This is a genomic window from Bifidobacterium pongonis (genome assembly GCF_019331805.1).
Taxonomy (GTDB): domain Bacteria; phylum Actinomycetota; class Actinomycetes; order Actinomycetales; family Bifidobacteriaceae; genus Bifidobacterium; species Bifidobacterium pongonis.
Genome location: NZ_JAHBBE010000001.1, coordinates 114061 through 229403, shown reverse-complemented (window position 1 = coordinate 229403; position 115343 = coordinate 114061). Strand labels below are relative to the sequence as shown.

100 protein-coding genes and 4 tRNA genes (2 of these 104 only partly in view) are annotated in these 115343 nt (G+C 62.0%); 75 read left to right on the top strand and 29 right to left on the bottom strand.

Translation table 11 applies throughout. The annotated features are described in order from the left end of the window. Positions 1-858, top strand: partial view of a DUF6020 family protein gene (locus tag KIH75_RS01015; RefSeq protein ID WP_219054901.1) — the 3' portion only. Its footprint begins 792 nt before the window's first position; 858 of the gene's 1650 nt are visible here — the last part of the coding sequence; its start codon lies off the left edge, out of view; the stop codon is at positions 856-858. Positions 859-1281: 423 nt separating this feature from the next. On the opposite strand, the gene KIH75_RS01010 is transcribed toward KIH75_RS01015, so the two are convergent. From KIH75_RS01010 to KIH75_RS01000, 3 genes are all read right to left on the bottom strand, one after another. Then, on the bottom strand, positions 1282-1914 hold the full coding sequence (locus KIH75_RS01010; protein WP_219054902.1) for a TetR/AcrR family transcriptional regulator: 633 nt from the start codon (positions 1912-1914) through the stop codon (positions 1282-1284). A gap of 90 nt (positions 1915-2004) precedes the next feature. Further along, complete coding sequence (locus KIH75_RS01005; RefSeq protein WP_219054903.1) at positions 2005-4191, bottom strand: YhgE/Pip domain-containing protein; 2187 nt, start codon at positions 4189-4191, stop codon at positions 2005-2007. Beyond that, positions 4188-6725, bottom strand: coding sequence for a YhgE/Pip domain-containing protein (locus tag KIH75_RS01000; RefSeq protein ID WP_219054904.1), 2538 nt, complete (start codon positions 6723-6725; stop codon positions 4188-4190). The genes KIH75_RS01005 and KIH75_RS01000 overlap by 4 nt, the downstream gene beginning before the upstream one ends. Before the next feature lie 234 nt (positions 6726-6959). Here KIH75_RS01000 and KIH75_RS00995 point away from each other — a divergent pair, with 234 nt between their 5' ends. After that, complete coding sequence (locus tag KIH75_RS00995) at positions 6960-8195, top strand: putative ABC transporter permease (RefSeq protein WP_219054905.1); 1236 nt, start codon at positions 6960-6962, stop codon at positions 8193-8195. Between the two features lie 228 nt (positions 8196-8423). On the opposite strand, the gene KIH75_RS00990 is transcribed toward KIH75_RS00995, so the two are convergent. Together KIH75_RS00990 and KIH75_RS00985 are read right to left on the bottom strand one after the other, a co-directional pair. Next, a complete protein-coding gene (locus KIH75_RS00990) occupies positions 8424-9614 on the bottom strand; it encodes a pyridoxal phosphate-dependent aminotransferase (protein WP_219054906.1) in 1191 nt (396 codons plus the stop codon). 858 nt (positions 9615-10472) lie between these two features. Next, a tRNA-Lys gene (locus KIH75_RS00985) sits at positions 10473-10545 on the bottom strand. Between the two features lie 226 nt (positions 10546-10771). On the opposite strand from KIH75_RS00985, the gene KIH75_RS00980 reads away from it, so the two are divergent. The 3 genes from KIH75_RS00980 (at position 10772) to KIH75_RS00970 (ending at position 14748) form a co-directional block, all read left to right on the top strand. Beyond that, positions 10772-12268 carry a C69 family dipeptidase gene (locus KIH75_RS00980; protein WP_219054907.1) on the top strand — a complete coding sequence of 499 codons (1497 nt, stop codon included), beginning with the start codon at positions 10772-10774 and terminating at the stop codon, positions 12266-12268. Positions 12269-12801: 533 nt separating this feature from the next. Beyond that, a complete protein-coding gene (locus KIH75_RS00975) occupies positions 12802-14106 on the top strand; it encodes a sensor histidine kinase (RefSeq protein ID WP_219054908.1) in 1305 nt (434 codons plus the stop codon). A gap of 15 nt (positions 14107-14121) precedes the next feature. Next, positions 14122-14748, top strand: coding sequence for a response regulator transcription factor (locus KIH75_RS00970; protein ID WP_219054909.1), 627 nt, complete (start codon positions 14122-14124; stop codon positions 14746-14748). A 389-nt stretch (positions 14749-15137) separates the two neighbouring features. Here KIH75_RS00970 and KIH75_RS00965 read toward each other — a convergent pair whose 3' ends face one another. Beyond that, a complete protein-coding gene (locus KIH75_RS00965; RefSeq protein ID WP_219054910.1) occupies positions 15138-16172 on the bottom strand; it encodes a glycosyltransferase family 2 protein in 1035 nt (344 codons plus the stop codon). Between the two features lie 37 nt (positions 16173-16209). Beyond that, on the bottom strand, positions 16210-17004 hold the full coding sequence (locus tag KIH75_RS00960) for a TetR/AcrR family transcriptional regulator (RefSeq protein WP_219054972.1): 795 nt from the start codon (positions 17002-17004) through the stop codon (positions 16210-16212). Between the two features lie 136 nt (positions 17005-17140). On the opposite strand from KIH75_RS00960, the gene ftsY reads away from it, so the two are divergent. The 10 genes from ftsY to KIH75_RS00910 all read left to right on the top strand — a co-directional run bounded on the left by ftsY (position 17141) and on the right by KIH75_RS00910 (position 35161). Further along, positions 17141-18457 (top strand): signal recognition particle-docking protein FtsY, encoded by a 1317-nt coding sequence (gene ftsY / locus KIH75_RS00955; protein ID WP_219054911.1) that lies wholly within the window; start codon positions 17141-17143, stop codon positions 18455-18457. A gap of 215 nt (positions 18458-18672) precedes the next feature. After that, positions 18673-19959: an ammonium transporter gene (locus KIH75_RS00950; RefSeq protein ID WP_219054912.1), complete on the top strand. Its 1287-nt coding sequence runs from the start codon at positions 18673-18675 to the stop codon at positions 19957-19959. Position 19960: 1 nt separating this feature from the next. After that, entirely contained in the window at positions 19961-20299 is a 339-nt protein-coding gene (locus tag KIH75_RS00945) for a P-II family nitrogen regulator (protein ID WP_219054913.1), read from the top strand. 179 nt (positions 20300-20478) lie between these two features. Then, the gene (locus tag KIH75_RS00940; protein ID WP_219054914.1) at positions 20479-22305 is read left to right on the top strand and encodes a [protein-PII] uridylyltransferase family protein; all 1827 of its coding nucleotides are present in this window, start codon (positions 20479-20481) and stop codon (positions 22303-22305) included. A gap of 357 nt (positions 22306-22662) precedes the next feature. Continuing rightward, positions 22663-24117, top strand: coding sequence for a replicative DNA helicase (dnaB, locus tag KIH75_RS00935; protein WP_236027928.1), 1455 nt, complete (start codon positions 22663-22665; stop codon positions 24115-24117). A gap of 4 nt (positions 24118-24121) precedes the next feature. Further along, positions 24122-25519, top strand: coding sequence for a Mur ligase family protein (locus tag KIH75_RS00930; RefSeq protein ID WP_219054915.1), 1398 nt, complete (start codon positions 24122-24124; stop codon positions 25517-25519). Further along, on the top strand, positions 25516-26265 hold the full coding sequence (locus KIH75_RS00925) for a type 1 glutamine amidotransferase (protein ID WP_219054916.1): 750 nt from the start codon (positions 25516-25518) through the stop codon (positions 26263-26265). Before KIH75_RS00930 ends, KIH75_RS00925 begins: the two co-directional genes overlap by 4 nt. Positions 26266-26379: 114 nt before the next feature. After that, complete coding sequence (locus KIH75_RS00920) at positions 26380-26622, top strand: phasin family protein (protein WP_219054917.1); 243 nt, start codon at positions 26380-26382, stop codon at positions 26620-26622. Between the two features lie 32 nt (positions 26623-26654). Continuing rightward, complete coding sequence (locus tag KIH75_RS00915) at positions 26655-28334, top strand: ABC1 kinase family protein (RefSeq protein ID WP_338024253.1); 1680 nt, start codon at positions 26655-26657, stop codon at positions 28332-28334. 272 nt (positions 28335-28606) lie between these two features. Then, complete coding sequence (locus tag KIH75_RS00910; RefSeq protein WP_236027929.1) at positions 28607-35161, top strand: Spy0128 family protein; 6555 nt, start codon at positions 28607-28609, stop codon at positions 35159-35161. 264 nt (positions 35162-35425) lie between these two features. Here the strand turns inward: KIH75_RS00910 and KIH75_RS00905 are convergent, their stop codons facing one another. The 7 genes from KIH75_RS00905 to KIH75_RS00875 all read right to left on the bottom strand — a co-directional run bounded on the left by KIH75_RS00905 (position 35426) and on the right by KIH75_RS00875 (position 45015). Further along, positions 35426-36847, bottom strand: coding sequence for an ATP-binding protein (locus KIH75_RS00905; protein ID WP_219054919.1), 1422 nt, complete (start codon positions 36845-36847; stop codon positions 35426-35428). Between the two features lie 183 nt (positions 36848-37030). After that, a complete protein-coding gene (locus tag KIH75_RS00900; RefSeq protein ID WP_219054920.1) occupies positions 37031-37831 on the bottom strand; it encodes a hypothetical protein in 801 nt (266 codons plus the stop codon). Further along, complete coding sequence (locus KIH75_RS00895; RefSeq protein WP_219054921.1) at positions 37821-38858, bottom strand: NUDIX hydrolase; 1038 nt, start codon at positions 38856-38858, stop codon at positions 37821-37823. Before KIH75_RS00895 ends, KIH75_RS00900 begins: the two co-directional genes overlap by 11 nt. A gap of 150 nt (positions 38859-39008) precedes the next feature. Continuing rightward, on the bottom strand, positions 39009-41246 hold the full coding sequence (locus KIH75_RS00890; protein ID WP_219054922.1) for an RNA degradosome polyphosphate kinase: 2238 nt from the start codon (positions 41244-41246) through the stop codon (positions 39009-39011). Between the two features lie 272 nt (positions 41247-41518). Continuing rightward, positions 41519-42772, bottom strand: coding sequence for a hypothetical protein (locus KIH75_RS10180; protein ID WP_219054923.1), 1254 nt, complete (start codon positions 42770-42772; stop codon positions 41519-41521). A 115-nt stretch (positions 42773-42887) separates the two neighbouring features. Next, complete coding sequence (locus tag KIH75_RS00880) at positions 42888-44003, bottom strand: TadA family conjugal transfer-associated ATPase (protein ID WP_219054924.1); 1116 nt, start codon at positions 44001-44003, stop codon at positions 42888-42890. Continuing rightward, a complete protein-coding gene (locus tag KIH75_RS00875) occupies positions 43990-45015 on the bottom strand; it encodes a CpaE/TadZ family protein (RefSeq protein ID WP_219054925.1) in 1026 nt (341 codons plus the stop codon). Before KIH75_RS00875 ends, KIH75_RS00880 begins: the two co-directional genes overlap by 14 nt. Positions 45016-45802: 787 nt before the next feature. Here KIH75_RS00875 and KIH75_RS00870 point away from each other — a divergent pair. From KIH75_RS00870 to KIH75_RS00855, 4 genes are all read left to right on the top strand, one after another. After that, on the top strand, positions 45803-46087 hold the full coding sequence (locus tag KIH75_RS00870) for a DUF4244 domain-containing protein (protein WP_219054926.1): 285 nt from the start codon (positions 45803-45805) through the stop codon (positions 46085-46087). Positions 46088-46190: 103 nt separating this feature from the next. Continuing rightward, entirely contained in the window at positions 46191-46505 is a 315-nt protein-coding gene (locus tag KIH75_RS00865) for a TadE family type IV pilus minor pilin (protein WP_338024249.1), read from the top strand. Then, on the top strand, positions 46502-47056 hold the full coding sequence (locus KIH75_RS00860) for an Rv3654c family TadE-like protein (RefSeq protein ID WP_338024252.1): 555 nt from the start codon (positions 46502-46504) through the stop codon (positions 47054-47056). The genes KIH75_RS00865 and KIH75_RS00860 overlap by 4 nt, the downstream gene beginning before the upstream one ends. Positions 47057-47088: 32 nt before the next feature. After that, on the top strand, positions 47089-48234 hold the full coding sequence (locus KIH75_RS00855; RefSeq protein ID WP_219054929.1) for a diacylglycerol/lipid kinase family protein: 1146 nt from the start codon (positions 47089-47091) through the stop codon (positions 48232-48234). Between the two features lie 150 nt (positions 48235-48384). Here KIH75_RS00855 and KIH75_RS00850 read toward each other — a convergent pair whose 3' ends face one another. Continuing rightward, the gene (locus KIH75_RS00850; RefSeq protein ID WP_236027930.1) at positions 48385-48990 is read right to left on the bottom strand and encodes a TetR/AcrR family transcriptional regulator; all 606 of its coding nucleotides are present in this window, start codon (positions 48988-48990) and stop codon (positions 48385-48387) included. A 211-nt stretch (positions 48991-49201) separates the two neighbouring features. On the opposite strand from KIH75_RS00850, the gene dnaX reads away from it, so the two are divergent. The 4 genes from dnaX to KIH75_RS00830 all read left to right on the top strand — a co-directional run bounded on the left by dnaX (position 49202) and on the right by KIH75_RS00830 (position 54208). Next, a complete protein-coding gene (gene dnaX, locus KIH75_RS00845; RefSeq protein WP_219054930.1) occupies positions 49202-52042 on the top strand; it encodes a DNA polymerase III subunit gamma/tau in 2841 nt (946 codons plus the stop codon). A 3-nt stretch (positions 52043-52045) separates the two neighbouring features. Next, positions 52046-52648 (top strand): recombination mediator RecR, encoded by a 603-nt coding sequence (gene recR, locus KIH75_RS00840; RefSeq protein ID WP_219054931.1) that lies wholly within the window; start codon positions 52046-52048, stop codon positions 52646-52648. Positions 52649-52837: 189 nt separating this feature from the next. Then, the gene (locus tag KIH75_RS00835; RefSeq protein ID WP_219054932.1) at positions 52838-53602 is read left to right on the top strand and encodes an aspartate kinase; all 765 of its coding nucleotides are present in this window, start codon (positions 52838-52840) and stop codon (positions 53600-53602) included. A 42-nt stretch (positions 53603-53644) separates the two neighbouring features. Further along, positions 53645-54208: an ACT domain-containing protein gene (locus KIH75_RS00830; protein WP_219054933.1), complete on the top strand. Its 564-nt coding sequence runs from the start codon at positions 53645-53647 to the stop codon at positions 54206-54208. 328 nt (positions 54209-54536) lie between these two features. Here the strand turns inward: KIH75_RS00830 and asd are convergent, their stop codons facing one another. Next, positions 54537-55631 (bottom strand): aspartate-semialdehyde dehydrogenase, encoded by a 1095-nt coding sequence (gene asd, locus KIH75_RS00825; RefSeq protein WP_219054934.1) that lies wholly within the window; start codon positions 55629-55631, stop codon positions 54537-54539. Between the two features lie 246 nt (positions 55632-55877). Between asd and KIH75_RS00820 the strand changes: the two genes are divergently transcribed. Together KIH75_RS00820 and KIH75_RS00815 are read left to right on the top strand one after the other, a co-directional pair. After that, positions 55878-56042 (top strand): hypothetical protein, encoded by a 165-nt coding sequence (locus KIH75_RS00820; protein ID WP_219054935.1) that lies wholly within the window; start codon positions 55878-55880, stop codon positions 56040-56042. A gap of 48 nt (positions 56043-56090) precedes the next feature. Beyond that, positions 56091-56711 carry a DUF5701 family protein gene (locus tag KIH75_RS00815; RefSeq protein ID WP_219054936.1) on the top strand — a complete coding sequence of 207 codons (621 nt, stop codon included), beginning with the start codon at positions 56091-56093 and terminating at the stop codon, positions 56709-56711. Positions 56712-56734: 23 nt separating this feature from the next. On the opposite strand, the gene KIH75_RS00810 is transcribed toward KIH75_RS00815, so the two are convergent. Further along, the gene (locus tag KIH75_RS00810) at positions 56735-57976 is read right to left on the bottom strand and encodes an MFS transporter (protein WP_236027934.1); all 1242 of its coding nucleotides are present in this window, start codon (positions 57974-57976) and stop codon (positions 56735-56737) included. A gap of 881 nt (positions 57977-58857) precedes the next feature. Here KIH75_RS00810 and KIH75_RS00805 point away from each other — a divergent pair. From KIH75_RS00805 to KIH75_RS00795, 3 genes are all read left to right on the top strand, one after another. Further along, positions 58858-59604 (top strand): class I SAM-dependent methyltransferase, encoded by a 747-nt coding sequence (locus KIH75_RS00805; protein ID WP_219054938.1) that lies wholly within the window; start codon positions 58858-58860, stop codon positions 59602-59604. 178 nt (positions 59605-59782) lie between these two features. After that, a complete protein-coding gene (gene metK, locus KIH75_RS00800) occupies positions 59783-61060 on the top strand; it encodes a methionine adenosyltransferase (RefSeq protein ID WP_219054939.1) in 1278 nt (425 codons plus the stop codon). Positions 61061-61321: 261 nt separating this feature from the next. Beyond that, positions 61322-62203, top strand: coding sequence for a MetQ/NlpA family ABC transporter substrate-binding protein (locus KIH75_RS00795; protein WP_219054940.1), 882 nt, complete (start codon positions 61322-61324; stop codon positions 62201-62203). Positions 62204-62288: 85 nt separating this feature from the next. On the opposite strand, the gene KIH75_RS00790 is transcribed toward KIH75_RS00795, so the two are convergent. After that, a complete protein-coding gene (locus tag KIH75_RS00790) occupies positions 62289-63761 on the bottom strand; it encodes a metallophosphoesterase family protein (protein ID WP_219054941.1) in 1473 nt (490 codons plus the stop codon). Between the two features lie 227 nt (positions 63762-63988). Here KIH75_RS00790 and leuA point away from each other — a divergent pair, with 227 nt between their 5' ends. Continuing rightward, positions 63989-65896 carry a 2-isopropylmalate synthase gene (gene leuA / locus KIH75_RS00785; protein WP_219054942.1) on the top strand — a complete coding sequence of 636 codons (1908 nt, stop codon included), beginning with the start codon at positions 63989-63991 and terminating at the stop codon, positions 65894-65896. Between the two features lie 242 nt (positions 65897-66138). Here leuA and KIH75_RS00780 read toward each other — a convergent pair whose 3' ends face one another. From KIH75_RS00780 to KIH75_RS00765, 4 genes are all read right to left on the bottom strand, one after another. Next, positions 66139-68517: a transglycosylase domain-containing protein gene (locus KIH75_RS00780; protein WP_219054943.1), complete on the bottom strand. Its 2379-nt coding sequence runs from the start codon at positions 68515-68517 to the stop codon at positions 66139-66141. Positions 68518-68635: 118 nt separating this feature from the next. Next, positions 68636-69811 (bottom strand): UDP-galactopyranose mutase, encoded by a 1176-nt coding sequence (gene glf / locus KIH75_RS00775; RefSeq protein ID WP_219054944.1) that lies wholly within the window; start codon positions 69809-69811, stop codon positions 68636-68638. 101 nt (positions 69812-69912) lie between these two features. Beyond that, positions 69913-71184, bottom strand: a complete 1272-nt coding sequence (dinB, locus tag KIH75_RS00770; RefSeq protein WP_219054945.1) for a DNA polymerase IV — start codon at positions 71182-71184, stop codon at positions 69913-69915. A gap of 122 nt (positions 71185-71306) precedes the next feature. Next, positions 71307-71393 (bottom strand) — tRNA-Ser (locus KIH75_RS00765). A 195-nt stretch (positions 71394-71588) separates the two neighbouring features. Between KIH75_RS00765 and KIH75_RS00760 the strand changes: the two genes are divergently transcribed. The 7 genes from KIH75_RS00760 (at position 71589) to rpsI (ending at position 79045) form a co-directional block, all read left to right on the top strand. Further along, entirely contained in the window at positions 71589-72998 is a 1410-nt protein-coding gene (locus tag KIH75_RS00760) for a CapA family protein (RefSeq protein ID WP_219054946.1), read from the top strand. A gap of 26 nt (positions 72999-73024) precedes the next feature. Beyond that, positions 73025-74062: a D-2-hydroxyacid dehydrogenase family protein gene (locus KIH75_RS00755; protein ID WP_219054947.1), complete on the top strand. Its 1038-nt coding sequence runs from the start codon at positions 73025-73027 to the stop codon at positions 74060-74062. A gap of 120 nt (positions 74063-74182) precedes the next feature. Next, positions 74183-74824, top strand: coding sequence for an IMPACT family protein (locus KIH75_RS00750; protein WP_219054948.1), 642 nt, complete (start codon positions 74183-74185; stop codon positions 74822-74824). 32 nt (positions 74825-74856) lie between these two features. Further along, positions 74857-75570, top strand: a complete 714-nt coding sequence (locus tag KIH75_RS00745) for an AbrB family transcriptional regulator (RefSeq protein WP_219054949.1) — start codon at positions 74857-74859, stop codon at positions 75568-75570. A gap of 38 nt (positions 75571-75608) precedes the next feature. After that, entirely contained in the window at positions 75609-77780 is a 2172-nt protein-coding gene (gene malQ, locus KIH75_RS00740; RefSeq protein ID WP_219054950.1) for a 4-alpha-glucanotransferase, read from the top strand. A 303-nt stretch (positions 77781-78083) separates the two neighbouring features. Further along, positions 78084-78533: a 50S ribosomal protein L13 gene (gene rplM / locus KIH75_RS00735; RefSeq protein ID WP_033522659.1), complete on the top strand. Its 450-nt coding sequence runs from the start codon at positions 78084-78086 to the stop codon at positions 78531-78533. Positions 78534-78553: 20 nt separating this feature from the next. Continuing rightward, entirely contained in the window at positions 78554-79045 is a 492-nt protein-coding gene (gene rpsI / locus KIH75_RS00730) for a 30S ribosomal protein S9 (protein ID WP_033522661.1), read from the top strand. Positions 79046-79123: 78 nt separating this feature from the next. Here rpsI and glgX read toward each other — a convergent pair whose 3' ends face one another. Then, entirely contained in the window at positions 79124-81808 is a 2685-nt protein-coding gene (gene glgX, locus KIH75_RS00725) for a glycogen debranching protein GlgX (RefSeq protein ID WP_219054951.1), read from the bottom strand. 223 nt (positions 81809-82031) lie between these two features. On the opposite strand from glgX, the gene KIH75_RS00720 reads away from it, so the two are divergent. The 3 genes from KIH75_RS00720 to KIH75_RS00710 all read left to right on the top strand — a co-directional run bounded on the left by KIH75_RS00720 (position 82032) and on the right by KIH75_RS00710 (position 85058). Continuing rightward, positions 82032-83036, top strand: coding sequence for a zinc-dependent alcohol dehydrogenase family protein (locus KIH75_RS00720; protein ID WP_219054952.1), 1005 nt, complete (start codon positions 82032-82034; stop codon positions 83034-83036). Between the two features lie 196 nt (positions 83037-83232). Beyond that, positions 83233-84597, top strand: coding sequence for an MFS transporter (locus KIH75_RS00715; RefSeq protein WP_219054953.1), 1365 nt, complete (start codon positions 83233-83235; stop codon positions 84595-84597). 62 nt (positions 84598-84659) lie between these two features. Then, a complete protein-coding gene (locus tag KIH75_RS00710) occupies positions 84660-85058 on the top strand; it encodes a VOC family protein (RefSeq protein WP_219054954.1) in 399 nt (132 codons plus the stop codon). Between the two features lie 132 nt (positions 85059-85190). On the opposite strand, the gene KIH75_RS00705 is transcribed toward KIH75_RS00710, so the two are convergent. Next, positions 85191-86321: an ROK family transcriptional regulator gene (locus tag KIH75_RS00705; protein WP_219054955.1), complete on the bottom strand. Its 1131-nt coding sequence runs from the start codon at positions 86319-86321 to the stop codon at positions 85191-85193. 526 nt (positions 86322-86847) lie between these two features. Here KIH75_RS00705 and adhE point away from each other — a divergent pair. The 35 genes from adhE (at position 86848) to KIH75_RS00530 (ending at position 110592) form a co-directional block, all read left to right on the top strand. Further along, on the top strand, positions 86848-89574 hold the full coding sequence (adhE, locus tag KIH75_RS00700) for a bifunctional acetaldehyde-CoA/alcohol dehydrogenase (RefSeq protein WP_219054956.1): 2727 nt from the start codon (positions 86848-86850) through the stop codon (positions 89572-89574). Positions 89575-89790: 216 nt separating this feature from the next. Continuing rightward, positions 89791-90660, top strand: coding sequence for a YwiC-like family protein (locus tag KIH75_RS00695; protein ID WP_219054957.1), 870 nt, complete (start codon positions 89791-89793; stop codon positions 90658-90660). Between the two features lie 293 nt (positions 90661-90953). Then, the gene (rpsJ, locus tag KIH75_RS00690) at positions 90954-91262 is read left to right on the top strand and encodes a 30S ribosomal protein S10 (RefSeq protein WP_003827292.1); all 309 of its coding nucleotides are present in this window, start codon (positions 90954-90956) and stop codon (positions 91260-91262) included. 16 nt (positions 91263-91278) lie between these two features. Then, complete coding sequence (gene rplC / locus KIH75_RS00685; protein ID WP_033522672.1) at positions 91279-91929, top strand: 50S ribosomal protein L3; 651 nt, start codon at positions 91279-91281, stop codon at positions 91927-91929. Positions 91930-91935: 6 nt separating this feature from the next. Continuing rightward, positions 91936-92595 carry a 50S ribosomal protein L4 gene (gene rplD, locus KIH75_RS00680; RefSeq protein WP_219054958.1) on the top strand — a complete coding sequence of 220 codons (660 nt, stop codon included), beginning with the start codon at positions 91936-91938 and terminating at the stop codon, positions 92593-92595. Between the two features lie 5 nt (positions 92596-92600). Next, entirely contained in the window at positions 92601-92897 is a 297-nt protein-coding gene (rplW, locus tag KIH75_RS00675; RefSeq protein WP_219054959.1) for a 50S ribosomal protein L23, read from the top strand. A 36-nt stretch (positions 92898-92933) separates the two neighbouring features. Further along, positions 92934-93764, top strand: a complete 831-nt coding sequence (gene rplB / locus KIH75_RS00670; RefSeq protein WP_003827286.1) for a 50S ribosomal protein L2 — start codon at positions 92934-92936, stop codon at positions 93762-93764. A gap of 14 nt (positions 93765-93778) precedes the next feature. Continuing rightward, positions 93779-94057 (top strand): 30S ribosomal protein S19, encoded by a 279-nt coding sequence (gene rpsS, locus KIH75_RS00665; protein ID WP_003808025.1) that lies wholly within the window; start codon positions 93779-93781, stop codon positions 94055-94057. Positions 94058-94072: 15 nt separating this feature from the next. Next, positions 94073-94432 (top strand): 50S ribosomal protein L22, encoded by a 360-nt coding sequence (rplV, locus tag KIH75_RS00660; protein ID WP_033522676.1) that lies wholly within the window; start codon positions 94073-94075, stop codon positions 94430-94432. 2 nt (positions 94433-94434) lie between these two features. Next, complete coding sequence (gene rpsC, locus KIH75_RS00655; protein ID WP_033522678.1) at positions 94435-95238, top strand: 30S ribosomal protein S3; 804 nt, start codon at positions 94435-94437, stop codon at positions 95236-95238. 6 nt (positions 95239-95244) lie between these two features. Continuing rightward, positions 95245-95664, top strand: a complete 420-nt coding sequence (rplP, locus tag KIH75_RS00650; protein WP_003827283.1) for a 50S ribosomal protein L16 — start codon at positions 95245-95247, stop codon at positions 95662-95664. Between the two features lies 1 nt (position 95665). Next, positions 95666-95917, top strand: a complete 252-nt coding sequence (gene rpmC, locus KIH75_RS00645; RefSeq protein ID WP_033522679.1) for a 50S ribosomal protein L29 — start codon at positions 95666-95668, stop codon at positions 95915-95917. 2 nt (positions 95918-95919) lie between these two features. Beyond that, entirely contained in the window at positions 95920-96180 is a 261-nt protein-coding gene (gene rpsQ / locus KIH75_RS00640; protein ID WP_219054960.1) for a 30S ribosomal protein S17, read from the top strand. Between the two features lie 140 nt (positions 96181-96320). Beyond that, positions 96321-96689, top strand: a complete 369-nt coding sequence (gene rplN, locus KIH75_RS00635) for a 50S ribosomal protein L14 (protein WP_033522682.1) — start codon at positions 96321-96323, stop codon at positions 96687-96689. 1 nt (position 96690) lies between these two features. Next, on the top strand, positions 96691-97026 hold the full coding sequence (gene rplX, locus KIH75_RS00630; RefSeq protein WP_033522684.1) for a 50S ribosomal protein L24: 336 nt from the start codon (positions 96691-96693) through the stop codon (positions 97024-97026). Further along, on the top strand, positions 97023-97598 hold the full coding sequence (rplE, locus tag KIH75_RS00625; RefSeq protein ID WP_003827278.1) for a 50S ribosomal protein L5: 576 nt from the start codon (positions 97023-97025) through the stop codon (positions 97596-97598). Before rplX ends, rplE begins: the two co-directional genes overlap by 4 nt. Position 97599: 1 nt before the next feature. After that, entirely contained in the window at positions 97600-97785 is a 186-nt protein-coding gene (locus tag KIH75_RS00620; protein WP_003808046.1) for a type Z 30S ribosomal protein S14, read from the top strand. Positions 97786-97868: 83 nt separating this feature from the next. Next, positions 97869-98267, top strand: a complete 399-nt coding sequence (gene rpsH, locus KIH75_RS00615) for a 30S ribosomal protein S8 (protein WP_169080628.1) — start codon at positions 97869-97871, stop codon at positions 98265-98267. A gap of 17 nt (positions 98268-98284) precedes the next feature. After that, positions 98285-98824, top strand: a complete 540-nt coding sequence (gene rplF, locus KIH75_RS00610) for a 50S ribosomal protein L6 (RefSeq protein ID WP_169080627.1) — start codon at positions 98285-98287, stop codon at positions 98822-98824. Position 98825: 1 nt separating this feature from the next. Continuing rightward, positions 98826-99197, top strand: a complete 372-nt coding sequence (rplR, locus tag KIH75_RS00605) for a 50S ribosomal protein L18 (protein ID WP_219054961.1) — start codon at positions 98826-98828, stop codon at positions 99195-99197. Beyond that, positions 99194-99919 (top strand): 30S ribosomal protein S5, encoded by a 726-nt coding sequence (gene rpsE, locus KIH75_RS00600; protein ID WP_033522690.1) that lies wholly within the window; start codon positions 99194-99196, stop codon positions 99917-99919. The genes rplR and rpsE overlap by 4 nt, the downstream gene beginning before the upstream one ends. Before the next feature lie 5 nt (positions 99920-99924). After that, the gene (gene rpmD, locus KIH75_RS00595; RefSeq protein WP_169080624.1) at positions 99925-100110 is read left to right on the top strand and encodes a 50S ribosomal protein L30; all 186 of its coding nucleotides are present in this window, start codon (positions 99925-99927) and stop codon (positions 100108-100110) included. Positions 100111-100112: 2 nt separating this feature from the next. Then, positions 100113-100565, top strand: a complete 453-nt coding sequence (gene rplO, locus KIH75_RS00590; RefSeq protein WP_219054962.1) for a 50S ribosomal protein L15 — start codon at positions 100113-100115, stop codon at positions 100563-100565. A gap of 171 nt (positions 100566-100736) precedes the next feature. After that, positions 100737-102074 (top strand): preprotein translocase subunit SecY, encoded by a 1338-nt coding sequence (gene secY / locus KIH75_RS00585; protein ID WP_219054963.1) that lies wholly within the window; start codon positions 100737-100739, stop codon positions 102072-102074. Between the two features lie 108 nt (positions 102075-102182). Next, positions 102183-102749, top strand: a complete 567-nt coding sequence (locus KIH75_RS00580; RefSeq protein WP_219054964.1) for an adenylate kinase — start codon at positions 102183-102185, stop codon at positions 102747-102749. 178 nt (positions 102750-102927) lie between these two features. Beyond that, positions 102928-103146, top strand: a complete 219-nt coding sequence (gene infA / locus KIH75_RS00575) for a translation initiation factor IF-1 (protein ID WP_003827269.1) — start codon at positions 102928-102930, stop codon at positions 103144-103146. Positions 103147-103167: 21 nt separating this feature from the next. Then, positions 103168-103281 (top strand): 50S ribosomal protein L36, encoded by a 114-nt coding sequence (gene rpmJ / locus KIH75_RS00570; RefSeq protein WP_003808136.1) that lies wholly within the window; start codon positions 103168-103170, stop codon positions 103279-103281. Between the two features lie 143 nt (positions 103282-103424). Beyond that, positions 103425-103802 (top strand): 30S ribosomal protein S13, encoded by a 378-nt coding sequence (rpsM, locus tag KIH75_RS00565; RefSeq protein WP_003827268.1) that lies wholly within the window; start codon positions 103425-103427, stop codon positions 103800-103802. Between the two features lie 82 nt (positions 103803-103884). Continuing rightward, positions 103885-104283 carry a 30S ribosomal protein S11 gene (gene rpsK, locus KIH75_RS00560; protein WP_003827267.1) on the top strand — a complete coding sequence of 133 codons (399 nt, stop codon included), beginning with the start codon at positions 103885-103887 and terminating at the stop codon, positions 104281-104283. Positions 104284-104361: 78 nt separating this feature from the next. Then, on the top strand, positions 104362-105360 hold the full coding sequence (locus tag KIH75_RS00555) for a DNA-directed RNA polymerase subunit alpha (protein ID WP_003827266.1): 999 nt from the start codon (positions 104362-104364) through the stop codon (positions 105358-105360). Between the two features lie 84 nt (positions 105361-105444). After that, entirely contained in the window at positions 105445-105912 is a 468-nt protein-coding gene (gene rplQ, locus KIH75_RS00550; protein ID WP_219054965.1) for a 50S ribosomal protein L17, read from the top strand. 285 nt (positions 105913-106197) lie between these two features. Continuing rightward, positions 106198-107130 carry a tRNA pseudouridine(38-40) synthase TruA gene (gene truA / locus KIH75_RS00545; RefSeq protein ID WP_219054966.1) on the top strand — a complete coding sequence of 311 codons (933 nt, stop codon included), beginning with the start codon at positions 106198-106200 and terminating at the stop codon, positions 107128-107130. A 213-nt stretch (positions 107131-107343) separates the two neighbouring features. Next, a complete protein-coding gene (locus KIH75_RS00540) occupies positions 107344-109524 on the top strand; it encodes a circularly permuted type 2 ATP-grasp protein (RefSeq protein WP_219054967.1) in 2181 nt (726 codons plus the stop codon). A gap of 58 nt (positions 109525-109582) precedes the next feature. Beyond that, positions 109583-110383: a transglutaminase-like domain-containing protein gene (locus KIH75_RS00535; protein ID WP_219054968.1), complete on the top strand. Its 801-nt coding sequence runs from the start codon at positions 109583-109585 to the stop codon at positions 110381-110383. Positions 110384-110506: 123 nt separating this feature from the next. Beyond that, positions 110507-110592 (top strand) — tRNA-Ser (locus tag KIH75_RS00530). Positions 110593-110725: 133 nt separating this feature from the next. Here the strand turns inward: KIH75_RS00530 and KIH75_RS00525 are convergent. Further along, on the bottom strand, positions 110726-111217 hold the full coding sequence (locus tag KIH75_RS00525; RefSeq protein ID WP_219054970.1) for a hypothetical protein: 492 nt from the start codon (positions 111215-111217) through the stop codon (positions 110726-110728). Here KIH75_RS00525 and KIH75_RS00520 point away from each other — a divergent pair. Continuing rightward, positions 111210-111641, top strand: a complete 432-nt coding sequence (locus KIH75_RS00520) for a hypothetical protein (protein WP_219054969.1) — start codon at positions 111210-111212, stop codon at positions 111639-111641. The two genes, KIH75_RS00525 and KIH75_RS00520, sit on opposite strands and share 8 nt — an antisense overlap. A gap of 133 nt (positions 111642-111774) precedes the next feature. On the opposite strand, the gene KIH75_RS00515 is transcribed toward KIH75_RS00520, so the two are convergent. The 4 genes from KIH75_RS00515 to truA (KIH75_RS00500) form a co-directional block, all read right to left on the bottom strand. Further along, positions 111775-111860, bottom strand: a tRNA-Ser gene (locus KIH75_RS00515). 123 nt (positions 111861-111983) lie between these two features. After that, positions 111984-112784, bottom strand: a complete 801-nt coding sequence (locus KIH75_RS00510; protein WP_219054968.1) for a transglutaminase-like domain-containing protein — start codon at positions 112782-112784, stop codon at positions 111984-111986. 58 nt (positions 112785-112842) lie between these two features. Continuing rightward, positions 112843-115023 (bottom strand): circularly permuted type 2 ATP-grasp protein, encoded by a 2181-nt coding sequence (locus tag KIH75_RS00505; protein ID WP_219054967.1) that lies wholly within the window; start codon positions 115021-115023, stop codon positions 112843-112845. 213 nt (positions 115024-115236) lie between these two features. Continuing rightward, positions 115237-115343, bottom strand: the final stretch of a protein-coding gene (truA, locus tag KIH75_RS00500; protein ID WP_219054966.1) for a tRNA pseudouridine(38-40) synthase TruA. 826 nt of this gene lie beyond the right edge of the window; the window shows 107 of its 933 coding nt (coding positions 827-933); the start codon falls outside the window, past its right edge; the stop codon is at positions 115237-115239.

Sequence of the window (115343 nt, the reverse complement as noted above, 5' to 3'; positions counted from 1 at the left end):
GCCCACGACGAACCGCACGCGATTTCCCCCAGTCAGATGCGGCGCCTCAACGAGATCATGGACGTGCAACGCGCGGCCCGCGATATCGTCGGCTATCGCACCGACGAAACATTCCACACCCTGAAAACCAGCCCGCAACCTTCCCTCACCAGCAAACTCGACGCGATCCGCGCGTGGATCGAGCTTGGGATAAGCCACCCCGGCACCTACCTTGAGGCGTATGCCGGGCCGATCCGCCACTGGTGGGACATCACCGCGAATTTCGCCTACCCCACCGATTCCGACTACATTTTCACGCCCGGGTATATGCGGCAATGGTCCACATTCCTCACCGGGTCGAAATACGCGGGTGATGACGGAAGCGCGGAGGCGCGGCGGCTGGCGGATATTACCAGTGAGCTGCGGCCGCTGATGGGTACGTCGCGCAAACCGCAGTGGAAAGCCGATGTGCTGGCCGGGGTGCGCCGGTGGGTGCGCGGCGGAAACCCGCTGACCTCGATGGCGTTGTATGTGACGTGGATACCGCTGCTGGTCGCGCTGGCGCTGGCGGGGCAGGCGGCGTTCCGGAGGGTGCGGGGGCGTGTGCGCTCCGGTGTGCGCGGCGGGGGTCACTGGAATGCGAGTGCTGGCGGCGGCGGAGGCGCTGGTTTCGGCGAAACTCGCCATGCCGGTGAGTCTGGGCCGGCTTGGGCGGCGTTCGGGTTGTTGTTCTTCAACAATCTTTCGCTGTACGCCTCGCCGTCGTCACTGTTCTGGTATGCGATCCCCGCGTTCTTCCTGCTGCCGTTGTTCACGGCCCTGCCCTTCCGGGCGGTGCCTCGGCAGGGCGCTTCGGCGGTCCCCATGCCCGCTTGTTGACCCTTTTCGGCTTTGCTGATTCGTTTCGGCCAGCTGACCCGTTCCCCAGCCCGTTTTCCGGTTTGGCTCGTGCCAGCCGGGCGGCCGGAATGCTTCCCGGAGCACATCATGCGGGTGGAACAGGCGCTATCTTGCTTATTTATGGCAGATTTCAGGATTCTCCATGAACTAGGTGGCTTATATATGGCACCTAAACCGCGATATTCGGGAATGAGTGCCATATATAAGCCACCTAGTTCCGGCGCATGGCCCGAATCTGCCATATATAAGGTAGTTAGCGACGATGAAAGGCCGTCAGTGGCAGATTTAGGTGCAGTCGGAGTCCCGCAGGCGGGAATAGAGGGATCGAACTCCCGTTGCGCTCTGTCTGGTTCGCCAGATTCAGCCAAACCTGTCAAACCAGACAACCAAACCCGGCCAAACCTACGCCACGATCGCCGGCCACAGTATGGCCGCCATCTGCTCCGCCCACAGCGCATCCTGCGGGTGACACAACGCCTTACAAGCCAGCATGGAGCCCAGCACCGTGCTGAACAGGAACTTCACGTCAAGGCTGCGGCGGAACGCCCCCGCATCCATGCCTCGGCGGATATAGTCGCCGAACCGCTGCTCGGCCGGCGTGATCACCTGGCCCGCAAGGCTTCTCACATAATCGCTGTCGGAACTCAGCACCAGCCCTACGGCCTTGAACCCGATTTCGTCGTTGAAGGCGGCTGCGATGTGCTCCAACAGGCGGCGCAGGTCGTCGTGTGTGGGGGCGAAATCATCTGTTTCGAATGTGTCGCTCGCCTCGATCTGCACCTTGTGCAGCAGGTCCTCCGTATTACGGTACCGGCGGTAGATCGTGGTTTTCGCCACGCCCGAGCAGCGAGCCACTTCCTCGATGGTCACCGCCCCGATGCCGCGCGATGCGGCGATCTGCAGTATCGCCTGCGTGATCTTGCGATCCGTCGCCTCACGCATACGTGCCGCACGCGTTTTCACCGGGGTAGGCAGTTTCGGCATTTTCGAGGCGATGGCCGTGGCGGTCTCGCTCTTCTTCGTATCCCTCTTCATGGTCCTCTTCGTTTCCCTCGCCGTGGCGGCGTGTGCCGCCACGAACCGGTTGCGGCCGACGGCACCCCGCCAACCACAACCGCTGATCGCCTAGGCGGTCAGCTTGGTGCTCTCCATGTTCGCAACATACCACTGGTTGAACTTGATCAGCGGCTTCCTCAGCAGCAGGCCGATCAGCAGCAGCGGCGGTATGAACAGCAGCAGCGCCCCAATCGCCTTCCAATAGTCCATGTTGTAAATGCCCGCGATCGAGGCGCGCAACGCGGTCACCGCATGCGTGGCCGGCAGGAACGGGCTGATCGAACCGAGCCACGACGGCAGCATTTGCAACGGATAGGCGGCGTTCGAACCGGAGATCTGCATGATGAGCATGAGCACGCCGATCGCCTTACCCACGTTGCCGAAGCTCACGACCATCGTGTAGGCGAAGAACGAGAACACCAGCGAACTCACCCAGCCGGTGAGCATGAACAGCCACGGGTGCACGGCCTGCACGTGCATGAACAGCAGCGAGCCGCCCGCCGAGAACGTGCTCTGCAGCAGCGCGATCAGCGCGAACACGCCGTAATGGCCAAGGAACAGCTGATGCGGTCGCGGGTGCCTCAGCTGTTCGCGGGTGCGGCGCGAAACCGTGGTTTTCAGCGTCACGCCCATGAGCAGTGCGCCCACCCACAGCGGGATGATCACGTACAGCGGCGCAAGCGACGAACCGAATTGCGCGACGGGGAACACCGCCTCGCGCTTGAGCTTCACCGGTGCGGCGATCGACGCGGCGAGCGTTTCGGAATCGGTGCCCAGCAGCTTCTTGATCTCGTCCAGGTCGGAGCTGTTCAGCGCGGCTTCCAGCTTGGTGTTGAATTCGGTGAGATTCGTGCCGGTAGTCGACAGTTTCTTGGCCAGTTTGTCCAGCGATTCCTTCACTTCGCCGAGGCTGGTGGTCGCCTTCGTGTTGATGTCGTCCACGTCGCCCACCGCGCTTTTCAGCGTGGCCACGCCGGTGTTCAGTTCGGCGGCCGCGTTGGCCACGGATGTGGAGATCTGGGAAAGCATCGGCTTGATATTCGAGGAGAAGTCGGTGGAAATGCCGCTCACGGCCTGCTTCGCTTCGGCCGCCAGCGCCTTGACCTGCTTGCTTTGCTCGTCGACGCTGCCCTTCTTCGAAGTCACGTCGGAGGCGGCTTTCTTCAGGGATGCCGCGAGATTGTCCTGCATGGTGATCGCCGTTTCCAGCTGCGACAGGATCGCGTCGAATTTGGGCTTGCTGCTTTCGGGAATCTGCGGTTCCAGCGCGGCGAGCGTGTTGCGGATCGTCCGGTACTGTTCGGCCTGTTCGCTCACATGCGTGGATTCGGTGTTCAGCAGTTGCGCGGTGTCCGTCATCTGCGTGCCGGCATCGGCGACGAGCGAATCGACCGAGTCCGCGACCGCGCCGTAGCTGGAGGCGCTCTGTTTGAGCGCGGCGGCCAGCGCGTTGGTGCTCGTGTCGAGTGCGCCCGTCAGGTCGGTCGCGCCTTTCTTTGCGGATTTCAGCTGATCGCCGGCGCTGGCTCCGGTTGCGGAGATGTTCTTCAGCAGCGCGGAGGAGCTGTTGAGCAGCGTGGACGCGGAGGTGGTGAGCGCGCTGAAATCGCCGATGGTGCTGGAGGAGTCCTGCAGTGTGGTGGCGAGCGTGCCGATGTTCGCGGTGAAGTTGTTCAGCGCGGCGGTCGCCTTGGGCGACGAGAGCTCGTCCGAAAGCTGCGAGGCGATCGACAGCGCGGTGCCTGTCAGCGTTTTGACGAACATCTGGTTGATCTGCGTGCTCACCTCGTTCGCGCCCTGGTTGGTGAGGTTCGGCGTCAGCGCGTTCGTTTTCTCGTTGGTGTAATAGCGGATCTTGACGTTTTTCGCGTCGGAGGAGAAGAACGTCATCATGCTTTTGCTGAAGGTTTTCGGAATCACGATCGCGGCATAGTATTTGCCGGATTTCGTGCCTTTGATCGCGTCCTGTTCGCTGGTGAACGTCCAATCGAGTTCCGAATTGGAGCGCAGCGTGTTGAGGATCTGGTCGCCCATGGTGATCTTCACCGGGATGAGGTCGGAACGGTAGCCTTCATCGACGCTGGCGACGGCGAATTTCAGGTTCTTCATGTTGCCGAACGGATCCCAGCTGGCCGCGATGTTGAACCAGGTGAACAGGCCGGGAATCACCGTCAGACCGATCACGATGATGATGGAGACGATGTTGCTGGTCAGGCGGCGCACGTCGCCTATGAACAGTTTGCCGATCGTTCTCATTTGACGTGCTTCCTTTCGTAGCGTGCGAGGGCGATGCGGATTTCATCGTCGTCCAGATTGCCGAGCTGGCGTTGCCTGCGCAGGTTATCGCGGATGAATTCGATGGCCAGCAGGAAGCCGATGATGAGCAGGACCCAGATGATCCATGCGAGCAGCGCTTCAAGCTTGGTGTTGGTCGTCAGCGAGAACGTGACGGCTAGGATGATCGGCACGACCAGTCCGGCGATCAGCGCGCCGCGCTTGAGACGCGGGTAGAGCGCTTCGAAGTGCGCGGCCTTGCGTTCGATGGACGCCTTGTAACCGCTATGGTTCGTCAGCGCCTGCAGCGCGTTGGAAATACGATATTCCGAGCCGGGCAGGTGCACGTCCTCGCCGATAATCATGTCGCTTTCCTTGATCTGCCGCGCGAACATGCGGTTGGTGTTGGCCATGAGCGGGCGCACGATCAGGCCGATGGCGAAGCCGATGATGCTGAACAGCAGCAGGTAGGCGATGTTCTGCGCCCAATGCCCGTCGTAGAATCCGCCGATGGTTTCACGGAACGCTTTGATCGAATAGTTGAATGGGAAGAACGGGTAGAGCGTGCGGAAGAACTTCGGCATCATTTCGATGGGGTAGAGGCCTGAAGCGCCGGGGATCTGCAGCATGATGAGCGCGATGCAGATGCCTTTGCCCACGTGCAGGAACGCGGTGGATAGCGAGAAGATGATGGAGAGGTCCACGAGCGAGGTGAGCACGCCGGTGAGGACGAACGCGGCCGCGTTGACCGTCTGCACGCCGAGCATCAGGTTGCCTACGGTGGTGGCGAAGCCTTGCAATGCCGCGAAAACGGCGAGGAACAGGAATCGGCCCATGTACCCCTGCGTGGAGGTCATGTTCAGAATGCCTTCCTCATCGGCTTCCGTTTTGAAGATCACCACCAGGGCGAATGCGCCCACCCACAGCGCCATGTTGGTGAACAGTGGCGCCATGCCGGAACCGTAGGAATCCACGGGGTACAGCACTTTGGTGTCGAGCACGGTGGGGGAGAGCATGAATTCGGCGATGCGTTCGGTGTCGAGTTCGCCGTCCGCGCCAAACATGGAGCTCAGCATGTTCGAGGTGTTGAGCGCGCTGATGTCGGTGATGACGGTGTCGAGCTTGTCGCCGAGTTTCGCCAGTGCCTTGTCGGTTGTACGTAGCGCGGAGGCGGTGTCGGCACTGGCCTTGTCGAGCTGGTCGAGCACCGTGGCGGTCTGGCTGGCCAGGGCCGTCTGGCTGCTCAGGCCACCGCCGAGCGTGCCAGTGACGCCGGCCAGCGAGCTCAGGCCGCTGTTCAGCTGCGGCATGGCGCCGGAGGTGATGGTCGATCGGGCCGTGTTGGTGGCTGTTAGCGACTGCTGCGCGGCGTTGTTGACGTTCGTGGTCAGGCCGGAGACGGTGGTGATGGTTTTGCCGGTGCTGGTGTTCAGCGCTTTGATGTCGCGCAGCGTTTCGGCGGCGTTCTCGTTGCTGTTCTGCAGTTGCGCGATGGCATCCTTCAGTTCGGGCAGGGTGCTCACGATCGGCAGCTGGTTCAACGATTCCAGCACTTTGGCCGTGGAATCGTTGGCGCTTTGCAGGGTGGCGACCGCGTTGCCGGCTGTGGTGTTCGCGTTGGTCAGACCGGTGGTGACGGTGTTGATGGTGGTGGTCGCCTGCTGCATGGTCTGGGTGATCGCCGTGGAGCCCTTGTCGAGTCCGGTGGAGGTTTTGGCGGCGAAATCGTTCAGACTGGTTTGCGTGGTGGAGATCAGGTTTGAGGTGCCGCTCAGGCTGTTGCCCGCGTCGACTGCGGCCTGCTGCAGGCTGGAGATGGATTGCCGCGCGGCTTTCGTCTTGGCGGGTGTACTGTCCATGTCGGCGATGAGCGAGGCGAGTTTGGTGCGCGTTGAGCTGATTGTGCCGCGCGCTTCGGTGAGCGAGCTTACGGCGCTGGTCTGCATACTGCCGGCTTTGTCGGTGATTTTGCCGTCAAGGGTGTTCACCGCTTTGGAGAGCACTTCGCTCACGGTTGAGACGAAGGTGCTGTTGACCTGGTTGTCGACCGTGCTGGCGCCGGTGTCCGTGATTTTCGGGGCGATGGCGCTGGCCTTCTCGTTGACGTAATACTTGAGTTCCGGCTGTTTGCCGCTGCCGGTGATGACGCCGAGCAGGTCTTTGGAGAAGGTTTTGGGGATGATGATGGTCGCGTACGATTCGCCGGAGCGGACGCGTTCCATGCCTTCCTGTTCGTCGGCGAAGTTCCAGCCGAGCTGGGTGTTGTCCTTCAGCTGGTTGACGATCTGGAGGCCCAGATTGGTTTTGCCGACGAGCTTGTTGGTGGTGCCTTCGTCGTTGTTCACCACCGTCACTTCGATACCGCTGGTGTTCTTGTACGGGTTCCAGAATCCGCGGATGTTGAACCATGCGTACATCGGCGGAATCAGTACGAGGCCTATCGCCACCACCCATGCGGACGGTACTTTCAGCAATCGTTTGAAATCGCGTTTGAGAATCGCGAGTACGTTGCCCATCGGTCTCCTTATGAAGTCTTGAGGTCTTGTGTGTTCCTGTGAAGTCTTCTCGGTATATGCTACGCATTGCGTAGCGCTACGCATCAAGTAGCGTAGCGTACCCTGTCCCCAATTCCGCCGGCACGCGATTCCGCCGCGCCCGGCGGCGCTCCCGCTTTTGCCGGAAGCTGACCTCAAAGCCGAAGTATGCCCGCTTTGTTAGGTTGGAGCGTACTGGGGAGATAGGGAGAAAACATGGCGGATACCGCTCGTAATGATGCTCGCAACGCCGCTCACCAAGCCGCTCATCGCACCGCTCGCACCCACGATCTGGAACGGAACATGCCGCTCATCGTCACCATCTTCGGCGACCTGGTACTGTTCGACGGCATCGTGTCCTTCCCGCTCGTCATGCGCGAAATCATCCTGTCCATAGGCGCGGTGGTGCTCGGCTACCAGCATGTCAATCCGCTGAACCTCACCGTGATCATGTCCGTGATCGGCACCGCGCTGTTCGCGGTGAACTCCGTGCTCATGATCATCTTCGGCGTACTGCTGATCCTCCGTAAGGAACGCCATCGCGCCGCGCCCTGGACGTACGTGCTGATGCCGCTCACCTTCTTCGAGATCATGTTCACCCTCTGCCTGCACGGCGTCGGGTGGAATCTGCTGGTGCAGGTCGTGCAGTTCCTGCTGCTGGCGGCGCTGTCCGTGACGGTCGACCCGGGTCTGCGTGAGGAGCGCCGATTGCAGCGCACGCTGCGGCGCATGGACGAGCGCGACGTCTTCATGGAGAGCGAACGCGAGGGCATGCTCGGCCGTGATCGCACCGGTAAAGGCTATATGGAGCTGAACTTCTTCAACATGTTCTGGCTGTTCGCCGTCGGCTGCGTGTTCGGCTGCGCCGTCGAAACGGTGTACCACATCGTGGTGTTCGGCGGTTATCAGAACCGCGCCAGCTTCCTGTACGGGCCGTTCTCCGCGATCTACGGTTTCGGCACGCTGCTCGTCTCCGTATGCTTGAACCGGCTGTACAAGTCGAGTCTTCTGACGATCTTCATGTCGTCGGCGGTGCTGGGCGGCGCGTTCGAATGGCTCAGCAGCTGGTTCATGGAAGTGACCGTCGGTATGAAGGCGTGGGATTACAGCGGCAAATGGCTGTCGATCGGCGGGCGCACCTGCGGCCAGTTCATGTTCTTCTGGGGTGTGCTGGGCGTGGTGTGGATGAAGCTGATCCTGCCCGCACTGCTGAACTGCATCAACCGGATTCCGTGGAAGATCCGCTACTCGCTGACCGCGGTGTGTTTCGTGCTGCTGTTGGGCGACGCGCTGTTCTCGCTGATGGCCATCGACTGCTGGTACATGCGTTTGGCCGGCATCCACTCCGATTCGCCGGTCGTGCAATGGATCGATTTGCATTTCAACAATGAGGTGATGGAGCAGCGGCTGCCCACCATGCATATCGACCCGACGTTGGCGGGGCGTCCGTAGGGGGGGGGCGCAGGGCGCGGGCGTACGGGCTTGCGGGCTTTGGCGCGTGGTGCGTGGTGCGCCCGTGTAGAACACATATCACATACGGCTGTGGGCGGGACGGATCGAATCCATCGCGGATCGAATCCATCCCGCCCACAGCCGTATATGTCGTATCACGGTATGCGCGAATGCGCGGTATGCGCGAATGCGTGATATGTGGCGATCGCCTGTCACGGCGACGCGGCATCACTTGCCGTACTGTTCGTGCACGAAACGCTCCAACGCGCCGATCGAACGCTTCACCTTCTCCGTATCGATGCAGTACGCCATACGGAAGTAGCCCGGCACGCCGAAGCTTTCCGACGGCACCAGAATCAGATCGTAATCCTTCGCCTTCATGCAGAACGCGGTCGCGTCCTCCTCCAGCGCCTTCGGGAAGATGTAGAACGTGCCGCCGGGGCGCACCACGTCGAAGCCGAGCGAAGTGAGCGCGTCATACAGCAGGTTCATGTTCGTTTCGTAGACGCTCAGATCGCTGGTTTCGTCGATGACCTTCGCGACGCCCAGCTGGATCGAGCTCGGCGGGCAATTGTGGCCGGTGCCGCGGCTGATCTGGCCCATCATCGGCACGAGCAGGTCGGCGTCGGTGGCCTTCGGATTCACGGCCACGTAGCCGATGCGCTCGCCCGGCAGCGAGAGCGACTTGGAGAAGGAGTAGCAAGTCAGCGTGTTGGCGTAGAAGCGGGCCGGGTACGGCTGGGTGTTGCCGTCGAAGACGATTTCGCGGTACGGTTCGTCGCTGATGAGGAAGATGTCGTGACCGTACTCCTGCTGTTTTGCTTCGAGGATCGCGGCCAGCTTGGTCAGCGTTTGCGCGGAATACACTGCGCCCGAAGGATTGTTCGGCGTGTTGATGAGGATGGCCTGCACGTTCGGGTTCAGTGCGGCTTCGAACGCTTCGAAGTTGATTTGGAAGCTGGTGGTGTCGGCGGGGATGACGGTCAGATGCGCGCCGGTACCATTCACGTACGGCTGGTATTCGGGGAAGTAGGGGGCGAAGGTGATGATCTCATCGCCCGGCTTGGTTACGGCTCGCATGGCGTGGGAGAGTGCGCCCGCGGCGCCCGTGGTGGGGAAGATGTGGCGGCCTTCGTAGTCCATGCCGAAGCGGCGGTTCAGGGAGTCCGCGATGGTGGCGCATACGGAGGGGATGCCCAGGGAGGGGGAGTAGCCGTGGATGGCGACCGGGTCGCCGTTCTCGTACAGGTCGACCATGGCGTCGGTGAAGTCGCGCGGCGCGGGGACGGAAGGATTGCCCAGGGAGAAATCGAAGACGTTTTCGTACCCGATCTGCGCACCGCGCTTGGTGGCGTATTCGCTCAATTCGCGGATGACGGACTTGCCGCCCAGCATCGCCTTGTATTGTTCGTTGATCATCGGCTTCCTTCCGTGCTCGTTCACTTCGCCGTATTCGCGTCTCAGTATATCCCGCCACACGCGCCCCCGCCCGCCATATTCCGCCCCTGCCAGCCTTCGCCAGTCATCCCTGGCCTGCCCCTTGCTAACCCTTGCCCGCCCTTGCCTGCCCTTGCCTGCTCTGTCGCGTGTCCTTCCTGAGGTTCCCTTGTCGGCTCTGTCGTGTGTCTTTCCCTAGGTTCCCTTGTCGGCTCTGTCGTGTGTCTTTCCCTAGGTTCCCTTGTCGGCTCTGTCGTGTGTCTTTCCCTAGGTTCCCTTATCAACCCCTGCCTGCCTCTTGCCCTTGTCCACCCCCTCAACCGTTTTCAGACAAATTCCGCCCTATTCTGTCCGATTCCGGTAAAGCTCCGTTGCCGTATCCTCCCCTTGCCGCCCGCTCTTTACCGTTTTCAGACAGAATTCCGCCTGATTTTGTCTGATTTCGGTAACGTGCATTGCCGCTGTTCTCCTCTGCTGCCCACCCCTCAACCGTTTTCAGACAAATTTCGCCCTATTCTGTCCGATTTCGGTAAAGCTCTGTTGCCGTATCCTCCCCTTGCCGCCCGCTCCTGCCCTGCCCGCTCCCTGCCCGCTCCCTGCCTACCCTTGCCTACCCCCTGCTCTTGCCCACCCCTCAACCGTTTTCAGACAAATTCCGCCTGATTTTGTCCGATTTCGGTGGGGAGGGATTGCCGGGATTTCGGCGTAAATAGCGCGAAAGCCGGCCCCCAAGATACTCGGGGCGTCCGGCTTTCACTTCCATCCCCCCCCCCCAGCGGGGGCGGCATAGTTCGCAAATACAGAAAACCCTCGGAAACCATGTTTCCGAGGGATTCGCGGTGCCCCCCGTGGGATTCGAACCCACAACCCACGACTTAAAAGGACGCTGCTCTAACCGTTGAGCTAGAGGGGCAACAGTCGGCTATTATACAGCATTCCTCGAAGATGCGCCACAAACAGGCATGTCAATCCGTTTCGCGCCCATCCTGCGTCCATCCTACGTACCGCAATCCCGCGCAATCCGCCTGCGCCAATCCCGCGCAATCCGTCCGTGCGCCCCGCATTCCGCGCGCCCCTCCCCACAAAACATCGCCGCCCGCCCCCGCCATCTTCCGCGCACCCTCCTACAGTAAGGCAGCATGTCATGCACAACGATTCTCGTAGGAAAGAAAGCCAGTTACGACGGCTCCACCATCATCGCCCGCGACGACGATTCCGGTTCGGGCCGTTACGATCCCAAGCGTTTCATCGCGGTCGCGCCGGAAGACCAGCCGCGCCACTACCGCAGCGTGCTGAGCCACGTCGAAATCGACCTTCCCGACAACCCCTGCCGGTACAGCATCGTGCCGAACGTGCTGCCCAACCGCGGCGTGCTCGCCGAAGCGGGCGTCAACGAACACAATGTGGCCATGAGCGCCACCGAAACCATCGCCGTCAACGAACGTGTACTTGCCGCTGACCCCATGGTCGAACTGCAGGAGGACGGTACGCCCGGCGGCATCGGCGAAGAGGACATCATCACCCTGGTGTTGCCGTACGTCGCCACCGCGCGCGAAGGCGTCAGCCGTCTCGGCCGAATGCTGGAACGATACGGTACGTACGAGGCGAACGGCGTCATCATCTCCGACGTGGACGAGATCTGGTACGTCGAAACGATCGGCGGGCACCACTGGATCGCACGCCGCGTGCCGGACGACTGCTACGCGACCATCCCCAACCAGCTCGGTATCGACGACTTCGACTGCAACGACGCCTTCGGCGAGCAGCGCGAATACTTGTGCTCCAGCGACCTGCGCGAATTCATAGCCGAACATCATCTCAGCCGCACGGTCAACCCCTCCGGCGCCAGCCTCGACCGGTTCAACCCGCGCACCGTGTTCGGTACCGCCACCACCAAGGACCACATCTACAACACGCCCCGCGCCTGGTACATGCAGCGCCACCTCAACCCAAGCGAGGACTGGGATTCGCCAGCCGCCCGCTACACGCCGTCCAGCGACGACATCCCGTGGTGCCGTGTGCCGGAGAACACCGTCACCATTGAAGACGTCGACTTCCTCATGAGCGCCCATTTCGAAGGCACGCCCTACGACCCGTACGGCACGCTCGGCACCCCGGAAAGCCGCCACCGTTACCGCCCGATCGGCATCAACCGCACCGGCCACATGGTCGCCATGCAGATTCGCCCGTATGCGCCGGCCGAAAGCCGCTCGATCATGTGGATCTCCTACGGTTCCGGGCCGTTCACCGCGGCCACGCCGTTCTACGCGAACGTGAACGACACCCCGGCTTACCTGCGCGATACCACGCCCGAGGTTTCCACCGACAACCTGTATTGGACGAACCGTCTGATCGCAGCGCTCGCCGACGCGCACTGGTATGAGACCAATAATGCGATCGAAGGGTTTGCGGAGAACGCGCGCGTGTTCGGGCATCGTCTGGTGGAGCGCACGGATGCTGCGTTCGGAGGGGAGACGACCGGTGATGCCGCGGCGGTGCGTCGGCGTCTCGAAGCCTCCAATACCGAGATGGCGGAATACCTGCGTAAGCATGCCACCACGCTGCTCAATGATGTGCTGTACACGTCCAGCAACCTGATGCGTAACGGTTTCGCCATGTCCGACCGCTGGAACTGAGCCGAACTGGGACGAACTGAGCCGAACTGGGGCGAACTGAGCCGAACTGGGGCGAACTGGGGCGAACCGGGGCGAACTGGGGCGAACCGGGGCATGTTGAACCCCGCGGAGGGGTGTGTGAAGCCGCAGACGCGGCTCCACACACCATTGTGTCGGTCCGGTTTTCGCATGTGAGAACCCCTATTTCGCTTATTTGTGGCAGATTCGGCCCCTTCGCGACAACCAGGTGGCTTATGTATGGCACGTAAATCGCGAAACCCCGAGTATGGGCGTTGGAATTCCAGCGCTTGTACTCGGGGTTTCGGCTTTTCGGTGCCATACATAAGCCACCTAGCAAAATGCAGACCCCGAAATCTGCCACATATAAGCGAAGTAGCATCCCTGCCACGCTCAAACAGTGCCACGGTGAAGCACGGTGAAGCACGATGAAACGCTGACCATTCGTATGAGTCCGCGCCGCCCGCCCATAGCGCGCGCTGCCTTACAGTGCTGTCCTGTCAAGCAAACCGCCCAACAACGAACAGGGGAACAACATGAAAAACAGCGTCAAACCGGGTTTTGAACTACGCAATTTCTTGCGGCGGCGTTGGGCGTATTGCGTGGTGTCGTGGCTATGCGCGGTGTGGCTGATCGCCGTGTGGTCGGGAGGTAGCGTGCATGCGTTGCTGGCGTCCATTCCGGCGGGCTGGCCGTTGCCGGTGCTCGTGATTTTGCTCGTCGCATTGCCTTTTGCCCCGCAATGGTGCGCCCTCGCCGTCGCCGTATGCTGCGCGGCATGCGTGGTGGTGCCTTATGCCGGGCCGGATATCAACTGGCTGAATTCGGCTCCCATCTGGTTGGCGATGGTGGTGTTGGGTGACCACTGGAGGTCGCTGAAACTGGCCGGGGCAGTGCTGGTCATCGGCTGCATACCAGGGTGCGTTGGCGCCATCGCCGGTAACGAGTTGGTCCTTTCCGTTGCCCCTTCGGTTCAGGGCTGCGCGATGTGGTGGTGCATCGGTGCTTTGGTCGGAACGATGATCGCAACGGAGAGCGACAAGGCGGCCGCCAAGGAACGGTCCGAGCAATATGCGCACCGTTTGCGCGTTCTGCATGTGCTGCATGATTCTTTGGCGAATAATCTGGTGTACGCCGTCCTGCACTGCCGGGCGATCATGTCGCATAATGCCGGTAACGATGCGGTTTGCGCGGAGGTTGGTGAGGTCAAGGGGATTCTGGAGCGCAGTCTTGCGCAGGTACGCCGGGAGGTCATCATTCCGGAGCGTTCGGCGTTGGGCGCAGCTGGCGTCGAAACGGGGAGTATTGCCACTGTGGAACATGACGGGCGTACGCCTGCGGAAAGCCTGTCCGCGGCGCTCGCCCCCACACTCGACGAGTTGACCCGGCGATTGGAGAGCCAAGGGTGGCATGGTGCGGTTCACATCAGCGGGGATTCCATCGGGGATTCCAGCGGGGATTGCCGGTGCCCGGGTGCGGAATGCGTGCGACTGGTCGAGGCGAGTGTCCGCGAATTGGGCGCGAACATGCTGAAATACGGCGTTCCCGGCGCCTACGCTTTGGAGGTGGAAGTGTGCGGCGACCATGTGAACGTGTACTCCTCCAATCCGGTCGATAAGCGGGTCGATGGCTCGTTCGATAATCCGGCTGATGCAACAGGCGAGGTGCCTTCCGCATTCACTTCGGGATGCGGGCTGGCGTTGCTGCGCAAGGAGATCGAGGCTGCGGGCGGATCGTTGGAATGCGCTCAGGAGAACGGAGAGTGGAGCGTGTGCATCACCATACCGTTCGAGGGAAACGCGGAAATGCCGCGAATTGCGGAGCACGGCGTGCAGGAGTGAGGGGAATAGCGAATCATGGGCGGTAATCGGGAATTCATCACCGCGGGAATAGTCGACAACGATTCCCTGGTGGTGAAGGCACTGCACGCGATGTTCGAGGACGTTCCCTCCCCGGTTCATGTGCTGTGGAGCGTTTGCGATGGGCCGGAAGCCCTATCGTTGTGCGAGTCGCCCGATTTGGTTCCCGAAGTGCTGCTGACGGATGTGATGATGCCCGGAATGGATGGGTTCGAACTGTCCCGCCGTATGCGCGACGCTCATCCGGGGACGCATGTTGTGGGGCTTACGGCTTTCCGCATCGATGATGGCGAAAATCGCGGGGCTGCGTCCGGCATGTCGTGCATCTTGCGCAAGGAGGCCTCTCTGCAGGAGTATGTGCAGGTTATGGCGCATGTGGCCGGGCGCGCCGATTTGGAACAGTGGCGTGAACATTCGTGGACGTTCACGCGGATGATGCTGACCGAAACCGAAACCGCGGTGTTGCGGGAGTATCTGCGTGGACGCACCACCGCCGCGACCGCGCGACTGATGCACATGTCGGAGGGAACGGTGAAGACGCATGTGAACAACGCCTACAGGAAAATGGGGGTGCACAGTCGGGCCGAGGCGATTCGCATCTGCGTGCGCGAACGCCTGCTGTGACGGCTGGGACCGTTTTTGTGTAGGGGGATGCCGCTACTTCGCCTATATATGGCAGATTCAGGGGTTTGATTTTTGCTAGGTGGCTTATATATGGCACCGAAAGGCCGAAACCCCGAGTACGAGCGCTGGAATTCCAACGCCAGTACTCGGGGTTTCGCGCTCGACGTGCCATAGATAAGCCACCTAGTTGCTGTGAAGGGGCCAAATCTGCCATACATAAGCGAAGTAGCCCTTCGCCGACCGTAGTAACGGCTAGCAAAGGGCTACCTGAGAGTCGTACAAGCCACCGGAACCGCAAAAAACGACAAAGCTGTGGCCGGGGGTTGGTTTGGAGCGCCCAAACCGCCCAAACCGCCCAACCAACGCCCAAACGCCGCCCAAGCCGCCGATCAGTTGAAGCCAACCACCTTTTCGGCCACCAGATAGCCGTTGCGGATAATGAACCGCCCGACCGACCCGCGCAGGTTCAGCGCGCGCGACATCGCCTTCTTGCGCACATCCGCGTAAATCGAGGGGGAGTGGGCCTTGATATCCGCCCACATCTGGTCCTTCTTGGCGTAGTTCTCCGGGTCCTTCGACAGGATCATGAACACGCTGGCCACCGAGCTCTCGATGGAGAGGAAGTGGATCATGTAGCGGTACAGCCCGTCCGGCACCGTGCCGCGTTCCGGCGTCGCCTCCACCATGCGCTGGTTCACCAGCCGCAACTGGTCCACGCGCCTGATCATCACGTCGGTCTGCACGCTCTGCCCTTCGCGCCCGATGTAGTAATGGTAGAACGGCGTATCCAGGTATTTCAGCGTCTTCACCCACGGGAACGGCTGGTAGGCGTAGATGAAGTCGACGTAGAACGTGTGCTCGGGCAGCTGCATGCCGGACGCGCGCACCACGTCGGTGCGGAAGATCAGCGCGTGCATGAGGATGTATTCGGCGAGGCCGAAATGCCCCAGATCGTCCCAAGTGAGGCGCTTGCCGGGCTTCATGGCGTGGCGGAAGTTCACCACGTGCTTGTGGCGTTTTTCGATTTTGTCGTAAACGTAGTTCGTCACCAGCATGTCGATGGGGTCGTCGCGTTCGGCTTCCTCGCGCAGCGCGGCCATCACCGCTTCGAGCGATTCGGGCCCCACCCAGTCGTCGGCGTCCACGACCTTCACATACATGCCGGTTGCCGCGGCGATGCCGGTGTTCACCGCGCCGCCGTGGCCTTTGTTGTCCTGATGGATGGCGCGTACGATGCCGGGATTGTTGCGTTCCAGCTTCTGCGCGTAGGCGAGGGTGCCGTCCTTGGACCCGTCGTCGACGATCAGGATTTCGATGTCGTCGGTTTTGCGCGCGGACAGCAGCGAGTTCACGCAGCGGTCGAGATAGGCCTCCATGTTGTATGAAGGAATCACAAAGCTCAGCGTTTTCGACGTTTTCGTCATAACGTATATCCTCTTCAACCCCGTGGGTCAGGTTCGGTCAGGCCGTTCGGTCATCCTGCTCATTGTCAGATTCACACGGTAGCACTGTATCTACCTGTGTGGAAGGGACTTGCGCATCCTCATCACCTTTTCGGTCATTTTTTCGGTTCTCGTTGCGGTCGTCATCCTGCTTTTCGCGCCCGTCATGCCCGTCGCCGCCCTTGCCGTCCTTGTTCTTCCTGCGCGACTTCGCGTCCTCGAACAGCAGTTTCGGCTTGGAGTCGAGCCGGCTCAGCCCGTGCCACGCCAGGTCGACGAGGTAGGCGGCCATCTGCTCCTTGCTGACTTTCGGGTGCGCGGCCCAATACTGCCCGGTGAACACGGTCATGCCCACCAGCATCTGCGCATAGTAGGGCACGCCTTTGGGGGAGAGCTTCTGGCGTTTGAAGGTCGCGGTCAGCAGGTCTTCGACGCGCAGCGAGATGTCGCCCAACAGGGAGCTGAACGATCCGGAGGGGTCGGTGGTCGGCGAGTCGCGGACCAGTACTTGGAAGCCTTCGGCGTTCTGTTCGATGTAGGTGAGCAGGGCCATGGCCGCGCGTTCCACGATCTGGCGCGGGTGCGCGGTCGGATCGGAAAGCGATTCGATGAGCACGGATGTCAACGCGCGCATCTCGCGGTCCACGATCACCGCATAAATGCCTTCTTTGCCGCCGAAATGCTCGTAAACGATCGGTTTGGAGACCTTCGCATGGGCGGCGATCTCCTCGACGCTCACGGCTTCGAATCCTTTGGCGGCGAAGAGCGAACGGGCCACTTGGATGAGTTGTTCGCGGCGCTGCAGGGACGACATTCGTGAAGTATTGGCCATATGCCTAGTTTTTCACGGCCACTGGAAAAGGGCGGCATGGCGCGGTTCCGTTCCGCCGATGTGTGGGATTGCCGTGGGGGAGGGCGTGCCGGGTGCGCCATCGGTAGACTGGGACGTTATGGATATGAATATGATTCTTGCCGTCGTAGGCATTGTTATTGTGGTGGTCGCTTTGATCGCCGTCAGTGTGTGGATGCAGAAGTCCCGCAAGAAGGATTTGGATAAGGCGTTGGATCGTTCCGGTGCGCAGGCTGCCGGTTCGGCGTCTGGAAGCGGGCAGTCCGGATCCGCGTCCGAGGCTGCTGCCGAATCCGAATCCGAATCGGAATCTGGATCTGGGGCCGGGTCCAAGCCCGGAAGTTCCGAATCGTCGAAGCCGTCCGAACCTGCGAAACCCGTGGAATCGGCGGAGACTCCGAAGACTCCGGAACCGTCCGAACCCGAACAGCCCGCCTCCGAACCCGAACAGCCCGCCCCCGCCGCAACCGGCCAGGCGCTGGACGCCCCCGAATCCGTCGGCTCCCGCATGACCCGCCTGAAGGCCAAACTCGCCGGCAGCGCCAACCCCTTCGGCAAGGCGCTGTTCAACATTCTCGCCAAAGACAATCTTTCCGAGGATGACTGGCAGGACGTCGAAGACACGCTGCTGCTCGCCGACGTGGGCGCCGAGGCCAGCGAGCGCCTGGTCGGCGAACTGCGCACCGATGCGCGCGTGACCGGCAAGGCCGATGCCGCCGAGGTGCGTGCCGCGCTGCGTGAGAAGCTGCTGGATGTGGTCGGCCGCGATACGGACCGCCGTCTGAACGCCGACAAGGAGGGCGCGAACAAGCCGAGCGTCATCATCATGGTGGGCGTGAACGGCACCGGCAAGACCACGACCGCGGGCAAGCTCGCGCGTCTGTTCGTGGCGGATGGCCGGAAGGTCGTGCTGGGTGCGGCGGATACGTTCCGTGCCGCTGCGGCGGATCAGTTGGAGACGTGGGGCGCGCGCGTGAACGTGCCGGTCGTGCGTTCCGATAAGGATGGCGCCGATCCGGCATCCGTCGCGTTCGAGGCCAGCGCCAAGGCGAAGGCCGATAATGCGGATGTGCTCATCATCGACACTGCGGGCCGCCTGCAGAACAAGGCGAATCTGATGGACGAGTTGGGTAAGATCCGCCGCGTCACCGAGAAGAATCTGCCGGTTGACGAGGTGCTGCTCGTGCTCGACGCCACCACAGGCCAGAATGGCATGGCTCAGGCGAAGGTGTTCGCCGAGGCGATCGGCATCACGGGCGTGGTGCTGTCCAAGCTTGACGGTTCCGCCAAGGGCGGCATCGTGGTGTCCGTACAGAAGGAGCTGGGTGTGCCGGTGAAGCTGGTTGGTTTGGGCGAAGGCCCCGACGATCTCGCCCCGTTCGATCCGGAAGGGTTCGTGGACGGCATTCTCGACTGATCGCCGCTCGTCGCGATCGTAACGAAACGTAGTGTTTCCAAGGCCTCGCGCGTTTGTTCATAACACGGTTTTTACATGTTTAACACATGTGTAACCTGCCGTAACTTGAAGAAAACGCGCGCGGCGTTCACTACTCAACTGTGAGCCCCGCAAGGGCCGAATAATTGAGAAAGTCCCTTTTCGCAAGGGCAAGACGATAAGAGAGGGAGGTAGACATGGATACCGGAAATGCCGCATGGATATTGACTTCCGCGTCCCTGGTTTTCCTCATGACGCCGGGTGTGGCGTTCTTCTACGGAGGCATGGTTCGCGCGAAGGCCGTTCTGAACATGATGATCATGGAGGCTGCGGCGCTGTCCGTCACCATGGTGATCTGGGTGTTCTGGGGTTGGTCGATCGCGTACGCCGGCAAGTCCATCGGAGGTATCTTCGGCGACCCTGCCAGCGGTTTCCTGCTGAAGGATTCCATGATCGCCAAGGACGGTGTGTTCACCTCCACCGGTTTGAACGACAACAAGTACCCGGTGAGCATCGACGTGGCGTTCCAGGCCGCGTTCGCCATGATCACCGTCGCGCTGATCTGCGGTGCCATCGCGGAACGTGTGAAGTACAGCACTTGGATGATTTTCGTGGCGCTGTGGGTTACGTTCGATTACGCGCCGCTCGCCCACATGGTGTGGAACGGCGGTCTGCTGAGCGCGGATGGCGCGATCTCCCAGGCTATCGGTGCGCAGGCGCATGATTTCGCAGGTGGTACGGTCGTCCATATCAACGCCGCTGTCGCCGCTTTGATCATCGTGCTGATCATCGGCAAGCGTAAGGGCTTCGGCACGCAGCCGTTCCGCCCGCACAATGTTCCGTTCGTCATGCTTGGCGCCTTCCTGCTGTGGTTCGGCTGGTTCGGCTTCAACGCCGGTTCCGCGTTCGCCGCCAATGGCACCGCGGGCTACGCTTGGGTGTCCACTTCCGCCGCCACTGCTGCCGCAATGCTTTCCTGGGGCTTCACCGAGAAGATTCGTACCGGCCATTACACCGCCATGGGCGCGGCTTCCGGTATCGTCGCCGGTCTGGTCGCCATCACTCCGGCCGCCGACGTGGTTTCCCCGCTGTGGGCTGTGGTGCTCGGCGCGATCGCCGGTGTGCTCACCTGCCTGGCTTGCGGTTTGAAGTTCAAGCTTGGTTACGATGATTCCCTTGATGTGGTCGGCGTGCATGGCGTGGGCGGTTTCACCGGCACCATTCTCATCGGCTTCTTCGGTGAGGGCACCGGTCTGCTGGCCGGCGGCGATTGGCGTCAGCTGGTCGTGCAGCTGCTCGTTGCGCTCGTGGCCATCATCTGGTCCGCCGTGATCACCGGCATCATCGCCTTCGCACTGGAGAAGACCATCGGTTGGCGCGTCACCGAAGCCCAGGAGGTCGGCGGTATCGATCTCGCCGATCAGGGCGAACGCGCATATGATTTCGCTGGTACTGCCAGCTCCGTTCTCAAGGAGGTGAGGTGAGATGAAGCTCATCACCGCTATCATCCAGCCGCATAAACTCGATGAAGTCAAGGAAGCCCTTGCGGCGGCGGGCGTGCACGGCCTGACCGTTTCGGAGGCCAACGGGTATGGTCGTCAGCGCGGCCACACCGAGATCTACCGTGGCGCCGAATACACCGTCGATCTGATTCCGAAGATCCGCGTCGAGGTGCTGTCCGACGACGCCGATGCGGAGACGCTGGTCAGCGTGATCGTCAAGGCCGCGGGCACCGGCACGATCGGTGACGGCAAGGTCTGGGTCGCTCCGCTGGATTCCGTGACCCGCGTGCGTACCGGTGAAACCGGTTCCGCCGCGATCTGATCCGCGATTCGCGAACGCTTCGAAATGATATGAATCCCCGCATGTGAGCCGGTCTCCATGCGGGGATTCGTGTACTCGGAGCGGATTGCGAGGCTGCGGATTGCGAGGCTGCGGGTTGCGCAGGGTCGCCGATCGCGCACGACGCGCACATGGAAGTGGAAAGAAAGGGATGATGGGCGATGACTTCGGCGGTTGACGGGTTGAAACGGCGGTTCATGGAGATGAGCCGCGCCGATGGGGACGGCGTATACCGCGATGGGGCGGCGAAACGCAAGGCCAGAACCGATCTGGCGATGGCGTGCCTGCGTGACCTGTGGGATGAGGCGTGCGAGGCGGTGGAGTTCGACGTGCCGAAGACGGGCGTGGGTTTGGGCGCGGTGGGATCGTTGGCGCGTGGCCAGGTGGGCCCGTGCTCGGATCTCGACCTGGTGCTCATCTACGATGCCAAGGCGCTGAACGACCAGCAATTGAACGCGTTGGCGAACAAACTGTGGTACCCGTTGTGGGATTCGGGGCTTGATCTGGACCAGTCGGTGCGTACGCGCGCGCAGTGCGAGGCGGTCACCGACCATGATCTGCCCGCCGCGATGGGCTGGCTTGACGTGGTGCCGGTCGCGGGGGATACGGAGCTCATCCGCACCACGGCCCTGTCGATTCTGGAACGCTGGCGCAAGGCGGCACGCAGAAGGTTGCCCGAACTGCTTGACTCCGCGAAAAGCCGGTTGGATGAATTCGGCCGCATGGAATACCTCAATCAGCCCGACATCAAGGAGGCGCGCGGCGGTTTGCGCGATTCGGTGCTGGTGTCGGCGCTCGCGGCCTCATGGCTGGCGGATCGCCCGCACGGGCGGTACGACGATGCCGTCGAACGTCTGCTCGACGTGCGTGATTGCATTCATCTGGTCGCGGGCAAGGATGCGAACCGTTTGCTCGCCCCGTACCAGGCCGATGTCGCCGCGATGCTCGGCTTGGCCGACCCGACCCTGCCGGAGGGGGAGCGCGAGGCGAAATCCATCGACGATCTGCAGACGCTGCTGGCCCGGCTTGGCCGCAGCATCGCGTTCTCCCTTGACGCCACCGCCTCCCGTGCGGGCCATTCGCTCACGCATGAGAAACCGCGTTTCGCTTTCTTCCAGTTGGCCAAACCGCGCTCGCACGGCAAGCGTGAGGCACCGAAATTCGAACTGCTCGCCCCCGGTATCGCCAAGCATGAGGGCGAGGTTGTGCTCGCCCCCGGCGTGGACCCTGCAGCCAGCGCGACCCTCGCCTTGCGTGTTGCCGTCGCGGCGGCGGAGTCCGGGCTGCCCATCGCGCCGGGAACCTTGAATAATCTGCGCCGTTGCCCGATCCGCGACAGCGTGTGGGATAGCGAATCGCGTGAACTGTTCGTGCGGCTGCTCGCCTGTTCCGATTCGCTGCTCACCGTCTGGGAGGAGCTTGATTTCGTGGATATTCCGGGCCGTTGGATTCCCGAATGGCTGGGCGTGCGCAACCGTCCGAGTGCGTCGGCGGCGCACCGGTACACCATCGACCGGCATATGGTCGAAGTGGTTTCCCGGCTGGGGCGCATGTCGCCGAGCGGCGTGCCATACAGCGACGAACGGTATCACGCGCTGCTTCTGGCCGGCATTCTGCACGATATCGGCAAACGTCCGGGCGTCGCCGACCATGCGGCCGAGGGCGCACGTCACGCCAATGCGATTCTCAAACGTATGGGGTACAGCGAGGAGACGGTGTGGTGGGTGACGTTGCTGGTGCGCGAGCATCTGACGCTGTCCGATTTCGCCACGGGGAAGAACCCGAACGATCCGACGGTGGGCGACGATCTGGCGACGTGCGTCGACCATGACCCGATCCTGTTGGATATGCTGTTCGACCTCACACGCGCCGACGGTTCCTCGTTGGGCGCGACGGCGGGCGAAACCATAAGCAAACAGTACGGTTGGAGCAGATGGCGGGAGACCTTGGTGCGCAACATGTATGCGGCCGCACGCTACCACATGTGAACGGAACGTCTGAAACCGTTGGAAAATGGCGGTTTCAGGCGAGCGTCGATCGTTCTACCATGAATCCGCCGGTTGCGCAACCCGGTCATCCGCGGTGGAAAAGTTATCCTCATGTTGTCCACAAAGTTATCCCCAATATGTGGATAACGTAAGACGTTATCCACACAGTTATCCCCGAAATGTGGATAACTCATTTTTCTATCCACATTGGCTCCCCGCGCGTGTTGCGAACACGTCGAACCCCGTTCAACCCCCGTTCACTTTCGCACACGATCGGTGTTCGATTCCGTACACGCAACGTGCACCCATCCCAACGCCCCGCAAGCAGCTCGGGCACCTCTCCTATACTGGGGAATCATGGCTCAGGAACCTTGGGAAGACGACGTTCACGACAACGCAAGCGGCGGTACGCGCAGATTCGACGACCGCGGCGGCAATTACGTGCCCGGCAGGACGGGCAGCCCGGTGAGGGACGCGCTGTTCGACCGCGTGCCCCCGCATGACGACGATGCGGAGATGGCCGTGCTCGGCGGCATGCTGATGAGCAAGGACGCCATCGGCGAAGTCAGCCAGATGATCGAGGTCACCGACTTCTACCAGCCCAAGCACCAGACCATCTACGAGTCCATCATCAACCTGTTCTCCGCGTCGCAGCCGGTGGATGCCGTGCTCGTCGCCAACGAACTGCTCAAGCACGGCGACCTCGACAAGGTCGGCGGCGTCGACTACCTGCATTCGCTCGTCGCCTCCGTGCCCACCGCGGCCAACGCCACGTACTACGCCGAAATCGTGCACCAGCGCGCCATTCTGCGCAACGTGATCGCCGCGGGCACCAAGATCGCGCAGCTCGGCTACTCCGCCGAAGGCTCGCAGGCCGAAGACGTCGTCAATCTCGCGCAATCCGAGGTCTACGAAATGTCCGTGGGCAAGGTGCGCCAGGACTATACGGCCATCGGACCGGTGGTGCACGACGCGCTCGACCAGATCGACCAGCTGCAGCAGGGCCTGGTCAACAAGGGCGTGCCGACCGGATTCCGTGACATCGACGACCTCACCCAAGGCCTGCAGCCCGGCCAGATGGTCGTCGTCGCCGGCCGACCCGCCATGGGCAAGTCCACGCTCGGCATCGATTTCGCCCGTTCCGCCGCGCTCCACCACCACATGACCACCATCGTGTTCAGCTTGGAAATGAGCAAGGTGGAACTCGCGCAGCGCATCATCTCCGCCGAAACCGACATCCCCCTGGGCGCATTGCGCCGCGCCGACGAGATCACCTCCGACCGTTGGGCCACGCTCAACAACTTCTGGTCGAAACTCGACGACGCCCCGCTGTTCATCGACGATTCGCCGAACATGTCGCTGATGGAAATCCGCGCGAAATGCCGCCGACTCAAGCAGACCAACGACCTCAAACTCGTCGTGATCGACTACCTGCAGCTCATGTCGTCCGGCAAGCAGGTGGAAAGCCGCCAGCAGGAGGTCTCCGACTTCTCCCGTGCGCTCAAGCTGCTCGCCAAGGAGCTTGAAGTGCCGGTTGTGGCGCTGAGCCAGCTGAACCGTGGCCCGGAAATGCGCAACGACAAGAAACCGCAGCTGTCCGATCTGCGTGAATCCGGCTCGATCGAACAGGACGCCGACGTGGTGTTCCTGGTGCACAGGCCCGACTTCTACGATAAGGAGGACCGCCCGGGCGAGGCCGACATCATCATGGCCAAGCACCGTAACGGTCCGACCGAAACCTTCCACCTGGCATTCCTCGGTGCGACTTCGAAGTTCAAGGACATGCCGCAGGATTACGCGCAGGGAGTGTGATGCGATGTTCGCAACGGTAGCCATAGGACGAGGCGTGCGCCATCTCGCACGTCTGACACGACACGGCGGCAGTGCGCTGCCGGGCAAGGTGGTCGAACGCATCGACCCCGGATTCCTCGCCCGCACGCTCGCGCAACTGCCGTACGGTGTGGTGCTGGTCTCCGGCACGAACGGCAAGACCACCACCACGCGCATGGTCGCCTCCATGCTGAGCGATCTGGGATTGCGCGTCTTCACCAACCCCACCGGGTCGAACTTCACGCGCGGCGTGGTTTCCGCGCTGCTCACCGAAGTCAGCCTCACCGGCAAACTCGACGCCGACATCGCGGTATTGGAACTCGACGAGGCCTACGCGGTCCATTTCGTCAAGCAGGTGCGCCCCAAGTACAGTCTGCTGCTCAACGTGATGCGTGACCAGCTCGACCGTTTCGGCGAAATCGACAACACCGCCAGACTGCTCGGGCATGTGGCCGAAGCCACCACCGGAACCGTGGTGCTCAACCGCGAGGATCCGCGCATCGCCGCGCTCGCGGAGAAGGTGCCGCATGGCACGTCCGTGCGCTATTTCGGCCTGGCGGCGGCGCTCAAGCATTATTTCCCGACCGACGACGAGATGAACGCGGCGGCCGTGGAGGCCGTGCGCAACGGCGGGGCCGGGAACGCCGAAAACGGCGTGAACGGTACGGCTGCGACTGCGTCCGGCACGGCTGCGACGGCCGCGTCCGCGGCGGCGCCAACCGCCGAACACTGCGCCGACGTGACCCTCGTGGAGGTGCGCGACCACGCCGCCACCTTCCTTATGGACGGGCGCAACCACGATACGGACGTCAAATTGGAAGGCGTGTACAACCTGTACAACGCCGCGGCGGCGCTGTCCCTCGTGCGCGCGGTGGCCGCCGATGTGCCGGAATCGAAGATGCGCAGCGATGCGGATTCGCTCATCAAGGCGGTATCCGAAGTGACCCCGGCGTTCGGCCGCGGCGAGGTGATCGACGTCAACGGCTCCCCGGTGGAACTGCTGCTGGTCAAGAACCCGATGGGCTTCCGTCTTTCGCTCGCCTCCTTCGCGCCGCAAGGCTGCGACACCATGATCGCCATCAACGACGAATACGCCGACGGGCGCGACATGAGCTGGCTGTGGGACGTGGACTTCACGTCGCTGCGCGAAACCGGCGTCGCCACCGTGTCCGGCGTGCGTGCGTGGGATATGGCGCTGCGTTTGGGCTATGAAGGCGTGCCGGTGGGGAAGGTCGATACCGATTTCGACCAGGCCGTCACCGCATTCGTGACCGCGAACCCCGGCAAACCGAAGCACATGTACTGCACGTACACCGCCATGCTCAAGGCGCGTGCCGTGCTCGGACGAATCACCGAAGTCTCCGATGCGGGGGTGGGCAGATGAGCAAACGAATCGACGTCGTGTCCCTCTATCCGAAGGACATGAACATCTACGGCGACACGGGCAACGTGCTCACCATCACGCGAAGGCTCGGCCTGTACGGCTACGAGCCGCGCGTGCATTGCATCAACCAGGGCGACGAATGGCCCGAACAGGTCGACATGATCCTCGGCGGCGGCGGTCAGGACACCGGTCAGAAGAAGATCATCGACGACCTGTTCGAACGCGCCGACCTGCTGCGCGGGCTCGTCGACGACGGCGTGCCGATGCTCATGATCTGCGGCCTGTACCAGCTGTTCGGCGAATATTTCGAAACCGTGGACGGCACGAAACTCGACGGCATCGGCGCAATCGGCGCATACACCGTGGGCAGCGACGTGCGACGCATCGGCAACCTGGTCGAACATTCCGAGGATTTCGGCGACATCATCGGCTACGAGAACCATTCCGGCCAGACCTTCCTGCGCGAAGGCGTGAAACCGTTGGGCAAGGTCGGCGAAGGCCTGGGCAACAACGGCGAGGACGGCACCGAAGGCGCGCGCGTGCGCAACGTGATCGGCACGTACATGCACGGCTCGCTGCTGCCGAAGAACCCGGCGATCAGCGACTTCCTCATCCGCACCGCAGTGGAACGCCGTTACGGCTCCTTCGACCTGTCGGAACAGTCGGAGGAAGGGCGCGCCGAACTCGCGCGGCTCGACGAATACTGCGCGAAAGCCCGCGAGGTCGCCGCCTCCAGGCCGCGCTGACCCTGACAGCGCCCGGCGTTTGTTCAGAGCTTCCGCGCGACTCGTGCGGTAGTCTAGGGAATAGCGATGCGGTACCCCGCCGCATCCTGCGATAAGCGATACAAGGAGGGCATCATGGCTGATCTCAATCTGGGCGACGGCCTGCGCAAGATCGTGCTGGCGGGCATCGGCGCCCTGGCCACCACGTACGAGAAGAGCAGCGAAATCGTGGACGAACTCGTCAAGAAGGGCGAGCTCACCGTCGAGCAGGGCAAGGCGTTGAACACCGAGCTCAAGCGCAAGGTGACCGAAGCCGTCGACGACGCGAAGGCCACCGCCGAAGCGGCGACCAAGGACGAGGACGAGAAGTCCGAGTGAGCGATTCCGCATCCCAGCCCACCGATTCCACGGTGGATCTTGAGCGAGCCGTGCAGCGGGAAGGGGAAACCTTCTCGCTGTTCGGTTTGCGCCGAGACAGCTTCTCCGAGCGCTACCATCTCACGCGGCGCGGCAAGGCGAAGCGGCTGAAGGAAATCGTCCGCATCGCCAAGCAGTTCGACATCTTCCACGGCCTGACACCGGTCAAAATGCGCCTCATGTTCGAAGCGCTCGGCCCCACGTTCGTGAAAGTAGGCCAGATCCTGTCGATGCGTTCCGAAATGCTGCCGCAATCATTCTGCGACGAACTGTCCAAACTGCGCGCCGACGCCGACCCCATGCCCTACCAGACCGTGGTCGATACGCTGTCGCGGGAATACGGCAGACCCATCGAGGAGATCTTCTCGCGCATCGACCCCAAGCCGTTGGGTTCGGCGTCGCTGGCCCAGGTGCACCGCGCCACGCTCATCACCGGCGAGGATGTGGCAGTCAAAGTGCAGCGCCCCGGCGTGCGCGAAACCATGGCGCAGGACGTGTCGATCATGCGCTCGCTGGCCAAGGTGGCGGCGAAGCTGTTCCCCGACACGCAGATCATCGATTTCAAGGGTGTGGTCGAGGAGCTGTGGGACACCTTCGAGGCGGAAACCGATTCGCTGGTCGAGGCGCGTAATCTCGCCGCGTTCAAGAAATTCTCGAAGCCCTACAAGTACATGGATTGCCCGGCCCCTTACCCGGAGCTGTGCACCGAGCATGTGGTCGTGATGGATTACGTCGACGGCATTTCCGTCTCACACCCCGGCCAGCTGATCGCCGCCGGGTACGACCTCAAGGAGATCGGCACCAAGCTGGTCGACAACTATGCCACGCAGATCCTGGATGAGGGCTTCTTCCACGCGGATCCGCATCCGGGCAACATCATCGTGCGCGGCGGGCAGATCGTGCTCATCGACCTTGGCATGACCGGGCGTTTGGATCAGCGCACCCGCAACGTGCTCAGGGATATGATCTTCGCCGTCGCCAAGCAGGATTCGCCCGCCTTGGCGGACAGTCTGCTGCGTTTCGCCGTCGCCAGCCCGGAGGGCGAGGATTACCCGTCGCTGCTTGCCGACCTCGATATGGTCGTGCAGGAGTTCGGCACGGTCGACTTGGCGGAATTGGACATCGCGGCGTTCCTCGCATCGCTCACCCAGCTTGCGACGCGCCACGGCATCGAGATCCCCAGCAGCATCACCACGGTCGGTCGTGCGCTGGTCACGCTGGAAGGGTTGCTTGACGAGTTCATCCCCAACGTCAATATGATCCAGATCATCTCCGCGCATATCGCCTCCTCGCAAAGCCCCGAGGCGATGGTGAAGAACGAGGCGAAATCGTTGGCCATCGAAAGCCGGCAGGCGTTGCACGACGCGATGGCGGCGCTGACCGAGGTGAAGCACGCCACGCGCATGCTCACCCGCGGCCAGTTGAGGGTGAACATGGAACTCGTCGGCTCGGAGGAGCCGTTCCAGCAGCTGTCGGATATGGTGAACAGGCTGACGATGGCGCTTATCGTGGTCGGCTTGTTCATCGGCTCGTCCATCGTGTACTACGCGGGTATCAAACCGGTGGTATTCGGCATTCCGATCGTCGGTTTCATGGGGTACATCGTGGCATTCACGTTGGGTTGCTGGATCGTGCTCGACATTCTCATCAAGGGGCGCAAGAAGAAACGCTAGCTTCGGCGGCACGCCGTCCCGGCTTCGCCATCGCCTTGTTCGCTCGCGGCTGATTGCGGTGTCGCGCGGGGGTGTGCGGAAGGGCGCGGCAGGCCTTGATATGACTTGGTTTGCCGCATGTTCGGCGTGAGAACGATGGCATGGTTCGGGGGATGTTTTCCCTTGTGCTATTCTGCTGTTGTCGATTCGACGGCCCGTCAATTTCCATTCCGAGAAATGGGTCGTCGCGTATTCCCGTGTCTGATGGAACGTTGCAGCATGTCGAAAGGATCATGATGTTCCCCTGGCGTCCGGTTCGGAACCATCGTCACGCGAAGGGAACCGGCACGGTAGGTAAGGCGGGCGCACGCCCGATCGCCGTCATTGTCGCATTGGCGACGATGATGTGCTCCCTGATTACACCGGCGACCTCCGCGAACGCCGCGGATAGCGGCACCTCCGATCCGTACGTGCAACACATCGTTGCAAACGATGTCAATCCGTCGTCGGTGTCCACCGATTTGTTCGATTATTGGATAACCACGCAGAACGCCAACGACAACACCGACGTCTCCGATCAGGAGAACGCCGGCATCAATAAGGATCATCCGCTCAAATTCACCTACAACGGTTTCGGCGACAGCGACGGCAGCTACATCAACAAATGGACCGGCGATCCGACCTACGTCAGAACCATATCCAACACAAGCAAAGAGACATACAAAGTCAATTACGGCGGCCCGTGGAGCGATTCCTGGAAGACATACTGGAAGAGCGACTATCCCGATTGGACCAAGACGCTCGGCATCGTCAACCGGACACTGACGGACGGATACCCGACGCTCGCCAAAAACAATAAGTCCGGCAAATGGCGCAGCAACGGCGGGACACCCACCACCAAAGGCGACGAATCCCTGGCCTACCTGTTCGACCCGAGAAACACCGAATCCGCGGACTACAAGAAGGCATACCGGGACGTCAACGGTCTGCTGCAGCTGGAAAACGGCTACTACGTCTACGATTCCCAGAAGAACTTCGCCTCGCTCAACACCGCGACCAACAAGATCACGTTGTACGACACCTCTGCGGTGACGACGACAAGCGGCGGACATGACCAGCAGAGCGGCCAGTTCTTCCCCTTCAACACCGCCGATCAGGTGTTCAGAGTCAACACCACCAGCGGCACGCTCAGCTCGAAGGTGAATTCGCGATCCACGCTTTCGGACGGCGTCAGCAGCCTCAACCACTATTTCGGCATGCATTCGCAGGCCTACTTCATCCAGCCGAACGGCGGCACGGTGAACGACGAGCCAATGACCTTCGATTTCTCCGGCGACGACGATGTGTGGGTGTTCATCGACGGCGTGCTCGTGGGCGACGTCAGTGGCCTGCACGACCGACTGCAGTTGAGCATCGACTTCCAATCCGGCAAGGTCACGGTGTCGAACGGCGCCAACTACCCTTCGTGGATCCTTGAACAGTACAAGGACTACGTATTCGACTCGACCACCACGACCATCAGGCAGGCCTTCGCCGACGCCTACGGCGAGGATTCCGAGGAATACCAGAAATTCGAATTCTCCGGTGACACCTTCGCAGACGGCACCTCGCACACCCTGGACTTCTTCTACCTGGAACGCGGCGGCGGCAACTCGAACCTGAAACTCAAATTCAACCTCGCCACGCTTCCCGACAACAACCTGGTGAAAGTGGATCAGCAGGGCAATCGCGTGCCCGGAGCCAGATTCAGGCTGTACGCGGCCAAAAGCGACTACAGTTACACCGACAGCGATCTGCTGAGCGAAGGTGTGACCGACGAGAACGGTTCGTACGTGTTCAAGGACCTCGACACGGACACCCCGCTCAACTTTTCCTCGCTCGCCCGCGACGGCGACGGCGTGACGCATTACGTACTCAAGGAAGTCAGCGCCCCACCAGGGTACCGTGTCTCCGCCGACGTGCGATTGCGCTACCAGGAAGGCGCCACGGGCAACGGCCTGCTGCTGTGCAACGAGGAGCAAGGCAAATGGGATAGCGGCGCATGGTCGGTGCCGCGCGAAACCCTGACGGTGAACAGCGGCAGCACGGTCTACAAGGCGACCAGATACCAGGACGAGACGCCGATCGACCTCGACAAGGGCGGTCGCGCCTTCGCGGTCATCCTGCAACGCGACAAGACGGAAAACGGCACTCCCGCGACCGACTCATGGTATGCGGTGTCCGGCAGCGCGCTCAAAGGTTGGGAACTCTCCAAGGAGAGCGTGGATACCCTCAGCCAGGTGGCCGACCTCGCCAAATCGGATGCGGCCGGCACTACCAGCTACTTCCACTTCTTCACCAAGAATTCGGAGGGCAAATACTCCGCTTCGATCGACAACCTGCCCGGCGACATCTTCACGTACTACAACATGGTGAAACCGGATGAACGGTACAACGCGCTGCACACCGTGGCCGTGTATTACACGACCGCGGACCGCACGGAAGACATGAACGGCGATAACACCGTGCGTCTCGCCTCGGTGGCCGGTTCGAAATACGGCGACCAGTTCATCCGCCAGCACGGTGTGCAGATCGCCGTCACCGACGTGCGCAACGCGCCGATCGTGCAGAAAGTCGACGAGGACGGCAATCCCGTTGAAGGCGCGACCTTCGGCATCTACGCGGAAAGTCAGACGGACAAGGCGCAGGACGGTACCGTGACGCTCAAATCGGACGCGGAACCCATGCAGACCTGCACGACGAAGGACACGGACTACCCGTTCCCCATGGACGGTTCGTGCATGTTCGGCATGAAAGCCAACGGTGTGACGTTCGACAACGGCACGTACTACATCAAGGAGATGAAAGCCCCGGCCGGCTACGAGACCAACGGCACGCTGGCCAAAGTGCTCATCACCGACGACGGCATCTACGCCGACGCGGGCACGGAGGATGACGGCATATCCACGGTGACGCACGTCGGCACGCTGAACCAGTCGCTGTACCAGTTCGCCTCGAACCGTGACGTCAACCGCACGCTGTCGGATCTCATCGTGACGCAGAAACGCTGCGAAACCGAGCAGTGCGTGACCGATCGCAAGTGGGAGACCACCAGCAAATCCGTCAAGGTCACCTGGAAGCTCAAGCAGGATAAGGAAGGCAAGAGCGTCGGCGGCTACTGGCTGGCCGACGAAAGCAACATGACCGACAACGGTTTCGCCAACACCACCGGTTGGACATGGCTCGGCGTGAAACAGAACCTTGACGACGATCTGGGCGGTATGGGCGTGAAATTCTCGCTCAAGGATTCCGATTTGGCGCACCTGTTCACCGGCGCGACCATCGTGCGCGTGACCGACAAGCGCAAGCCCAGCCTCACGATCACCAAGAAGGCGAGCGTCGCGGAAGGGTACGAAGGGCCGACAAAAACTGTGGACGGCAAAACCGTGTCCGCGCTCGACGACCAGCAGTTCCCCTTCAAGGTCGTGCTGAAGGGTGCCGATGAGAACGCCTTGAAGCAGGACGGCACAACCTTCTACTATCACGGTTCCATCACCGGTGGAAGCGACGGTACGACGAGAAGCGTGGTCATGAAGCTTGACGGCATCGCGGCCAGCGGCACCGGTGCGCAAGGCGAACTCAAGCTGTGCACCGCCACAGTCACCAGCGAATCCACTGCTACCGACGAGGAACGCTGCGCGACCACTGCGACCATCACGTTGCGGAACAATGAGACGTTGAGCATCGCCAACATCACGGACGGCGTCTCCTATGCGGTCAGCGAGCCGACCGATGCCAGAGATGCGCCCGTGCCCGAAGGATTCAAACAGATCGGCGCGACCGGCGACACCGGCACGATCACACGCGCCGGCGGCACCCAAAAAGCGGTGTTCTCCAACCAGTACGGCGGCATGACGACCGACCTGCAGGCCAGCGACTTCATCACCGTGCGCAAAACCGTGAGCGGCACCGCATGGAACGACGATTTTGCGTTCCGCTTCCATCTGGAAAGCGACAACGATGCGCCCATGCCCGGCTGCGACGGCATCACCGATACTGCGGTCTGCTCGACCGGCACGGATAGCGCGACCGGCGACGCCGTCATGGACAAGGTGCTGAACTCGACCACCGGGCAGAGCGTGACGGGTACGGCTGCCAGCCGTGACATGACCTTCGGCACGATCACCTACAGCAAGCCGGGAACCTACACCTACCGGCTCACCGAATACACGCCGACCGCCGCGGACAAGAGCCTGTACCAGCAGTATTTCAGCTATTCCAATGCGGTCTACGAGGTCGCCGTGACCGTCGCAGTGCAGGACGGCAAGCTTGTGGTCACCGGGGTCAGCGTCAAACAGACGCGCAACGACGCCGGTTTCGCCGCGAATGGCACCGCCGTGGACGCGAAGGGCAATCCTGCGGAATTCACGAACACGTTCAGCACCGATCCGCGGTACGTGAGCTTCAAAACGCATAAAACCTACACGGAGAACGGCTACGCCTACCAGGCTGGCATGTTCGCCTCCACGCTCAAGCCCGTGGCGAGTGCGCAGACGGCCAATGTGACGTTGGGCGATACAGTGAGTATGGCGGGTGTGCTCGCTGCAACCGGCAGCGTGACATGCGGTTCGGATGCCGCATCCACGTCCTGTGCGCCGATGCCCCAGCAGAGCGGCGGTACGTCGCTGACTTCGGTGGACGCCGCATTCGACGCGAACTACGCCGGTACGTTCCCGAGCATCGCCTTCGAGGCAGGGAATGCGAACAAAACGTATTTCTATGCGATTTCCGAGAAACGGCATACGGCCGCCGACAGTTCCAGTCAGGGCGACAACGATCCGGTGAAGTACGATTCCACCGTGTACGTGGCCGCGGTGACGGTGAGCACGCGAACCGATACGGGCGCTACAGCGGGCGCTACGACGGGCACGACGGTAGTGGACGCCGACGTGACGTATTACAAGGCCGATTGCGCCGATTTGTCCGAGTTGCCGACGGCGACCCTGACCAAGGTGACGGCTTCCGATAACGGCACGCCGTTGAACTTCACGAACTCGTATACGGCGGATTCGGTGACGGCACAGCCGCAGGTGCGCAAGACGCTGACCGGCCACGACTGGTCCAGGTTCTCGTTCGATTTCACGCTGTCGGCCGCGGATGATGCGACCCGTCAGGCCATTGCGGACGGCGACGTGGACTGCACGGACACTGCTGAGGGCTGCCTGGCGGACGGCAAGTCGATGGAGGCGAAGGTCACGGACGGCACCACCGGTTCGGCGGCCGGCACGTCGATCACGAAGGCCTTCGACACATTGCGATTCAACCGTGCCGGAACGTATACGTTCACCATCGCGGAAACCAAAGGCGATCTGGGCTACATCGACTACGACACGCATCGGGCCACCGTCACCTTCACGGTCAGCGATTTGGATGCGAACGGCAAGCATTGCGGCGAACTGCAGGTCACCACGGTGTACGACAATGCGCGGGCGACCACGGAGAGCGACCGGAACGCCACCGATGCGGCGGCGTTCACCAACGGTTATCAGGCGCGTCTGGCATACACCGGTTTCGACGTGCAGAAAATGCTGTTGAACAAGAACGCAGGCACCACACGCAATCTTCGCGCCGGCGAATTCACCTTCACCATCGAAGGCGCCGATGACGAATCGAAACAGCGTATTTCGGGCGGCAGTCTCGTCAAGGACCGTGAATTCAGCAATGCGGCCACCACCAATGCCACGGAATCGAAGGGCCAAGGCCCCGAGAACCAAGGCAAGGCGACCGATCTCATGGTCGGCAAGCTCGCCGGTTCCATCGATACGGACGGCACCGAACATGGTCTGGTGTTCAACCAGACCGACGCAGGCAAAACATACCGGTTCATCATCAAGGAGCTGCCGCGGCACACCATCGACGGTTCGACGAATACGACGCCCGACGATGTGTCCGACAATCCCATCCCCAGCGGTGATAATAAGGGCGATGTGCGCATCGACAACGTCTGGTTCAAACAGACGCAGTACATGGCCGAAGTCACTGTGTATGACAACGGTGACGGCACCATGTACACCGTGACGAAGGCGTTGAAGAAGGATGGCAATGACGCGAAGTTCCGCGACTACACCCAAGGCAGTCCGACCGCGACCGCGGGCGTCGTCGACGGCGAAACGAAAACCGACCGACTGACGGGTTGGGTGTTCGGCTTCGCCAACACCTACGAAGTGCTGTCCCCGGCCTCCATCAAGGCTTCGTCGCCGCTGTACAAGCAGCTCATCGGGCGGCAGTGGAATGCAAGCACGACGTTCACGTTCACGGCCAGGAGGTGCAACTACAGTACGGAGACTTCCGCGAACACGCTGAACTTCACCATCGACGGCGGCACGATCGGCTGCACCGCGAACGCCACGACGCTCGCGGTGCTGCCCGTCCCATCCTCGGATGAGGTTTCGGTGCGCGGCGGATCGACGTTGGTGGACGGCATCTACGGCGTGGTGACGTTCGGATCGTTCACCTTCTCGAAAACCGGCACCTACGTGTACGAGGTGAGGGAGAAGACCGTCGACATCGCGGACATCATCTACGATTCGCGCGTGCGGTACGTGCGATTCGTGGTGACCGAAGACCAGGAGAAGGGCGTGCTGTCGGTGCGTGCCAGCACGCCGGGGTATAAGACCTTCGACGGTGCGGCGTTCGTCAACAGGGTGGCCGTGCAGGAACTGCCGTTCACCGGCGGAACGACCATGCGCGGCATACTGCTGGGCGGATTGGCATTGGCGGCGGTGTCGCTGATCTCCTACGGCGCGTACCGGCATTACGCCGAGGCTGCGCGTCGGCGCGGGTATGAGGTGGGCAGAAGCCGAAAGTAGAGGCGGTTTGCCCGGTTCGGCTTGCGGGTTCGGCTTGCCCGGCTCGGCTTGCGGAAACAAAACGGCGGTTCCTTCCATGTGGAGTGAACCGCCGTTTGACGTGTAATGCGCCGAACCATGAAAGCGCCTGTCGGCGCAAAGGCCGCTCGCAGCGGCAAAAAATGGAGCCCGGGGCTTAAGCACGGCCCGACGCAGATAACAGTATACGCTATTCGAGCTTGCCGCAGCGCCACAGCGCGGCACCATGCTGGAAGTCCTTCGCAGTCACGCGTATTGCTCGCGGAACAGGTCGTTCGCCGACTTGACCATGAGGTCGGATTCGCCGCGTTCCCGGGCGGTGCGTGCCAGCTCGTCGGTTTTGAGGAACAAGGCGAACCGGTGCTCCTCATAGCCGGGAATGAGCTTCGCCCTGCCATGCAGCGTGGCGATGGTTTCGGCCACATTCACATCATTGCGCCATTTGCACTCGCCCAAAAGGATGCGCCCCGCTTTCGGATCAGCAGCGATGACATCGATATCGGCCTGAGCTTTGGCCGCCGGGTCGGCGCCCCACCAGTGGCCGAAATTGGTGGCCAGGAAGGGGAGTTCGGCTTTTGAATTGGTGCGATGCAGCCACTGCAGGCAGACGTCTTCGAAACGCTGCCCCACGTAAGTGTCCAGCGCGGGGCCGAACACCGTCGCCTTGGCTACGAGTTCCCCGTCGCCGTTCTCTATGGAAAGCAGATTGGGGCTGACGAAGCGGTACCAGAAGGCGAAGAACGGATCGCGTATCTTCCACAGACCCTTGCGCGAGCGTGCGGGGTCCGCACCGAAAGGAATCTGACGTTCCACTAATCCGAGATCGGTGAGTACCGCGAGGTATTTGCCGATGGACGAAGGGGCGATGCCTGCCTTGTCCGCTATGGCATTCTGCTTGGTTTCGCCTTGCCCCACCGCGTCCATGACCGAGTTGTAGGTGGCAGGATCCCGCAGCTCTTGGCGCATGAGCATGGCGGGCTCCTCATAGAGCAGGCCGCTGGTGTTGAACATCAGGTCGATGACATTGCGTTCGTAGCCGAGTTCCGGCCTGATCTGCGCGAGATAGTACGGGGTTCCGCCGAAGGTGGCGTAATAGCGGATCGCGTCCTCGGCCGGCACCTGGCCGAGCATGGCGCGGGCGTCGAAGGCATCGAAGGGGGCGAGGCGCATCTGGCCGGTACGGCGCCCATATAACGGGCTTTTATACCCCAGAACCTCGCTTTCCATGAATCCCTCATTGCTGCCGCACAGAATGATCATGAGGTTGAGGTTCTTGAGCCTGTGATCGATGACGATCTGCAGCGAGGAAGGGAGTGAACGTTCGCTCATGGCGGCGTAGGGGAATTCGTCGAATACGAAGAGGAACCGTTTTGGCTCCTGCGCCGCGCGATCGGCGAGGAAGTCCAGCGCGTCTTGCCAAGAAGCGAGCGTCGGCATGGAATCGGGCAAACCGAAGAAGGCGTACATGGTGCGGCAGAAATCGCGGAGGTTGTTCGCCGAGGTCTGCTGGCGCGCCGTGAAATACAGTGTGCGTTTGCCCTCGGCGAATTCGTCGATCAGTGTGGTCTTGCCCACGCGGCGGCGTCCCAGCATCACCATCATCTGGAACGAATCGCGTTTCCACATGCGTTCCAACGATTGCAGTTCACGGGTCCTGCCTACGAACATGCCCCGAGCCTCCCTATTAATAAGATACTCTTCGGTAAGATACTCATGAGTATCTTACCGAAGAGTATCTTAGGTAGCCAAATTGGATGCGAAGCGGCCTTCCGGCGGTTACGGTGCGATGAGCGGTGACGGGTTGTGATGGGTTGTGATGAGCCGCGATGAACGGATTACGCGGTGCGTACGCTATTCGAGCTTGCCGCAGCGCCACAGCGCGGCGCCATGCTGGAAGTCCTTCGCCGTCACGCTCAGATTGCCCGCGGTGTGCAGCAGACGGGCCGCCTTCGTGCGGATCTGCTTCTCCGATTCCGGGTGCATTTGCGCGGCCTTGGCCGTCATATACTTCGATTCGATACGCAAGCCGAGCACCACCACTTCGACGAACGCGGCGGCACGATCCAACGCCATGGCGAAGTCACCGGTGAACGCGCCGGACAGAATCGAATCCGCGGTGCGTGCGATGGCATCCTCGGTCGGTGCCTGATCTACGCCGGCGATGGCGGAAGCGCTGGTCGCGACGGGTTCGCCCACGCGCCACAGGCGTGCGATACCGTCGCGGTGCGTGCGCATCCACGTGCGTAGCAGATACAGTCGCCACAGGATGCCGGGCAGTGAATCCGGTTCGGCCTTGCTCCACAGTTCGGCGATCTCGTCGACGCCGACGGTTTCCACCAGCGTGAGCACGCGACGCACCACTTCGGGGTCTTCGCTGTGGCGCACACGGTCGAGCAGGGCTGCTGCGGACAGGTGACTGATTTCGCTGATATCCTGCGGATCCATGCCGCCGGCGATGTTCTCCGCCACGGCGGGACTCAACTGCGCCGGACGGGCCGGGCGCAACGCACCGAGCTGCGTGGGGGAGAAGCTTGTGCCGGATGTGCGCAGGGATGCGAATCCTACGCCGTTCGCGCCGTAACGCGAGGCGCGTGCGGCCGCTGCGGCCGCGGAGGAATTCGAGGAGCTAGGGTTTGCAGGTCTAGTAGACAAGCGGTACCACCTTTTGCAGATCGATGATGGTGAGGGTGCCGTCGCGGTTCGGGACGGCGAATACGGCCAATGCCGTGCCAGTGGGCATGTAGGGGGATTTGGCGATAAGCCGTTTGGCGAGCGAGCGCGAGGCGCACAGGCCGCGCATATGATCGAACATGCCGCCGATGACCGGGCGGTGCATGCAGATGGCGGTCGGCGTGCCAGTGCGGGCGGCGTTCAGCATTTCACCGTAGAAGCAATCCCAAGCAGCCTTGGGGTTTTCGGCGAACGCATCCTCGGTGAGCTGGGGCAGATGGATGATCTTCTGCTTCGTCTGCCAGGAGAACATGTCCATGGTTTCCAGGCAGCGCGTCCACGGCGATGAGGTGAGACGCTTGGGATTGAAGCAGGCCAGCTCGTAGCTGAGCGCGAACGCGCAGGCGGCGCCGTGCGGCGTAATCGGGCGGTGCGCCTCCTCGCCCCTCCACGCCTTGCGGGCTTCGGCCTTGCCATGGCGGACCACCAGGAACGGTACGGCCCGGTCGGCACCTTCGGCGATGCGGTTCATGAACACCGCGAGCAGATCCTTATCGGTGGAATGGGTGAGCTTCTTGCGGGCCTCGGAGGGGGTGAGCCACAGCACCGAATTGATTTCGCCCACGTCGGCGCGATGCACGGGGCCGAGCGCCGCCGCACGGTCGCGATCCTCCTCCACGCTGATCGGCGTGGCCATCCAGAACATCACATGCTTGAGCACGGACGCGGAACTGTTCGACTTGCGGTGCTTCTTGCCCTCGTCGCTCAACGGGTATGCGACATCGTCCAAATATGGTCCGAGCACCACCGGCATGCCGGTTTCCTCGCCGATCTCGCGCACTGCGGCATGCCTGTGCGATTCGTTGGCGTCGAGCTTGCCTTTCGGCCAACTCCAGTCGTCGTACTTGGGGCGGTGCACCAGGCACACCTCGATTTCGCCGGGTTCGCCGTTTTCGCCTGCGCGTCTGCGGTATACGATGCCGCCGGCGGCCTCAACAATTCGTCTCATGATCTTGCCTTCTGTTCATGATTCCATGATTCGGGAATGGCCTGCGTCAGCGCCGTCCGATTCAGCTGTTCGGTAACAAGGGAAGAGCCCGGTCTCCCGGGCTCTTCCCTACGCATGGCGCTGTTTCACAACCATTGCAGCGGCTGCCGGTCAGTTATGGGTGGCCGGGCGGCGCAGATGCTGCTTGATCAGGTACTCCTGGCTGTCGATCAACGGGCGTCCTTCCTCATCCTTGGAATGATGCACGTACGAGCCGTCGGCCTGCATATGCCAGCTGATCGTCGAATCGGCCATCTGCATGTCGATGTACTTGATGAGCTCGTTGATCTGTTCCGGCGCGGTGATGCGGACCAGTGCCTCCACACGACGGTCGAGGTTGCGGTGCATCAGATCGGCGGAACCAATCCACACTTCCGGGCCGGACAGCGGGCCTTCGCCGATCTGCGGGCCGTCGGCGTTGCAGAACGCGTAGATGCGGCTGTGCTCGAGGAAACGGCCGAGGATCGAACGGACGCGGATATTGTCGCTCAATCCCGGAACCTCCGGCTTGAGCGAGCAGATGCCACGTTCGACGATGTCGATTTTCACTCCCGCCTGGCTTGCACGGTACAGGGCGTCGATGGTCTTCTCATCCACCACCGAATTGACCTTGATCTTGATCCACGCTTCCTTGCCGGCGCGTGCGGCATCCTCCTCGCGGCGGATGCGCTGGATCAGGCCGGTGCGGATGGTACGCGGCGCGACCAGCAGACGGTGGAAGCTGGACTTCGGCGCGTAGCCGCTCAGCTGGTTGAATAGGCGGGTCATATCCTGGCCGACGACCGGATCGCAGGTCAGCAGGCCGAGATCGGTGTACAGGCGTGCGGTCTTCGGATTGTAGTTGCCGGTTCCCACATGGCAGTAGCGGCGCAGGCCGTCCTGCTCCTGACGGACCACTTCGATGAGCTTGCAGTGCGTCTTCAGACCGACGATGCCGTACACCACGTGCACGCCGGCGCGTTCGAGCTTGCGAGCCCAGTTGATGTTGGCGTCCTCGTCGAAACGAGCCTTGATTTCCACCAGCGCCAGCACCTGCTTGCCGGCATGGGCGGCATCGATCAGGGCGTCGATGATCGGCGAATTGGAGCTGGTACGGTACAGCGTCTGCTTGATGGCCAGCACCTTCGGATCGGCGGCGGCCTGCGACAGGAACGCCTGCACGGAGGTGGAGAAGGAATCGTACGGGTGGTGCAGCAGGATGTCGCGCTCGCGGATGGCGGCGAAAATGTCCTGCGCACGGCTGGATTCGACTTCGGCGATCTGACGGTTCGTGGTGGGGATGAACGGGCGGTTCTTCAGATCGGGGCGGTCGATGCCGCCGAGTTCGAACAGTACGGTCATATCCAGCGGAGCCGGCAGACGGTAGACTTCGTCGACGCTCACGCGCAGCTGATCGGCGAGCAGCTGGGAGAGGAACGGGCTGGTCTCGTCGGAGATCTCCAGGCGGATCGGCGGTCCGAAACGACGACGCAGCAGCTCCTTCTCCATGGCGTTGAGCAGGTTCTCGGCATCGTCCTCTTCGACGTCGATGTCCTCGTTACGGGTGACGCGGAAGGAACGGGCCTCCTTGATGATCATGCCCGGGAACAGCGATTCGAGATGGGCGATGATGAGGTTCTCCATGGTGATGAAGCCGTAACGCTCCTCGCTGGATTCCTCGTCGGTCATGTCGTCCACGGGGACCAGACGGTTCAGGTTGTCCGGAATCTTCACACGGGCGAAGTGGGACTTGCCGCTGGTCGGGTTCTCCACCAGGACGGCGAGGTTCAGCGAACCGCCGGAAATGTAAGGGAACGGGTGGGCGGGGTCGACCGCGAGCGGGGTGAGTACGGGGAACACCTGCTGGCGGTAGTAGCGGGAGAGACGCTCCTGCTCTTCGGTGGTGAGCTTGTCCCAGCTCAGCAGCACCACATGCTCTTTGGCAAGCGCGGGCAGGATGTGGTTGATCACATAGTGCGCGTGCTCGTCCTGCAGGGCGTGCGCCTGATCGCTGATCGCGCGCAGCTGCTGGCGGGGGCTCAGGCCGGAGGCGGAGGGGACCGCGATGCCGGAATCGATGCGGCGCTTGAGGCCTGCCACGCGAACCATGAAGAACTCATCGAGGTTGTTGGCGAAGATCGCTGCGAAATTCGTGCGTTCCAGCAGCGGCTGATCCTCGTCCTCGGCAAGCTCCAGGACTCGCTTGTTGAACTTCAGCCAGCTCAATTCGCGGTCGAAGAAACGGTCGGGAGGCAGCGGTGCCTCGCCTTCCAGAGTCTCTCGTCTGTCGTTTTTGTTCGTTTCGGCGATGTGCTCTGCAATTTGACTACGCAGAATCGCCTTTGAGGGTGCGTCAAAAATCTGTGCCATGTGTTTCATCGTAGGCTTTCCAAGGGCTATACGTCCAGTTTGGTCCCACAAAATTCAAAAGGGGTTTACATTTTCGATATCCAACGGCTAGACGCGGAGTGTCTAACGGCGTTGGCGTGGTCGGTATGACTGGATGATGCGGTGACGGATGTGAAGTCGATGCGGGCGGACGGGGCGCTGGCGGACTCCTTTACGGGATTTCTGCGGGTTGTTCCGCAGGGGCCTTCGGCGGTGTCCCCATGATCGCGTCCGGGGCGTGCGCCATGTGGTGCTTATGCGGCGAATGATGCGATGGCGGGGATGATGCCGATGAGGATGAACGACGGCAGGAAGCACAGTCCGGTCGGAGCGAGCAGCTGGACGGCGAGGCGGGCGGCGGCCTGTTCGATGGCGCTGCGTTCGGCGCTTTCGCATTCCTCCGCCGCGAGCCTCAACCGTTCCATGGGCGATGAGCCATGAATCCACGCATCCTCCAGGCAGTCGGCGATCAGCATGGCGTGGCGTTCGAGATCGTCGACGTCGCCGCGCTCGACGTTCTTGCCGCAGTTCTTGTCGATTCTGCTGATTTTGCCGATTCTGCCGTTATCGTTTTTACCGTCATCATCGCCAGCACAGCCAATCGCCTCGTCGCCGCAGGCCTCGTCATCGTTCCCATCGACGGCACCGCACGCCCCCACCCACGCCTCACGCCACGTCGACCGTCGCAACAGCGCGGTTCCAGCCTCGCGCAGCACGATCGCAAGCCGCCCATCCACGGCCTGACCCACGGCATCGAGCGCCATCGGTATCGGTGCACCCTGCGAAAGCGCGGTCGCGATCATTCCCAGCAGCAACGGCAACGGCGGCCCTGTCTGACCGTGGGCGGCGAATCGCGCGAACAGCTGCCGTATCCACAACATGCCGATCGCATACCAGGCCAGTCCGATGAACAGGCAGACGGCTCCTTTCGCGGAGCCGAACAGGAACGCCAAAGGGTGCGCTCCCATGAACTCCCCAAGTCCCACCGTCGCCACCGGCAGGGCGCTCAGCAGGGCGATGGTCGCCTTGGGTGCGGCGAACGCCTCCTTGCGAAGATCGCGTGCCCTGCGTTCGCGCCGGTACGAGTCGGCCACGGTTTGCAGACATCGTGAAGCGCCGCATCCGAGACGCTCGCTCAACCGGCATGCCGATGCCAGCTGCCCCGCAATGCGAACGATATCCTCCTCGGTCTCATCCACGGCGGCATGGCGACGCAAGGTCGCAGCCGCGCGTGCGGGTGTGATCGCCGGTGTGGCGAAATCCATGCCGTACTGTTCGCGGAACGCGTCACGGATGCTTCCGCCGCTTGCCGTCCGGGCGATGATCGCGGCGATGACCGAAGCGATGCCCGTGGCGGTGCGCGTGCTTCCATTGGCCGCAGCGGAAGGGATGCGCGATGGCCGGGCGCGTTCGATCCGCGCCAGCAGCGCTCGCGGCAGAAGGCATGCCATTATCGCGCATATCACTGCGATGATCGATGCGATATGCGGGGTGTACAGGGCGGGCATGATGGCTCCTTTCCGTTGTGGTTCCGTATGTTGTGGTTCCGTACGTTGTGGTTCCGTCTGTTGCAGCTCCGTCATTCGCGCCACGATGTTCCGGTGCTCGTGGTGTTTCCGCTGTTCATGGGTTTCCGGCGTTGCCGGTATTCCCCGGCGCTGCCCAACGTTCGACGAACCCTTGCCAATGCGGTGAGAGGAACGGCCTCCCATAGCCGTCCCAAACGGCCAGCGTGACACCGGAAATGCCATTTGCGGGAATACCGCCCGAAGCAATACCGCTTAAGCCGTTTGCATTGCCGGGGCCGATTGGAGGGCCATTTCCCGAAGTATTGCCGCCCGGTCCACGCAGCAGACCCAGCTGCGCGATATGCCGTCGCCCTCCGGAACGGTCGAGATGCATCACCACGTCGAACGCGCCCTCGGTCAGCATGGCGACTGCGCCCGGATTCAGACCGGCAAGCATACCCAACGAGACGAGACGGGCCGGAATACGCTCCACGCCATCGGCATGCAGGGTCGTCATACCGCCACGATGCCCGGAATTGTAAGCACGCAGCAGGTCGGCGATCTCCTCGCCACGGCACTCGCCCAACACGATCCTGTCCGGGCGCATACGCAGCGTCGCCTTGACCAGATCCGGCAAACCGACCGCTCCGGCACCCTCCACGTTCGCCTCCCTGGTGGCGAGCGCCACATGGTTGGGCGGCGCGATGCCGTCAAGCTCGCGCACCTCCTCCACGGTGACGATGCGCTCGCGGGCATCGACCTCGTTCAGGAGCGCTTTCATCAGTGTGGTTTTGCCGCTGCCGGTGCCGCCGGTGATGAGTATGGTGGCACGGTTGCGTACCAGACCGTGCAGCAGGCCGATCCAGGGTTCGGGGAACATGCCCGTGCGGCACAGTCCGTCGAGGGTGGGTGCGGAGCGTGAGGGGAAGCGGATTGACACCGAGGCTCCTTGCGGGACGAGCGGTGCGATGACGGCGTGCACGCGCACGCCCCGTTCGTCCGACGCGTCGGCGATGGGGCGTGCGTCGTCGAGTCTACGGCCGAGTTGGGCGCAGAGGCGTACGGCGTATTCGCGGACGACGCTCGGCGACCGCAAAGGGAAGTGGGGGTGATGTTCCTCCATCCCGTTGCCGCGATCCACCCATACGCGCCCGTCGCAGGTGATCGTCATGTCGGTGATGGTGGGGTCGGCGGCGACGTTTTCAAGAGGGCCGAGTTCAAGGCAGACCATGATGACGTTCCTTTCCGTTGCGCCGGGCGCGTGCGGGTACGTTTTCCGGTTCCCGTTCGTCCAGCAGCTGACCGGTCAGCGCCTGTATGGCGGCGCGGTTGCTTTTCGGTACGGCGGCGATGCCGAGCCCGTCCAGGATGTCGGCGCAGAGTCGGGGAGCGTTGCGCAGCGGTCCGAGCACGTCGTCGCCGAGGTAGGCGATCGCTTCGGTTGTGGCGATCGTTGATGCGGCCAGACGTTTCGGTACGCCGCGCGGTTCCACGAGGATGATGATCGGTTCGTTCGGTGGCTTGCCGTTTCCCGCGCGTTCCCGTTGCATGTGGCGAAGTCTCGCCAGATGCGCTTTGGCTCTGGCCAATCCGAGCACCGTCTGTTCGACGGCCACGATCTGCCGTGCCATCAGCAGTTCCGGCACGTTCTCCCAGGCGCCTCCATCGCCGATGTCGGCGAGTACCATGCGGTTCGCTTCGCACAAGGCCCGTATGGCGGCCTGCAACTCCCACCATTCCGGCGGTGATCCGCGCCATGACGTGCAGGCGAGCACGTTGATATCCTCCCAGTGCGGCAGTTCGCGGTTAAGCGCCTTGCCGTCGATCTGCCCCAAAGGGGCGTCGATATCCTGCAGGCTTAGCCCGGGCTCGTGCTCTATGCCGAGCAGGATGCCCAGTCCGCCGTTCGGTATGTCGGCGTCCAGCAGTGCGCATCCGATGCCTTGTTCGCTGAGGCTGAGCGCGCTTAATGCGGTGAGCGTGCTTAATCCGATACCGCCGCTGGGAGAGCTGAATACCGCCAGATTCGGGTAACTGGGCACGGCGAGGGCTCTGCCGGGGCCTTCGGAAGGCATACGTGAGGCGTATGCGGTGTGCGCGAAGGTTTGCGGGCGCACCACCGGGTGATTGGCCGGCGCGGGCATACCGGCGGCCGGTGGGGGAACGGGCAGCCGGTTCCTGCTGGGCGCCGTTTGCATGCGCGCCATGTTCGATGGCGAGGTGTTCAGTGATGTCATAGTCATGACCCGATTGAAAACCGGTTCCGGCGTCGTGCGCAACGTGGACGGGCGATGTGGTCGGAACCCCCCGTAACGGTCCGTACCACGGCGTGTTGCCCGCCATGCCGGGCGTCCGCGGTCATGTTGCGTTGCGTTCATTTTCTTCAGGCCGACACGCCGTCAATACCCCGTGAAGCGCACACAAAGGAACAGATGGGCCGAGGGAAGCGCACAATCCCGCTCAACCATGCGTGTTCCATCACTGTGTTCGAACCATTTGAGCAAGAAAGCGAACATGCCGGTCACGCGGGTTGCATCATCGCCTTGCCGCGTCTAAATTATGAGGTACAAGAACAACAGAACAGAGCAGAGCCCACAAAGAAGTAATGGTCATAAGGACTGGTACGTTGGACGGGCATTGGAAAGACTTACCGTTGCAACGATGATGTTGTGCAGAGATTCTGCTCTGAGTTGGACTTGGAAGGGAACCCGCTTCGGCGGGTTCCCTTTTTTCATGCCCATTTCCCGTTGTTCCAGGAATTGGGGAGCCGATGTTGCCCAATCTTCCGGTACGGGAATCGGCGTTTTCATCATCTTCCGCCTGCAAACCGGATCGGCGGTCGGCTTGGGTGGATCACGGCGGATCATGGCGAATCATGGATGGCATGTGGGGATATGGTGACAACGGGGGGTTCCGACCACAAAGGTCGTTCCGGCTTGAACATGCCCGTGGCCGCCGCCACAGTGGGATGACCGGCAATGTAGCCGGCGAAAACCACATCCACGACATACTCCACGGAAGGAGCGGATCATGCATACGGTGAATCCCCTTGATACGGGCGGGCGAAGGCTCGTCGGAATACGAGAACGGGCAGTGCGGGTGTATGAGGAAGCGTACGGGAACCTCTGCCTGCTGGATGCCAGACTGCGCACACGCGGCATCGAAGCCGAGGAAGGAGCGGCGACGGCCGAATACGCGGTCGTCCTGGTTGCGGCCACCGGTTTCGCGGCGCTGCTGGTCGCCATCATGAAATCGGAAACCGTGCGGAAAATGCTGCTGGACATCGTCAAACAGGCGTTGAGCATGGGAGGCTGAGATGATTGGGACGCCCATAATATGCCGCGCTCGCCGCCCGCCAGGCAAGGCTGGCGGCTTGGTTTCGCTGGCTCGGCTGGCATGCCGTTGCGAACGTGGCGCGGTGACCGCCGAATTCGCCACCGTGCTGCCGGCCGTGATGGTGGTGGCGTTGCTGCTGCTGTCGTTGGTTCGGTTGGTCGGGGTGTCCATCGGTTGCCAGGATGCCGCATCGGCTGCGGTGCGCGCAGCCATCGCGAGCGGCGACGAGACGGACCCCGCATCCGCGGCGCGCGCGGTGGTGGGGAAGGGCGTTTCGGTGGACGTCAGCATGGCGGAGCGGCGGGTGACGGTCGTCGCCCGCTGTCCGGTGATTCCCGACCCCCAAGGGGTGCTGCCGACCGTGGTCGAAGGTAAAGCCGTGGGAGTGCTGTCATGAGAGTGCATGATCTGCTGCGCCCATTGCGCTCATGGGGGCTGTTGCGGTCAACGTGCTTAATGCGGTTGGTCCGGTTGGTGCATCGACACTTCCGCCGGCTGTTTCACGGTATGTTTCACGGCTGCTCGCAACGAAGGCCCCGGCAAGGTTTCCCTAAGTGTTTCCTTGATTTCGCCCGGATACCGCGCGTTGGATTGCAAGGTGCGGAGAACGGCTCCGGGACCGTGGCCGGGGCGGCGCTGATCCTGATGGCTTCAGCGCTGCTGACGGTTGCGGCCGGAGCCGGGCACGGCGTCATCCGCCACGCCCAGGCAAGATCGACCGCCGACCTTGCCGCGCTTTCCGCGGCGATCGCCTGGCGGAACGCGCGGGAGGAACCGTGCGATGTTGCGGTAGCCGTGGCGAACGCCAACGGTGCAAGCCTGATTTCCTGCCATACGGAAGGCGAATACGCGGGCGATGTGCTCGTCAACGTCGCGGTAGGCACGGGCCTGCCGGTCATGCCACGCATCACCGTTTCCGCGCGTGCGGGGCCCACGGCATGCCATTGACTGTCTCAACCGGGTATGCGTATCGTGTGGATATGAATGAGCACAGGAATCATGCGGTCGTCGCGGTGATTGGCAATCCCGTATCGAACAACGGCAAGGGCGCGAAGGTGGACAAGCGGGTGATGGACCTGCTCGTCTCCCGAGGCGAGGTGCATGGGTTCGAAGTGGTGGACCTGACCGGTGGCACCCTTGAGGAATCGCTTGGCAATCTGGAAGGCGCGAAGGGAACCTACGATTACCTGATCGTGGTCGGCGGCGACGGCATGGTCAGCCTCGGCGTCAACGCCGTCGCGGGCAGTGGCGTTCCGCTGGGCATCGTGGGCGTCGGCTCGGGCAATGATTTCGCCCGCGGGCTCGAATTGCCGGTGAACCGTATCGAAACCGCGGTGGAAGGCATTGTCGGAGCCATCGTCTGCGGTTCGCATATGGACATCGATATGGGCCATGTCGCAACGTTGGGAGACGCAACGTTGGAAGACGCAACGTTGGACGGTGCCGCGTCGGAAGGCGCTGTGACGGGCGAAGCCGCGCAGAGTGAACCCGAGAAGATCGATCGTCGTTTCGCCGGCATGCTGTCCTGCGGCATCGACGCGAGCATCAACGATCGTGCCAACCATTCGAACCTCCCCGGCGGGTCGTTCCGCTACTTCGTCGCCGTACTGACGGAACTGATGCATATGAAACGCTACGGGTACCACGTCGTGATCACCGACGAGCATGGCGACGTCGAGGAGCGCGACATCGTGACCCCGCTGCTCACCGTGGCCAATTCCAGGCATATCGGCGGCGGCATCGAACTGTCCCCGTACTCGTCGTTCGGGGACGGTCTGCTCGACATGGTGTGGATGGAACGTGTGCCGAACCTGCGGGAAATCGCGAAGGCCTTGCGTCACGCCTACGACGGCAAGGTGCTGGCCTGTGATTTTCTGGCTTGGCGGCGTGTGCGAAGCGTCAGCATCACCCGTGCGGAGGAAGGTGACGAGCCGCCCGTGCTGATGGCGGACGGCGAATGCATGGGACGGTTGCCGGTGCATGTCGAAGCGGTCGGCCATGCCCTGCGGGTGCTGGTGCCGCCGGCCGTCGTCGACTGGCATCGTCGGGAGCGCGGCGAGGAACAGCTGTTACGTGCCATCGAGCGTGACGGACGCGACCCGACTACCGGGCGCTTCCTGCGGTAGCGCCGGTAACGCAGGAAACTCCGCGTGACGCGGGCGCGAGGATACTGCGCAGGCACAGCGAACCGAGTCAGGTGAACCGAGTCGGATGAGCCAAGCTAGGTGAGCCGAGCCGGATGATCCGGGCAGAACGCCGGGCACGACGAACCAGGCTCAGTCGAAACGCACGTAGTCGTTCAGATGCAAGGTCTGCGCGATAAGCCGTTTGATCGTGGCATTGGACACGTCGGGATGCGAGCGGATAAGCGAAATCACCCCGGAAACCAGCATGACGAACGTTTCGTGCACGCAGACGATCGGCATATCGTGGCGTTCCTCGAAATCACGCGCCGTAGTCTGTTGCAGCAGGTCGGCGATACGATCGGTGACCCGGTCGAGGAACCGGATGTACAGTGCGGCGTTGCCGTCCTGAACAAGACGGTCCGAGAATGGGCTTTCGTCCACAATGAGTCTGCGGGTGAGCGCGACGAAATCGTTCAACGCTCCGTCGATATCGCCATCCTCACGGCTGTCGTTCCACTCTTCCATCTGGGAGAGGATGCTCCCGACCACATCGTCGAGAACGGCATCGGCCACTTCGTCCTTATCGGCAAAGTAGTGGTAGAACAAGGATCGCGTCATGTGCGCCCGGTTCGCGATGTCGCTGACGGTGACCTTGGAGAAACCCTTCTCCGCGCAGATGTCACGCGCCGCGCGCACGATGGTCGCACGTCGCACGTCGCCCTTCCCATTGGGCATCGGGGTTTTGCCGGAACTCATAGGTTCCAGTGTACGGGATACCGCCGGTGGCGGTGCTGGGTCGTGCCGCCGTGCCGCCGTGCCGATGGTGTCGATGTGCGGAAATCAGTAAGGTGGGTATGCGTGAGGTTCGCATGCTTCGCCGGGGCATGAAGGTGCCGGGACGGGAATGCAGTAAGGTGGCGGTGCGCACGCGATGCGCGCTGGCTAGTACCGGAAGGTGTTGAGAAATATGGCGTTGGCTCTTTATCGTCGTTATCGCCCGGATACGTTCGAAGGCGTTATTGGACAGGAGCAGGTCACCGTGCCGCTGATGCGGGCGTTGGACGAAGGCAAGCTGACGCATGCCTACCTGTTCTCCGGGCCGCGTGGATGCGGCAAGACCAGCTCCGCGCGAATCCTCGCCCGCTGCGTCAACTGCGCGAAGGGCCCGACCTCACACCCGTGCGGCGAATGCGAATCCTGCAAGGATCTCGCGACCGGCGGCCCCGGTTCCATCGACGTGGTCGAAATCGACGCGGCCTCGCACAACGGCGTGGACGATGCGCGAGAACTGCGCGAACGCGCCGGATTCGCCCCGGCCCGCGACCGCTACAAGATCTTCATCCTCGACGAGGCGCATATGGTCACCCCGCAGGGCTTCAACGCGCTGCTGAAAATCGTCGAGGAACCGCCGGAACATGTGATGTTCATCTTCGCCACCACCGAACCCGACAAGGTGATCGGCACCATTCGCTCGCGTACCCACCATTACCCGTTCCGTCTCGTGCCGCAGGAGGTTATGGGACCGTATCTCGAACAGATCTGCGAGAAGGAGCACATCAAGCCCGAACCCGGCGTGCTCAGGCTGGCCATGCGCGCGGGCGGCGGTTCCATGCGCGACACCCTGTCCGTGCTCGATCAGCTGATGATCGGATCCGTCGACGGCGTCATCACGCATGACGCTTCCGTGGCGCTGCTCGGTTTCACGCCCGAGGCGCTGATCGGTCAGGGCATCGACGCGGTGATCGACGGCAACGGCGAAGCGTTGTACGACGTGGTGCAGAAGGTCGTGGTGGGCGGTTTCGACCCGCGTCGCTTCGTTGAAGACCTGCTGGCCCGTGTGCGTGACCTCATGGTGCTCACCTTGGCGGGCGATCGTGCGGAAAGCGTGCTGTCCGATTCCGCCGAAGGCGAGGATCTTTCCGAACTGCGCCGTCAGGCCGAAGCGCTCGGCCTGAACGCCCTCACGGTGATGGCCGATACGATGAACTCCACGTTGGCCAATATGACGGGTGCCATTTCGCCGCGTATGAGGCTGGAACTGCTGGCCGCGCGTCTGCTCGCCGAGCGCGAGAACGGCTGGGTCGGTCATGCAGCCTCCGCCGGTGCGCCTACCGTCGCGCAGCCGGCAGGTGCCTCCGCAGGTGCCTCCGGCGCCGCGCAACATGCCACTCCCGCAGGAGGGCATTCCGGCTTCGCCGGCGCATCGCGCAACATGAAAACGTCCTCTTCCGCGTCCGCGCACGGCGGTTTCGCCGGTGCCTCGCGCAACCAGGAACACAACCAAGGGAACAGTCAGGGGAACGGTCAGGAACAAGCTTCGAGCGCGAACGCCGCCCAGGCAAAGCCCGCATCACCGCAGCTCGACGCATCCGGTTTCGCAGTCACTTCGAATACGGCGAATCCCGCTGCTTCCACGCCGCAGACGCAGGCCGAAACCACCCAACAGGCGCCTGCAGCCCCGCAAACCGCAAGCCCGGCTGATGACGGTCGTACCCCGGACGAGAAGTGGGATGTGCTCGTGCGCGATCTTCCGCAGGATGTGCGCAAATACGTGTCCCGCGACAAAGTGGTGCGCATCAAGTACGCGCCGCAGCCGAGCACCGGGAAGATGCGCCTGTGGCTGAAATTCGACAAGGCACTGAGCAAATACGCCTTCGCCCTGGGCGTTGCGAAGGAAACGGTCGACGGCACCACCAAGGTCGTCGACATCGTGCGTGCCGAAGTACGCAAGGCATTCGGCGAACACACCGAAATCGCCCCCACCAAGCTCACGGATGACGGCGTGCGAGCGCCCGCGTTCAAACAGCTGCCCGCGGAAGAACAGCAACGCATCAAGACCCAGCTGCTGCAGGAGAACCTGAAATCCGCCACGGCGAACACCTCACAATGGGGGGAGAGCGCCGGGGAGTCGGCGTCCCGCGAACGTTCCGACGCTTCCGAGGCGTCGGGAGCGCAAGGGGAAGCGGCCGACGATGCCGACGCGCACCGATCGCTTGACGGATTCGCCCCGGAAAGACCGGTGAGCCTGCGGCAGGATTCAACTTCCGCCGCCAACGAGACGGTGGACGGTTGGGCCGTTCCCCAGACCGCCGATTCGGCGCAATCCGAGTCATCCGCCGCAGCGGCTCCGGCACGCCAGGCCGCGCAGGAAGCGGAAGCGGACGATGACCCGTGGGCGGTGCCGCCGCAGCCGCATGGTCAGGCATCCGGCCAAGTCGTTCCCCAGCAGGAAAACGCGGAAAACAGCCAGCCTGAGGAACACCGCAAGCATGTCGCGGTGCCGGATTTGAGCGATGGCATCGACCCGTGGGCCACCCCGGCTACGCCTCCCGCCGCCCAAGCTGCCCAGACCACTCAGGCCGCCCAAGCTGCTTCCGCAGCGAACACCGGCGCACAGCATCAGCCAAGCCAGTCCAACCAGCCGAATCAGGCCAACCAGTCCGGCAGGTCGAACCAGCAGAGCGCACCCTCCGCCGCCGACCCGTCCGACGATCCATGGCAGATGGCGGGCGCGCCGATTCCGCCGCCGGCCGAACCCATGCCGGAGCCGGAACCGGGCCCGGAACCGATGGCACCCGCCGAGCCCGACCCGTGGGCGATGGCGGCGGCCACTCCGCCCACGCAGCCGCAGGTCGCGGCCGACGAGGACGAATATTCGATGAGCGACGAGTCATTGGGCGCGGCCACGGCCATGAGCACCGATGACATCAAACGCCTGTTCGAAGTCAAAAAGGTCGAGGAATTCGCGGCCGACGACCCACGGAACCCGCGCAACGCGCATCAGACAACGAAGCATACGGAGGAGTGACGCATGGCATTGGCCTACGATGGTGCGATCCAACGGTTGATCGACGCGTTTTCCAAACTGCCCGGCATCGGGCCGAAAGGCGCCCAGCGCATCGCCTTCTACATCCTCGGCAGCGACGAACGTGAGGCGGCCGATCTGGCCGACGCCATCGCCGAAGTCAAGGCGAAGGTGAAATTCTGCGAAGTATGCGGCAACGTGTGCGAACAATCGCCGTGCCCGGTCTGTTCCGACCCGCGCCGCGACCGCAGCATGATCTGCGTGGTCGAGGAGCCCAAGGATGTGATGAGCATCGAACGTACCCGCGAATACCACGGCCTGTACCACGTGCTCGGCGGCGCCATCAACCCCATGGCGAACGTCGGCCCGAGCGACCTGAATATCGCGAAACTGCTGGAACGACTGGGGGACGGCGAAGTCAAGGAGGTGATTCTCGCACTCGACCCGAATATCGAAGGCGAAGCCACCACCAGCTATCTGAGCCGTCTGCTCAGCCAGGTCGGATTGAAGGTGACGCGACTGGCCAGCGGTCTGCCGGTGGGCAGCGATCTCGAATACGCCGACGAGATCACGCTCGGACGAGCGCTGTCCGGCAGGCGCGAAGCCTGAGCGTAAGTCCCGGGCGCGAAGTCCTAAGTCCGACCCCCGATCCGGCATCTGTGTGCTCGGACTCACCCTGTCACACCGTCCCAAATCGTGAGCGGAGAGAATAACGGTAATATGCGTCTCCATATAATCGTCACACTTGCGTACTATGAGACGCAGGTTTGAAATTTTCGGATAGAGGATAGGACAACTGTGGCTCTCATCGTGCAGAAATACGGCGGCTCCTCCGTGGCCGACGCCGAATCCATCAAGCGCGTCGCCCGCCGTGTTGTGGAGACGAAAAAGAAGGGCAATTCCGTCGCCGTGGTCGTTTCGGCCATGGGTGATACGACCGATGACCTTATCGAGCAGGCCCTCAGCATCGATTCCAACCCGCCTGAGCGCGAGATGGACATGCTGATGACCGCCGGCGAGCGCATCTCCATGAGCCTGCTCGCCATGGCCATCCACGCCGAAGGTGCGAGCGCACATTCCTTCACCGGTCAGCAGGCCGGCTTCTTCACCGATGCACGATACGGTGCCGCGCACATCAAGTCCGTGAAGCCCGATCGCGTCAAGCATGCGCTCGACGAAGGCGATGTGGCTATCGTGGCCGGTTTCCAGGGCATCAATGCCAATGGTGACGCCACCACGCTCGGTCGCGGCGGTTCCGATACTTCCGCTGTCGCGCTGGCCGTCGCCCTCGACGCCGACATGTGCGAGATCTACACCGATGTGGATGGCGTGTTCACCGCCGATCCGCGCATCGTCCCCACCGCCAAGCGCATTCCGTGCATCGACTACGAGTCGATTCTCGAAATGGCCGCATGCGGTTCGAAGGTGCTTGCGCTGCGCTGCGTCGAATACGCCCAGCGTTTCAACATGCCGCTGCATGTGCGTTCGTCCTTCTCCCACAGGCCGGGCACGCTGGTCGTGCCGAACGGTGTGGACCCGCGCACGCTGCCGAACCTCGACTAGTCAACGAAATCCCCATCCCAACAGAAGCGAAGGCAAGAGAACATGAGCGATAAGAACGAATCCATGGGTGACCTGTTCCCCGACCTCGGCCCGGAGGCGCCGGTCATCTCCGGTGTGGCCCACGACCGCAGCGAGGCTCTGGCCACGGTGCGTGGCGTGCCGAACGAGCCCGGCATGGCCGCCAAGGTGTTCACTGAGCTGGCCATGGCCGGCGTGAACGTCGACATGATCGTGCAGGCGGGCGCTTCCGTCGGCACCGCCGATATTTCCTTCACCGTGCCTGAAGCCGCGGTCAAGCAGGTCCGTGAGATTCTCATCGAAAGACACGACGTGCTCGGCTACAAGTCCTTCGACATCGACACCAACGTGGGCAAGGTCGCCGTGGTGGGCGTCGGCATGAAGACCCATTCCGGTCTGGCCGCCAAGTTCTTCAACGCGCTGAGTGACAAGGGCATCAATGTGCTGATCATCTCCACGTCCGAGATTCGTATCGCCGCCCTGGTGCCGCTGGATCAGCTCAACGACGCCGTCAAGGCGCTGCACACCGCGTACGGTCTCGATGCCGATCAGGTGGAAGCCGTGGTGTACGGCGGTACCGGTCGCTGATTCTGGGGCCGATTCGACGTTCCGCTTGAGGCGGGTTCCGCGCAGACGCGTGGGGCCCGCCTCAAGTCTTGTGTAAGCGCGTTTGTGCGTTCGCGCGTTGGCGTGCATCATGCGGCGCGGCACGCTGCACATCGCGCCGCGCATCACATCCCGCAGACTGTGCTGCGCGGTATCAGCCGTATAAACGCAAAAACGGAGGTCGGATCGGTTTCCCGACCCGGCCCCCGCAAATGCGACGTATTGATGCGAACGCGCCTGCTAGACGCGGCTAGACGTGGCTAAGCACGGCTAAACGCGGCGCGTTACAGCATCGCCGCGAATCACCGAATCACTTCTTGGTGATGTAGCCCAGCGCCTTCAGCATTTCCGCGCTTTCCAGAGCGCCTCCGGCGGCACCACGCAGGGTGTTGTGGGCAAGACCCACGAACTTCCAATCGAAGATGGAATCCTCGCGCAGACGGCCGATGGAAACGCCCATGCCGCCCTCGTAGTCCACATCCAACTTGACCTGCGGGCGATCGTCCTCGGTGAGGTACTGGATGAAATGCTTCGGCGCGTGCGGCAAGCCCAGCTCGGAGGCTTTGCTCGTGTAGTTGACCAGACGGTCGATGAGCTCGTCCTTGGTCGGGTTCTTGCCGAAGTTGATGAACACGGTGGCGGTGTGGCCGTTGAGCACGGGCACGCGGATGCACTGCGACGTGATCTTCAGCGGGCCGTCGAACGGCACGATCTCGCCCTTGTCGGGATCCACGTGGCCGAAGACCTTCAGCGGTTCCTTCTCGGACTTCGCTTCCTCGCCGGAGATGAACGGAATGATGTTGCCCAGCATTTCCGGCCAGTCGTTGAACGTCTTGCCCGCGCCGGAAATGGCCTGATAGGTGCTCACCACGACTTCGCGCGGTTCGAATTCCTGCCATGCGGCCAGAGCCGGGGTGTACGCCTGGATGGAGCAGTTCGGCTTGACGGCGATGAAGCCGTGCGTGGTGCCGAGACGCTTGCGCTGGTGTTCGATGACCTCGTAATGCTGCGGGTTGATCTCCGGCACGACCATCGGCACGTCCGGGGTCCAGCGGTGCGCGCTGTTGTTGGACACGACCGGGGTTTCGGTCTTCGCGTATTCCTCTTCGATGGCGCGAATCTCGTCCTTCGGCATGTTCACCGCGGAGAACACGAAATCGACGTCCTTGACCACGTCTTCCACGTCGGCCACGTTCTTGACGACCATGTTCTTCACGAATTCCGGCATCGGCGTTTCCATCTTCCAGCGACCGCCGATGGCCTCTTCGTAGGTCTTGCCGGCGCTGTGCGCGGACGCGGCAAGGGTGACCAATTCGAACCACGGATGATTTTCGAGCAGCGTGACGAAGCGCTGACCAACCATGCCTGTAGCTCCGAGAATGCCGACCTTAATCTTTTCGGACATAACAACCTCTCGCTTAATGCTGGAACGGTTTCGTATGATTGCACGCTTGAGGTCGACCAGCCGGCCCAAAACGACTCCGTGGGCGGCCACACGCGTTGTTTTATCTTACGTAATCCGTGGAACAACCCGGTTCCGCTATCCGTATGCTGGTCTGCGCCGAGTGCCGTCGGAATCGGGGCGTCCGGGCAAACGTACCGATGAAAACGGTGAATGATGTTTCGCGAGCGTATGATATGGAGCATGAATATGAGTTGGGGCGAACAACGCATCAATGCAAGGAATCTCGGCATGGAGAGAGCATCCTCGCTCAAACTTGAGGATGAATCGTTCGATGCGTTGCTTCACGAACTAGACGAGCCCGTTCCCGCTGAGATGAAGGAGCTTATGCGGAGAGAACCGCAATGGGCGTAGCCGACGCGGCTTCGCGCTTTGGGTGAAGCGCTCGCGTACACTGGAACCATGTCAATCGCATCAGCAGAAGCGCGCAAACAGCTTGATCGCATCGTCGCCTTGGGGTATCCGGACGTGGCCGATATGGCGGCCGACGACTTCCGGGCATTGGCCAATCCGCTTATCAATGCGCTGGAGCATTGCGATTTGGGCAAGGATATTCTGCTGGTGCCCACGCGCGAACTGGTGTCTCCCGAATCCCTGATCGCCCGTACTTCCATCAACCGCATGGCGGGATTCACTACCATGCCGCCGCGCGATATCGCCAGCTTCCTTCCCCAGGACGGGTTCGAACCGCCGGAAGGTCCGTTCTATCTCGTTGTCGAACCGCATACCGGCACCTGCTATATCAATCGTGAACCCGATGTGGCCCGTAAACTCATCGACGCCGATGATCGCCTTCCGCTCACACTTGAGGAGGGGCTTGCCATCGCCACGCAGCATCCCGATTGGCTGGAGGTCAAGAACGGGTTCAATCTGCTCGGATCGCGTTCCACGGATGGGCGCGTGCCGAGCATCTGGATGAGTCAGAATGCGCCGCGTTTGGGCGCGGTGTGGCCGAATTCCCGTCACACCTGGCTGGGTAACGCGTATTGCGTCGCCCGTCGTGGCGTCAGTCTGTTCCACTGATGCTGCCTGTCAACCTTTTCGCATTAGTCCCGCGTCGGATCACGTTGAGCCAGCAGGAACACCAGCGCCAACGCCAGCAGAATCGCAATCGACAGCACACCCATCGACGCATTGCCGGTGATCGACGTGGTGGTCGCCACCAGGAACGTGCCCAGTACGGAAGCCGTCTTCCCGAACACATCGTAAAAACCGTAGTATTCGTTGGCGTGATGCTTGGGGATGAGCTTGCCGTAGTACGAGCGTGACAGGGCCTGGATGCCGCCTTGGAACATGCCTACGAGAATCGCGAGAATCCAGAATTCCGTGGCGGTACGCAGGAAGAACGCCGCGAAGAACACGATGCACAGGTAGGCGATCACCGCGGCGACGATCATGGTTTTGCCGCCGAAACGGTCGGCGAGCCTGCCGTAGATGATCGCGCACGGGAACGCGACGAACTGCGTGACCAACAGTGCGGCGACCAGCTGCGTCGAATCGATGCCCAGTTGCGTGCCATACGACGTGCTCATCGAAATCACCGTGTTCACCGCATCGATATAGAAGAAGAACGCGAGCATGAACATCCACAGCGGCTTGTTCGTACGAATGGCGCGGAATGTGGAACGCAGCTCGCCGAACGTGCCGCGGATCGCCTCGCCCGCCTGATCGCGCGTGGCACGGTAATGCGTTTGACGGTAGCTGGTAAGCAGCGGGATGGTGAACGCGACCCACCATACCGCCGTGATCACGAACGAGATGCGCGTGCACAGCACCGTAGGCAGGCCGAGCAGCGCCGGACCGCCGAAAATCAGCGCGATGCATGCGATGAACGGAACCGTCGAACCGATGTACCCCCATGCGTAGCCGTGCGAGGACACGCGATCCATGCGCTCATCGGTGGTGACGTCGACCAGCATCGAATCGTAGAAGGTGAGCGAACCGTTCAAACCGATGGTCGCCAGTATGCAGACGATGAGGAACGCGAGCCATCCGAGCGGCAACGCCATTGCGCAGCACATCACCACGCCGGTCAGCAGAAAACCGGTGAAGAACCTGATCTTCATGCCTTGCACGTCGGCGATGGACCCCAGCAGCGGCATGAGCACGGCAATGACCAGTGAGGCGATCGTCTGCGCATACCCCCAGGTCGACACGATATTGGATTGCCCCGCGGCTTTCAGCAGTGAATTCGCGTAGATCGGCACCACCGCGGTCGAAAGCAGCACGAACGCCGAATTGCCCACATCGTAGACGATCCATTTCTTCTCCCGCGCGGTGAACTTCATGCTCGGTGCCGTTGTGCGCGAAGGTGACGGATTGCCGGCGCTCCCGCCGCTCGGAGTGCTGCCGGTGCTGCCGGCGTCTCCGGTATTGCTGGCCGTGCCGGCCGTGGTGCTGTGAGTGGATGCGCTGTTCGCCATGCGTGTCCTTCCGCGCGGTTCGTCGGTGTCGGGCACCATTGTCCCCCATCAAACTGGGAGCGTGTGCGCATGCTGGTGAACGGTGGGTGAACGCTCGCCTGATTGGCGGTATCGCGCGGGCCGTGGAGGTGCGCGTAAGGAAGTGCGACCAGGCGTGCGGCGCGACGGCGGAGCCGCAACCGGGCGGTTCCCGGCCACAATGCCTTTCTATGGTTTTTCTATGACCCGGTATCAACAACACCTTTATCCACACGCTTGCGCTCGCTGCGGTTGGGTGCTTACGATATCACCATCGTTGCGAAAGATGCACGAGAAGGGGATTAACGATTTTCTTCGTGCTCACACCAGTTCGATTACCGGTTTCGCACACGATAAGACCGGAATGTTGGATGTCCGGTCGTTCCATACCGATTCGGCGGAAGCCGAAGGCAATCGATAAGAAAGGAGCCTACCGACATGTCTCGTATGATGATGACGTATTCCACCGAAGGAATCAACCGAATGTGTTGCATGATGGGTTCCATGATGGCCATGATGGCCGAGGGTCCCGCGGCTCGCTGAGTCGGCGCGCCTGACCCATTCCCATTTTCCGTTCTCACATCACCCGGGTCGCACCCGTTTCCGGGCATACGTGCACTATGCCCAATTCCCATATTCTTTCGCGGATCGCCGCGGTACTGGGCGAAGCCATACCCAAAATCGGCTTGGTCCGCCGCGGCCCCGCCTTCCATATGCAAAGGATCATCATGACCACTGACGGCAGCAATGACGGTTTTGAATACCAGCGTTTCGAACGTCACTACACCGAACGTCCCAATGTCACCGAATCGAGGCTGCGCCTGATCTGGGCGGCGTTGACCACCAGACTTCCCGGCCGCACCCTGTCCATCGGGGCGGGAACCGGGGATGTCGAGGAGGCCCTGCGCGAACGGTACGGGTTCAGCGTGGACGAGATCATCGAACCGTCCGACGCGTTGCTTCCCGCTCTGCAATCCAAGGGATTCAACGTCTGGCATGGCATTGCCGAGGATTACCCGTACGAACCGCAGTCATTCGACACGATCTATTACAACGGTTCCAGCCATGGGTTCATCGACGATGAGGATCTGGAAACCACGTTGCGTAAGAACTATGATGCGCTGCGACCGGGAGGCCGTCTGATTCTGTCCGACGTGCCGAAGGAAAGTCCGTTGGGCATCATCCTGTTCACCATCCAGAACCATCCCGATATCGACCGCTCGCCGTACGCCGACCTGCTGTCGGGAACCGCGTTCTTCGATATCGCGCAAGGCGGCGTACCCACGTACAAGCCGAACTGGCATGTGACCACGTTCTACATCGATCTGCTGCGGCGTATCGGTTTCACCGACCTTGAATTCAAGCAGACGGTGCTCGCGAACGCGACCTATCAGGATGACCACGTCGAAGACCCCATCGCTGGGTACGGCAAAGGCAATTATGTGGCGATTATCGCCACCAAGCCCGCGAAGTAACCGTTCCTTCCGCGTAGCCGTTCCTTCGCCGCCTTGCCGCCGTGCGCACATGCCGTTCGTATGGAAAACGGTTCGCATAAGCGGTGCCGGGCGGCGGTGGAGGCCGGCTGCGCATACCCATTACCATTCAACACATTCATTTTATTCGTCTAATTTCATTTTTTTTGAGGAGTATCCCATGACCCGTTATCTCGTTTCTGAATCCGTGACCGAAGGCCATCCCGACAAGGTCGCCGATAAGATCTCCGACGCCATCGTCGACGCCTACCTTGCCCGCGACCCCGATTCGCGTGTGGCCGTCGAAACCGTGGTCAAGGAAGGGCTGATCGCGCTGGAAGGTGAAATCTCCGCGCCGTTCACGCTCAACCACAGCGAAATCGCACGTCAGGCCATTGCCGAAATCGGCTACACCGACGCCGACAGCGGCCTGGACCCCAAGGGCGCCGGCATCATCAACAACGTGTGGCCGCGCGACTTCTCCTCCGATTTGGGCGACTACGGCCAGGAAACCGCGTACACGCCCGAGGAGCGTGATCACCTGTATGACACCTTCGTCGGTGATCAGGGACTGGTCGTCGGTTATGCGACCGACGAGACGCCGGAATACCTCCCGCTGCCGTACGTCGCCGCCACCAAGCTGGCGCGTCGTCTCGCGCAGGTTCGTAAGGACGGCACGATCGAGCAGCTGCGCCCCGACGGGAAAACCGAAGTGGTCGTCGCCTACAACGAGGACCTCTCCACGCCGCTGCGTTTCGAAGCCGTGCTGATCTCCACGCAGCACAGGCCGGACATCCCGCTGGACGAGGTGCGTCGCAGGGTGTATGACGAGGTGCTCGTCCCCGTGCTCGACGAGTTTGGTCTTGACTATTCGCACGCCACAATCGTGATCAACAGGACGCCGTTCATCCAGGGCGGCCCCCACTCCGACGCCGGTCTCACCGGCCGCAAGGTCGTGGTGGACACGTACGGCGGCATCGGCTCGCACGGCGGCGGTGCCTTCTCCGGCAAGGACCCGCACAAGGCCGACCGTTCCGAAGCGTACGCCGCCCGTTGGGCCGCCAAGAACATCGTGGCGGCCGGGCTTGCGCACAAGGCGCAGGTGACGCTCGGATTCATCGTCGGCAAGGGCGCTCCCGTGTCCATCGATGTGGAAACCTACGGTACGCAGACCGTGCCGCGCCAGATCATCCAGCAGGCGGTCGAGCAGGTGTTCGACTTCCGACTGCTGTCCATCATCGATCAGCTGGATCTCGAACGTCCCATCTACTACAAGACCGCCGCATACGGTCATTTCGGACGCGACGATTCCGACTTCACCTGGGAGCGTCTCGACAAGGTCGAGGCTCTGCAGGCCGCGGTCAAGCAGATCGGCGAGCGCGCCGATGCCGGTGCCGAAACCGATGAGGTTGCGGAGGCGAACGCCATTGTGCGCGAGGCGGAGATTCTCGTGCACTGACCTGCTGGTCCGCGTTGATTCGCGCTGATCCGAACCGCGTTGTGTTGCGTTGCATTGCGTTGCACGGAAACATGCGGGATCACGTGAAGTCGTGTGAAGGGGCACACGGAACGCGGTGACATTCAGTCGGCAGCCGTCCGAGAAGCCAGTGGCTTCCGTCGCTGTTGATCGGCCGGCTGCCGGCATAACGCCCATCCGCAGATGAAGGGGTGCGGATGGGCGTTTTCTATCAATCCATTCGTAGAGAGAAAGCAAAACATCATGGCAACATCAATACGAGGTTCCCGCCGAGCGGCGAGACGGAATCTCATCATCGCGCTGGTCGCTGTACTGGTCGTTGTGGCCGCGGTCATCGGCACCAACATCGTGCGCACCGCGTCGGCCGCGAAGAACACGAGTCGCGTCGTGACCGTCGGCATCACCGGCGAATCGCAGAAACCCATATGGGATGCGGTGCAGGAGGAACTCGACTCGCAGCAGGCGGGGATCACCATCGTGACGAAGGCCTTCAGGGACGGCGCGATACTCAACCAAGTGGTCTCCGACGGCGAGGTGGACCTCAACGCGTTCCAGCATTACGCGTACTTCAACGACGAGAAGGCCAAGAACGACTATAAGCTCACGCCGATCGCCGAAACGTATATCTGCGAGCTCAACCTGTACTCCGACAAGTACAAGAGCCTGAAGGATTTCAAGCCCGGCGACCAGATCGCGATCCCGGAGGACGCCACGAATTTCGGTCGTGCGCTCAAGGTGCTGGATTCCGCCGGACTCATCAAGCTCAAGGACCGCACGAAGGCGAACCCGGGCCTGGAGGACATTGCGGAGAATCCGAGCGGCGTCAAGATCAAGCCCAATGATGCGGCGACCATCCTCAATCTGCTGCCGGATTACGCGGCCGGCATCACCAACGACAACTATGTGATCGATGCCGGCAGGGAACTCGATTCCGCGCTGTACCGGCCGAAGATCTCCCTGACGGATGAGGCGTTCAAGCCGTATATCAACATTCTCGTCGCGAATACGGCGAAGAAGGATGACCCGGCGTACGCCAAGGTCATCAAGGCGTACCATTCCAAGCGCGTGGCGAAGGCGATCGAGACGAACTTCAAGGGGGCGATCGTTCCGGCGTTCACCTACTGATCCGGGTGGATGCGAAAGCGCGGAAGATGCTGAAACGGGGTGCGCCCGCCGGTTATGCCGACGGGCGCACTTCTTGTTTCCGCTCTTATCGACGTTTTTCGCCGCGCCTCCGGCCGCCGCCGAAAAGCGTGCGGATGATGGTGAGCGCGCTGAACCCCAGCAGGCCGGTCAGCAGGGCGAACACCTGCGGGCGGCGCAGCTCGTTGCGGATGCCGGTCAGGTCCGTCGCGCAATGGTCGCCGAAGAACACGCTCACCTCATTGCTGGAGTATCGTCCGATCAGCTCGCCCCAAGTCAGTACGCGCGTGACGTATCCGCGTGGATTGCGCTCGTTGAATTCGAAGAACCGTATGCCGCGCAGCCGTGATTTCGGGCCGTAGCAGCCGAATCCGCAGGTCGGCGAATAGCCGAGGTCGAGATCATGCGCATGCGCGACGAAGGAATTCTTGTGATCATGCCCGCAGTACAGTGCGAAATAGCCGCCGGCATCGTTCATCGCATGCACTTCGCCGGCGTTCGTGTCCGGGCAGCCGATGCCTTCGCCCAGCCGTGACCCGGGCCGGCAGATCTCCGTGCGCAGCGTGTAGCATCGCCCGGCATACCCGCGCGTGCCCTCCACCGCGTTCGGCGTCCACATGGGCACTTCCTTCAGGCAATCGTAGAATTCCTGCGGGGGGATGTGCTGGAACACGATCGCCGGCACGGGTTCGCCGTCGCCGTTGCGTGCGCCGAGTTCGCGCTGCACGGTTCCCAGCCAGTCGATGGCCTGCTGCGTCGGCGTGCCATACCCGTCCGAATCGGCCAGATCCCAAGCGTGCGGGTTGGCCGTGTAGTCGATGTAGGACGCCATGGAACCATTGGAGGTGCCGGAGGTGCCGGAGGTGCCGGAGGTGCCGGAAGTGCCGGAACCGCCGATTTCGCTTTCGTCGGCTTCACCGATGCCGCCATCCTCCGCATAATCGCCGGAATTCAGCAGCATCACGCTCATGGCGATGCGCCCGGACCCGTCCGAGGATTCGATCGGCAGTGCGAAAGTGCCTGGTTCCGGCGCGAGCTGCGACGAACCGGGGGAGGGGTTCAGGCATCCGGGGAATTCACGGTAGATGTCGTCCTGTTCGTCGGCGAGAATGCCGCATTGGAAATCGTGGTTGCCGTATGTCGCGGCGAAGGGGATGCCCGCATCCGTCACCGGTTTCAGGAAGGAACCGAAGGTGCCGCGCACCTTGCCACGGGTCTCCTCCAGTAGCCTGTCGATTGCGGAACCAGCGTCGGTTCCGCGGCGCAGGCGCTGTTTGATGCCTTGCAATCGCGCTTCAAGCTTCGTCACCGCACGCAGCCTGGCACCGGGGCGTTCGCCGCGGCGACGCAGGAACGTGTCGATGTAGGCGGGGTCGTAACCGCGGATCTGGTCGCCGGTGAGTACGATCAGATCGGGATCGGCCTCACGGATCGCGGCCTCGATCAGCCGGATCGTATCGGGACTGACCTTCGGGCCGTCTTGGATGTCGGCCAATTGCAGCACGCGGAAGCTGCCGTCGTCGCGGAAACGCAGATTCATATCACCAACTGTAGTGGTTGACGGGCCGCGATATGCGGCGATTCGGTGCGGGAATCGGCGGCGGTTCCCGCACCATTCCTTACCTTGGTGAAGATATTCCGCCATATCACGAAACACGGGTAAGCATTGGGGTGAGGAGCCGCTAGGATTGGCCGCAGCGCATAAGTAACATGCGCGTAACAAACTGATGGCCGGGTAATCCGGCAAAACCAAGATAAGGAGGAGTGATGGGTCAGGATCAATCGTCTGTGTTTGATCTCGCGGCTGTGGCTGCGGCGTCCAACGGAGGTAACAACGACCCGCTGCTGCCTCCGGCGCGTTTCATTGGAGCTCCGCAAAAGCCCAGCAAGATGCCGTACACCAAGTACGTCGCATACGATAAGCAGGTGCCGTTTGATTACCCGGAGCGTACGTGGCCGGGCAAGCGACTGCAGCGTGCACCGCGTTGGTGCTCCGTCGATCTTCGTGACGGCAACCAGGCCCTCGTCAACCCGATGGATTCCGAGCGCAAGCTGCGCTTCTGGAACCTGCTCGTGTCGATGGGCTTCAAGGAGATCGAGGTCGGCTTCCCGTCGGCTTCCGAAACCGATTTCGACTTCATCCGTATGCTGATCGAGCGCGAGCTCATCCCGGACGACGTCACCATCGTCGTGCTCACCCAGTGCCGTGAGCATCTGATTCGCCGCACCTACGAGGCGCTGAAGGGCGCCAAGCGTGCGATCGTGCACTTCTACAATTCCGTTTCCGTGCTGCAGCGCGAGGTCGTTTTCCGCAAGAACAAGGAAGAGATCAAGAAGCTGGCCATCGACGCCGCCGAACTGTGCAAGAGCCTGGAAAGCGAAGCCGAAGGCATCGACCTGTACTACGAGTACTCCCCGGAGTCCTTCACCGGCACCGAGCCAGAGTACGCCGTCGAGGTCTGCAACGCCGTGACCAGCGTGATCAAGCCGACCCCCGAGCATCCGATGATCATCAACCTGCCGGCCACGGTCGAAATGACCACCCCGAATGTGTTCGCGGACGAGGTCGAATACGTTTCCAACAACCTCAACGACCGTGACTCCATCGTGCTGTCCCTGCACCCGCACAACGATGAGGGCATGGGCGTGGCCGCCACCGAGCTGGCCGTGCTCGCCGGCGCCGACCGTGTGGAAGGCTGCCTGCTGGGCAACGGCGAACGCACCGGTAACGTCGATCTGGTCACCCTCGGCCTGAACTTCCTGACCCAGGGCATCGATCCGCAGATCGACTACTCCAACGTTCCGGAGATCCGCAAGACCGTCGAGTACTGCAACCAGATCAAGATCTCCGAGCGTCACCCGTATGCGGGCAACTTCGTGTTCACCGCGTTCTCCGGTTCCCATCAGGACGCCATCAAGAAGGGTCTGGAGGCCCGTCAGGTGGCCGCCGACCGCGCCGGCGCCGATCTCGACAAGTTCGTGTGGCTGGTGCCGTACCTGCCGATCGATCCGAAGGACATCGGCCGTACCTACGAGGCGATCATCCGCGTGAACTCCCAGTCCGGCAAGGGTGGTATGGCCTACCTGCTCAAGACGAACCACAACCTTGATCTGCCGAAGCGTCTGCAGGTCGAATTCGACAAGGTCGTGCAGAACTTCGCCGATGAGACCAAGAAGGAAGTCAAGGACGAGGACATCTGGCGTCTTTTCAAGGACGAGTACCTGCCGGTCGAGGAATCCGGCGCCACCGCGGCCGGTGTCGTGGTCGGCGACAGCAAGGACGAGACCCTGAAGCAGTGGGGCCGTCTCAAGCTCCTCAAGGTCGCCGTCTCCTCCGGCGAGGATGGCTCCGACACCGTGCTCAAGGCCAAGGTGCTTGACCGTGGCATCGAGCCCGGCGACGAACCGCGCGAACGTGAGGTTTCCGGCATCGGCAACGGTCCGATCGCCGCGTTCCTCAACGCGCTGTCGAACTTCGGCATCGAAGCGTCCGTGATGGATTACGCGGAACACACCATGTCCGTCGGCACCGATGCCATGGCCGCATCCTACGTGGAATGCCAGGTCGGTGAGGACGCCGAATCCCAGATCATCTGGGGTGTCGGCATCGATTCCTCCATCACCACCAGCGCGCTGAAGGCCATCATCTCCGCCATCAACCGTTCCGAGCGCTGATTCCGGCCCGGCCGGTCGATCCGGCCGCTGTGAACGCATAAAAGGTCCCGCATCCGTTTCCCACGGATACGGGACCTTTTGCGTAGTCTGCGGCCCGGTACTACCGTAAGCGCCGCCAGAACAGCGGCAAACGGATACGGAAAAGCCCGAACGCAAGGTGCGCGTTCGGGCTTTTCCCTGCTTGTTCGGCGTGCCGTTATTCAGCGTATCGGCCACCTGCCGAACAAGCGATGAGGCTGGAACTATTCGGTTCCGGTACCTCCACCGGAATTGGCGGTGCCGCCTCCGGAGTCACCGGTGCCACCGGTGTCGCCGGTACCACCGCTGCTGGTGCCGCCTCCGCCTGCCGTATTCCCGGAGTCTCCCGTACCGCCGCTGTTCGTGGTGCCGGGAGTGCTCTGGGTGCCAGCATTCGCATCGGTGCCACCGGTCGTGCCGTTCGTGGTGCTATCGGTCGTACCGCCGTTGCCGGTCGTACCGTTGTTCTGCGTACCGTAGTTGTAGTAGTTGTACGAGTACGTCCTTGAATAGCCGGTTCCCCACGTGCCGTCGGGGCCTCCGACCTTACCGTTGTCCTTGGCGGTGGGGAACGCCTCGTTCGGGGTGCCGTCCAACGCCTGTTTCATGTACTGGGTGAACAGGTGCACCGGGTAGTCGGAACCGCCGCTCCAGCTGCCGAATGACGGGATCACCTGCGGATTGCCGTTCGCATCCGGGTACCACATCGAGAACACCGACACCACGGAAGGCGTGTAGCCGCAGAAGCTCGCCGCATACGAGTTGTTCGACGTACCGGACTTGCCGGCGATGGTATGGCCGGTGTTCTGCGCTTCGGTCGACGTACCGTATTGCACGACGCCCGTCAGCGCCTTGGTCACCAGGTTCACGTCGTTGGCTTGGAACACGCGCTCGGTGGTGGAGGGTGCGATATACAGGTCCTTGTCGGCGGAACTCTTCACGCTGGCCACGATGTGCAGCGTCGGCTTCTCGCCCTGATTGGCGAGCGTGGCGTATGCGCCGGTCATATCCTTCACGGTGAGCGCGTTGTTGCCGAGCACGGTGAACGGCTCGGAACCGTCGAGCGACGTGCTCTCCACGCCTGCGGTTCGGGCGGTTTCGGCGATTTTCTGTGTGCCGAGCTTGGTCTGCAGATCCATGAACACGGTGTTCGACGACATTGCCGTCGCGCGATACAGGTTGATGTAACCGTAGTTCGCGTTGCCGAAGTTGCTCACGGTGTTGGTGATGCCGGGGAAGGTTCGGTAGGAGTTGCCGTTGAACACGGTGTTGAGGCTGACGCCCTCCTGCACTGCGGCGAGCAGGGCGAACGGCTTCATCGTGGAGCCGACCTCATACTGCGCCTGCGTGGCGTTGTTGTACTGCTTGGTCAGATAATCGTCACCCGCGTATACGGCGAGTATCGACCCGTCCTTCGGATTGGCGCTCATCGCGCCGAACTGCATGCCGTCCGGCACCACGCCGGCCATGCCGTTGTTGGACGGGCTGACGACCTGCTGCATGAGATCCTGCTTGCCCTTGTCGATGGTGGTGACGATCTTGTAGCCGCCGGTGTCCAGATCCTCCGTGGTGAAGGCCTTGGCATCCACCAGCTCGTCGCGCACCATTTGCAGCAAGTAGCCGTTCGGGCCCTTGTAGACGTCCTGCAGCTGCGTGTTCTGCACGGTTTCGGGAAGTTGGGCCTCCTTCGCCTCCTTGCTGGTGATATAGCCGTCCTCATGCATGATGTTGATGACGCGCTTGAATCGCGATTCGGCCTTCTTCTGGTTCACCGCCGGGTCCCAGTTGGAGGGGGAGGGGATGATGCCGGCCAGCATGGCGGCCTCGTTGAGGGTCAGATCCTGGGCGTTCTTGTTGAAGTAGGCCTTGGCCGCCGCCTGGATGCCGTATGCGCCGCGGCCCAGGTAGATGGTGTTCATGTAGTTGCACAACACCTCATCCTTGTCCTGCGTCTGCGCGATCTTCAACGCGAGGATGGCCTCACGGATCTTGCCCTTGTAGCTGGTGGTTTCGCCCAGATAATAGCGTTCGGCGTACTGTTGGGTGATGGTGGAACCGCCTTGGCGCGTGCCCTTGGTCAGATTGTTGATGAGCGCGCGGGCGATGCCCTTGATATCGATGCCGTTGTCCTGGTAGAAGGTGCGGTTCTCGGAGGCGACGATGGCGTTTCCTATGTATTTCGGCAGGGCGTTGCACTGGATGATGGTGCGGTTCTGCTGGGAGAAGGTACCCAGTTCCGTGACGCCGTCGTTGTAATACACGGTGGTGTTCTCCGCCATGGCGACCTTTTCGGGCTGCGGGATCTCCGTGGTGATGTACAGGTAGGCGAACAGGCCGATGCCGGCCAGAAGACCGGCTCCGATCAGGCCGAGCACCCACTTGAGAATAAGATGCTTGCGGCGGCCCTTCAGCTTCGGGCCCCGGCCGTTGGTGCGATGGTTGCCGCCGCGATAATGGCGTGCGGCGGGCGAATTGGTTGTCGCGTTCTTCCGTGGCCTGGTGCCGTTGTTCGAACGACGGGCTCCGTTCGCCCTCGTGGAACCGGCGCTTCGTCCCGACGAGCGGGTGTTGCGACCACTGCTTGCGCTACGAGATTGTGACATATGTTCTACCGTAACCACAAGGCATGAGAAAACTCCCGTTTTTTCGTCCGGAGAGGGCGAAAAAACGGGAGTTTCCGTCGAATCCTCACAAATTCCCGCGCCTGCGGGATGCGCTATATCACTTCTTGAGCAGCGGTGCGACCTGCTCCTCGTACGCGGTCAGCGCGGTGTCGATCACGTTGTGCATGTCGTAGTACTTGTACGTGCCCAGACGCCCGCCGAACACGGTGTTCGGCTCGGCCTTGGCCAGCTCCTCGTATTTCGCGTACAGCGCCTTGTCGGCCTCGGTGTTGATCGGGTAGTACGGCTCGTCGCCGCGCTCGGCGAAACGGCTGTACTCCTCCCACACCACGGTCCTGTCCGGGTTCTGGGAGTCCCTGCGCTCCGGGTTGAAGTTCTTGAACTCGATGGCGCGGGTGTAGGGCACGTCCGCGTCGGAGAAGTTCATCACCGGGCAGCCGAAGTGGTCGCCCTCGTCGTAGCGCACCTCCCTGAAGTCCACGGTGCGCCACTTGAGCTCGCCGAGCGAGTAGCCGAAGTAGCGGTCCACGGGGCCGGTGTACACGACCGGCACGCCCGCCTCGGCCAGCGCCTTTTTGTTGAACGGCTGGGACTCGTCGAAGAAGTCGGTCTTCAGGGTCACGTGGATGCGCGGGTCGTCGATCATGCGCTCCATCCAGGCGGTGTAGCCGTCCGCGGGCAGGCCCTCCCACGTGTCCCTGAAGTAGCGGTTGTCGTAGTTGAAACGCACCGGCAGGCGGTTGATGATGCCCGCGGGCAGGTCCTTCGGGTCGGTCTGCCACTGCTTGCCCGTGTAGTTCTTGATGAACGCCTCGTACAGCGGGCGGCCGATCAGCGAGATGCCCTTGTCGTTGAGGTTCTGCGGGTCGGTGCCGGCCAGCTCGCCGGCCTGGCTCTCGACGAGCGCCCTGGCCTCGTCGGGCGTGTAGCGCGCGTGGAAGAACTGGTTGATGGTGCCGAGGTTGATCGGCAGGGGGTAGACCTCGCCGTCGTGCGTGGCGTACACGCGGTGCACGTAGGGGGTGAAGGACGTGAAGCGGTTGACGTAGTCCCACACGCGCTTGTTGGAGGTGTGGAACAGGTGGGCGCCGTACTTGTGGATCTCGGCGCCGGTCTCCTCGTCCATGTAGCTGTACGCGTTGCCGCCGATGTGGTCGCGCACGTCGATGATCTCGACCCTCACGCCCAGGTGCTCCACGGCCTGCTGGGCCACGGTCAGGCCGAACAGGCCCGCCCCCACGATCACCAGATCCGGATATTCCACTTGCGCCATAGCAAAACCTTCCATCGTCGATGTGCGCTTTTCCTGCGTTACAGTGTACCGTCTGCCCGGATGTTCGTCCCATCGCCGCTCCCGCTGGCGGCGTCACGCCGTCAGATGCCGAAGCTTGCCGCCTTGTCGCCGTATTTGCTGCGCACCGCATCCAACGCGGCTTCCGCGGTACGCAGCCTGTGCGATGCGGTGCTTTCGTCGGCGCGGCCGGTTTCCTCCAGCACATCGTCCAGTGAGGGCTGCACGGCGGTGGAAGCCGCCTTGCTCAAACCGCTGACGCTCACACCCACCAGCCGGACTTGGCGGGGGAGTTCGGCCGCGTCGGTGCTGTGCGGCATGCCGAGCATGGCGTGCAACAGTTCGACGCACACAGGGTAGAGGGCGCTCGCCGCGTCCACAGGGCGGTCGAGGGTGCGGGACCGGGTGCGATAGCTCAGATCGGCGAACCGCAGTTTCACGGTCACCGTGCGTGCCAGAAAACCGCGGGCGCGTAGCGAACGTGCGACGTCATCGCAGGACAGGCGCAACTGCCGGCAGGCGATCGTGCCATCCGTGGTGTCTTTCAGCAGCGTCTCCTCGGATCCGATGGATTTCTCCACATGCGTGGGCGTGACGGCGCGATCGTCCAAGCCGTGCGACGCCATCCACAGGTGGTGGGCGCCGGCGGGCGATCCGGTGGCTTGAGTGAGTTGCGCCTCGTCAAGCTGGGCCAGGTCGGCCACCGACATGACGCCCCACGCCGTCAGATGCCGTTCGAGACTCGGTCCGATGCCGGGAATGCTGCGCAACGGCATCATCTGCACGAATTCCGCCGACCGTGCCTTCGGGATGAGCAGCATGCCGTTGGGTTTGGCGTTTGTGGATGCGATTTTCGCCACCAGCTTGTTGGCCGCGATGCCCACCGAACAGGTCACGTGGAACCTGCTTTCCACCTCACGCCTGATCCACGCGCCGATCGTGCTGGGCTTTCCCCAGCGCAGCAATGCGCCGGAAACGTCCATATACCCCTCATCCACCGAAACCTGTTCCACCTGATCGGTGACGGCATGGAACACGTCATGCATGATCGCCCGCGACACCCCGCGGTAATACGTCATATCCACCGGCAGGAACACGGCGGAAGGGCATAATTGCCTCGCCCGCGCCGAAGGCATGGCCGAATTGATGCCATACCGTCGCGCTTCGTAACTCGCCGCCGACACCACCGATCGCGGGCCGATGCCGATCACGACCGGCTTGCCCCGCAACTCCGGGTGCCGCGCCACCTCCAACGATGCGTAGAAAGCGTCCATGTCGATATGCAGCACGGTGCAGCCGGTCTCATCATGGCCCCAGTCGCGTTTGGCCGCCGCCAGTCTCGGTGCAGTGCTCATACGACCATGGTACGAGCTTCACGCGGGATTGTCGAACAGATGTTCGAGGTGAGGTCGGCGTGCGAATCGACGGCGATCCGAATACGAAAAAGGCTTCCGAATCGCTTCGGAAGCCCAACCCGCGGAGTGAGGGGGATTCGAACCCCCGAGCCGCTTACGCAGCTAACACCTTAGCAGGGTGCCCCTTTCGGCCACTCAGGCATCACTCCATTGCGTCATTACGACGCAACATCACAGTACTTTACACCACCCCAAGATGTCAACCCGCCGATATGCGGCAAAAAGAAGAAAAGTTTTTCCGAAGACCGCCATACGGTCGTTACGCCGGGCGGGAGGGCGAGTTGTCCATTGAACTCGGATACCCTATTTCAATAGGAGAAGCAGAGAACGAGAGAAGAGAAGCGATGAACCAGAACAGCGGGGAATACTATCACGGCCAACACGCGGCGAAGCGTTCGCCGGTGCCGGTGATCGTCGCGGGCATCGTGGCGTTGGGGCTGATCGTGGCGCTCGCCGTCGGCGTGTGGAGCATGCTGAAATCCGGCAACGGGCAATCCACGCGCACCGCGAGTTCCGCGAGCGCGTCCAAATCGACCAAGTCGACCGACTCCGGCAAGAGAACCGTCGAAACCGTCAAGGAGCATCACGGCAATTCGCCCGACTGCCCGGATACGGATTGCATTTCCATGCTGGTCAACGGCGATCTGCTGTTCCATGAGGGGCTGTGGGAGCATTTCGCCGGGGCGAACACTTCCGCCACCGATGGCACGGCCTTCAACTTCGATCCGCTGTTCGAACCGATGAAGAAGTACATCCAGGCGTCCGACATCGCCGTATGCGAGTTTGAGACGCCCATCGCCCAGCGCGGCGGCCCGTACAGCGCATACCCGATCTTCAACATTCCACCCGAAGTCGCGGATGCCGCCAAGAACGTCGGCTATCAGGCGTGCACGCATGCCACCAACCATTCGTGGGATCAGGGCGCGGACGGTATCGCACGTCTGTGGGACACGCTGGAGGCGGACGGCATCGCCCAGACTGGTTCATACAAGACCGAAGAGGATTCGCTCAAACCGTTGGTCATCGATTCGCCGACCGGCGGCGGCAAGCTTGGCCTGATCACCGGAACCGTGTCGCTTAACGGCATGACCGCCGATCAGGATTGGCAGGTCGACCGTCTGCGCGAAAGCGGCGATCCGAATCATGAAAGCGATATCCAGAAGGCCGTCACCAAGGCGAAGAAGGCACGCGAACAGGGTGCCGACGTGGTGGCCATCGCCATGCATTCCGTGCAGGAGTATCTCGATTACGCTGATACATGGCAGGTTTCCGAGGCGCATGAGCTGGCGGATACCGGCGCGTTCGACGTGATCTACGGTGCCGGGTGCCATTGCGCGCAGCCGATCGAGAAGTACAACAACACATGGATCATCTACGGTTTGGGCAATGCGGTGACGGTCACGTCGTACATTCCCGGCAACGAGACGAACAACCAGGGCGTGACGGCCCGCGTCCAGTTCGCGGGCAAGAAGGGCGTGGCTGGATCGTGGCGCGTGAGCCGCATCGACTGGCTGCCGACCGCGAACATGAGGCAGGGGGAGTACCGGTGGTGCCCGATCTCCTCCGACCATCCGGACGGGACGTGTTGGAGCGAAAGCGAGGACGAGACCCAGCGGCAACGCATCTCGAACGTGATTTACAGCTTGGGCGCCGACACCAATGTGGTGCATGAATGGAATCTCACCGCGGAGTTGCAGGCCAAGCAGCAGGCCAAACAGCAGAGCGATCAGCAGTCGGCTCAGACGAGCGAATGACGCCCGATGCTCCTAATCTGTCGAGTATGACGCAAGTGTATGAGACGCAGGCCGAACGTACCGACCTGCCATTGGTGGTAATGCCGTCCCTGCTCGACTCCATGGTCGAGCCCATCCGTTCCCAGTTCCCGCGACTGCAGGATGTCGCGCGCGTACGTATGTACGAGGAGTTCACCTCCGACGAGGACACGATCGCGGAGCGCCTGCACGACGCGGACGTGCTGCTGGTCGGCGGCTACCATATCAGCGACGACCTGCTGCGCCGCATCACCGGTCACGGCCCGAAGGGCGAGGCGGAAGGCCATGTCAAGTGCATCGTGTTCTGCGGCACCGGTGTGGCGAGCTATGTGGACCTCGATCTGGCACGCGAATTCGGCGTGCGCGTGTGCAACGCCGAACATTACGGCGATCATGCCGTCGCCGAACACGCCTTCGCGCTCATGTTCGAACTGATCCGCCATATCGGCGAGCTCGACCGTGACGTCAAGGAAGGCAACTGGGCGTGGAAGGGCGGTGACGGCCTGCAATTGGCCGGTCGTCGTCTCGGCATCATCGGATTGGGCGGCATCGGTTCGACCGTCGCCTCGATCGGCAAGGCGTTCGGCATGGAAGTCAGTGCCTGGAATTCGCATGTGCCCGCCGAACTGTTCGACCGTTGCGGCGCCACCCCAGTGGAAAGCATGGACGAGCTCATCGAATCCAGCGACATCGTCTCCGTGCACCTGCCGCTGATCGACGGCGCGACGCGCGGCATCATCACCGCGGAAAACCTGGAGCATCTGCGCCCGGGCACGCTGTTCATCAACACGGCCCGCAGTGAGGTCATCGAACCCGGTGCACTGCTCGCGCGACTGCAGCGCGGCGACATCCCCGCCGGCCTCGACGTGTTCGACCATGAGCCGCTGAAATCCGACGACGCGATCTGCCGGATCCCCGGCATCGTGCTCACCCCGCATGTCGGCTGGCGCACCGACGGCGCGTTCAAGGAACTCACCCGTCAGATGGTCGAATGCGTGCGCGCCTTCCTCACCGGAGACGAATTCAACGTCGTCGTGCACGAGTGACGCGGCACACGGCCCGGTGGCGTGCGTGAACGGGCATGACGAACAATCCTGGCGAACGGACCCGGCGAACGAATCAGGCAGACATCAGACAAGCACGATAGACAGGAAAGAACAACCCGTATGCGTACCATTCTCGACCCGGCAGGCAAGCCGGCGCATGACGCCTTCGTGGAGAAGAAATCCGAATTCATAGGCGATGCGGCGCATATCGACAGTCTGGATGAGGCGCTCGCCTTCGTCGCCACGATCCGCGACCAGCATCCGAAGGCCCGTCATGTGGCGTACGCCGCCGTGGTGGGTGGTTCGGACGGCCGTGTGTCGGAACGCATGAGCGATGACGGCGAGCCGTCCGGCACGGCGGGCAAGCCGATCCTCGACGTGCTGCGTGCCAACGATCTTACGGATTGCGTGGTCGCCGTCACCAGGTATTTCGGCGGTATCCTGCTGGGGTCCGGCGGTCTGATCCGCGCCTATTCCACGGGCGCGTCCATCGCGGTCAAAGCCGCGAAAGGCGTGGACATCGTGCCCTGCCGGCGCTATCTCGTCACCTTGGACTACCCGCAGCTGGCCCGCTTCCAGCAGCTGCTCGCCTCCGTCGACGGCGTGCAGTCCGATGAGACCTACGCCGCCGACGTCACATTGACGGCCACGCTGCCGTTGAACAATACGGCGGTTTTCGAAGAGCGCGTGCGTGAAACCTTCAACGCCACCATCGCCCCCGAACCCATCGACACGGTGAACAGGGCCATCGCCTCCCGCTGAACGCCGCCACCTCTGGGCTACACTGGTGAACCATGACCGACGAAGAGAGCACCAAGAGCACCAAGAGCACCGAAAACGCCGAGAATGCCGAAGGCATCGAAAACACCGAGAACACCGAGAGTGCCGGGAATACCGGGAACGACAAGGGTTTCGAGCCGTTGACCGTCACCTACGAACGTCTGCGCCACAGCACCGATTCCGCCGAACTGTCCGAGTTCGCGCGCCGTCCGCTGCCCGACCGTGACGATCAGGCGGCGTTCTCCCGAGCCACGGCATTGCTTGAAGCCGTGGGCGGCAATCCGAACACGCCTCTGGAGGATCGCGTGTTCCTGGCCGAGACGATGCCGTTCCCGAATGTGCTGGTCAAGCTCGCCAAGGATCCGGAGGCCTCGGTGCGTAAGGCCGTGGCCGGCAATACGGACGACAAGAACTGGCTGGTGGGCCGGTTGACCAAGGATCCGGAGCAGGAAGTGCGCGATGCGGCGCTGCGTAACAAGCGGACATCATGGAAGATGAGGCTCGAAGGGGCGCAGAGTCCGGATAGCGATGCCCAGATTTTGGACTTCCTTGCGACATTGGGTACGGAACTTGAGCCCGACGCGCCGAAGGTGTTGTCGTCGATGGTGCGTCGCGCTGTGGCGCTGAATCCCAACGTTTCTTTGCAAACGTTAGCGAAATTGGAGGCCGATCCGTCGCTCGAAGTGCGCCATGCGGTGGAAAAACGCCGCAGGGAACGTGAAAAATAGCTCGATATGTCTCAGCTAAGCCGTTACACTAAGTGACTATGAGCGAGAGAACCGAAAGCGAAGAGCGCTTAGCGCGTCCGCTGATTCAATTGGCAAAGTTGGCTGGCATCTCTACCAGCTATGTCGGCATGAGCCATGACTACCACGAGATCGAAGATGATGTCCTGGTGGCGGTGTTGGGGGCTTTGGGCATCGATGCCTCAAATGACGCCGTTATCAAGCAGTCGATCAGGCAGATTCTGGACGAACGTCACGGCCGTCTGGTGCCGTACACCGTCCTGCATAACGTGGGCTCCGAAAGCCATGTGCTGGTCAACGTCGGCATGACCGACATCCCCAGCGCCACCATCACGTTGGAGAACGGCCAGGAGTACCAGGGCGCGATCCTTCCCGATGCGGGCGACGGTTCCGCCGCCTACCTGGTGAACGATCAGTTCGTCGTTACTGCATCCGTTGTCATTCCGGCCGACCTGCCGGAAGGCTACCATACGTTGCACGTCACCGTCGGCGACCGCACCGAGGACGCCACGCTGATCAGCGCCCCCGCCAAGGTGGAACTGCTCGACGAGATGAAGCAGGGTCACCTGTGGGGCTGGATGGCCCAGCTGTATTCGCTGCGTTCCGCCAAGTCTTGGGGCGTCGGCGATTTCGTGGACCTCGCCAACCTGCTCAAGGACGCCAAGCGCAAGACCGGCGCCGACTTCACGCTGATCAACCCGGTGCACGCGGCCGAACCGGTGTCCCCGCTGACCCCGTCCCCGTACCTGCCGATTTCCCGCAGTCTGGTGAACTTCACCTACATCCGTCCGGAAGCGGTCGAGGAATACAAGCTGCTCGGCGCGGAAAGCCTCTCCGAGATCCGCGAACTGTTCGCCTCCGTCGAACCGCTCAACAATCAGGCCGAAATCGTCGATCGCAACGCCATGTGGCATGCGAAGATGCAGGCGCTGTGGATCATCTTCAAGGCCGGCCGCACCTCCGAACGCCAGCGTGAATTCGCCGCCTTCTGCGAGAAGACCGGCGAGGATCTCGAAGCCTACGCCACCTGGTGCCTGTGCTATGACAAGTGGGGTGCCGCCGAAGGCACGCCCGACAATTGGACCCAGCGCTTCAACAAGCAGTCCCCGGAAGTGAACGCCCTGCGCGAGCAGTTCCCCGACACGCTGAACTTCTACCGTTGGCTGGAATGGATCGCCACCGAGCAGCTCGACCGTGCGCAGAAGAGCGCGCGCGAGGCCGGCATGCGCATCGGCGTGATGGCCGATATGGCCGTCGGCGTCCACCCGCTCGGCTCCGAAGCCTGGTGGTACCCGGAGCGTTTCGCCAAGGGCGCGACCGTCGGCGCACCGCCGGACATGTTCAACCAGCAGGGCCAGGATTGGAGCCAGCCGCCGCTGAACCCGATCGCCCTGGATCGTACCGGTTACAAGGCATACCGCGACATGGTGCACAACATGTTCACCCATGCCGGCGCCGTGCGCATCGACCACATCCTCGGCCTGTTCCGCCTGTGGTGGATCCCGTCCGGCCACAAGGCCAACGACGGCGCCTACGTGCATTACGATTCCGACATCATGCTGGGCGTTCTCGCGCTTGAAGCCTCCCGCGCCGACGGCGTGGTGGTCGGCGAGGATCTCGGCGTGGTCCCCGAATACGTGGCAAGCTCCCTGTCCTCCCACGGCCTGCTGGGCTGCGCGGTGGAATGGTTCGAGCAGTTCGACGGCAAGTTCCGTGCGCCGGCCGATTGGCGCGAATACGCGCTGGCCTCGGTCAACACGCACGACCTGCCGCCGGCAGCCGGTTACCTTGAGCTGGAGCATGTCAAGCTGCGCGAGCGCCTCGGCCTGTTGGAAGGCCCGGCGGAGGACTTCGAACGTTCCGCCATGGCCGAGCAGGACGCCATGATTTCGATGCTGCTCGGCAACGGCTACATCAACGAGGAAGAGGCCACTGACCGCGAGACCCATGAGGCCGACATCATCGCGGCCCAGTACCGTGCGCTCAACGATTCGCCGTGCAAGCTGCTCGCCGCTTCGATCACCGACGCAGTCGGGGAGAAGCGCACGCAGAACCAGCCGGGCACCAACAACGAGTATCCGAACTGGCGTATTCCGCTCGCCGACGGCAAGGGCGAAGTGGTGCTGCTGGACGACATGTTCGATCGCAGTGATGTGCAGCGTCTCGCGGCCATCATGCGCAACGAGCAGTAGTCCGCGCGAACGCCGGAAAAGGCGGTTCTCATAAGGAATCGCGCATGCATTCCGTAGCCTGTTTCAGGCCGGTTGCATGCGCGATTTTTTCGTATCGCAGTGTGTCGGCCGTATGTCAAGCCTCGCGATATACTTGTGAGCTGTTGTGTTTCCCTAAGGGGTCCTTCAAAGCGCATTCCCACTCGCAATCGAGGACTTTCAGGGAGCCCACGGATAATGAGGTGGAGGTTTCCGCAGTAACGCCCTAACCAAGCGTGCTGGGAACGCCGAAGCCCGGAACACAATACTAGAAAAGGTAGAACAGTGAAGACTTTCACTCCGAAGCCCGCCGATCTGAGCCATGAGTGGTACATCGTTGACGCCACCGACGTGGTGCTGGGCCGTCTCTCGACTCAGGTTGCAACCCTTCTGCGCGGCAAGAACAAGCCGACTTACGCTCCGCACGCTGATTCCGGCAATCACGTCATCGTGATCAACGCCGCCAAGGTGGCGCTGACCGGCAACAAGCTGGGCAAGGAACTGTACAAGCACTCCGGTCGTCCGGGTGGCCTGCGTCGTGACACCTACGCGCAGCTGCTCGCCAACAACCCGGAGCGCATCATCACCAGTGCCGTCAAGGGCATGCTGCCGAAGAACAAGCTCGCCAAGGTGCAGCTTGGTCGTCTGCACGTCTTCGCCGGCGAAGAGCACCCGCACACCCCGCAGAAGCCGCAGGTCTTTGAGATCGCTCAGGTTTCTCAGCAGGCTAAGTGAACCGAAGGGAGATAGAGAACATGGCTGAAAACACCAACAACTCCGCGGTTCAGGAAACCGAAGAGGAGCTCACCAGCTACACCACCGAAACCAACGCAGGTGCTGGCACCGGTACTTCCGCGATCGAGCCGGGCTACGGCACCGGTCGTCGTAAGGAAGCCGTCGCTCGCGTGCGCCTCGTGCCGGGTTCCGGCAAGTGGACCATCAACGGCCGCACCCTGGAGGAGTACTTCCCCTCCAAGCTGCTGCAGCGTGAGGTGAACTCCCCGATCGTCCTGCTCAAGCTCGAAGGCAAGTTCGACGCGATCGTCCTCGTTGACGGCGGCGGCACCACCGGCCAGGCCGGCGCCATCCGTCTCGGCGTGGCTCGCGCCCTGAACGCCATCGACCGCGATGCCAACCGCGCCACCCTGAAGAAGGCTGGCTTCCTGACCCGCGACGCTCGTGTCGTGGAGCGCAAGAAGGCCGGTCTGCACAAGGCACGTCGTGCACCGCAGTTCTCCAAGCGTTGATTTTCGCTTACTGCTGGAAACCCCTCGAAGGTTCGTCCTTCGAGGGGTTTCCTCGTTTTCGGCGGCTTTGTGTGTCGGTCAGCCGAGTGCGGTCTGGCGCATGATGGTGATGCTCATGGACGGCACCGTCCAGACGTTCGACTGCACGTTCGGCTGTGCATCGGGCTGCGTACCGGATTGCACGTTGGACTGTGCGTTCGGCTGTGAGCCGGGCTGCACGTTGTTGGCGCCTTGCGCGCGATGCTGATCGGGAGCGGGCTGCGTGCGAAGCCCACGCAATACGCGCTGACGGGCCTGTGCCACACGCTGCTGGGCCTCGCTGTGCGCCAGCACGCGGTAGATACGCGTTTTGGCCGTCAACCCCGGCAGGGTGACGGTTTCCGGCATCTCATCCTCCTGCGGCCACGGCTTGACCGCGGGGCGCCGCTCTGGGTCGTCCTGTTCCGCCTGCACTTCCTGGATGACTTTGCCGATGCGGGTGTCCTTCGGCACGAAATGGGTCCAAATGGAATCCTCATTGGTGAGATCCAGTTTCTCCACTTCGGTGCCGTGGCCGGGGTAGGCGCCCGTGGTTTCGGCGGAACACCAGAGCGGCTGCCATTCGGTGTCGGCGGGCAGATGGAATTCCTTGTCGCGGCATTCGCCGTTCACCAGCAGGATCACGTCGAGCTCGTTGAGCGAAAGCAGTCGCATGGCGAAGCTTCGGATGCTCTTGTCGAACCAGTCCTGCTCCATCGGCGTCGTGCCGTCCGGCAGGAACCACTGCACACGGCTCGACGGCTTCAATAGGCCGATCTGGCTGAGCCTGGTGAAGAAATCCTCATGATGGTAGAGGTCGAGCGACTTGCGGATGGAAATCAGGCGGGACACGGATTCCAAGCGGAGCATTTCCGGCGTTTTGGTGCTGTGGTACAGCCAATCCCATTTCAGCCAGGTGATGTCGTTGTCTTGGCAATAGGCGTTGTTGTTGCCGTTCTGGCTGTTGCCGAATTCGTCACCGGCGAGGATCATCGGTGTGCCCAGCGAAAGCAGCACCATGCCGAGCAGGTTCTGTGCGGCGCGTTCGCGCTTCGAGAGGATGACGGGGTCGTCGCTCGGCCCTTCGACGCCGAAGTTGTTCGACCGGTTCACGTTCGAACCGTCATGGTTGTTCTCGCCGTTGGCCTCGTTGTGCTTATGCGAGTACATGGTCAGATCGTTGAGGGTGAAGCCGTCATGGCATGCGACGAAGTTCACGGAGGCGGTGGCGCCGCGGCCGGGGTCGGTGGCGAACAGGTCGGCCGAACCGCACAGGCGCGTGGCCATCTCCTGCATACCGACGGTGTTGCCCTGCTGCTGGTCGGCTTCGGCGAGCCAGAACGTGCGCGAGGTGTCGCGGAAACGGTCGTTCCATTCCGCGAACGGGATGCCGAACTGGCCGGTGCGCCACCCTTGGTTGCCCAGATCCCACGGTTCCATGATGATCTTGAGGTTGCCGAGCAGCAGATCGGAGCGCAGGGCGTACAGGAACGGGTGGTAGCGCGTGAATTCGCCGTCCAGGCGGGCGATGCTGGGCGCGAGGTCGAAGCGGAATCCGTCGATGCCGATGCGCTTGGCCCAGTATCTGAGCGAGTCGACGGCGAAGGTCGTCACATGCGTGTTGGTGAAGTCGAGTGTGTTGCCGCAGCCGGTGGTGTCTTCCAGGTAGGCGATGTTGTTCTTCTGCCTGCGGTAGTAGGAGAGGTTGTCGAGGCCGCGCCAGCAGATGCTGGGGCCCGCCGAGCCGCCTTCGCAGGTGTGGTTGTATACCACGTCCATCAGCACTTCGAAGCCCGCGTCGTGCAGGGCCTGCACCATGTCGATGACTTCCTGGCGTACGGCGTTGGCGCCGGCCTCCTGGGCCGCCTTGGTGGCGTACGAGGCCTCGGGGGAGAAGTAGCTGAGTGTGGAATAGCCCCAATAGTTGCGCTTGCCGCGTTCCTGGAGGAAGACTTCGGGCTGGCTCGCCTGGATGGGCAGCAGCTCGATGGAGGTCACGCCGAGCCCTTGCAGGTACGCCAGTGTGGTGGGGTGCGCGAGGCCCGCGTAGGTGCCGCGTAGTTCCTCGGGAAGCCAGGGGGCGTTGGCGGTGAAGCCTTTGACGTGCAGTTCGTAGATGACGGTTTTGCTCCACGGGACGTGGGGATGCACGCTTTCGCTGTCGAGTTTGGTGGTGGCGCGGTCGTCGATGGCCACGGAGACGGGCATTCTGCCCAGCGAGTCGATGGTGCTCATCTTGCCGAACGGGTCGCCGACGATCTTGCCGTCCTCCAGCTTGCACTGGTAGGCGAAGGCGGCCGGGTCGAGCTGCATGGTGCCGTCGATGCCTTTTCCATACGGGTCCAGCAGCAGTTTGTAGGGGTTGAACCTCACGCCGCGTGAGGGGTCCCATGCGCCGTCCACGCGGTAGCCGTAGCGCATGCCGTCCCACGCTTTGGGGATGTGCACGGACCATAGGCCGTAATTCGGGCCTTCCATTTTGAACAGGGTCTCGCGCACGTAGGTCGATTCGATGATGCGGGTGCAGACCTTGAATTCGCTGATCTGTTTGATGAGGGGGATGGAGGTGTTGGGGAACAGTCTGATCGCCTCGCTGTAGAAGGCGCTGGGTTGATCGACCGGTTCCAGCACGCAGAACCATACCTGATCGGCGGTTTCGGAGCGGACGATGGCGTCGGCGCCGCCATCATCGGTGAAGTACAGGCCTGGTCTCGTGGCGTAACGGTGCAGCGGTGGATTTTGCATACCTCTCATTGTAGGTGGCGCAATCGTTCCTCGATGACCGTCGCGTCCGGCATGTTCCGCGCGACGCGCCGTGAAAACCTTTATAACAAACACTTTAAGAAAACAGATTTGCAAAACATAATGAAAGAATGTATGCTGTAGTCATCAAGCAGAACGAACTGCTGGACAACACAAACGTTTATCCGCAAGTCGCGGAACGCTTTCGCCGATGAAAGGAACGATCATGAAGGCTCTGGTGCTTACCGGTGTGAAGGAATTCGAAATCCAGGATCTGGCCACCCCCGAAATTCTGCCGAACGAGGTGCTGATCAACACCGCATACGCGGGCGTGTGCGGCACGGATCACGACCTGTACGCGGGTCGCCCCGGCTCCGCCGCCGCCGTTCCTCCGATCGTGCTCGGCCACGAGAACTCTGGCGTCGTCGCCGCCGTCGGTTCCGAAGTCACCAACGTCAAGGTCGGCGACCGCGTGGCCGTCGATCCGAATATCTACTGCGGCCAGTGCGAGTTCTGCCTGACCCAGCGTCCGGAACTGTGCGACCACCTGAGCGCGGTCGGCGTCACCCGCGACGGCGGCCTGGCCGAACAGTTCACCGCTCCCGCCACCGTGGTCTACAAGCTGCCCGATAACGTCTCCCTGCGCGACGCGGCCGCCATCGAACCGGTCTCCTGCGCGGTGCACGGCCTCGACCTGCTCAAGCTGCGCCCGTACCAGAAGGCGCTGGTCATCGGCGACGGCTTCATGGGGCAGATCTTCGCCCAGCTGCTGCAGGCCTACGGCGTGCATCAGGTCGACCTCGCCGGCATCTTCGACGAGAAGCTGCAGCGCAACAAGGAACTCTTCGGCGTCACCGAAACGTACAACACCACCCGCGAGCAGATTCCGGCGGACTCCTACGATGTCATCGTCGAGGCGGTCGGCCTGCCCACCACCCAGGCCCAGGCGGTCGCCGCGGCCAAGAAGGGCGCCCAGGTGCTGATGTTCGGCGTCGGCCCGCAGGAAGCCCACTTCGAGATGAACACCTACGACATCTACAAGAAGCAGCTCACCATCCAGGGCTCCTTCATCAACCCGCTGACCTTCCGCGACGCCATTTCGCTGGTCTCCGCCGGCAAGATGAACATCGGCGGCCTGATCAGCCACGAGCTGGAGCTCGAAGAGGTGCAGGACTTCCTCGACGGCAAGATCGAAGGGGTTTCCAAGGCCGTCGTCAAGATCGGCAAGTGACGCCGAGGGTAGTCGCAAGCTCCCAACCACCAAGGCCGCCGTGGCGTGCACCCGCGCGGCGGCCTGCCTCCCACCTCCTCAAAACGGCGTGAGGGCGCCACGGCAACGAAGACGGGCGCCCCGCACGCGAATACTTGTATGATTTTCTGCAAACGGCTTTCCCAACGTCGGCGAAGGCCGGGTAAGGGTTGTTGCAATGATTAGGCTGCTTGAGCGCCTCGGCGTTCCCCGAGTGCTGATGCTCGGCTTCCTGGCCGTCGCGATCTTCATGACCGGTGACGGCTTCGAACTCACCTTCCTGTCCAAATTCATGGTGGATCAGGGATTCACCTCATCCCAGGCCTCGCTGCTGGTCACCGTATACGGTCTGTTCGCGGCGCTTGGCGGATGGTCCGCCGGCGTGCTCGCCGAGATGTTCGGCGCCCGCCGCGTCATGATGTTCGGCGCATGCTGGTGGATCGGCATCCATCTGCTGTTCCTCGGCGTGGCCATCCCCAGCCACATCTACCCGTTGATCCTCGGCCTGTACGCCATGCGTGGCATCGGCTACCCGCTGTTCATCTACAGTTTCGTGGTGCTGATGGCGCAGTACATCTCCCCGTCCAGACTCGCCTCGGCCACCGGCTTCTTCTGGACCTGCTTCTCCCTGGGCATCGGCGTGTTCGGCGCCTACCTGCCGAGTTTCATCATGCCGGTGTTCGGCGAATACCGCACCTTCTGGTTCGCGCTGCCGTTCTCCATCGTCGGCACGATCATGTGCTTCCTGTTCGTGCCGAAGAACAAGATCGTCAAGGGCGAGGGGTTGAGCCGCAAGGAACAGCTGAAGGAACTGGCCGAAGGCGCCACCATCCTCGTCACCAACCGCAAGATCCTCATCTGCGCGATCATCCGCATCATCAACAACCTGCTGCTGTACGGCTTCCCGGTCATCATGCCCCTGTACCTGTGCACCACGCACAACGGCGGCATCAACATCTTCAAAACCGAGGAATGGATGCGCATCTGGGGCTTCGTGTTCGTGGTCACCCTGATCTTCAACACCTTCTGGGGCTGGTTCATGGACCGCTTCGGATGGGTGTGGCCGATGCGCTGGTTCGGCTGCGCGGTGCTCGCCGTCGGTTCCGTCGCCTTCTACTACATTCCGCAATGGTTCGGCGCGAACGCGCTGATGATGATCATCGCCTCGGTCATCGTGGGCATCGGCACTTGCGCCTTCTCGTCGCTGCCGACCATCATGACGCTGTATGCTGGCGAAGGCAAGCAGGGTGCGGCACTGTCCGCATACAACCTCGCGGCCGGCCTCACCACGTTCGCGGGCCCCGGCATCGCCACGATCCTTCTGCCGACCATCGGCTACGGCGGCGTGTGCTGGACGTACGCGGCGCTGTACGTGCTGGCGTTCGTGCTGACGCTGTTCATCCGTCCGCAGCAGCCCGGATTCGACGAGCACGGCCACCGGATCGCCAAGGCGAAGAACAAGGCTGCCGAAACCGTGGAGGCCGCCGCACCCGCCGCACCCGCCACCGTCGCCGCAGCAGCCGCGGTCGCCACCGGCGAATGAGCATCGCCGACCATCGATCATCAACCATCAACCACCAATCGATCACCGAAAAGGAGAACATCATGACCGAACCCATGTCCGCATTCACCACCGATCTGCAGCATTCCGGCATGATCGCCAGGGATCTGGACGAAACCATCGCCTTCTACACGGAGAAGCTCGGATTCGAGCTCGCCGGCCTGTTCCACAACGGGGACAACCGCTGCGCCTTCCTGCGCTACGGCCATCTGACCATCGAAACTTGGGAGGGCGAACCGGCCCCCGGTGTCACCGGCGCCATCAACCATTGGGCGTTCGACACCCCGGATATCGAAGCGGCGTTCGACAACGCCAAGAAGCTCGGCCTGGAGTTCAAGGACACCGAGATCCAGCACATCGACAGCTTCTGGGAACATGGAATCCGCTACTTCAACGTGTACGGTCCCAACGACGAGACCATCGAGTTCTGCCAGATCGTGTGACGGCGCAAAGAGCGCCACAGCGAAAAGAGCCGCAGCCCACCCGTGGAAACGGGTGGGCTGCGGCCCTTTTCGGCTTGTTGCACACCTGCCGTGGTATGCCGACAGGGCCCGGCGGAATGCGGGGGAGAGGCGCTATGCGCGCCCGCAGATCCCGTCCACGTAGTCGCGCACGAAGCGCAGGGCCGCGCCGATGATGTTCTGATCCTCGACGCAGATGCTCTTCTTCAGCGTGAAATCGGTGCTGAACGGGCTGAGCGCCTCCGTGCGGCGCTTGAGCTCGGCCAGCATGTCATCGTCCAGGTATTGCGCGGCCTCGCCGCCGATGATCACATCGCCTGCGATCACCGAACGGATGTTGACGATCGCCTGCGCCACGTACCCCATCCATTCGTCGAAACGCTGGCGATGCCCGCGTTCGCCCTGGCTCAGCACCGAGAAGAAGCCGGGCATTCCCTCGCCGTCCTCCAGCAGCGCCTCCGGCGAGCAATACGGGTCCATGCAGCCGTGCTGCCCGCAGTAGCAGGCGCGTCCGCCCGGCACTAGACACATATGCTCCACGGTGCCGTTGGACAGGCTCGGGCCTTGGTACAGCGCCCCGTGCGCAATCACCGCGCCGCCGGGGCGACGCTCCAAGTAGATGCAGACCGCGTCGCGGATGCTGGGATCGAACCAGAGCTCGGCCATGGCCGAGGCGTCCGAGTCGTGGATCATAAGCGCGGGGAATTCGATATGCCGGGTGAGTTTCTCCAGTGTCAGCCCGGTGTTGCCGACGATCCGCCCGAAGGTGATCGCGCTGCCGTCGGGGGAGACGATGCCTTGGATGGAGAAGGCGACACCGAGCACCTGGCTGCCCGAGCGCACCACGCGCCCCGCGAATTCGGTGACGAGATCGCCGACCATGTCGTAGTAGTCGCCGGTGTCGCGGTAGGAGACGCGCTTGCGTTTGCGGGCGATCACCTCGCCGTAGAGGTCCACCGCCACCAGCGTGACGCCGTCCGCGCGCATACGAACGCCGATCGCCGCATGTGATTTCGGGGCGAACTTGTAGGTCTGCGCCTTGCGCCCGCCGGTCGATTCCGTCGGCTCGCCGCGCTCGACCAGTCCTTCGTCTTCAAGGTCGCGCAGATTGGCGGTGATGGTGGGCAGACTCAGGCCGAGGGTCATCTGCAGATGCTGCTTGGTGGACGGGCCATGCCGGTACAGGTAGTCGATCATCGCCTGACGGTTGGCCTGTTTGACCGCTGTTGATGGCATGGGCTTCATGACGTTCCTTTCGTGTTCCACATCGACGCGCTTATCCTGCCACTTTATCAAAAGTCTTTTCAAAATGTCGTGTCGCTGCGCATGGCGGACGATGCCGTCAAGACTTGATTTCCCGCTGTAAGGGGCGTTGACGGGGCGGGTATGGGGTGATTAATGCAAAGCGGGTTTACAGAAGTTGGGCCTAGATTCGCATTGATGTGCAACAGTTTTGTAAAACTATTTTTAGGAATACTGATTTGGCGATGTTCGTTCGATAGGTAAAGTAAACAAAAACTCACATTTTATGAAGAATGAACAGAGATTCGTGCAAAAATAGCGCTTGTTTACACATTAAGGAAACGAAATATAACATGAAACGCACAACCCGCTTAAAGGATGAAAAGATGCGGAGGGTCATGTATATTGTGATGCAGGTCACAGGCGATTCGCAGTTATGAAAAGCCGTGACATGACTGCTGTACAACGGCAATCAACAAGAAGGAATAACGCACCACGTTCCAGATCTCTATTAGAGGAGGATCCTACAGTGGCAGAAACTAAGAACAGCGCAACGAAGCCGACTCCGGAAGAAAAGCTCGCCGCAGCCGAAGCTGAAGTGGACGCACTCGTAGCCAAGGGCCAGCAGGCTCTCGTCGAATTCGAAAAGCTCGACCAGAAGCAGGTCGACCACATCGTCGCCAAGGCCTCCGTGGCGGCACTGAACAAGCACCTCGTGCTCGCCAAGATGGCCGTCGACGAAACGCACCGCGGTCTGGTCGAAGACAAGGCGACCAAGAACATCTTCGCCTGCGAGCACATCACCAACTACCTGGCTGGTCAGAAGACCGTCGGCATCATCCGCGAAGACGACGTGCTCGGCATCGACGAAGTCGCCGAACCGGTCGGCGTGGTCGCCGGTGTCACCCCGGTCACCAACCCGACCTCCACCGCCATCTTCAAGTCCCTGATCGCCCTGAAGACCCGTTGCCCGATCATCTTCGGCTTCCACCCCGGCGCCCAGAACTGTTCCGTCGCCGCCGCCAAGATCGTGCGCGACGCCGCCATCGAGGCGGGCGCCCCCGAAAACTGCATCCAGTGGATCGAGCACCCCTCCATCGAGGCGACCGGCGCCCTGATGAAGCATGACGGCATCGCCACCATCCTCGCCACCGGTGGCCCCGGCATGGTGAAGGCCGCCTACTCCTCCGGCAAGCCCGCCCTCGGCGTGGGCGCCGGCAACGCACCGGCCTACGTCGACAAGGACGTGGACATCGTGCGCGCGGCCAACGATCTGGTCCTCTCCAAGCACTTCGATTACGGCATGATCTGCGCCACCGAACAGGCCATCATCGCCCACAAGGACGTCTACAAGGACCTCATCCGCGAGCTCAAGCTCCGCAAGGCCTACTTCGTCAACAAGGAAGAGAAGGCCAAGCTCGAACAGTACATGTTCGGCTGTGTGGCGGGCAGCGGCGAAACCCCGAAGCTGAACTCCGTGGTGCCGGGCAAGTCCCCGCAGTTCATCGCCAAGGCCGCCGGTTTCGAAATCCCGGCCGACGCCACCATCCTCGCCGCGGAATGCAAGGAAGTCTCCGACGACGAACCGCTGACCCACGAGAAGCTCGCTCCGGTGCAGGCCGTGCTCAAGGCCGACAACAAGGAGCAGGCCTTCGAAATGTGCGAGGCCATGCTGAAGCTCGGCGCCGGCCACACCGCCGCCATCCACACCAACAACGAGGACCTGGTCCGCGAATACGGCCTGCGCATGCACGCCTGCCGTATCATCTGGAACCAGCCGAGCTCCCTCGGCGGCATCGGCGATATCTACAACGCCATCGCCCCGTCGCTCACCCTGGGCTGCGGCTCCTACGGCGGCAACTCGGTTTCCGGCAACGTCCAGGCCGTCAACCTCATCAACATCAAGCGCATCGCTCGGAGGAACAACAACATGCAGTGGTTCAAGATTCCGGCCAAGACCTACTTCGAGCCGAACGCCATCAAGTACCTGCGCGACATGTACGGCATCGAAAAGGCCGTCATCGTCTGCGACAAGGTGATGGAACAGCTCGGCATCGTCGACAAGATCATCGACCAGCTGCGCGCACGCTCCAACCGCGTCACCTTCCGCATCATCGACTACGTCGAGCCGGAGCCCTCCGTCGACACCGTCGAAAAGGGTGCGGCCATGATGCGCGAGGAGTTCGAGCCCGACACGATCATCGCGGTCGGCGGCGGCTCCCCGATGGACGCGGCGAAGATCATGTGGTTGCTGTACGAGCACCCGGAAATCGCCTTCTCCGACGTGCGTGAGAAGTTCTTCGATATCCGTAAGCGCGCCTTCAAGATCCCGCCGCTGGGCAAGAAGGCCAAGCTCGTGTGCATCCCGACCTCCTCCGGCACCGGCTCCGAGGTCACCCCGTTCGCCGTGATCACCGACCACAAGACCGGCTACAAGTACCCGATCACCGATTACGCGCTGACCCCGTCCGTCGCCATCGTCGACCCGGTGCTGGCACGCACCCAGCCGCGCAAGCTGGCCTCCGACGCCGGCTTCGACGCCCTGACCCACTCCTTCGAGGCCTACGTCTCCGTGTACGCCAACGACTTCACCGACGCCATGGCCCTGCACGCGGCCAAGCTCGTGTGGGACAACCTGGCCGAATCGGTCAACGGCGAGCCCGGACTGGCCAAGACCAACGCCCAGGAGAAGATGCACAACGCCGCCACCATGGCCGGCATGGCATTCGGCTCCGCGTTCCTCGGCATGTGCCACGGCATGGCCCACACCTTGGGCGCCCTGCTGCACATCGCCCACGGCCGCACCAACTCCATCCTGCTGCCGTACGTGATCCGCTACAACGGCCAGATCCCGGAGGAGCCCACCTCCTGGCCGAAGTACAACAAGTACATCGCGCCGGAACGCTACCAGGAGCTCGCCAAGAACCTCGGCATCGACCCGGGCAAGACCCCGGCCGAAGGCGTGGAGAACCTGGCGAAGGCCGTCGAGGATTACCGCGACAACAAGCTCGGCATGAACAAGAGCTTCCAGGATTGCGGTGTGGACGAGGACTTCTTCTGGTCCATCCTCGATCAGGCCGGCATGCGCGCCTACGAGGACCAGTGCACCCCGGCGAACCCGCGCATCCCGCTGATCAACGACATGAAGGACATCGCCGTGGCCGCGTACTACGGTGTCTCCCAGGCCGAAGGCCACAAGATCCGCGTGGAGCGCGAAGGCGAGGCCGCCACTGAGGAAGCCTCCGAGCGCGTCTGATTCCGCCGCGCCGAACCGCACCTTTATATAAGGTGCCGCACGGTACCTTATATATAGGTATGTGATGGCAAGGCGCATAGCGGTATGATCCGCGACGCGGTAACGCGATAGCAGGCAAGGAGCCCGACGGGATAACCCGCCGGGCTCCTTGCCGTTTACTAGGCTTTTTGCCTGCCGGTGTTGGATTTCGTCCATGCCTCACGTAGCGTAGGTGGCATGACAGCATCCTCGAAACGACGTACCAGTAAGAAGAGCAGCATACGGAGGCGATTGCGCGCCTGGCTCCCCGGGCAGCCCGGCGCGGTGATGATGGCGATGACGCCCGCGTTGGGCGGCGACATCGCATCCGTCGCCTATGACGGGTTCTCCGCAGCCCCTTGGTGGCTGACCGCGTGCTGGATGTTGTGCTACTGCGTGCAGTTCTCCGCCGCGCGATGGTTCAAGTCGCGCGGTTCGCGGCGCTGGTTGCGCCAGCCGCTCGTCTATTGCGCGATCCTGTGTGCGGTGGGCATCCCCTTCATCGCCGTGCATCCCGACATCCTCGCCTGGGCGCCGACCATGGTGATACTCGCCGTGGCGTCGTTCGCCGCCTCATGGCTGCGCAAGGAGCGGTCGCTGTGGTCGAACGCGGTGGCGGTGGCGGCCGCCTGCCTGATGGCCTTGCTCACCTTCCGGTACGGATGCGATCTGGATATCGTCCGCAAGCTCGGTAACACCGGCATCGTCATCCCCGATCTGGGCATCCGTGATCTGACCGTACCGGGCGTTGACGGATCGGGCAGCCTGCTGGCGTGCGCGTTCGCCATCGCGCAGTTCGGATCCGTGCTTTTCGTCAAAACCATGATCCGCGAGCGTGGGAACACAAAATATCTTGCGGCCTCATGGGCATGGCATGCCGTGGCGGTGGCCATCGCATCCGCCGTGCATATGCCGATGCTCACCGTTCTCAGCGCGCTGCTGCTCATCCGCGCGGTGGTCATGCCGCTTCTCGCCAAACATAGAACGGTCCGCCCGCTGCACACGGGGCTCGTCGAATTCGCGTCCAGCATCGCCTCCTGCGCACTTATCGTGGGTACCGCGGTCTGAATCTCAACGGATCTCAACGGATCTCAACGAACGGCGACACGCCGAACACCATCGAGCCCTGCTTAGTCAGGGCTCGGTGCTTTAATGAACAAGTTGCCTGTTTTGGGCTCGCAAATTGGAATCAAAAAAGCGAGCGCGGGATCGGACCCACAACCGTGGATTCGATGGGCCGCGCACTGATGACGGATGACCGCCTGGAGGACGTATGTCCAATGGAGGCCATGCGCGCCGGTGCCCTCAACACGAAACAGGCTGGTAAACAGTACACGAATCGCTAGAAAGGGCGGACGGCAATGGCGGGACAGAAAATCCGCATCAGGCTTAAGTCCTATGACCACGAGGTCATCGACCAATCGGCGAAGAAGATCGTCGAAACGGTGACGAACGCGGGCGCAACTGTTGTTGGCCCCGTTCCGCTGCCGACCGAGAAGAACGTTTTCTGTGTTATTCGTTCTCCTCACAAGTATAAGGATTCTCGCGAGCACTTCGAGATGCGCACGCACAAGCGTCTTATCGACATCGTGGACCCGACCCCCAAGGCCGTGGATTCCCTGATGCACATCGACCTGCCCGCAGATGTCAACATCGAGATCAAGCTGTAAGGGAGGAGGAACCGATATGTCGCAAAGAGCAGATCGCAAGGCCCTGCTGGGCAAGAAGCTCGGCATGACCCAGGTGTGGGATGAGAACGGTCTCTTCGTTCCCGTCACGCTGGTCGACGTCTCCACCAACGTGGTGACCGCCATCAAGACCGAGGAAACCGACGGCTACACCGCGGTTCAGATCGGTTACGGCCAGATCGACCCGACCAAGGTGACCAAGCCGCTGGCTGGCCACTTCGCCAAGGCCGGCGTCACCCCGCGTCGTCACCTCGTTGAGGTGCGCGAGGACAACGCCACCGAGTATGAGCTGGGCCAGGAACTCACCGCCGAAGTGTTCGAAGAGGGCGCTGAGGTCGACGTGACCGGCACCACCAAGGGCAAGGGCTTCGCCGGCACCATCAAGCGCTGGGGCTTCAAGTCCTACCGTCGTACCCACGGCTCCCACAAGAACGAACGTCGTCCGGGTTCGGTCGGCGCTTGCGCAACCCCGAGCCGTATCCTCAAGGGCAAGCGCATGGCTGGCCGCATGGGTCATGTGACCTCCACCGTGCAGAACCTCACCATCGTCTCCGCGGATGTTGAGAACGGCATCCTCGCCATCAAGGGCGCCATCCCCGGCCCCAAGGGCGGCATCGTTCTCGTCCGTTCGGCAGTGAAGGGAGCCTGATAAATCATGGCAAACGTTACTCTGAACGTCACCGACGCCAAGGGCGCCAAGACCGGCACCGTTGAGGCTCCTGCCGAGCTGTTCGGCTTCTCCGCCGAAGAAGTGCAGGCCCACGTGCCGCTGATCCACCAGGTCGTCGTGGCCCAGCTTGCCGCTGCTCGCCAGGGCACCCACGCCACCAAGACCCGCGCCAACGTTTCCGGCGGCGGCAAGAAGCCGTGGAAGCAGAAGGGCACCGGCCGCGCTCGTCAGGGCTCGACCCGCGCTCCGCAGTGGTACCACGGTGGTGTCGTGTTCGGCCCGCAGCCGCGCAAGTACGACCAGCGCACCCCGAAGAAGATGAAGGCCGCAGCTCTGAAGTACGTGCTGTCCGATCGCGCTAACGCCGGTCGCATCGCAGTCGTCGACTTCGCTGTCGCCGATGCTCCTTCCACCAAGGCCGCCGTTGCTGCACTGACCCCGATCACCGAGAACCGTTTCACCACCGTCGTGCTCACCCGCGACAACGTGAACGAGTGGCTCTCCGTGCGCAACATCCCGACCGTTCACCCGATTTTCGTCGATCAGCTCAACACGTACGATGTGGTTACCGCGCAGTACGTCGTCTTCTCCAAGGAAGCCTTCGAGGCTTTCGTGGCCGCGAAGACCGAGCCGAAGGAGGCCTGATTTAGATGGTCGCTATTCACAAGCCGGCACACGACGTGATTATCAAGCCCGTCGTTTCCGAGAAGAGCTACGCCGCTTCCGACCGTGGCCAGTACACCTTCGTGGTGGCCCCGAACGCGAACAAGGTGCAGATCAAGCAGGCTATTGAAGAGATCTTCAACGTCAAGGTGACGAACGTCAACACCCTCAACCGCGCCGGCAAGCGTCAGCGCACCCGCAACGGTTTCGGCCAGCGCGCTTCCCAGAAGCGTGCGATCGTGACCGTCGCCGAGGGCCAGACGATCGACATCTTCGGTAACTGAAGGCTAGCCGAGAAAAGTTAAAGGAAGAACTACATTATGGCTATCCGCGTATATAAGCCGACGACTGCAGGCCGCCGCAACGCGTCCGTCTCGGACTTCTCCGAGATTACGCGCTCCACGCCTGAGAAGTCGCTGGTTCGCAAACTGTCCAAGACCGGTGGTCGCAACTCCTACGGCCGCATGACCTCCCGCCATCGCGGCGGCGGCCACAAGCGTCAGTACCGTCTCATCGACTTCCGTCGTTGGGACAAGGATGGCGTGCCCGCAAAGGTTGCGCACATCGAATACGATCCGAACCGTACCGCCAACATCGCCCTGCTGCACTACGCAGACGGCGAGAAGCGCTACATCATCGCGCCGAAGGGCATCAAGCAGGGCGACGTCATCGAGACCGGTGCCCAGGCTGATATCAAGCCGGGCAACAACCTGCCGCTGAAGAACATCCCGACCGGTACGATCGTGCACGCCATCGAGCTCCGCCCGCTGGGCGGCGCGAAGATCGCCCGCTCCGCCGGCACTTCCGTCCAGCTCGTGGCCAAGGACGGTGCCTACGCCCAGCTGCGTATGCCGTCCGGCGAAATCCGTAACGTCGACGCGCGCTGCCGCGCCACCGTCGGCGAGGTCGGCAACGAAGAGCACGCCAACGTGCAGCTCGGCAAGGCCGGTCGCGCTCGTTGGATGGGCAAGCGCCCGATCACCCGTGGTGAATCCATGAACCCGGTCGACCACCCGCACGGCGGTCGTACCCGTGGTGGCAAGCCGCCGGTTTCCCCGTGGGGCAAGGGTGAAGTTCGTACTCGCCGTCCGAAGAAGGCTTCGAACAAGATGATTGTTCGTCGTCGTCCGAACGGTAAGAACCGCAAGTAAGGAAGGTCGAGAAGATGACTCGTAGCATCAAGAAGGGCCCCTTCGTCGACGCCCACTTGCAGAAGAAGGTCGACGAGCAGAACGAGAAGGGCACCCACAACGTCATCAAGACGTGGTCCCGTCGTTCTATGATCACCCCTGACTTCATCGGTCACACCTTCGCCGTCCACGACGGTCGCAAGCACGTGCCGGTGTTCGTCACCGAATCCATGGTTGGCCACAAGCTCGGTGAGTTCGCCCCCACGAAGACCTTCAAGGGTCACGTGAAGGACGACAAGAAGGCCCGCCGCTAAAGGAGAGAATGACTTATGGAAGCTAAAGCAATCGCTCGTCACGTCCGCGTGACGCCGCGCAAGGCTCGCCGCATGGTCGACCTCATCCGAGGCAAGCAGGCGACTGAAGCCGTTACCATTCTGAAGTTTGCTCCGCAGGCCGCGTCCCTTCCGGTTCGCAAGGTCCTGGAGAGCGCCATCGCCAACGCTCGCGTCAAGGCCGAGAGGGCTGGCGAGCCGTTCCGCGAGAACGATCTGGTCGTGAAGGAGACCTACGTGGACGAAGGCGTGACGCTGAAGCGTTTCCGCGCCCGTGCCCAGGGTCGTGCCGCTCGTATCAACAAGCGCACCAGCCACATCACGGTCGTCGTTGCCAACAAGGAAGGAGACCGCTAAAGATGGGTCAGAAGATCAATCCCTTTGGCTATCGCCTGGGTATTACTGAGAACCATCGTTCCAAGTGGTTCTCCGATTCCAACAAGGTCGGCGAACGTTACCGCGACTTCGTGCTTGAGGACGACAAGATCCGCAAGGAGATGAGCAAGGACCTCGAGCGTGCCGGCGTGAGCAAGATCGTGATCGAGCGCACCCGTGACCGCGTCCGCGTGGACATCCACACCGCCCGTCCGGGCATCGTGATCGGCCGTCGTGGCGCCGAAGCTGAGCGCGTTCGCGCCAAGCTGGAGAAGATCACCGGCAAGCAGGTCCAGCTCAACATCTTCGAAGTCAAGAACGCCGCGCTGGACGCCCAGCTCGTCGCCCAGGGCATCGCTGAGCAGCTGACCAACCGCGTGACCTTCCGTCGCGCGATGCGCAAGGCTCAGCAGGACGCCATGCGCGCCGGTGCCAAGGGTATCCGCATCAAGCTCTCCGGCCGCCTCGGCGGTGCGGAAATGAGCCGTTCCGAGTTCTACCGCGAGGGTCGCGTTCCGCTGCAGACCCTGCGCGCCCTGATCGATTACGGCTTCTTCGAGGCCAAGACCACCTACGGCCGTATCGGCGTCAAGGTGTGGATCTACAAGGGCGACATGACCGAACGTGAGTTCGAAGAGCAGCAGGCACAGCAGAACAACCGCTCCGGCCGTCGTGGCGATCGCCGCCCGCGTCGTGGCAACCGTTCCGCAGCCAAGCCGCAGACCGCCGAGGCTCCCAAGGCCGAAGCCGCTGCCGAGGCTCCCGCTGCCACGGAAACGAAGGAGTGAGCAAGAATGCTTATCCCAAAGAGGACTAAGTACCGCAAGCAGCACCGCCCGGTTCGTACTGGCATGTCCAAGGGCGGCAACGAGATCAACTTCGGTGATTTCGGCATCCAGGCTCTGGCACCGGCCTACGTGACCAACCGCCAGATCGAAGCCGCTCGTATCGCCATGACTCGTTACATCAAGCGTGGCGGCCGCGTGTGGATCACCATCTTCCCGGATCGTCCGCTCACCAAGCACGCGCTCGGTGCTCGAATGGGTTCCGGTAAGGGCGCCCCGGAGTTCTGGGTTGCCAACATCCACCCTGGTCGCGTGATGTTCGAGATCGGTGGCGTGTCCGAAGACGTCGCTCGCGAGGCTCTGCGCCGCGCAATCGACAAGCTCCCCATGAAGTGCCGTGTGATTGCACGTGAAGGCGGTGACATCTGATATGGCAGTCGGAACCGAAGAGTACTCCATCAAGAATCTCAACGAGAAGACCAACGAGGAGATCGAGGGCTTCCTGAAGAAGTCCAAGGAAGAGCTGTTCAACCTGCGCTTCCAGTCCGCAACCGGTCAGCTCGACAACACGGCTCGTCTCAAGGCCGTCAAGCATGACATCGCCCGCATGTACACTGTGCTGCGTGAGCGTGAGCTTGGCATCACCGCTGAGCCGGCCGCTGAAACCGTTAAGGAGAAGTGAACATGGCTGAAGAGCGCAACTTCCGCAAGGTTCGCCGCGGTTACGTCGTGTCCGACGCTATGGACAAGACCATTTCCGTGGAGCTTGAGAAGCGTTCGACCCACCCGCTGTACGGCAAGGTCGTTCGTTCCACCAAGACGGTCAAGGCCCATGATGAACACAACGAAGCCCATGTTGGCGACCTCGTGAGTATTATGGAGACTCGGCCTCTGAGCAAGACCAAGCGTTGGCGTCTCGATACCATTATCGAACGCGCCAAGTAAACAAAAGTTCGGCAAGGCTCGCCGTACACTGGGCGCAGCAGGAAACACCTCTAGGGGTGTTGCTATTGTGGCCATCTGGAAAGATGGTCACTTTGCTGCGCCCAGTGTGCGGGGAGAACCAGCTCGGCTAAGGAGAATCAATGATTCAGCAGGAAACGCGGCTTCATGTCGCCGACAACACGGGTGCTAAGGAAATCCTTGCCATCCGCGTGCTCGGTGGATCGAAGCGACGCTATGCCGGCCTGGGCGACGTCATCGTCGCCTCGGTCAAGGACGCGATCCCTGGCGGATCGGTCAAGAAGGGCGACGTTGTCAAGGCAGTCGTCGTTCGTACCGTCAAGGAGCACCGTCGTGCGGACGGCTCCTACATCAAGTTCGACGAGAACGCAGCGGTTATTCTCGGCTCCGGCCGTGAACCGAAGGGCACTCGTATCTTCGGACCGATTGCTCGTGAGCTGCGCGACAAGCGCTTCATGCGCATCGTGTCCCTCGCCCCGGAGGTGATCTGACATGGTAGCCAAGATCAAGAGCGGCGACCTGGTCAAGGTCATCCGCGGCAAGGACCGTGGTAAGGAAGGCACCGTTACCCGCGTGCTCTCCAACGATCGTCTGATCGTCGAAGGTGTCCAGATCGTCAAGAAGCACGTGCGCGCCACCCAGCAGGGTCAGCAGTCGGGCATCGTCTCCGTTGAGGCTCCGATCCATCGCTCCAACGTGATGCTGATCGACCCGGAGACCAAGAAGCCCACTCGCGTTGGCGTGAACGTCAAGGAAGAGGCTCGCGACGGCAAGGTCAAGACCGTGCGCGTGCGCGTTGCCAAGAAGTCCGGAAAGGAGCTGGCATGACCGACACCACTACCGTCGAAGCGCCGGCAACTCCGCGCTTGAAGGTGCAGTACAACGAGCAGATCGTGCCTGAGCTGGAGAAGGAGTTCAAGTACTCCAACCCCATGCAGGTTGCGCGTGTGCAGAAGGTCGTCGTCTCCATGGGTGTCGGCGCCGCCGCTCGCGACTCCAAGCTCATCGAAGGCGCCGTCAAGGACCTCACCGCCATCACCGGCCAGAAGCCGAAGATCACCAAGGCCAAGAAGTCCGTCGCGCAGTTCCACCTGCGTGAAGGCCAGGCCATCGGTGCGTACGTGACCCTCCGTGGCGATCGTATGTGGGAGTTCCTGGACCGTCTCCTGACGCTGGCTCTGCCGCGTATCCGCGATTTCCGCGGCATCAACGGCCACCAGTTCGATGGACAGGGCAACTACAACTTCGGTCTCACCGAACAGTCCATGTTCCACGAGATCATCCCGGACGAGATCGATCACCAGCGCGGTATGGACATCACCGTGGTGACCAGCACCAAGGACGACAAGGAAGCTTACGCTCTGCTTAAGCACCTTGGCTTCCCTTTCAAGGAGAACTGATATGGCAAAAACCGCTCTGAAGAACAAGGCGGCCGCTAAGCCGAAGTTCAAGGTGCGCGCTTACACGCGCTGCCAGGTCTGCGGTCGTCCTCATTCCGTGTATCGTAAGTTCGGCCTGTGCCGCATCTGCCTTCGCGAGAAGGCCCACCGCGGCGAGCTGCCCGGCGTTACGAAGTCCAGTTGGTAAACATCGACGCTGAAGGTCCGCGGCTGATTCCCCGATAGGGGATAGGCGGCGGAAACCACGGCGAGAAAGGGCACTAGCCCACAATGACAATGACAGATCCGATCGCAGACATGCTTACGCGTCTGCGTAATGCGAGCGCGGCAAAGCACGAGACCGTGGATATGCCGTACTCCAAGTTCAAGGCGAACATTGCCGAGATTCTGAAGCGCGAAGGCTTTATCAAGGACTTCACCGCCAAGGAAGCCAAGGTCGGCCAGACTCTTGAGGTCACCCTCAAGTACGGCCCCAACGGCGAGCGTTCCATCCAGGGCATCAAGCGCATCTCCAAGCCGGGCCTGCGTCGCTACGCGAAGTCCGACTCCCTGCCGATGCCGCTCGGTGGCCTTGGTATCGCAATCATCTCGACCTCGTCGGGACTGCTGACCCAGAAGGAATGCCTCGATCGAGGCATCGGCGGCGAAATCGTCGCTTACGTTTGGTGAGAAAGGAGAGCTGAAACATGGCATCGCATATTGGTAAGCTCCCCGTCACCATTCCGGCTGGCGTGGAAGTCAAGATTGACGGTCAGAACTTCTCGGTCAAGGGCGCCAAGGGCTCCGATTCCTACGTGATCCCCGAGGGCATCACCGCTGCCGTCGAAGGCAACGAGATCGTCCTGACCCCGGCTGATGATCAGCGCACCACCCGTGCAATGCACGGCCTGAGCCGCTCCATCATCGCCGGCATGGTGAAGGGTGTGCACGAAGGCTACACCAAGACCCTGGATATCGTCGGCACCGGTTACCGCGCCGTCGCCAAGGGCAAGGGCATCGAGTTCTTCCTCGGCTACTCCCACACCATTACCGTGAACCCGCCGGAAGGCATCGAGTTCGAACTGCCGAACCCCAACCAGGTGATCGTCAAGGGCACCGACAAGCAGGTTGTGGGCCAGGTTGCTGCGAATATCCGCAAGCTGCGCGCTCCGGAACCCTACAAGGGCAAGGGTGTCAAGTACACCGACGAGCGTATTCTGCGCAAGGCTGGAAAGGCTGGTAAGTGATATGAGCGTAGCTATTCTCGGAAAAGGCAAGAAGGTTGCTCTCAAGCGCCGTCACGCACGCATCCGCAAGCACATTGCCGGTACCGCCGAGCGTCCGCGCCTGGTGGTCACCCGCTCCAACCGTCACATGGTCGCTCAGATCGTGGACGACACCAAGGGCGTTACCCTGGTGTCCGCTTCCACTCTGACCGCTGATTTCGCCGGTTTCGAAGGCACCAAGGTCGAGGCCGCCAAGAAGGTCGGCCAGCTGGTTGCTGAGAAGGCCAAGGCCGCTGGCATCGACACCGTCGTGTTCGACCGTGGTGGCAACAAGTACACCGGTCGTGTCGCAGCTGTCGCTGAGGGCGCCCGTGAGGGAGGTCTGGCACTGTGAGCGAAGAAGTGAAGGAAACTCAAGTGGCTGAAGATCAGAACACTCAGGCCGCTCCGGCTGAAGAGAAGTCCAACGACGATCGTCGTGGTGGCCGTCGTGGCCAGCGTGGCGAAGGCCGTCGCGGTGAGCGTCGCAACCGTCGCGAAGAGAACAAGGGCGATGAGCTCCTCGATCGCGTCGTGACCATCAACCGCGTGTCCAAGACCCACAAGGGTGGTCGTACGTTCAGCTTCGCCGCCCTCGTGGTGGTCGGCGACGGCAACGGCACCGTGGGTGTCGGCTACGGCAAGTCCCGTGAGGTCCCGGCCGCTATCGCCAAGGGCCAGCTGGATGCTAAGAAGCACATGTTCAACGTGCCGCGCGTGCGTGGCACCATCACCCACCCGGTGATCGGCCACGACGCCGCTGGCACCGTCCTGCTGCGTCCGGCCGCTCCCGGTACCGGTGTTATCGCCGGTGGTCCGGTGCGTGCCGTCATGGAGTGCGCCGGTATCTCCGATGTTTTGACCAAGTCCATGGGTTCGCCCACCGCGATCAACATGGTGCGTGCGGTCGTCGACGCCCTCAAGCAGCTTGAGGAGCCGGAGGAGATCGCTGCCCGCCGTGGCCTTTCCCTCGAGGAAGTCGCTCCGGATGCCCTGCTGCGCGCCCGCGCCGCCGGCATTGCCGAAGCCCGCAAGGCTCGCGAAGAGGCTGCCGCTGAAGCGAAGGATGGTGAGTGATTCACATGGCTAAGAACCTGAAGATTACGCTGCACCACGGTCTCGTGAACCGTAAGCCGAACCAGCGCGCGACTGCGCAGACCCTGGGTCTGCGCAAGATCGGCCAGACCGTTGTCCGCGAGGACACCCCGGCCGTGCGCGGTATGGTCAACGTGCTGCGTCACCTGGTCACCGTTGAGGAGGCTGACTGATTATGGCAGATAACGAAATTCTGCAGATGCACGATCTGAAGCCCGCCCCGGGCGCCAAGAAGGACCGCACCCGCGTGGGTCGTGGTGAAGGCTCCAAGGGTAAGACCTCCGGTCGTGGCGCCAAGGGCCAGACCAAGCGTACGCACGTGCGCGCAGGCTTCGAAGGTGGCCAGCTGCCGCTGTACATGCGCCTGCCGAAGCTGCGTGGCTTCAAGAGCCCGTTCAAGACGGAGTTCCAGGTCATCAACATCACCAAGCTCACCGAGTTCTTCCCGGAGGGTGGCGAACTGACCGTGGCCGACCTGGTCGCCAAGGGCGCCGTCCGCAACGGTTACCCGGTGAAGGTCCTGGGCGATGGCGAGACCACCGTCAAGTACACGCTGAAGGGCGTGAAGGCTTCCGCCTCCGCCAAGGCCAAGATCGAGGCCGCCGGCGGTTCCATCTCCGAAGACTGATTCGTTTTCGGTAAGGTGATTTGAAATGGCCCCCTTGCCTGCAAGGGGGCCATTTTTTGTGAGATGTGTGCGCACGAAGTAGACACTGTCGACTATGCTCGTGCGTTAGTGAATTGTTTTGTATCTGTGGTGTGTCAATTGTGCGCCTAACACCATAAGGGAGGAATCTAGGTGAGGACGTTAATCCAGGCCTTGAAGACGAAGGAACTGAGGAAGAAGATCCTCTTCGTTCTTTTCATCATCATTATCTATCGCATTGGCTCGTTCATTCCTACCCCGGGTGTGGACTACAAGGTCGTGCAGAAGTGCGTCACCACTCTGTCCGGCAATCAGGAGAACTTCATCGGGCTTGTCAACCTGTTCTCCGGCGGCGCCATGCTGCAGCTGTCGATCTTCGCGCTGGGCGTCATGCCGTACATCACCGCGTCCATCGTCATCCAGCTGCTGCGCGTCGTGATCCCGCGCTTCGAGGCGCTGCATAAGGAAGGCCAGTCCGGCGAGACCAAGCTGACCCAGTACACGCGTTATCTGACCATCGGCCTCGCAGTGCTGCAGTCCACCACCATTCTGGTCACCGCGCGTTCCGGCGCCCTGTTCAACTACCAGTGCTCCCAGGTCATCCCCGACGGTTCCGTGTGGAACCTCGTGGTCATGGTCCTCATCATGACCGGCGGTACCGGCCTGATTATGTGGATGGCCGAACTCATCACCGATAAGGGCATCGGTCAGGGTATGTCCGTCCTTATCTTCATGTCCATCTGCTCCGGCTTCCTGCCGCAGCTGTGGGAGATCGGGTACGGCACCAACGGCACGGACGGCGACTGGGGTAAGTTCGCCATCGTGGTTTCCGTGCTGGTCGTCATCCTCATCTTCGTCGACTTCGTCGAGCTCTGCCAGCGCCGTATCCCGGTGCAGTACACCCGCCGCATGATCGGCCGCAAGATGTACGGCGGCTCCTCCACCTACCTGCCGCTGAAGATCAACATGTCCGGCGTCATCCCGCCGATCTTCGCATCCTCCATCCTGGCCATCCCGACCCTGGTCGCCCAGTTCGGCAGCTCCGATCAGTCCTGGGTCAAGTGGATCAACGCCAACCTGGGCAACACCACCTCCGTGTGGTACATCGCCCTGTACGCGCTGATGATCGTCTTCTTCTGCTTCTTCTACACGTCGATCACGTTCAACCCGGACGAGACCGCCGACAACATGAAGCAGTACGGCGGCTTCATCCCTGGCATCCGCGCGGGCAGCGCCACCAGCCGCTACCTGACCTACGTGATGAACCGTCTGAACACGGTCGGCGCGGTCTACCTGCTGTTCGTGGCCCTGATCCCGACCGTGCTGATCATGGCCCTGAACCTCAACACCAAGCTGCCGTTCGGTGGCACCACCATCCTGATCATCGCGGGCGTCGGCCTCGACACCCTGCGTCAGGCGAAGGCGCAGACCGAACAGTTCCAGTACGCTGGCTTCCTGTTCGAGAACACCGATCACCAGGAAGGCAAGTGACGGGTCGCTGACCCGGCCATACTTACGGAGCGCTACGGAGCTGGACTTCGATAGCGCTCCGTTACGTATAACCCACACAACAGAATCCAACATAGAAAGAGAACCCTCATGCGTCTGCTGATCATGGGCCCCCAGGGCGTCGGCAAGGGCACCCAGGCCGCACTGCTCGCCGAGCATTACGGCATCCCCGCCATCTCCACTGGTGACATCTTCCGTGCCAACATCAAGGGCAAGACCGAGCTCGGCCTCAAGGTCATCGAATACACCGACAAGGGCGAGCTGGTCCCCGACGAGCTCACCAACTCCATCGTCAAGGACCGTCTGGCCCAGGACGACACCGCCAACGGCTGGATCCTCGACGGCTACCCGCGTAACGCCGCCCAGGTCGAAGCCCTCGACGCCATGCTCGAAGAGCTCGGCACCCCGCTCGACGCCGTGGTCGCCCTCGACGCCGATCATGACGTGCTGATGGCCCGCATCGCCAAGCGCGCCGAGGAACAGGGCCGCACCGACGACACGCCGGAAGCCATCGCCAAGCGCCTCGCCACCTACGCCAAGGAGACCGCGCCGCTGCTGGACACCTACAAGAGCCGTGGCCAGCTGGTCGCCATCGACGGTGTTGGCGAGATCGACGCCATCCAGAAGAACATTGTCGACGCGCTCGACGCCCGCTGAACGGACGTCTGATCGCCGTAGCGAACTCATGACGGCGGGGTAGACCCGCCGGCCTATAGGGCCCCCAATATCGCGTGACACGCCGTCCGCGATCTTGGGGGCCCTACTGTGTATTCTTGCAAGTTGGTGTTTCTTCGGAAGCGCCGTGTAATGCACCCACAAGGATGGACTGGAGCTAATGGCTAAAGACGGTGTGATTGAAGTCGAAGGTCAGGTAGTCGAAGCACTGCCGAACGCGATGTTTCGTGTTGAACTTGAGAACAAGCACATCGTGCTGGCCACCATCTCCGGAAAGATGCGGAAGAACTACATTCGCATCCTCCCGCAGGATCGCGTGGTGCTCGAGATGAGCCCGTACGATCTGACTCGCGGACGCATTACGTACCGTTATAAGTAAAGGTACAAGTAAAGGAAAACCATGAAGGTCAGCCCTAGTGTGAAGAGGATCTGCGAAAACTGCCGCGTGATCCGTCGTCACGGCCGCGTCATGGTGATCTGTGTCAACCCGCGCCACAAGCAGCGCCAGGGCTGAGCAGATTTCCCTGCGGCACAAGTAATAAGGCACTTTCTCACAACGCCTTCTCTTGGAAGCGACGTTGAACCACGGGTACGTAGGCCCGTGCCGGATAACCGGGCGAGAGGGTGCAAGACCTACGGAGCATAGAAGGAATCGCAATGGCACGTCTTGCCGGAGTCGACATCCCTAACGAGAAGCGCATCGAGATCGCCCTCACCTACATTTTCGGTGTGGGTCGCACTCGTGCGAAGCAAACGCTTGCTGCGACCGGTATCAACCCGGATATTCGCGTCAAGGATCTTACCGACGAGCAGCTGATCACGCTGCGTGACTACCTCGAAGCCAACTTCAAGATCGAGGGCGATCTGCGTCGTGAGATCGACGCCGATATCCGTCGTAAGATTCAGATCAACTGCTATCAAGGCCAGCGTCACCGTAAGGGTCTTCCCGTGCGTGGTCAGCGCACCAAGACCAATGCTCGTACCCGCAAGGGCCCGAAGCGCACGGTCGCCGGAAAGAAGAAGGCCACCAAGTAATAGGTGGCGAGGCATACGCCACGAGGTGTGCATCCTCATCGCGTAGGCCAGCAAGACATTCGTTATTAGGAAACGAGGATCAATGGCAGCTCAGAAGCAAGCCGCGCGCAAGCCTCGTCGCCGCGACCGCAAGTCGGTCCCGGTCGGGCAGGCGCACATCAAGTCCACTTTTAACAACACGATCATCTCGATCACCGATCCGTCCGGCGCTGTGGTGTCCTGGGCCTCCGGTGGCGACGTCGGCTTCAAGGGCTCCCGTAAGTCCACGCCGTACGCTGCCGGCATGGCTGCCGAGTCCGCCGCCCGCAAGGCGATGGAACACGGCGTCAAGAAGGTCGACGTATTCGTGAAGGGCCCGGGTTCCGGTCGTGAAACCGCTATCCGCTCCCTGCAGTCTGCAGGTCTTGAAGTCGGCTCCATCACCGACGTCACCCCGCAAGCACACAACGGCGTTCGTCCCCCGAAGCGCCGTCGCGTCTGAGCACTACTAGACAATATTCATCCAACGTGCTTATGTTCGGCGAGTGCACCGCCGTTCAGAAGCTGAAAGGATACCACAGTGCTTATTGCACAGCGTCCGACTCTTACCGAGGAATCGCTGAATCCTCAGCGCTCCCGTTTTACTATCGAACCGCTTGAACCGGGCTTCGGCTACACGCTTGGCAACTCGCTGCGCCGTACCCTGTTGAGCTCGATTCCGGGTGCCGCTGTTACTTCGGTACGTATCTCCGGTGCCCTGCATGAGTTCACCACTCTGCCGGGTGTGCAGGAAGACGTCACCGAGATCCTGCTGAACATCAAGGGCATCGTGCTCACCAGCGAATATGATGAGCCCGTCGTGATGTACCTGCGCAAGAGCGGCAAGGGTGAAGCCACCGCAGGCGATATCACCCCGCCCGCCGGCGTCACCATCGCCAACCCGGACAAGCACATCGCCACCCTCGCCGAAGATGGCGAACTCGAGATCGAGTTCACCGTCGAGCGTGGCCGCGGTTACGTCCCGGCGTCGATGAACAAGCAGGATGCTGACGAAATCGGCCGTATCCCGGTCGATTCCATCTACTCCCCGGTGCTCAAGGTGAGCTACAAGGTCGAGGCCACCCGTGTGGAACAGCGCACGGACTTCGACAAGCTCATTCTGGACGTGGAGACCAAGCCGGCCATTTCCCCGCGTGACGCGGTGGCTTCCGCCGGTTCCACCCTGGTGGAGCTCTTCGGTCTGTGCCGTGAGCTCAACGTTCAGGCTGAGGGCGTTGAGGTTGGTTCCGCTCCCGTTGTGGAAGAAGCCAACCCCGAGCATGCCGTGCCGATTGAGGATCTGAACCTCACTCAGCGCAGCTACAACTGCCTGAAGCGTGAGGGCATCCACACCATCGGTGAGCTTGTCTCCCACACCGAGCAGGATCTGCTCGACATCCGCAATTTCGGTATGAAGTCCATCGACGAGGTCAAGGAGAAGCTCCAGTCCCTGGGGCTTTCCCTGAAGGCTTCGCCGCTCGGCGACTTCGACCCCAATAATCTCGAAGGCGGCACTTTCTTCTCCCCGGAAGACGAGTGATCGCATAACCTTCGACCAACCGCTTGACCGGTTCGGATGTTCGGGCTCTTGCCCACCTGAACCGGCCCGGCAAAAGGAGTAACAATGCCTACACCCAAGAAGGGCCCGCGTCTGGCGTCCAGCCCGGCACACGAGCGCCTTATGCTCGCGAACATGGCTACCAGCCTGTTCCAGAACGGCCGCATCACCACCACGCTGCCGAAGGCCAAGCGCCTTCGTCCGCTGGCCGAGCGCCTGATCACCTTCGCCAAGCGCGGTGATCTGCACTCCCGCCGTCGCGTGATGCGCGTCATCCGCAACAAGTCCGTCGTGCATAAGCTGTTCACCGAGATCGCCGAGCAGATGGAGCAGCGCGAGGGCGGCTACACCCGCATCGTGAAGATCGCCTCCCGTACCGGCGACAATGCGCCTGCAGCCATCATCGAGCTCGTCACCGAGCCGGTGAGCCCGAAGAAGGCCGTCGTCAAGGAAGCCGAAGCCGCGACCAAGGTCGCCGCCGAAGCCGAAGCTCCCGTTGAGGAAGCCAAGGACGAGGCCGAGAAGGCTGAGTGAACCAGTAATTTAGCTGGTTGAAAAGGCTGGGAACCTGCGTGGTTCCCAGCCTTTTTCGTATATGAGGCGGGCTTATGCGCCTCGGGAATCGGGAAGCGGGAATGGGGGAGCGGAGCCGTGACCGCCTCGCCTCGTCGTGCGCGATGCCGTGCCATGCCATGCCGGAGCGTGCCGAATCACGCCATGCCGTGCCGTGCTATGCCATGCCGGGCGGCCTGCTCGAGGCGGTAAGCGAACCGGGTGGTTGCCGCGCGAAGGTTGAGGGAACCCGTACTATGGGTGGTTATGAGACTTCGGATCGATTTGGCATATGACGGCGGGGCATTCTACGGATGGGCCGTGCAACCAGACATTCGCACGGTGCAGGGGGAAGTGGAGCAGGCGCTTCACCGTATCCTGCGTGTCGCCGCCGATGATGCCGACGAGCCGCTGCGCCTGGTGGTGGCGGGGCGTACCGATACGGGCGTGCACGCCAGCCATCAGGTGTGCCATATCGACATCAGCGATGATGTCCTGCAACGGGCGGTCGGGCATATGAAGGTTCCCGCGGTGACCGCTTTGGAACATCGCCTGCAGCGTCTGCTGCCCGCTGACATCGCCATTCACCGCATCAGCGTGGCGCCGGAAGGCTTCGACGCCAGATTCTCCGCGCTGGAACGCACGTACGTGTATCGCATCGCCGACCGCCGAAGCGAAGTCGACCCGCGGCTGCGCGGCTGCGTGCTCCACATCGACGATGACCTCGACATCGAGGCGATGAACCATGCCGCGGCAATGACCATCGGCCTGCATGATTTCGGTTCCTTCGCCACCCCGAATCCGGGAGGCACCACCATCCGCGAAGTCAAGCGTGCGCGATGGACACGCATCGGCACGTCGCCGCTCGTTGCACCGAACGCATCGGAAACCGGCCGGGAAAAAGGCTCGGAAACCGGGTATATCGTGCCGACCTTCGAATCCGGTCTGGTTTGCTTCACCATCGTCGCCGACGCCTTCGCCCGCAATATGGTGCGATCGCTGGTCAACGGCTGCGTACAGGTCGGTCTCGGCAAGCGGGACCTCGACTGGTTCGCGGGCAAAATGGCCGTGCCCAAGCGCGAAGGCAGCACCGGGCCGATCGCGCCGCAGGGATTGACGTTGGAACACGTCGCCTACCCTTCGGACGATCAGCTGGCAGCACGCGCCCAGGCGATCCGCGCGAAGCGCACCCTGCCATGAGCCGATGAACCCATGAAACCCGGACAGACCGTCCGATCGGTCGGCCAGACGGTAGACCCAAGGCGCCGGGCGTTTTTCGGGAATGTTTCCGATGTGCCCGAGCCGTAACAATCCACGGCATTGTTCGGTAACCAACAATCATTACGTTCGCTTCCATCAGAGCATGATGCCCACGGCGGCATGCGTTGCGAGAGGTGGAAGGAGCGTGGAACGATGATCGAATCGGCGGCACGGAAACTGGCCAAGGAACTGGTGCTACGGCGTGAGGAAATCAATAGGGAACTCAGCCGCAACGGCGTGCGCTTCGGCGTATACAAGGACGGTGAATACCATGATCGCCTGTTCCCCTACGATCCGGTGCCGCGCATCATCGAATCCGACGAATTCGATCGGCTCGAAGCCGGTCTCAAACAGCGTGTGCGGGCATTGAACGCCTACCTGCGCGACATCTACTCCGACAAACAGATCATCCACGACGGCGTGGTTCCCGAGGAGTTCGTATACACGTCGGCCGGCTACTACCCGCAGGTGAACGGCGTCACCCCTCCGGGCGGCGTGTTCGCGCACATCGCGGGAGAGGACCTCGTACAAGGCGAGGACGGACGATGGTGGGTGCTGGAGGATAATCTGCGCATTCCCTCGGGAGCCAGCTACCCGCTGTTCGCACGCGACATCGAACGCCGCATCAACCCGCGCCTGTTCCGCGACGTGCATGTACGCGACAACCGCGACTATTCCCGTCTGCTGCGCAAGGCGATGGACTTCGTATCCACGGGCGGCATCGCGGTGGTGCTTTCGCCGGGCCGTTACAATTCCGCCTTCTTCGAACACGCGTACCTGGCCGAACAGACCGGCGCCACGCTCGCCTTCCCGGAGGATCTCGAAGTCGTCGACAATCGGCTGTACTTCCTCGACTATGCGGGCAACCGGCATCGCGTGGGCGTGGTCTACCGCAGACTCGCCGACGATTATCTCGACCCCTTCGCCTTCAACCCCGATTCGGTGATCGGCGTGCCGGGGCTGCTGTCCGCCTACCGCGCGGGCAACGTGTCCATCGTCAACGCGCCAGGCAACGGTGCGGCCGACGACAAGGCCATCTACTATTTCGTGCCGCGCATGATCAAGTACTACTTGGGCGAGGAGCCGATCTTGAGCAATGCGCCCACTTATATGCCCATGTTCGGCGAGGATCGCGCCGAAGTGCTCGATAGGCTCGGCGAACTGGTGATCAAGGATGTGGCCGAAGCCGGCGGCTACGGCGTGGTGTTCGGCAGTGATCTCGGCAAGACGGAGCGCGAGGATCTGGCCGATCGCATCAAGGCCGAACCCCGGCGATTCATCGCCCAGGAGGTCATCCAATTCCGCGACTTGGAAGTGGTCGATTCGGCGACCGGCGAAACCGTGCCGCGCAAGGCCGATCTGCGCGCCTTCGTCATCACCGGCCAGAACACGCACGTCTGGTATTCGGGCCTGACACGCTATTCGTCCGTTCCCGGGCAGATGATCGTCAACTCCTCGCAGGGAGGCGGATTCAAAGACACTTGGGTGCTCGCCCCCGACACGAAGGGCGGCACGCGTCCGGCCAACGAGATCACCTCGGTGAACCTCATCCCGCACGTGCGCAAGCATGCGCTGCAGCTGGTCACGGCATCCAAGGCGGATAACCTGTACTGGCTCGGGCGGTACACCGAACGCGCGTTCACCACGCTGGTGCAGTTCTACCCCTTCTACGACCGCGTGATGGACGAGGACACCGACGCGTTCCGGCCGTTCGCCCACGCGCTCGACCTGCCTGAGGACTTCGAGGATTTCGACGCGTTCATCGAATCGTTCCTGTACGACGGGAACAATCCGGATTCGGTGCGCAGCGCCATCGTATGTGCGTTCAACAATGCGGTGATCCTGCGCCCCGAACTGTCGTCGCGTCTGGTGCAGTACATCGAACTTGCCCTGACGAACATCACCGATGCCGCGGAACGCAGCGCCAACGACGGCGATATCTACGCGCAGCGCGACGTGGCGGACAATATGCTCGCGTTCTGGGGCGGCATCGAGAACTCCTCGGCCGACAAGGAGCTGAAGGCGTTCATCTTCGTCGGCAAATACCTTGAACGCATCGACCTGTACACGCGCTTCCACATGCCGGATGACGACTTGGAAGTGTCGCTGCGCAATCTGGAGGCGTACGCGCATCTCCTCGACGGGCTGCCGTTGCCGCAATGCTTCGCGGACGGGTTGAACTGGCTGCTCGCGCAACTGCCGCAACGAGGCTACGACAGGTTGACCGTCAAGCTTAGGGCGTTCCTCGACGACTTCCGCAAACGCGCCATCATGCACGATACCGCGGAGAAAGGTGCGTTGAGCGCCATGAATATGGACGGCCACCGTCCGTGAACGCGGATGGTGGGATATCGTGAACTCGTATTGCCCGAACGGACTTGGGACATGATCCATGAAGAAATTGGTGTTTGATTACGAGATGAAGCTGAGCTTCAGCTCGCCGGTCACGAACCATCGTTTCCAGTTGCGCTGCATCCCAGCGACCGGACCACGGCAGCAGGTCGTGGACGTCGACATCACGGTGGAACCGCATACCGAACTCGAAACGACCATCGACGCCTTCGATTCCGTGGTGAGCACCGGTTTCATCCCGGAACCGCACACGGTGTTCAACTACCGGGTCACCGGCATCGCGTTCGTGGACAACGCGCATATCAAGGCCGAACGCTACCGGCCCCTATACCGTTTCGACTCGGCGCTCACCATTCCCGGGCCGGCGGTTGAGGCGCTGATCGCGATATGCCGTACCCGTTTGGAGAAGCTGCCGGACGACGCCACGGCGCTCGATCAGGCCGGGGCGATCATGGATGAGGTGTTCAAGGCCTTCGTCTACACGCCGGGCTCCACCACGATCCGCACCACCGCCGAACAGGCGCTCGCGCAGCGCAGCGGCGTATGCCAGGATTACGCGCATGTGATGCTGGCGGTATGCCGCCATTGCGGGCTTGCCGCGCGGTATATCGCCGGACTGCTTGACGGCGAGGGCGCGACGCACGCCTGGGTGGAGATCTACCACAATGGTCGGTGGATCGGATTCGACCCGACCCACAACCGTATGGTGGACGACAACTACATCACCATCGCGCACGGGCGCGATTACCGTGATTGCATGCTCGACATCGGCACGTTCTTCGGCGATGACGTCAAGCAGGATCAGTGGGTGAACGCGTCGGTGCACGAGCAGCTGCTGTGATGCCTGTGCGGTCGCCAAGGCGCGAGGCCGCGCGACGCGACACATGCGACACTTGCGACACTTGCGACACGATTTGCCGTATCGGTTTTTTGTGGCATAATGGACAAGTTGCTTGCAACATTTGGATAAGTGTCCGAGCGGTCTAAGGAGCACGCCTCGAAAGCGTGTGAGGGCGAACCCCTCCGCGAGTTCGAATCTCGCCTTATCCGCAGGTAAAGCCCACCGGTATCCCCGGTGGGCTTTGTTGTATCCGTTTCGTTTTTTCTCAATCGCCTCGTTTCCTCAATCAACGGATTGGTGAACCGGTGAATCCGGGAACGATGGAACGCGACGGAACGCGGGTCAGTCGGCGTCCTGTTCGAGCAGCGCGGCGTCGAACAACGGGTACCCGAGTTCGAAGGCATGCCAGACGTGAGCCGTGGCGGCATCGGCCAGCCAGGCGAGGGTAGCGCGGGACGTGTGCTTCGATCCGGACAACGCTTCGAGATAGGAACGCGCGCAGTTCATTTCGATGGCGGCGACGGTGGATGTCTCGATCTTGTTGGCTGGGTCGTCGATGGTGTTCGGGCTTGCGATCAGATGATCGACCTCATACACCTTCTGACGCGGGTCGGCGCTGGCCCCGGACAGCGAAAACAGGCGTTGCGCCGCGGTCTTGTGCGCGTCGCTGGCAGCCAGGGTGGCCCCGGCGACGCCGCGCGCGGCCAGTACGCCCAGCGAGAAACCGGCGCGATCCTCCTCCAACACGATCTTCGACAATGCATCGGCGTCCATGCTCAACCGCACCAGCGAACCGTAGTCCATGGTGGGTGCGGAGGATACGGTGATGCCCAAACGTGCGGCAAGCACCTGGGCGGTGTATGAGGATCGCGCCGGTTTCTCGCTGGGCGTACTGGCCGCGCGCGGCGTCGCCGGGGCCACCCTGGCTGCCAGCGACGCGCACAAGACCGCGGCGCAACGCCTGTTTTCGCTGTCCGGGGCCAGCGCCGACCCGCGTCAGAAGGTGTATGAGGTCGATCATCTGATCGCAAGCCCGAACACCATCGACGACCCAGCCAACAAGATCGAGACATCCACCGTCGCCGCCATCGAAATGAACTGCGCGCGTTCCTATCTCGAAGCGTTGTCCGGATCGAAGCACACGTCCCGCGCTACCCTCGCCTGGCTGGCCGATGCCGCCACGGCTCACGTCTGGCATGCCTTCGAACTCGGGTACCCGTTGTTCGACGCCGCGCTGCTCGAACAGGACGCCGACTGACCCGCGTTCCGTCGCGTTCCATCGTTCCCGGATTCACCGGTTCACCAATCCGTTGATTGAGGAAACGAGGCGATTGAGAAAAAACGAAACGGATACAACAAAGCCCACCGGGGATACCGGTGGGCTTTACCTGCGGATAAGGCGAGATTCGAACTCGCGGAGGGGTTCGCCCTCACACGCTTTCGAGGCGTGCTCCTTAGACCGCTCGGACACTTATCCAAATGTTGCAAGCAACTTGTCCATTATGCCACAAAAAACCGATACGGCAAATCGTGTCGCAAGTGTCGCAAGTGTCGCATGTGTCGCGTCGCGCGGCCTCGCGCCTTGGCGACCGCACAGGCATCACAGCAGCTGCTCGTGCACCGACGCGTTCACCCACTGATCCTGCTTGACGTCATCGCCGAAGAACGTGCCGATGTCGAGCATGCAATCACGGTAATCGCGCCCGTGCGCGATGGTGATGTAGTTGTCGTCCACCATACGGTTGTGGGTCGGGTCGAATCCGATCCACCGACCATTGTGGTAGATCTCCACCCAGGCGTGCGTCGCGCCCTCGCCGTCAAGCAGTCCGGCGATATACCGCGCGGCAAGCCCGCAATGGCGGCATACCGCCAGCATCACATGCGCGTAATCCTGGCATACGCCGCTGCGCTGCGCGAGCGCCTGTTCGGCGGTGGTGCGGATCGTGGTGGAGCCCGGCGTGTAGACGAAGGCCTTGAACACCTCATCCATGATCGCCCCGGCCTGATCGAGCGCCGTGGCGTCGTCCGGCAGCTTCTCCAAACGGGTACGGCATATCGCGATCAGCGCCTCAACCGCCGGCCCGGGAATGGTGAGCGCCGAGTCGAAACGGTATAGGGGCCGGTAGCGTTCGGCCTTGATATGCGCGTTGTCCACGAACGCGATGCCGGTGACCCGGTAGTTGAACACCGTGTGCGGTTCCGGGATGAAACCGGTGCTCACCACGGAATCGAAGGCGTCGATGGTCGTTTCGAGTTCGGTATGCGGTTCCACCGTGATGTCGACGTCCACGACCTGCTGCCGTGGTCCGGTCGCTGGGATGCAGCGCAACTGGAAACGATGGTTCGTGACCGGCGAGCTGAAGCTCAGCTTCATCTCGTAATCAAACACCAATTTCTTCATGGATCATGTCCCAAGTCCGTTCGGGCAATACGAGTTCACGATATCCCACCATCCGCGTTCACGGACGGTGGCCGTCCATATTCATGGCGCTCAACGCACCTTTCTCCGCGGTATCGTGCATGATGGCGCGTTTGCGGAAGTCGTCGAGGAACGCCCTAAGCTTGACGGTCAACCTGTCGTAGCCTCGTTGCGGCAGTTGCGCGAGCAGCCAGTTCAACCCGTCCGCGAAGCATTGCGGCAACGGCAGCCCGTCGAGGAGATGCGCGTACGCCTCCAGATTGCGCAGCGACACTTCCAAGTCGTCATCCGGCATGTGGAAGCGCGTGTACAGGTCGATGCGTTCAAGGTATTTGCCGACGAAGATGAACGCCTTCAGCTCCTTGTCGGCCGAGGAGTTCTCGATGCCGCCCCAGAACGCGAGCATATTGTCCGCCACGTCGCGCTGCGCGTAGATATCGCCGTCGTTGGCGCTGCGTTCCGCGGCATCGGTGATGTTCGTCAGGGCAAGTTCGATGTACTGCACCAGACGCGACGACAGTTCGGGGCGCAGGATCACCGCATTGTTGAACGCACATACGATGGCGCTGCGCACCGAATCCGGATTGTTCCCGTCGTACAGGAACGATTCGATGAACGCGTCGAAATCCTCGAAGTCCTCAGGCAGGTCGAGCGCGTGGGCGAACGGCCGGAACGCGTCGGTGTCCTCGTCCATCACGCGGTCGTAGAAGGGGTAGAACTGCACCAGCGTGGTGAACGCGCGTTCGGTGTACCGCCCGAGCCAGTACAGGTTATCCGCCTTGGATGCCGTGACCAGCTGCAGCGCATGCTTGCGCACGTGCGGGATGAGGTTCACCGAGGTGATCTCGTTGGCCGGACGCGTGCCGCCCTTCGTGTCGGGGGCGAGCACCCAAGTGTCTTTGAATCCGCCTCCCTGCGAGGAGTTGACGATCATCTGCCCGGGAACGGACGAATAGCGTGTCAGGCCCGAATACCAGACGTGCGTGTTCTGGCCGGTGATGACGAAGGCGCGCAGATCGGCCTTGCGCGGCACGGTTTCGCCGGTCGCCGAATCGACCACTTCCAAGTCGCGGAATTGGATGACCTCCTGGGCGATGAATCGCCGGGGTTCGGCCTTGATGCGATCGGCCAGATCCTCGCGCTCCGTCTTGCCGAGATCACTGCCGAACACCACGCCGTAGCCGCCGGCTTCGGCCACATCCTTGATCACCAGTTCGCCGAGCCTATCGAGCACTTCGGCGCGATCCTCGCCGAACATGGGCATATAAGTGGGCGCATTGCTCAAGATCGGCTCCTCGCCCAAGTAGTACTTGATCATGCGCGGCACGAAATAGTAGATGGCCTTGTCGTCGGCCGCACCGTTGCCTGGCGCGTTGACGATGGACACGTTGCCCGCGCGGTAGGCGGACAGCAGCCCCGGCACGCCGATCACCGAATCGGGGTTGAAGGCGAAGGGGTCGAGATAATCGTCGGCGAGTCTGCGGTAGACCACGCCCACGCGATGCCGGTTGCCCGCATAGTCGAGGAAGTACAGCCGATTGTCGACGACTTCGAGATCCTCCGGGAAGGCGAGCGTGGCGCCGGTCTGTTCGGCCAGGTACGCGTGTTCGAAGAAGGCGGAATTGTAACGGCCCGGCGAAAGCACCACCGCGATGCCGCCCGTGGATACGAAGTCCATCGCCTTGCGCAGCAGACGGGAATAGTCGCGGTTGTCGCGTACATGCACGTCGCGGAACAGGCGCGGGTTGATGCGGCGTTCGATGTCGCGTGCGAACAGCGGGTAGCTGGCTCCCGAGGGAATGCGCAGATTATCCTCCAGCACCCACCATCGTCCGTCCTCGCCTTGTACGAGGTCCTCTCCCGCGATGTGCGCGAACACGCCGCCCGGAGGGGTGACGCCGTTCACCTGCGGGTAGTAGCCGGCCGACGTGTATACGAACTCCTCGGGAACCACGCCGTCGTGGATGATCTGTTTGTCGGAGTAGATGTCGCGCAGGTAGGCGTTCAATGCCCGCACACGCTGTTTGAGACCGGCTTCGAGCCGATCGAATTCGTCGGATTCGATGATGCGCGGCACCGGATCGTAGGGGAACAGGCGATCATGGTATTCACCGTCCTTGTATACGCCGAAGCGCACGCCGTTGCGGCTGAGTTCCCTATTGATTTCCTCACGCCGTAGCACCAGTTCCTTGGCCAGTTTCCGTGCCGCCGATTCGATCATCGTTCCACGCTCCTTCCACCTCTCGCAACGCATGCCGCCGTGGGCATCATGCTCTGATGGAAGCGAACGTAATGATTGTTGGTTACCGAACAATGCCGTGGATTGTTACGGCTCGGGCACATCGGAAACATTCCCGAAAAACGCCCGGCGCCTTGGGTCTACCGTCTGGCCGACCGATCGGACGGTCTGTCCGGGTTTCATGGGTTCATCGGCTCATGGCAGGGTGCGCTTCGCGCGGATCGCCTGGGCGCGTGCTGCCAGCTGATCGTCCGAAGGGTAGGCGACGTGTTCCAACGTCAATCCCTGCGGCGCGATCGGCC

Coding starts and splice junctions, on each gene's coding strand:
- KIH75_RS01010 (WP_219054902.1), bottom strand. CDS start 1,914: ATGAAGAGGGATACGAAGAAGAGCGAGACCGCCACGGCCATCGCCTCG.
- KIH75_RS01005 (WP_219054903.1), bottom strand. CDS start 4,191: ATGAGAACGATCGGCAAACTGTTCATAGGCGACGTGCGCCGCCTGACC.
- KIH75_RS01000 (WP_219054904.1), bottom strand. CDS start 6,725: ATGGGCAACGTACTCGCGATTCTCAAACGCGATTTCAAACGATTGCTG.
- KIH75_RS00995 (WP_219054905.1), top strand. CDS start 6,960: ATGGCGGATACCGCTCGTAATGATGCTCGCAACGCCGCTCACCAAGCC.
- KIH75_RS00990 (WP_219054906.1), bottom strand. CDS start 9,614: ATGATCAACGAACAATACAAGGCGATGCTGGGCGGCAAGTCCGTCATC.
- KIH75_RS00980 (WP_219054907.1), top strand. CDS start 10,772: ATGTCATGCACAACGATTCTCGTAGGAAAGAAAGCCAGTTACGACGGC.
- KIH75_RS00975 (WP_219054908.1), top strand. CDS start 12,802: ATGAAAAACAGCGTCAAACCGGGTTTTGAACTACGCAATTTCTTGCGG.
- KIH75_RS00970 (WP_219054909.1), top strand. CDS start 14,122: ATGGGCGGTAATCGGGAATTCATCACCGCGGGAATAGTCGACAACGAT.
- KIH75_RS00965 (WP_219054910.1), bottom strand. CDS start 16,172: ATGACGAAAACGTCGAAAACGCTGAGCTTTGTGATTCCTTCATACAAC.
- KIH75_RS00960 (WP_219054972.1), bottom strand. CDS start 17,004: ATGTCGTCCCTGCAGCGCCGCGAACAACTCATCCAAGTGGCCCGTTCG.
- ftsY (WP_219054911.1), top strand. CDS start 17,141: ATGGATATGAATATGATTCTTGCCGTCGTAGGCATTGTTATTGTGGTG.
- KIH75_RS00950 (WP_219054912.1), top strand. CDS start 18,673: ATGGATACCGGAAATGCCGCATGGATATTGACTTCCGCGTCCCTGGTT.
- KIH75_RS00945 (WP_219054913.1), top strand. CDS start 19,961: ATGAAGCTCATCACCGCTATCATCCAGCCGCATAAACTCGATGAAGTC.
- KIH75_RS00940 (WP_219054914.1), top strand. CDS start 20,479: ATGACTTCGGCGGTTGACGGGTTGAAACGGCGGTTCATGGAGATGAGC.
- dnaB (WP_236027928.1), top strand. CDS start 22,663: ATGGCTCAGGAACCTTGGGAAGACGACGTTCACGACAACGCAAGCGGC.
- KIH75_RS00930 (WP_219054915.1), top strand. CDS start 24,122: ATGTTCGCAACGGTAGCCATAGGACGAGGCGTGCGCCATCTCGCACGT.
- KIH75_RS00925 (WP_219054916.1), top strand. CDS start 25,516: ATGAGCAAACGAATCGACGTCGTGTCCCTCTATCCGAAGGACATGAAC.
- KIH75_RS00920 (WP_219054917.1), top strand. CDS start 26,380: ATGGCTGATCTCAATCTGGGCGACGGCCTGCGCAAGATCGTGCTGGCG.
- KIH75_RS00910 (WP_236027929.1), top strand. CDS start 28,607: ATGATGTTCCCCTGGCGTCCGGTTCGGAACCATCGTCACGCGAAGGGA.
- KIH75_RS00905 (WP_219054919.1), bottom strand. CDS start 36,847: ATGTTCGTAGGCAGGACCCGTGAACTGCAATCGTTGGAACGCATGTGG.
- KIH75_RS00895 (WP_219054921.1), bottom strand. CDS start 38,858: ATGAGACGAATTGTTGAGGCCGCCGGCGGCATCGTATACCGCAGACGC.
- KIH75_RS00890 (WP_219054922.1), bottom strand. CDS start 41,246: ATGGCACAGATTTTTGACGCACCCTCAAAGGCGATTCTGCGTAGTCAA.
- KIH75_RS10180 (WP_219054923.1), bottom strand. CDS start 42,772: ATGCCCGCCCTGTACACCCCGCATATCGCATCGATCATCGCAGTGATA.
- KIH75_RS00880 (WP_219054924.1), bottom strand. CDS start 44,003: ATGGTCTGCCTTGAACTCGGCCCTCTTGAAAACGTCGCCGCCGACCCC.
- KIH75_RS00875 (WP_219054925.1), bottom strand. CDS start 45,015: ATGACTATGACATCACTGAACACCTCGCCATCGAACATGGCGCGCATG.
- KIH75_RS00870 (WP_219054926.1), top strand. CDS start 45,803: ATGCATACGGTGAATCCCCTTGATACGGGCGGGCGAAGGCTCGTCGGA.
- KIH75_RS00860 (WP_338024252.1), top strand. CDS start 46,502: ATGAGAGTGCATGATCTGCTGCGCCCATTGCGCTCATGGGGGCTGTTG.
- KIH75_RS00855 (WP_219054929.1), top strand. CDS start 47,089: ATGAATGAGCACAGGAATCATGCGGTCGTCGCGGTGATTGGCAATCCC.
- KIH75_RS00850 (WP_236027930.1), bottom strand. CDS start 48,990: ATGAGTTCCGGCAAAACCCCGATGCCCAATGGGAAGGGCGACGTGCGA.
- dnaX (WP_219054930.1), top strand. CDS start 49,202: ATGGCGTTGGCTCTTTATCGTCGTTATCGCCCGGATACGTTCGAAGGC.
- recR (WP_219054931.1), top strand. CDS start 52,046: ATGGCATTGGCCTACGATGGTGCGATCCAACGGTTGATCGACGCGTTT.
- KIH75_RS00830 (WP_219054933.1), top strand. CDS start 53,645: ATGAGCGATAAGAACGAATCCATGGGTGACCTGTTCCCCGACCTCGGC.
- asd (WP_219054934.1), bottom strand. CDS start 55,631: ATGTCCGAAAAGATTAAGGTCGGCATTCTCGGAGCTACAGGCATGGTT.
- KIH75_RS00820 (WP_219054935.1), top strand. CDS start 55,878: ATGAGTTGGGGCGAACAACGCATCAATGCAAGGAATCTCGGCATGGAG.
- KIH75_RS00815 (WP_219054936.1), top strand. CDS start 56,091: ATGTCAATCGCATCAGCAGAAGCGCGCAAACAGCTTGATCGCATCGTC.
- KIH75_RS00810 (WP_236027934.1), bottom strand. CDS start 57,976: ATGAAGTTCACCGCGCGGGAGAAGAAATGGATCGTCTACGATGTGGGC.
- KIH75_RS00805 (WP_219054938.1), top strand. CDS start 58,858: ATGACCACTGACGGCAGCAATGACGGTTTTGAATACCAGCGTTTCGAA.
- metK (WP_219054939.1), top strand. CDS start 59,783: ATGACCCGTTATCTCGTTTCTGAATCCGTGACCGAAGGCCATCCCGAC.
- KIH75_RS00795 (WP_219054940.1), top strand. CDS start 61,322: ATGGCAACATCAATACGAGGTTCCCGCCGAGCGGCGAGACGGAATCTC.
- KIH75_RS00790 (WP_219054941.1), bottom strand. CDS start 63,761: ATGAATCTGCGTTTCCGCGACGACGGCAGCTTCCGCGTGCTGCAATTG.
- leuA (WP_219054942.1), top strand. CDS start 63,989: ATGGGTCAGGATCAATCGTCTGTGTTTGATCTCGCGGCTGTGGCTGCG.
- KIH75_RS00780 (WP_219054943.1), bottom strand. CDS start 68,517: ATGTCACAATCTCGTAGCGCAAGCAGTGGTCGCAACACCCGCTCGTCG.
- glf (WP_219054944.1), bottom strand. CDS start 69,811: ATGGCGCAAGTGGAATATCCGGATCTGGTGATCGTGGGGGCGGGCCTG.
- dinB (WP_219054945.1), bottom strand. CDS start 71,184: ATGAGCACTGCACCGAGACTGGCGGCGGCCAAACGCGACTGGGGCCAT.
- KIH75_RS00760 (WP_219054946.1), top strand. CDS start 71,589: ATGAACCAGAACAGCGGGGAATACTATCACGGCCAACACGCGGCGAAG.
- KIH75_RS00755 (WP_219054947.1), top strand. CDS start 73,025: ATGACGCAAGTGTATGAGACGCAGGCCGAACGTACCGACCTGCCATTG.
- KIH75_RS00750 (WP_219054948.1), top strand. CDS start 74,183: ATGCGTACCATTCTCGACCCGGCAGGCAAGCCGGCGCATGACGCCTTC.
- KIH75_RS00745 (WP_219054949.1), top strand. CDS start 74,857: ATGACCGACGAAGAGAGCACCAAGAGCACCAAGAGCACCGAAAACGCC.
- malQ (WP_219054950.1), top strand. CDS start 75,609: ATGAGCGAGAGAACCGAAAGCGAAGAGCGCTTAGCGCGTCCGCTGATT.
- rpsI (WP_033522661.1), top strand. CDS start 78,554: ATGGCTGAAAACACCAACAACTCCGCGGTTCAGGAAACCGAAGAGGAG.
- glgX (WP_219054951.1), bottom strand. CDS start 81,808: ATGCAAAATCCACCGCTGCACCGTTACGCCACGAGACCAGGCCTGTAC.
- KIH75_RS00720 (WP_219054952.1), top strand. CDS start 82,032: ATGAAGGCTCTGGTGCTTACCGGTGTGAAGGAATTCGAAATCCAGGAT.
- KIH75_RS00715 (WP_219054953.1), top strand. CDS start 83,233: ATGATTAGGCTGCTTGAGCGCCTCGGCGTTCCCCGAGTGCTGATGCTC.
- KIH75_RS00710 (WP_219054954.1), top strand. CDS start 84,660: ATGACCGAACCCATGTCCGCATTCACCACCGATCTGCAGCATTCCGGC.
- KIH75_RS00705 (WP_219054955.1), bottom strand. CDS start 86,321: ATGAAGCCCATGCCATCAACAGCGGTCAAACAGGCCAACCGTCAGGCG.
- KIH75_RS00695 (WP_219054957.1), top strand. CDS start 89,791: ATGACAGCATCCTCGAAACGACGTACCAGTAAGAAGAGCAGCATACGG.
- rpsJ (WP_003827292.1), top strand. CDS start 90,954: ATGGCGGGACAGAAAATCCGCATCAGGCTTAAGTCCTATGACCACGAG.
- rplC (WP_033522672.1), top strand. CDS start 91,279: ATGTCGCAAAGAGCAGATCGCAAGGCCCTGCTGGGCAAGAAGCTCGGC.
- rplD (WP_219054958.1), top strand. CDS start 91,936: ATGGCAAACGTTACTCTGAACGTCACCGACGCCAAGGGCGCCAAGACC.
- rplW (WP_219054959.1), top strand. CDS start 92,601: ATGGTCGCTATTCACAAGCCGGCACACGACGTGATTATCAAGCCCGTC.
- rplB (WP_003827286.1), top strand. CDS start 92,934: ATGGCTATCCGCGTATATAAGCCGACGACTGCAGGCCGCCGCAACGCG.
- rpsS (WP_003808025.1), top strand. CDS start 93,779: ATGACTCGTAGCATCAAGAAGGGCCCCTTCGTCGACGCCCACTTGCAG.
- rplV (WP_033522676.1), top strand. CDS start 94,073: ATGGAAGCTAAAGCAATCGCTCGTCACGTCCGCGTGACGCCGCGCAAG.
- rpsC (WP_033522678.1), top strand. CDS start 94,435: ATGGGTCAGAAGATCAATCCCTTTGGCTATCGCCTGGGTATTACTGAG.
- rplP (WP_003827283.1), top strand. CDS start 95,245: ATGCTTATCCCAAAGAGGACTAAGTACCGCAAGCAGCACCGCCCGGTT.
- rpmC (WP_033522679.1), top strand. CDS start 95,666: ATGGCAGTCGGAACCGAAGAGTACTCCATCAAGAATCTCAACGAGAAG.
- rpsQ (WP_219054960.1), top strand. CDS start 95,920: ATGGCTGAAGAGCGCAACTTCCGCAAGGTTCGCCGCGGTTACGTCGTG.
- rplN (WP_033522682.1), top strand. CDS start 96,321: ATGATTCAGCAGGAAACGCGGCTTCATGTCGCCGACAACACGGGTGCT.
- rplX (WP_033522684.1), top strand. CDS start 96,691: ATGGTAGCCAAGATCAAGAGCGGCGACCTGGTCAAGGTCATCCGCGGC.
- rplE (WP_003827278.1), top strand. CDS start 97,023: ATGACCGACACCACTACCGTCGAAGCGCCGGCAACTCCGCGCTTGAAG.
- KIH75_RS00620 (WP_003808046.1), top strand. CDS start 97,600: ATGGCAAAAACCGCTCTGAAGAACAAGGCGGCCGCTAAGCCGAAGTTC.
- rpsH (WP_169080628.1), top strand. CDS start 97,869: ATGACAATGACAGATCCGATCGCAGACATGCTTACGCGTCTGCGTAAT.
- rplF (WP_169080627.1), top strand. CDS start 98,285: ATGGCATCGCATATTGGTAAGCTCCCCGTCACCATTCCGGCTGGCGTG.
- rplR (WP_219054961.1), top strand. CDS start 98,826: ATGAGCGTAGCTATTCTCGGAAAAGGCAAGAAGGTTGCTCTCAAGCGC.
- rpmD (WP_169080624.1), top strand. CDS start 99,925: ATGGCTAAGAACCTGAAGATTACGCTGCACCACGGTCTCGTGAACCGT.
- rplO (WP_219054962.1), top strand. CDS start 100,113: ATGGCAGATAACGAAATTCTGCAGATGCACGATCTGAAGCCCGCCCCG.
- KIH75_RS00580 (WP_219054964.1), top strand. CDS start 102,183: ATGCGTCTGCTGATCATGGGCCCCCAGGGCGTCGGCAAGGGCACCCAG.
- infA (WP_003827269.1), top strand. CDS start 102,928: ATGGCTAAAGACGGTGTGATTGAAGTCGAAGGTCAGGTAGTCGAAGCA.
- rpmJ (WP_003808136.1), top strand. CDS start 103,168: ATGAAGGTCAGCCCTAGTGTGAAGAGGATCTGCGAAAACTGCCGCGTG.
- rpsM (WP_003827268.1), top strand. CDS start 103,425: ATGGCACGTCTTGCCGGAGTCGACATCCCTAACGAGAAGCGCATCGAG.
- rpsK (WP_003827267.1), top strand. CDS start 103,885: ATGGCAGCTCAGAAGCAAGCCGCGCGCAAGCCTCGTCGCCGCGACCGC.
- rplQ (WP_219054965.1), top strand. CDS start 105,445: ATGCCTACACCCAAGAAGGGCCCGCGTCTGGCGTCCAGCCCGGCACAC.
- truA (WP_219054966.1), top strand. CDS start 106,198: ATGAGACTTCGGATCGATTTGGCATATGACGGCGGGGCATTCTACGGA.
- KIH75_RS00540 (WP_219054967.1), top strand. CDS start 107,344: ATGATCGAATCGGCGGCACGGAAACTGGCCAAGGAACTGGTGCTACGG.
- KIH75_RS00535 (WP_219054968.1), top strand. CDS start 109,583: ATGAAGAAATTGGTGTTTGATTACGAGATGAAGCTGAGCTTCAGCTCG.
- KIH75_RS00520 (WP_219054969.1), top strand. CDS start 111,210: ATGCCCAAACGTGCGGCAAGCACCTGGGCGGTGTATGAGGATCGCGCC.
- KIH75_RS00510 (WP_219054968.1), bottom strand. CDS start 112,784: ATGAAGAAATTGGTGTTTGATTACGAGATGAAGCTGAGCTTCAGCTCG.
- KIH75_RS00505 (WP_219054967.1), bottom strand. CDS start 115,023: ATGATCGAATCGGCGGCACGGAAACTGGCCAAGGAACTGGTGCTACGG.